The sequence below is a fragment of the Amycolatopsis sp. MEPSY49 genome, assembly GCF_051337345.1.
Taxonomy (GTDB): Bacteria; Actinomycetota; Actinomycetes; order Mycobacteriales; family Pseudonocardiaceae; genus Amycolatopsis.
Map to the genome: position 1 here is coordinate 114,521 of NZ_JBDLYJ010000003.1, position 112,187 is coordinate 226,707.

The 112,187-nt window shown below is 71.1% G+C and carries 107 protein-coding genes and 2 tRNA genes (2 of these 109 running past the window's edge); 68 read left to right on the top strand and 41 right to left on the bottom strand.

What is annotated here, in order from left to right:
- The 5 genes from ABFJ78_RS15185 to ABFJ78_RS15205 all read left to right on the top strand — a co-directional run.
- Nucleotides 1-2,637, top strand: the 3' portion of a protein-coding gene (locus ABFJ78_RS15185) for an NAD-glutamate dehydrogenase (RefSeq protein WP_436386915.1). Its footprint begins 2,349 nt before the window's first position; the window shows 2,637 of its 4,986 coding nt (coding positions 2,350-4,986); its start codon lies beyond the left edge, outside the window; it ends in the stop codon at nt 2,635-2,637.
- Nucleotides 2,634-3,053 (top strand): acyl-CoA thioesterase, encoded by a 420-nt coding sequence (locus tag ABFJ78_RS15190; RefSeq protein WP_436386916.1) that lies wholly within the window; start codon nt 2,634-2,636, stop codon nt 3,051-3,053. The genes ABFJ78_RS15185 and ABFJ78_RS15190 overlap by 4 nt, the downstream gene beginning before the upstream one ends.
- Nucleotides 3,046-3,681 carry a hypothetical protein gene (locus ABFJ78_RS15195; RefSeq protein ID WP_436386917.1) on the top strand — a complete coding sequence of 212 codons (636 nt, stop codon included), beginning with the start codon at nt 3,046-3,048 and terminating at the stop codon, nt 3,679-3,681. The genes ABFJ78_RS15190 and ABFJ78_RS15195 overlap by 8 nt, the downstream gene beginning before the upstream one ends.
- A gap of 115 nt (nt 3,682-3,796) precedes the next feature.
- Nucleotides 3,797-4,042, top strand: coding sequence for a hypothetical protein (locus ABFJ78_RS15200; protein WP_436387779.1), 246 nt, complete (start codon nt 3,797-3,799; stop codon nt 4,040-4,042).
- 70 nt (nt 4,043-4,112) lie between these two features.
- A complete protein-coding gene (locus ABFJ78_RS15205; RefSeq protein WP_436386919.1) occupies nt 4,113-4,526 on the top strand; it encodes a hypothetical protein in 414 nt (137 codons plus the stop codon).
- Here the strand turns inward: ABFJ78_RS15205 and ABFJ78_RS15210 are convergent.
- The 3 genes from ABFJ78_RS15210 to ABFJ78_RS15220 form a co-directional block, all read right to left on the bottom strand.
- Complete coding sequence (locus ABFJ78_RS15210; RefSeq protein ID WP_436386920.1) at nt 4,523-6,073, bottom strand: glycoside hydrolase family 13 protein; 1,551 nt, start codon at nt 6,071-6,073, stop codon at nt 4,523-4,525. The two genes, ABFJ78_RS15205 and ABFJ78_RS15210, sit on opposite strands and share 4 nt — an antisense overlap.
- Nucleotides 6,070-6,453 carry a globin gene (locus ABFJ78_RS15215; RefSeq protein ID WP_436387780.1) on the bottom strand — a complete coding sequence of 128 codons (384 nt, stop codon included), beginning with the start codon at nt 6,451-6,453 and terminating at the stop codon, nt 6,070-6,072. Before ABFJ78_RS15215 ends, ABFJ78_RS15210 begins: the two co-directional genes overlap by 4 nt.
- Nucleotides 6,454-6,594: 141 nt before the next feature.
- The gene (locus tag ABFJ78_RS15220; protein WP_436386921.1) at nt 6,595-7,584 is read right to left on the bottom strand and encodes a mechanosensitive ion channel family protein; all 990 of its coding nucleotides are present in this window, start codon (nt 7,582-7,584) and stop codon (nt 6,595-6,597) included.
- Nucleotides 7,585-7,942: 358 nt separating this feature from the next.
- On the opposite strand from ABFJ78_RS15220, the gene ABFJ78_RS15225 reads away from it, so the two are divergent.
- Nucleotides 7,943-8,440, top strand: coding sequence for an HNH endonuclease (locus tag ABFJ78_RS15225; protein WP_329044121.1), 498 nt, complete (start codon nt 7,943-7,945; stop codon nt 8,438-8,440).
- 170 nt (nt 8,441-8,610) lie between these two features.
- Here the strand turns inward: ABFJ78_RS15225 and ABFJ78_RS15230 are convergent, their stop codons facing one another.
- The gene (locus tag ABFJ78_RS15230; protein ID WP_436386922.1) at nt 8,611-8,982 is read right to left on the bottom strand and encodes a hypothetical protein; all 372 of its coding nucleotides are present in this window, start codon (nt 8,980-8,982) and stop codon (nt 8,611-8,613) included.
- A 278-nt stretch (nt 8,983-9,260) separates the two neighbouring features.
- Here ABFJ78_RS15230 and ctaJ point away from each other — a divergent pair, with 278 nt between their 5' ends.
- The 3 genes from ctaJ to ABFJ78_RS15245 all read left to right on the top strand — a co-directional run bounded on the left by ctaJ (nt 9,261) and on the right by ABFJ78_RS15245 (nt 10,474).
- The gene (gene ctaJ, locus ABFJ78_RS15235) at nt 9,261-9,515 is read left to right on the top strand and encodes an aa3-type cytochrome oxidase subunit CtaJ (protein ID WP_372666532.1); all 255 of its coding nucleotides are present in this window, start codon (nt 9,261-9,263) and stop codon (nt 9,513-9,515) included.
- Nucleotides 9,502-9,990, top strand: a complete 489-nt coding sequence (locus tag ABFJ78_RS15240) for a DUF5130 family protein (RefSeq protein ID WP_436386924.1) — start codon at nt 9,502-9,504, stop codon at nt 9,988-9,990. Before ctaJ ends, ABFJ78_RS15240 begins: the two co-directional genes overlap by 14 nt.
- 178 nt (nt 9,991-10,168) lie before the next feature.
- Nucleotides 10,169-10,474 (top strand): hypothetical protein, encoded by a 306-nt coding sequence (locus ABFJ78_RS15245; RefSeq protein ID WP_436386926.1) that lies wholly within the window; start codon nt 10,169-10,171, stop codon nt 10,472-10,474.
- A gap of 54 nt (nt 10,475-10,528) precedes the next feature.
- On the opposite strand, the gene pepN is transcribed toward ABFJ78_RS15245, so the two are convergent.
- Nucleotides 10,529-13,096 (bottom strand): aminopeptidase N, encoded by a 2,568-nt coding sequence (gene pepN / locus ABFJ78_RS15250; protein WP_436387781.1) that lies wholly within the window; start codon nt 13,094-13,096, stop codon nt 10,529-10,531.
- Between the two features lie 163 nt (nt 13,097-13,259).
- On the opposite strand from pepN, the gene ABFJ78_RS15255 reads away from it, so the two are divergent.
- Complete coding sequence (locus tag ABFJ78_RS15255; protein ID WP_436386928.1) at nt 13,260-13,880, top strand: mycothiol-dependent nitroreductase Rv2466c family protein; 621 nt, start codon at nt 13,260-13,262, stop codon at nt 13,878-13,880.
- A gap of 60 nt (nt 13,881-13,940) precedes the next feature.
- Here ABFJ78_RS15255 and ABFJ78_RS15260 read toward each other — a convergent pair whose 3' ends face one another.
- Together ABFJ78_RS15260 and ABFJ78_RS15265 are read right to left on the bottom strand one after the other, a co-directional pair.
- Nucleotides 13,941-14,750 (bottom strand): MBL fold metallo-hydrolase, encoded by an 810-nt coding sequence (locus ABFJ78_RS15260; RefSeq protein ID WP_436386929.1) that lies wholly within the window; start codon nt 14,748-14,750, stop codon nt 13,941-13,943.
- Complete coding sequence (locus ABFJ78_RS15265; protein ID WP_436386931.1) at nt 14,747-15,469, bottom strand: 2-phosphosulfolactate phosphatase; 723 nt, start codon at nt 15,467-15,469, stop codon at nt 14,747-14,749. The genes ABFJ78_RS15260 and ABFJ78_RS15265 overlap by 4 nt, the downstream gene beginning before the upstream one ends.
- Before the next feature lie 44 nt (nt 15,470-15,513).
- On the opposite strand from ABFJ78_RS15265, the gene ABFJ78_RS15270 reads away from it, so the two are divergent.
- Together ABFJ78_RS15270 and ABFJ78_RS15275 are read left to right on the top strand one after the other, a co-directional pair.
- Nucleotides 15,514-15,987, top strand: coding sequence for a ribose-5-phosphate isomerase (locus ABFJ78_RS15270; RefSeq protein ID WP_436386932.1), 474 nt, complete (start codon nt 15,514-15,516; stop codon nt 15,985-15,987).
- Nucleotides 15,987-16,796, top strand: coding sequence for an Fpg/Nei family DNA glycosylase (locus ABFJ78_RS15275; protein ID WP_436386934.1), 810 nt, complete (start codon nt 15,987-15,989; stop codon nt 16,794-16,796). Before ABFJ78_RS15270 ends, ABFJ78_RS15275 begins: the two co-directional genes overlap by 1 nt.
- 103 nt (nt 16,797-16,899) lie before the next feature.
- On the opposite strand, the gene ABFJ78_RS15280 is transcribed toward ABFJ78_RS15275, so the two are convergent.
- A complete protein-coding gene (locus ABFJ78_RS15280; RefSeq protein WP_436386935.1) occupies nt 16,900-17,718 on the bottom strand; it encodes a hypothetical protein in 819 nt (272 codons plus the stop codon).
- 147 nt (nt 17,719-17,865) lie between these two features.
- Here ABFJ78_RS15280 and ABFJ78_RS15285 point away from each other — a divergent pair, with 147 nt between their 5' ends.
- The 3 genes from ABFJ78_RS15285 to ABFJ78_RS15295 all read left to right on the top strand — a co-directional run bounded on the left by ABFJ78_RS15285 (nt 17,866) and on the right by ABFJ78_RS15295 (nt 20,878).
- Nucleotides 17,866-18,741: an LLM class F420-dependent oxidoreductase gene (locus ABFJ78_RS15285; protein WP_436386937.1), complete on the top strand. Its 876-nt coding sequence runs from the start codon at nt 17,866-17,868 to the stop codon at nt 18,739-18,741.
- A gap of 5 nt (nt 18,742-18,746) precedes the next feature.
- Nucleotides 18,747-19,193, top strand: a complete 447-nt coding sequence (locus tag ABFJ78_RS15290; protein ID WP_436386938.1) for a nuclear transport factor 2 family protein — start codon at nt 18,747-18,749, stop codon at nt 19,191-19,193.
- A gap of 116 nt (nt 19,194-19,309) precedes the next feature.
- A complete protein-coding gene (locus tag ABFJ78_RS15295; RefSeq protein WP_436386940.1) occupies nt 19,310-20,878 on the top strand; it encodes a carbohydrate-binding protein in 1,569 nt (522 codons plus the stop codon).
- On the opposite strand, the gene ABFJ78_RS15300 is transcribed toward ABFJ78_RS15295, so the two are convergent.
- Complete coding sequence (locus tag ABFJ78_RS15300; protein WP_436386941.1) at nt 20,857-21,216, bottom strand: winged helix-turn-helix transcriptional regulator; 360 nt, start codon at nt 21,214-21,216, stop codon at nt 20,857-20,859. The two genes, ABFJ78_RS15295 and ABFJ78_RS15300, sit on opposite strands and share 22 nt — an antisense overlap.
- Nucleotides 21,217-21,283: 67 nt before the next feature.
- Here ABFJ78_RS15300 and ABFJ78_RS15305 point away from each other — a divergent pair, with 67 nt between their 5' ends.
- Both ABFJ78_RS15305 and ABFJ78_RS15310 read left to right on the top strand, forming a co-directional pair.
- Complete coding sequence (locus ABFJ78_RS15305) at nt 21,284-22,063, top strand: NAD(P)H-binding protein (RefSeq protein ID WP_436387782.1); 780 nt, start codon at nt 21,284-21,286, stop codon at nt 22,061-22,063.
- A complete protein-coding gene (locus tag ABFJ78_RS15310) occupies nt 22,060-22,866 on the top strand; it encodes a haloalkane dehalogenase (protein WP_436386943.1) in 807 nt (268 codons plus the stop codon). Before ABFJ78_RS15305 ends, ABFJ78_RS15310 begins: the two co-directional genes overlap by 4 nt.
- A 106-nt stretch (nt 22,867-22,972) precedes the next feature.
- Here ABFJ78_RS15310 and ABFJ78_RS15315 read toward each other — a convergent pair whose 3' ends face one another.
- Complete coding sequence (locus ABFJ78_RS15315; RefSeq protein ID WP_436386944.1) at nt 22,973-23,107, bottom strand: hypothetical protein; 135 nt, start codon at nt 23,105-23,107, stop codon at nt 22,973-22,975.
- Between the two features lie 211 nt (nt 23,108-23,318).
- Here ABFJ78_RS15315 and ABFJ78_RS15320 point away from each other — a divergent pair, with 211 nt between their 5' ends.
- Nucleotides 23,319-23,699: a hypothetical protein gene (locus tag ABFJ78_RS15320; RefSeq protein WP_436386946.1), complete on the top strand. Its 381-nt coding sequence runs from the start codon at nt 23,319-23,321 to the stop codon at nt 23,697-23,699.
- 166 nt (nt 23,700-23,865) lie between these two features.
- Here ABFJ78_RS15320 and ABFJ78_RS15325 read toward each other — a convergent pair.
- Nucleotides 23,866-23,942, bottom strand: a tRNA-Pro gene (locus tag ABFJ78_RS15325).
- Between the two features lie 78 nt (nt 23,943-24,020).
- Between ABFJ78_RS15325 and ABFJ78_RS15330 the strand changes: the two genes are divergently transcribed.
- Nucleotides 24,021-24,094: transfer RNA gene (locus tag ABFJ78_RS15330), tRNA-Gly, on the top strand.
- On the opposite strand, the gene ABFJ78_RS15335 is transcribed toward ABFJ78_RS15330, so the two are convergent.
- Nucleotides 24,046-28,710 (bottom strand): HAMP domain-containing protein, encoded by a 4,665-nt coding sequence (locus tag ABFJ78_RS15335; RefSeq protein ID WP_436387783.1) that lies wholly within the window; start codon nt 28,708-28,710, stop codon nt 24,046-24,048. The genes ABFJ78_RS15330 and ABFJ78_RS15335 overlap by 49 nt on opposite strands.
- 139 nt (nt 28,711-28,849) lie before the next feature.
- Between ABFJ78_RS15335 and ABFJ78_RS15340 the strand changes: the two genes are divergently transcribed.
- From ABFJ78_RS15340 to ABFJ78_RS15350, 3 genes are all read left to right on the top strand, one after another.
- Nucleotides 28,850-30,403: a SpoIIE family protein phosphatase gene (locus tag ABFJ78_RS15340; RefSeq protein WP_436386947.1), complete on the top strand. Its 1,554-nt coding sequence runs from the start codon at nt 28,850-28,852 to the stop codon at nt 30,401-30,403.
- 77 nt (nt 30,404-30,480) lie between these two features.
- A complete protein-coding gene (locus tag ABFJ78_RS15345; protein ID WP_086671592.1) occupies nt 30,481-31,023 on the top strand; it encodes a type 1 glutamine amidotransferase domain-containing protein in 543 nt (180 codons plus the stop codon).
- Nucleotides 31,024-31,155: 132 nt separating this feature from the next.
- Nucleotides 31,156-31,323: a hypothetical protein gene (locus ABFJ78_RS15350; protein WP_436386949.1), complete on the top strand. Its 168-nt coding sequence runs from the start codon at nt 31,156-31,158 to the stop codon at nt 31,321-31,323.
- 59 nt (nt 31,324-31,382) lie between these two features.
- Here the strand turns inward: ABFJ78_RS15350 and ABFJ78_RS15355 are convergent, their stop codons facing one another.
- The gene (locus tag ABFJ78_RS15355; RefSeq protein ID WP_372666549.1) at nt 31,383-31,799 is read right to left on the bottom strand and encodes a hypothetical protein; all 417 of its coding nucleotides are present in this window, start codon (nt 31,797-31,799) and stop codon (nt 31,383-31,385) included.
- A 158-nt stretch (nt 31,800-31,957) separates the two neighbouring features.
- Here ABFJ78_RS15355 and ABFJ78_RS15360 point away from each other — a divergent pair, with 158 nt between their 5' ends.
- The 4 genes from ABFJ78_RS15360 to ABFJ78_RS15375 all read left to right on the top strand — a co-directional run bounded on the left by ABFJ78_RS15360 (nt 31,958) and on the right by ABFJ78_RS15375 (nt 35,354).
- The gene (locus ABFJ78_RS15360) at nt 31,958-32,380 is read left to right on the top strand and encodes a helix-turn-helix domain-containing protein (RefSeq protein WP_436386951.1); all 423 of its coding nucleotides are present in this window, start codon (nt 31,958-31,960) and stop codon (nt 32,378-32,380) included.
- Nucleotides 32,377-33,225: an alpha/beta fold hydrolase gene (locus ABFJ78_RS15365; protein ID WP_436386953.1), complete on the top strand. Its 849-nt coding sequence runs from the start codon at nt 32,377-32,379 to the stop codon at nt 33,223-33,225. Before ABFJ78_RS15360 ends, ABFJ78_RS15365 begins: the two co-directional genes overlap by 4 nt.
- Before the next feature lie 56 nt (nt 33,226-33,281).
- The gene (locus tag ABFJ78_RS15370; protein ID WP_436386955.1) at nt 33,282-34,376 is read left to right on the top strand and encodes a hypothetical protein; all 1,095 of its coding nucleotides are present in this window, start codon (nt 33,282-33,284) and stop codon (nt 34,374-34,376) included.
- Between the two features lie 138 nt (nt 34,377-34,514).
- The gene (locus tag ABFJ78_RS15375; protein WP_436386956.1) at nt 34,515-35,354 is read left to right on the top strand and encodes an SAM-dependent methyltransferase; all 840 of its coding nucleotides are present in this window, start codon (nt 34,515-34,517) and stop codon (nt 35,352-35,354) included.
- 58 nt (nt 35,355-35,412) lie between these two features.
- On the opposite strand, the gene ABFJ78_RS15380 is transcribed toward ABFJ78_RS15375, so the two are convergent.
- Complete coding sequence (locus ABFJ78_RS15380; RefSeq protein WP_436386958.1) at nt 35,413-36,246, bottom strand: aldo/keto reductase; 834 nt, start codon at nt 36,244-36,246, stop codon at nt 35,413-35,415.
- Between the two features lie 23 nt (nt 36,247-36,269).
- Nucleotides 36,270-37,454, bottom strand: a complete 1,185-nt coding sequence (locus ABFJ78_RS15385) for an MFS transporter (protein WP_436386959.1) — start codon at nt 37,452-37,454, stop codon at nt 36,270-36,272.
- Between the two features lie 136 nt (nt 37,455-37,590).
- Here ABFJ78_RS15385 and ABFJ78_RS15390 point away from each other — a divergent pair, with 136 nt between their 5' ends.
- From ABFJ78_RS15390 to ABFJ78_RS15440, 11 genes are all read left to right on the top strand, one after another.
- Nucleotides 37,591-38,040, top strand: coding sequence for a MarR family winged helix-turn-helix transcriptional regulator (locus ABFJ78_RS15390; RefSeq protein ID WP_436386961.1), 450 nt, complete (start codon nt 37,591-37,593; stop codon nt 38,038-38,040).
- A gap of 433 nt (nt 38,041-38,473) precedes the next feature.
- Entirely contained in the window at nt 38,474-39,745 is a 1,272-nt protein-coding gene (locus tag ABFJ78_RS15395; protein ID WP_436386963.1) for an ROK family transcriptional regulator, read from the top strand.
- A gap of 219 nt (nt 39,746-39,964) precedes the next feature.
- Entirely contained in the window at nt 39,965-41,086 is a 1,122-nt protein-coding gene (locus tag ABFJ78_RS15400; protein ID WP_436386965.1) for an inositol-3-phosphate synthase, read from the top strand.
- On the top strand, nt 41,071-41,910 hold the full coding sequence (locus ABFJ78_RS15405) for an SCO3242 family prenyltransferase (RefSeq protein ID WP_436386967.1): 840 nt from the start codon (nt 41,071-41,073) through the stop codon (nt 41,908-41,910). The genes ABFJ78_RS15400 and ABFJ78_RS15405 overlap by 16 nt, the downstream gene beginning before the upstream one ends.
- A complete protein-coding gene (locus ABFJ78_RS15410) occupies nt 41,907-42,728 on the top strand; it encodes a sugar phosphate isomerase/epimerase family protein (protein WP_436386969.1) in 822 nt (273 codons plus the stop codon). The genes ABFJ78_RS15405 and ABFJ78_RS15410 overlap by 4 nt, the downstream gene beginning before the upstream one ends.
- On the top strand, nt 42,725-43,270 hold the full coding sequence (locus ABFJ78_RS15415; RefSeq protein ID WP_436386970.1) for an EboA domain-containing protein: 546 nt from the start codon (nt 42,725-42,727) through the stop codon (nt 43,268-43,270). Before ABFJ78_RS15410 ends, ABFJ78_RS15415 begins: the two co-directional genes overlap by 4 nt.
- On the top strand, nt 43,270-44,121 hold the full coding sequence (locus ABFJ78_RS15420) for a TatD family hydrolase (protein ID WP_436386972.1): 852 nt from the start codon (nt 43,270-43,272) through the stop codon (nt 44,119-44,121). The genes ABFJ78_RS15415 and ABFJ78_RS15420 overlap by 1 nt, the downstream gene beginning before the upstream one ends.
- Nucleotides 44,118-45,245 carry a metabolite traffic protein EboE gene (gene eboE, locus ABFJ78_RS15425; RefSeq protein WP_436386974.1) on the top strand — a complete coding sequence of 376 codons (1,128 nt, stop codon included), beginning with the start codon at nt 44,118-44,120 and terminating at the stop codon, nt 45,243-45,245. Before ABFJ78_RS15420 ends, eboE begins: the two co-directional genes overlap by 4 nt.
- Entirely contained in the window at nt 45,242-46,612 is a 1,371-nt protein-coding gene (locus ABFJ78_RS15430; protein WP_436386975.1) for a nucleotide pyrophosphatase/phosphodiesterase family protein, read from the top strand. Before eboE ends, ABFJ78_RS15430 begins: the two co-directional genes overlap by 4 nt.
- A gap of 21 nt (nt 46,613-46,633) precedes the next feature.
- Nucleotides 46,634-47,635 (top strand): sugar phosphate isomerase/epimerase family protein, encoded by a 1,002-nt coding sequence (locus ABFJ78_RS15435; RefSeq protein ID WP_436386976.1) that lies wholly within the window; start codon nt 46,634-46,636, stop codon nt 47,633-47,635.
- Between the two features lie 139 nt (nt 47,636-47,774).
- A complete protein-coding gene (locus tag ABFJ78_RS15440) occupies nt 47,775-51,647 on the top strand; it encodes a carbohydrate-binding protein (protein WP_436386977.1) in 3,873 nt (1,290 codons plus the stop codon).
- 43 nt (nt 51,648-51,690) lie between these two features.
- On the opposite strand, the gene ABFJ78_RS15445 is transcribed toward ABFJ78_RS15440, so the two are convergent.
- Complete coding sequence (locus ABFJ78_RS15445; RefSeq protein ID WP_436386979.1) at nt 51,691-52,080, bottom strand: VOC family protein; 390 nt, start codon at nt 52,078-52,080, stop codon at nt 51,691-51,693.
- Nucleotides 52,081-52,097: 17 nt separating this feature from the next.
- Entirely contained in the window at nt 52,098-53,246 is a 1,149-nt protein-coding gene (xylA, locus tag ABFJ78_RS15450; RefSeq protein ID WP_436386981.1) for a xylose isomerase, read from the bottom strand.
- A 98-nt stretch (nt 53,247-53,344) separates the two neighbouring features.
- On the opposite strand from xylA, the gene ABFJ78_RS15455 reads away from it, so the two are divergent.
- A complete protein-coding gene (locus tag ABFJ78_RS15455; protein ID WP_436386983.1) occupies nt 53,345-54,508 on the top strand; it encodes an ROK family protein in 1,164 nt (387 codons plus the stop codon).
- Nucleotides 54,509-54,557: 49 nt separating this feature from the next.
- On the opposite strand, the gene ABFJ78_RS15460 is transcribed toward ABFJ78_RS15455, so the two are convergent.
- Complete coding sequence (locus ABFJ78_RS15460) at nt 54,558-55,568, bottom strand: glycoside hydrolase family 99 protein (protein WP_436386985.1); 1,011 nt, start codon at nt 55,566-55,568, stop codon at nt 54,558-54,560.
- Between the two features lie 169 nt (nt 55,569-55,737).
- On the bottom strand, nt 55,738-58,971 hold the full coding sequence (locus ABFJ78_RS15465; RefSeq protein ID WP_436386987.1) for a S8 family serine peptidase: 3,234 nt from the start codon (nt 58,969-58,971) through the stop codon (nt 55,738-55,740).
- A 250-nt stretch (nt 58,972-59,221) separates the two neighbouring features.
- Here ABFJ78_RS15465 and ABFJ78_RS15470 point away from each other — a divergent pair, with 250 nt between their 5' ends.
- The 6 genes from ABFJ78_RS15470 to ABFJ78_RS15495 all read left to right on the top strand — a co-directional run bounded on the left by ABFJ78_RS15470 (nt 59,222) and on the right by ABFJ78_RS15495 (nt 67,703).
- Complete coding sequence (locus ABFJ78_RS15470; RefSeq protein ID WP_436386989.1) at nt 59,222-59,836, top strand: TetR/AcrR family transcriptional regulator; 615 nt, start codon at nt 59,222-59,224, stop codon at nt 59,834-59,836.
- A gap of 2 nt (nt 59,837-59,838) precedes the next feature.
- A complete protein-coding gene (locus ABFJ78_RS15475) occupies nt 59,839-60,747 on the top strand; it encodes an ABC transporter ATP-binding protein (RefSeq protein ID WP_436386991.1) in 909 nt (302 codons plus the stop codon).
- Nucleotides 60,744-62,303, top strand: a complete 1,560-nt coding sequence (locus ABFJ78_RS15480) for an ABC transporter permease (RefSeq protein ID WP_436386993.1) — start codon at nt 60,744-60,746, stop codon at nt 62,301-62,303. Before ABFJ78_RS15475 ends, ABFJ78_RS15480 begins: the two co-directional genes overlap by 4 nt.
- 306 nt (nt 62,304-62,609) lie before the next feature.
- Complete coding sequence (locus ABFJ78_RS15485) at nt 62,610-64,058, top strand: amidohydrolase (protein ID WP_436386995.1); 1,449 nt, start codon at nt 62,610-62,612, stop codon at nt 64,056-64,058.
- A 364-nt stretch (nt 64,059-64,422) separates the two neighbouring features.
- Nucleotides 64,423-65,208 carry a hypothetical protein gene (locus tag ABFJ78_RS15490; RefSeq protein WP_436387784.1) on the top strand — a complete coding sequence of 262 codons (786 nt, stop codon included), beginning with the start codon at nt 64,423-64,425 and terminating at the stop codon, nt 65,206-65,208.
- Nucleotides 65,209-65,372: 164 nt separating this feature from the next.
- The gene (locus tag ABFJ78_RS15495; RefSeq protein WP_436386997.1) at nt 65,373-67,703 is read left to right on the top strand and encodes a GH92 family glycosyl hydrolase; all 2,331 of its coding nucleotides are present in this window, start codon (nt 65,373-65,375) and stop codon (nt 67,701-67,703) included.
- 45 nt (nt 67,704-67,748) lie between these two features.
- Here ABFJ78_RS15495 and ABFJ78_RS15500 read toward each other — a convergent pair whose 3' ends face one another.
- Nucleotides 67,749-69,107, bottom strand: a complete 1,359-nt coding sequence (locus tag ABFJ78_RS15500) for an MFS transporter (protein WP_436386999.1) — start codon at nt 69,105-69,107, stop codon at nt 67,749-67,751.
- Between the two features lie 125 nt (nt 69,108-69,232).
- Here ABFJ78_RS15500 and ABFJ78_RS15505 point away from each other — a divergent pair, with 125 nt between their 5' ends.
- Nucleotides 69,233-69,823, top strand: a complete 591-nt coding sequence (locus ABFJ78_RS15505) for a TetR/AcrR family transcriptional regulator (protein ID WP_436387001.1) — start codon at nt 69,233-69,235, stop codon at nt 69,821-69,823.
- Here the strand turns inward: ABFJ78_RS15505 and ABFJ78_RS15510 are convergent.
- Complete coding sequence (locus tag ABFJ78_RS15510; protein ID WP_436387002.1) at nt 69,797-69,955, bottom strand: DUF397 domain-containing protein; 159 nt, start codon at nt 69,953-69,955, stop codon at nt 69,797-69,799. The two genes, ABFJ78_RS15505 and ABFJ78_RS15510, sit on opposite strands and share 27 nt — an antisense overlap.
- The gene (locus tag ABFJ78_RS15515; RefSeq protein ID WP_436387003.1) at nt 69,955-70,827 is read right to left on the bottom strand and encodes a helix-turn-helix domain-containing protein; all 873 of its coding nucleotides are present in this window, start codon (nt 70,825-70,827) and stop codon (nt 69,955-69,957) included. Before ABFJ78_RS15515 ends, ABFJ78_RS15510 begins: the two co-directional genes overlap by 1 nt.
- A 51-nt stretch (nt 70,828-70,878) precedes the next feature.
- On the opposite strand from ABFJ78_RS15515, the gene ABFJ78_RS15520 reads away from it, so the two are divergent.
- Genes ABFJ78_RS15520 through ABFJ78_RS15530 form a run of 3 tightly spaced genes read left to right on the top strand, consistent with a single transcriptional unit; the run spans nt 70,879 to nt 71,986 of the window.
- Nucleotides 70,879-71,073: a zinc finger protein gene (locus ABFJ78_RS15520; protein WP_436387005.1), complete on the top strand. Its 195-nt coding sequence runs from the start codon at nt 70,879-70,881 to the stop codon at nt 71,071-71,073.
- The gene (locus ABFJ78_RS15525; protein WP_436387007.1) at nt 71,067-71,483 is read left to right on the top strand and encodes a hypothetical protein; all 417 of its coding nucleotides are present in this window, start codon (nt 71,067-71,069) and stop codon (nt 71,481-71,483) included. The genes ABFJ78_RS15520 and ABFJ78_RS15525 overlap by 7 nt, the downstream gene beginning before the upstream one ends.
- A 26-nt stretch (nt 71,484-71,509) precedes the next feature.
- Nucleotides 71,510-71,986 (top strand): DUF2127 domain-containing protein, encoded by a 477-nt coding sequence (locus tag ABFJ78_RS15530; protein ID WP_436387009.1) that lies wholly within the window; start codon nt 71,510-71,512, stop codon nt 71,984-71,986.
- Here the strand turns inward: ABFJ78_RS15530 and ABFJ78_RS15535 are convergent.
- The 3 genes from ABFJ78_RS15535 to ABFJ78_RS15545 form a co-directional block, all read right to left on the bottom strand.
- Nucleotides 71,983-73,461 (bottom strand): ABC transporter substrate-binding protein, encoded by a 1,479-nt coding sequence (locus ABFJ78_RS15535; RefSeq protein WP_436387011.1) that lies wholly within the window; start codon nt 73,459-73,461, stop codon nt 71,983-71,985. The two genes, ABFJ78_RS15530 and ABFJ78_RS15535, sit on opposite strands and share 4 nt — an antisense overlap.
- A gap of 151 nt (nt 73,462-73,612) precedes the next feature.
- Nucleotides 73,613-75,577: a hypothetical protein gene (locus ABFJ78_RS15540; RefSeq protein WP_436387013.1), complete on the bottom strand. Its 1,965-nt coding sequence runs from the start codon at nt 75,575-75,577 to the stop codon at nt 73,613-73,615.
- Nucleotides 75,578-75,686: 109 nt separating this feature from the next.
- Nucleotides 75,687-76,397, bottom strand: coding sequence for a PP2C family protein-serine/threonine phosphatase (locus ABFJ78_RS15545; protein ID WP_436387015.1), 711 nt, complete (start codon nt 76,395-76,397; stop codon nt 75,687-75,689).
- A 113-nt stretch (nt 76,398-76,510) separates the two neighbouring features.
- On the opposite strand from ABFJ78_RS15545, the gene ABFJ78_RS15550 reads away from it, so the two are divergent.
- Complete coding sequence (locus tag ABFJ78_RS15550; RefSeq protein ID WP_436387017.1) at nt 76,511-77,236, top strand: AfsR/SARP family transcriptional regulator; 726 nt, start codon at nt 76,511-76,513, stop codon at nt 77,234-77,236.
- Here the strand turns inward: ABFJ78_RS15550 and ABFJ78_RS15555 are convergent.
- Entirely contained in the window at nt 77,215-77,970 is a 756-nt protein-coding gene (locus ABFJ78_RS15555; RefSeq protein WP_436387019.1) for a hypothetical protein, read from the bottom strand. The two genes, ABFJ78_RS15550 and ABFJ78_RS15555, sit on opposite strands and share 22 nt — an antisense overlap.
- A gap of 460 nt (nt 77,971-78,430) precedes the next feature.
- Between ABFJ78_RS15555 and ABFJ78_RS15560 the strand changes: the two genes are divergently transcribed.
- Nucleotides 78,431-78,988, top strand: a complete 558-nt coding sequence (locus tag ABFJ78_RS15560) for a hypothetical protein (protein WP_436387020.1) — start codon at nt 78,431-78,433, stop codon at nt 78,986-78,988.
- 35 nt (nt 78,989-79,023) lie between these two features.
- Here the strand turns inward: ABFJ78_RS15560 and ABFJ78_RS15565 are convergent, their stop codons facing one another.
- The 4 genes from ABFJ78_RS15565 to ABFJ78_RS15580 all read right to left on the bottom strand — a co-directional run bounded on the left by ABFJ78_RS15565 (nt 79,024) and on the right by ABFJ78_RS15580 (nt 83,131).
- Nucleotides 79,024-80,886 (bottom strand): glycosyltransferase family 39 protein, encoded by a 1,863-nt coding sequence (locus tag ABFJ78_RS15565; protein ID WP_436387021.1) that lies wholly within the window; start codon nt 80,884-80,886, stop codon nt 79,024-79,026.
- Nucleotides 80,886-82,142 carry a glycosyltransferase gene (locus ABFJ78_RS15570; RefSeq protein ID WP_436387023.1) on the bottom strand — a complete coding sequence of 419 codons (1,257 nt, stop codon included), beginning with the start codon at nt 82,140-82,142 and terminating at the stop codon, nt 80,886-80,888. Before ABFJ78_RS15570 ends, ABFJ78_RS15565 begins: the two co-directional genes overlap by 1 nt.
- Nucleotides 82,143-82,244: 102 nt before the next feature.
- Nucleotides 82,245-82,811 (bottom strand): hypothetical protein, encoded by a 567-nt coding sequence (locus ABFJ78_RS15575; protein ID WP_436387025.1) that lies wholly within the window; start codon nt 82,809-82,811, stop codon nt 82,245-82,247.
- Nucleotides 82,808-83,131: a hypothetical protein gene (locus ABFJ78_RS15580; RefSeq protein WP_436387027.1), complete on the bottom strand. Its 324-nt coding sequence runs from the start codon at nt 83,129-83,131 to the stop codon at nt 82,808-82,810. Before ABFJ78_RS15580 ends, ABFJ78_RS15575 begins: the two co-directional genes overlap by 4 nt.
- 348 nt (nt 83,132-83,479) lie before the next feature.
- Between ABFJ78_RS15580 and ABFJ78_RS15585 the strand changes: the two genes are divergently transcribed.
- From ABFJ78_RS15585 to ABFJ78_RS15600, 4 genes are read left to right on the top strand one after another with little or no spacing between them, the layout of a single operon-like run.
- Entirely contained in the window at nt 83,480-84,697 is a 1,218-nt protein-coding gene (locus tag ABFJ78_RS15585; protein ID WP_436387028.1) for a helix-turn-helix transcriptional regulator, read from the top strand.
- A gap of 14 nt (nt 84,698-84,711) precedes the next feature.
- Complete coding sequence (locus tag ABFJ78_RS15590) at nt 84,712-85,458, top strand: hypothetical protein (protein ID WP_436387030.1); 747 nt, start codon at nt 84,712-84,714, stop codon at nt 85,456-85,458.
- On the top strand, nt 85,458-86,087 hold the full coding sequence (dcd, locus tag ABFJ78_RS15595; RefSeq protein ID WP_436387785.1) for a dCTP deaminase: 630 nt from the start codon (nt 85,458-85,460) through the stop codon (nt 86,085-86,087). Before ABFJ78_RS15590 ends, dcd begins: the two co-directional genes overlap by 1 nt.
- On the top strand, nt 86,071-87,105 hold the full coding sequence (locus ABFJ78_RS15600) for a thiamine-phosphate kinase (protein ID WP_436387032.1): 1,035 nt from the start codon (nt 86,071-86,073) through the stop codon (nt 87,103-87,105). Before dcd ends, ABFJ78_RS15600 begins: the two co-directional genes overlap by 17 nt.
- On the opposite strand, the gene ABFJ78_RS15605 is transcribed toward ABFJ78_RS15600, so the two are convergent.
- The 4 genes from ABFJ78_RS15605 to ABFJ78_RS15620 all read right to left on the bottom strand — a co-directional run bounded on the left by ABFJ78_RS15605 (nt 87,102) and on the right by ABFJ78_RS15620 (nt 89,373).
- Complete coding sequence (locus ABFJ78_RS15605) at nt 87,102-87,719, bottom strand: hypothetical protein (protein ID WP_436387033.1); 618 nt, start codon at nt 87,717-87,719, stop codon at nt 87,102-87,104. The genes ABFJ78_RS15600 and ABFJ78_RS15605 overlap by 4 nt on opposite strands.
- Nucleotides 87,716-87,988, bottom strand: a complete 273-nt coding sequence (locus ABFJ78_RS15610) for a hypothetical protein (RefSeq protein WP_436387035.1) — start codon at nt 87,986-87,988, stop codon at nt 87,716-87,718. The genes ABFJ78_RS15605 and ABFJ78_RS15610 overlap by 4 nt, the downstream gene beginning before the upstream one ends.
- 82 nt (nt 87,989-88,070) lie before the next feature.
- A complete protein-coding gene (locus ABFJ78_RS15615; protein WP_436387037.1) occupies nt 88,071-88,733 on the bottom strand; it encodes a Crp/Fnr family transcriptional regulator in 663 nt (220 codons plus the stop codon).
- 22 nt (nt 88,734-88,755) lie between these two features.
- A complete protein-coding gene (locus tag ABFJ78_RS15620) occupies nt 88,756-89,373 on the bottom strand; it encodes a hypothetical protein (RefSeq protein WP_436387039.1) in 618 nt (205 codons plus the stop codon).
- 235 nt (nt 89,374-89,608) lie between these two features.
- Here ABFJ78_RS15620 and ABFJ78_RS15625 point away from each other — a divergent pair, with 235 nt between their 5' ends.
- Together ABFJ78_RS15625 and ABFJ78_RS15630 are read left to right on the top strand one after the other, a co-directional pair.
- Complete coding sequence (locus tag ABFJ78_RS15625; protein WP_436387040.1) at nt 89,609-90,670, top strand: helix-turn-helix domain-containing protein; 1,062 nt, start codon at nt 89,609-89,611, stop codon at nt 90,668-90,670.
- On the top strand, nt 90,667-91,839 hold the full coding sequence (locus ABFJ78_RS15630; protein ID WP_436387042.1) for a hypothetical protein: 1,173 nt from the start codon (nt 90,667-90,669) through the stop codon (nt 91,837-91,839). The genes ABFJ78_RS15625 and ABFJ78_RS15630 overlap by 4 nt, the downstream gene beginning before the upstream one ends.
- On the opposite strand, the gene ABFJ78_RS15635 is transcribed toward ABFJ78_RS15630, so the two are convergent.
- The 3 genes from ABFJ78_RS15635 to ABFJ78_RS15645 all read right to left on the bottom strand — a co-directional run bounded on the left by ABFJ78_RS15635 (nt 91,787) and on the right by ABFJ78_RS15645 (nt 95,927).
- Nucleotides 91,787-92,341, bottom strand: a complete 555-nt coding sequence (locus ABFJ78_RS15635; RefSeq protein WP_436387044.1) for a GNAT family N-acetyltransferase — start codon at nt 92,339-92,341, stop codon at nt 91,787-91,789. The two genes, ABFJ78_RS15630 and ABFJ78_RS15635, sit on opposite strands and share 53 nt — an antisense overlap.
- Nucleotides 92,342-92,440: 99 nt before the next feature.
- Nucleotides 92,441-94,387, bottom strand: a complete 1,947-nt coding sequence (locus ABFJ78_RS15640) for an ArnT family glycosyltransferase (protein WP_436387046.1) — start codon at nt 94,385-94,387, stop codon at nt 92,441-92,443.
- A 4-nt stretch (nt 94,388-94,391) separates the two neighbouring features.
- Nucleotides 94,392-95,927: a sensor histidine kinase gene (locus ABFJ78_RS15645; protein ID WP_436387048.1), complete on the bottom strand. Its 1,536-nt coding sequence runs from the start codon at nt 95,925-95,927 to the stop codon at nt 94,392-94,394.
- A 181-nt stretch (nt 95,928-96,108) separates the two neighbouring features.
- Between ABFJ78_RS15645 and ABFJ78_RS15650 the strand changes: the two genes are divergently transcribed.
- Complete coding sequence (locus ABFJ78_RS15650) at nt 96,109-96,675, top strand: hypothetical protein (protein ID WP_436387050.1); 567 nt, start codon at nt 96,109-96,111, stop codon at nt 96,673-96,675.
- 72 nt (nt 96,676-96,747) lie between these two features.
- On the opposite strand, the gene ABFJ78_RS15655 is transcribed toward ABFJ78_RS15650, so the two are convergent.
- A complete protein-coding gene (locus tag ABFJ78_RS15655; RefSeq protein ID WP_436387052.1) occupies nt 96,748-98,832 on the bottom strand; it encodes a fatty acid desaturase in 2,085 nt (694 codons plus the stop codon).
- A gap of 138 nt (nt 98,833-98,970) precedes the next feature.
- Here ABFJ78_RS15655 and ABFJ78_RS15660 point away from each other — a divergent pair, with 138 nt between their 5' ends.
- The 7 genes from ABFJ78_RS15660 to ABFJ78_RS15690 all read left to right on the top strand — a co-directional run bounded on the left by ABFJ78_RS15660 (nt 98,971) and on the right by ABFJ78_RS15690 (nt 105,497).
- Entirely contained in the window at nt 98,971-99,561 is a 591-nt protein-coding gene (locus ABFJ78_RS15660) for a TetR family transcriptional regulator (RefSeq protein ID WP_436387054.1), read from the top strand.
- A 163-nt stretch (nt 99,562-99,724) separates the two neighbouring features.
- Nucleotides 99,725-101,116 carry a trigger factor gene (tig, locus tag ABFJ78_RS15665; protein ID WP_436387055.1) on the top strand — a complete coding sequence of 464 codons (1,392 nt, stop codon included), beginning with the start codon at nt 99,725-99,727 and terminating at the stop codon, nt 101,114-101,116.
- A 138-nt stretch (nt 101,117-101,254) separates the two neighbouring features.
- On the top strand, nt 101,255-101,860 hold the full coding sequence (locus tag ABFJ78_RS15670) for a ClpP family protease (RefSeq protein ID WP_436387057.1): 606 nt from the start codon (nt 101,255-101,257) through the stop codon (nt 101,858-101,860).
- Nucleotides 101,861-101,886: 26 nt separating this feature from the next.
- Nucleotides 101,887-102,540, top strand: coding sequence for an ATP-dependent Clp protease proteolytic subunit (locus ABFJ78_RS15675; protein WP_400904401.1), 654 nt, complete (start codon nt 101,887-101,889; stop codon nt 102,538-102,540).
- Nucleotides 102,541-102,770: 230 nt separating this feature from the next.
- On the top strand, nt 102,771-104,066 hold the full coding sequence (clpX, locus tag ABFJ78_RS15680) for an ATP-dependent Clp protease ATP-binding subunit ClpX (RefSeq protein WP_364455901.1): 1,296 nt from the start codon (nt 102,771-102,773) through the stop codon (nt 104,064-104,066).
- Between the two features lie 50 nt (nt 104,067-104,116).
- Nucleotides 104,117-104,524: a hypothetical protein gene (locus ABFJ78_RS15685; protein WP_436387059.1), complete on the top strand. Its 408-nt coding sequence runs from the start codon at nt 104,117-104,119 to the stop codon at nt 104,522-104,524.
- 52 nt (nt 104,525-104,576) lie between these two features.
- Nucleotides 104,577-105,497: an anti-sigma factor RsbA family regulatory protein gene (locus ABFJ78_RS15690; RefSeq protein ID WP_436387060.1), complete on the top strand. Its 921-nt coding sequence runs from the start codon at nt 104,577-104,579 to the stop codon at nt 105,495-105,497.
- A 119-nt stretch (nt 105,498-105,616) separates the two neighbouring features.
- On the opposite strand, the gene ABFJ78_RS15695 is transcribed toward ABFJ78_RS15690, so the two are convergent.
- A complete protein-coding gene (locus ABFJ78_RS15695) occupies nt 105,617-106,549 on the bottom strand; it encodes an alpha/beta hydrolase (protein ID WP_436387786.1) in 933 nt (310 codons plus the stop codon).
- Between the two features lie 216 nt (nt 106,550-106,765).
- Complete coding sequence (locus ABFJ78_RS15700) at nt 106,766-107,476, bottom strand: TetR/AcrR family transcriptional regulator (protein WP_436387062.1); 711 nt, start codon at nt 107,474-107,476, stop codon at nt 106,766-106,768.
- A 72-nt stretch (nt 107,477-107,548) separates the two neighbouring features.
- On the opposite strand from ABFJ78_RS15700, the gene ABFJ78_RS15705 reads away from it, so the two are divergent.
- The gene (locus ABFJ78_RS15705) at nt 107,549-108,988 is read left to right on the top strand and encodes a carotenoid oxygenase family protein (RefSeq protein ID WP_436387064.1); all 1,440 of its coding nucleotides are present in this window, start codon (nt 107,549-107,551) and stop codon (nt 108,986-108,988) included.
- Here the strand turns inward: ABFJ78_RS15705 and fdhD are convergent.
- Nucleotides 108,985-109,809 (bottom strand): formate dehydrogenase accessory sulfurtransferase FdhD, encoded by an 825-nt coding sequence (gene fdhD, locus ABFJ78_RS15710; protein ID WP_436387066.1) that lies wholly within the window; start codon nt 109,807-109,809, stop codon nt 108,985-108,987. The two genes, ABFJ78_RS15705 and fdhD, sit on opposite strands and share 4 nt — an antisense overlap.
- Before the next feature lie 104 nt (nt 109,810-109,913).
- Between fdhD and ABFJ78_RS15715 the strand changes: the two genes are divergently transcribed.
- The 3 genes in view from ABFJ78_RS15715 to ABFJ78_RS15725 are tightly spaced (at most 58 nt apart) and all read left to right on the top strand, a layout consistent with a single transcriptional unit that may run on beyond the window.
- On the top strand, nt 109,914-111,269 hold the full coding sequence (locus ABFJ78_RS15715) for an L-lactate MFS transporter (RefSeq protein WP_436387067.1): 1,356 nt from the start codon (nt 109,914-109,916) through the stop codon (nt 111,267-111,269).
- Complete coding sequence (locus ABFJ78_RS15720; protein ID WP_436387787.1) at nt 111,269-111,394, top strand: MFS transporter small subunit; 126 nt, start codon at nt 111,269-111,271, stop codon at nt 111,392-111,394. Before ABFJ78_RS15715 ends, ABFJ78_RS15720 begins: the two co-directional genes overlap by 1 nt.
- Nucleotides 111,395-111,452: 58 nt before the next feature.
- Nucleotides 111,453-112,187, top strand: partial view of an LCP family protein gene (locus ABFJ78_RS15725; protein WP_436387069.1) — the 5' portion only. Its footprint extends 669 nt past the window's final position; the window shows 735 of its 1,404 coding nt (coding positions 1-735); it begins with the start codon at nt 111,453-111,455; its stop codon lies beyond the right edge, outside the window.

The window sequence follows — 112,187 nt, forward strand, 5'->3', positions numbered from 1 at the left end:
CGGCTGATGGCCGTCATCCGCGCCACGCTGCGGACGAACTACCACGTCCGCGACCACGACGGAAATCCCCGCCAGTACCTGGCGATCAAGCTCGACCCGGCCGGCGTGCCGGACCTGCCGGAGCCACGGCCGCGGTTCGAGATCTTCGTGTACTCGCCGCGCGTCGAAGGCGTGCATCTGCGCTTCGGCGAGGTCGCGCGCGGTGGCCTGCGCTGGTCGGACCGGCGCGAGGACTTCCGCACCGAGATCCTCGGCCTGGTCAAGGCGCAGGCGGTGAAGAACGCGGTGATCGTGCCGGTCGGCGCGAAGGGCGGCTTCGTCGTGAAGAGCCCGCCCGCCCCGACCGGCGACGCGAGCATCGACCGCGACGCCCAGCTCACCGAGGGCATCGCCTGCTACCGCATGTTCATCTCCGGCCTGCTCGACCTGACCGACAACCGGATCGAGGGCAAGACCGTGCCCGCGCCGGGCGTCGTCCGGCACGACGCCGACGACTCGTACCTGGTCGTCGCGGCCGACAAGGGCACCGCGAAGTTCTCCGACATCGCGAACGAGGTCTCGGCGCAGTACGGCTTCTGGCTCGGCGACGCGTTCGCCTCCGGCGGCTCGGTCGGCTACGACCACAAGGCCATGGGCATCACGGCGAAGGGTGCCTGGGAGAGCGTCAAGCGGCACTTCCGCGAGCTGGGCAAGGACACCCAGACCGAGGACTTCACCGTCGTCGGCATCGGCGACATGATGGGCGACGTCTTCGGCAACGGCATGCTGCTGTCGGAGCACATCCGGCTCGTCGCGGCGTTCAACCACATGCACGTGTTCCTCGACCCGCACCCGGACGCGGCGGCGTCGTACGCCGAACGTCGCCGCCTGTTCGACCTGCCACGCAGCTCCTGGGACGACTACGACCGCTCGCTGATCAGCGAAGGCGGCGGGATCTACCCGCGCACGGCGAAGTCGATCCCGATCAGCCCGCAGGTCCGCGCGTCCCTCGGGCTCGAAGAGGGCGTCACCGCGCTGGCGCCGATGGACCTCATCCAGGCCATCCTGCTGGCCCCGGTCGAGCTGCTGTGGAACGGCGGCATCGGCACCTACGTCAAGGCGGAGACCGAATCCCACGCCGCGGCCGGCGACAAGGCCAACGACGCCATCCGCGTCGACGGCAAGCAGCTGCGCGTCAAGGTCTTCGGCGAGGGCGGCAACCTCGGCCTCACGCAGCTGGGCCGGATCGAGTTCGCCCGCAACGGCGGCAAGATCAACACCGACGCGCTCGACAACTCGGCCGGCGTCGACTGCTCCGACCACGAGGTCAACATCAAGATCCTGCTCGACCACCTCGTGCAGACCGGCAAGCTGGAGCGCGAACAGCGCAACGAGCTGCTGGAGGAGATGACCGACGAGGTCGGCGCGCTGGTGCTCAAGGACAACTACCGGCAGAACGCCGTCCTCGGCGTCAGCCGGGCGCACGCCGCGCCGATGCTCTCGGTGCACGCGCGCCAGGTGCAGGCGCTGGTGTCCGCGGGCGCGTTCGACCGCAAGCTCGAAGCGCTGCCGAGCAACTCGGAGTTCCGCGAGCTGGAGAAGGCGGGGAAGGGCCTCACCTCGCCGGAGCTGGCGACGCTGCTCGCGCACGTCAAGCTGGAGCTGAAGGACGAGCTGCTGGCCAGCGACCTGCCCGACTCGAAGGTGTTCGCGGCCCGGCTGCCCGAGTACTTCCCGAAGCCGTTGCGCGAGCGGTTCGGCTCCGCGATCGGCGAACACCCGCTGCGCCGCCAGATCATCACCACGCTGATCGCCAACGAGGTGGTCGACGGCGGCGGCATCTCCTTCGTCTACCGGCTGATGGAGGAGATGAACGCGACCGCGACCGACGCGGTGCGCGCGTACGCCGTGGTCACGCGCGTGTTCGACCTGCCCGCCCTGTGGCAGGAGATCGACGCGCTCGACAACGTCGTGCACACCGACGTCGCCGACGCGATGGTGCTGGAGACGCGGCGGCTGCTCGACCGCGCCGCGCGCTGGTTCCTCACCAACCGGCCGCAGCCGCTGGCGCCGCTGTCGGAGATCAAGCGCTTCGGCCGCGTGCTGGGTGAACTGGTGCCGAAGATCGGCGACCTGCTGCGCGGCCGCGAGGCCGAGTCGGTGGAGAAGCACGTGCACGAGCTGATGGCCGCGAACGTGCCGGAGGGGCTGGCCCGCCGCGTCTCGCTGCTGCTGCACACCTTCGGCCTGCTCGACGTCACCGAGGTGGCGGAGCTCGCCGAGCAGCAGGTCGGCGTGGACGCACCGCACAGCCCGGCGGAGACGGCGGAGCTGTACTACGCGCTCTCCGACCACCTGGACGTCGACAAGATGCTGACCGAGATCAGCGCGCTCGAACGCGGCAACCGCTGGCACGCGCTCGCCCGGCTTTCGCTGCGCGACGACGTCTACGGCTCGCTGCGGGCAATCACGCTGGACGCGTTGCGGCACAGCGATCCCGGCTCGTCCGGGGACGCGAAGATCGCGCAGTGGGAGAAGACGAACTCCTCGCGGCTGCAGCGGGCGCGCGTCGCGCTGGACGAGATCCACAAGTCCGGCCGGCTCGACCTGGCGACGCTTTCGGTGGCCGCGCGGCAGATCCGGAGCACGGTGCGGTGACCTACGTTTCGCACGTCCGCCCGCGCTGGACGGACATGGACGTCTACGGCCACATCAACCACGCGAAGATGGTGACGCTGCTCGAAGAGGCGCGGATCCCGCTGCTGTTCAAGGGCGCCGTCGAGGCCGGGCTGGACCAGCTGCCGAAGGGCATTGTCGTCGTCAAGCTGGAGGTGGCCTACAAGGCGCCGATCGTGGTGTCCGGGCAGCAGCTGCGCGTGGACATCGACCTGACGGAGCTGCGGGCGGCCAGCTTCACGCTGGCCTACCGGGTCCACACCGGGCCGGCCGAATCCGATCCGGTGGCGGTGACGGCCGAGACGGTGCTGGCGCCGTACGACACGGTCGCGTTGCGGCCGCGTAGGCTCAGCCCGCCCGAGTCGGAGTTTCTGAAGCAGGGGTTCGCGGATGCCTGAGTTGTTCGTGCCGGACGCGGCCGACCGGGAGACCCTCGGTGCGTTCGTCGCCCGCGCGGTCCGGCTGGACGGCCAGACGGCCGTCCGGCTGCGGCAGCGGGGCGACGGCGTGGTCGAGGCCTGGACGGCGACGCCGTTCGAGTGCTACGCGACGCGCGCGGTGGCCGGTGACGTCACCCCCGGCGACGTCACGGTGTCCGGCAACGAGCTGCTGGCGGCGCTGACCGTGGCGGGTGGTCCCCGGATGGACCCCGGCCCGGCCCGCGACCTGCTGTGGCACGGCGAACTGCCCCCGTCCGGCCGCTGGCCGCTGGTCGACGAGCTGCCGGCGCGGGTCGTCGCCGAACTGGCCGACCGGGGCGTGACCCTGGCCAGGGACAACGCCGGTCCGCACGGCAACCCGCCGGCGTCGCTGATGGACCAGGCGGTGCTGACCGTGTCCGGCGACGCGGTCGAGGTGAAGGTCCAGATGCGCTGCCTGTTCGCGATGTCCGGGATGGGTTTCGTGGATTCGGACCTGGCCGAGGACGTCGTCCGCGTGTCGGCGACGGACTCGTGGCTGCGGCTGGACGCGCGGTACGGCGCGATCGTCCGGCGGCGGCACGCGTTGTTGCCGTTGCTGTTCTGACGGTTTGCTTACGGCCGCCACCGTTCCCGCCGAACGGTGGCACGCTGGAGGCATGGCTGAAACAGCCGGGGCTTCGCCCCGGGCCGGGGGCTCCGCCACCCGGACCCCCGAAGCCGTGGAGGACGACGATCCGACCGCGGAGTTCCTGGACGGTGTCCGCGCCGAGGAAACGCCGTGGCGGCGCGACCGTCCGCCGGGGGAGCAGGCGCCGGAGCGCGCCGAGCGTCCTGAGAGGTGGGGCCGCGCGCGAGCGGCGGGCCGGGCGGCCGCCCAAGCCGCGCCCTACCTCCAGGCCGCGGCGCTCGTTGCGTGGCTGGCCAGCGGGGCCTTCGACGACGGTTCGGGCGATCAGAGCGGCTGACGTGTTACAGTCCGCGCCTTCCCGTGGGAGGGACGGCGAGAGGCGAGCGATGAGGTTTCCGGCGTTCACCGTGACCGTGACCCGCGAGGCCGGCCAGTGGATCGCGAAGGTTACTGACGGCGTCGACGCCGCGGGCGAGTTCAAGCGGTTCCCCGACGTCGATCCGGGCATGCGCAAGGTCATCGCGAACCTGACCGGCCTCCCGCCCGAGCGGTTCTTCCTCCGCTGGCGCTACGAGTTCGAGGACCAGGACGCCACCGACCTCGTCCTGCAGTACCGGGAGGCGCACCGGATCGCCGAGGACGTCGCCGAGTGGCGGGAAGGCGTCCGCGCCCGCCTGGTCTCCACGCTGAACGGCCGGCTCTCGCAACGCGCGATCGCCGATCTGCTCGGCCTGTCCCACCAGCGCGTCAACCAGCTCGCGCGCGGCCCCGCACCCGAGGCGGCCGACGTCGTCAAGCCCGGCCGGTGGGTGCCGCTCTAAACCAGCCAGGCGGCCGAGTCCGCGGGCAGCTTGCCGTCCACCAGCGGGCTGCTCGACAGCAGCACCTCGCCCGGCGGCAGCGCGATCGGCGACGCCGACGTGTTCAACGCGCACACCAGCCCGCCGCCCTTGCGCCGGAACGCGAAGCAGCCCGCCGGCGCGCCGTACCACTCCAGCTCCTCGCCGCCGAACGCCGGATGCGTCTTGCGCAGCTCGATCGCCTGCCGGTACAGGGAAAGCGTCGAATCCGCGTCCTCGATCTGCTTCTCCACCGTCAGCCCGGCCCACGCCGGCGGCATCGGCAGCCACGTCCGCGGGTTGCGCGAGAACCCGAACGGCGGCAGGTCGCCTTCCCAGGGCAGCGGCACGCGGGAGACGTCGCGGCCGAACTCCGCGCCACTCGTCTTCGCACGCGGGTCGGCCATGTCGGCCGGCGCCAGGTCGACGTTCGCCAGCCCCAGCTCTTCGCCGTTGTACAGGTACACCGCGCCGGGCAGGGCCAGCTCCACGAGCGCCATCGCCCGCGCGCGCCGGACGCCCGTGTCGCCGCCGCCGTAGCGGCTGACCTGCCGCCAGACGTCGTGGTTGCCGAGCGTCCACGTCGCCGGGGCGCCCGTGCGGGCCGGGACCGTCAGGGAGCGCTCGATGGCCGTGCGCATCGCGTCCGCGTCGAAGTGCGTCAGCACCAGGCGGAAGTTGAACGCCAGGTGTAGCTCGTCGGGCCGCAGGTAGCGGGACAGGCGCTCCTCGTCGGTCACCCAGATCTCGCCGACCGCCATCGCGTCCGGGAACTCGTCGAGGACCTTGCGGATCATCTGGTGGATCTCGTGGACGCCGTCGTGGTCCCAGCGCGGGTCGTAGTAGTGGCTCGGCCCGAGCGCGTCCGCCCGCGGGTCCATGTCCGGCAGGCCGGGCGGCTTGGCCATGCCGTGCGCGACGTCGATGCGGAAGCCGTCGACCCCGCGTTCGAGCCAGAACCGCAGCGTCCGCTCCAGGTCGGCGGCGACCTCGGGGTTGGTCCAGTTCAGGTCCGGCTGCTGCGGCGCGAACAGGTGCAGGTACCACTGGCCGTCGGGCACCCGCGTCCACGCCGGGCCGCCGAACGCGCTGACCCAGTTGTTGGGCGGGTCCTCGCCCTTCGGCCCGACGCCGTCGCGGAAGATGTAGCGGTCGCGCTCCGGGCTGCCGGGCTTGGCCGCCATCGCGGACTTGAACCAGGCGTGCTGGTTGCTGGTGTGGTTCGGCACGACGTCGACGGTGACCTTGATGTCGCGCTTGTGCGCCTCGGTCAGCAGCACGTCGAAGTCGCCCAGGGTGCCGAACATCGGGTCGACGTCACGCGGGTCGGCGATGTCGTAGCCGTGGTCGGCCATCGGGGAGCGGTAGAACGGGGTCAGCCACAGCGCGTCCACGCCCAGCAGCTCAAGGTAACCGAGCCTGGAGTGGATGCCTTCCAGGTCTCCGACGCCGTCACCGTCCGAATCGGCGAACGAGCGCACGTAGACCTGGTAGAAGACGGCATCTCGCCACCAGGCTCCCTGTCTCATACGAAGCTGTTCATCATGCTGTGCGCCGCCATCTCCAGGTAGGCCCAGAGCTGACCGCGGTACGGCTCTTCCAGGTTCTCCTCGTCGACGGCGATCCGGATGCAGCGCAGCCAGGCGTCCCGCTCGATCGGCCCGATCTTGAACGGCGCGTGCCGCATCCGCAGCCGCGGGTGCCCGCGCTGGTCCGAGTAGGTGTGCGGGCCGCCCCAGTACTGCATGAGGAACAGCCGGAAGCGCTCCTCGGCCGGGCCGAGGTCCTCCTCGGGGTAGAGCGGGCGCAGGACCTCGTCACGCGCGACTTCCTCGTAGAACCGCGCGACGATCCGGCGGAACGTGGGTTCGCCGCCCACCGCTTCGTAGAGGTTCGCCGGTTCGCTCACTGCAGACACGCCTTCCATTTTGCCCTTCGGTTCCGCGTTCCCGACGCCCGGTCCGCCCGTGCCCGGAAGGTCGTGAACCCGCTTCCCAGCGTAACGACGGAGCCCGAGTCGTGAGACAGCTCACGGCCCGGGCCCGACCCGCTACTTCTCGATGGCCGGGGCCGCACTGGGGAACAGCCGGCCGAGCGGGGGCTCGAAACCCGCCTCTTCCAGGGCCGCGAGCAACTGGGCGCGCAGCGCCCGCTGGACCGCCCACTGCTTGCCCGGCCGCACCTTGACGGTCAGGCGCAGCTGGATGCCCTCCGGTGTGACGCTTTCCACGCCCAGCATCTCCGGCGGCTCCAGGACGTTGTCCTTGAGCAGGTCGCTTTCCGCGGCCGCCGCGGCCGTCTCGCCGAGCACCGTGGTCGCGCGCTCGACGTCGGCGGTGTAGCCGAGGGGGACGTCGACGACCGCGACCGCGAAGCCCTGGCTCGAGTTGCCCACGCGCAGCACCTCGCCGTTGCGGACGTACCAGACCGTGCCCTTGAGGTCGCGCAGCGTGGTGATCCGCAGGCCGACCGCCTCGACGGTGCCGGTCGCCTCGCCGATGTCCACGACGTCGCCGACGCCGTACTGGTCCTCGACCATCATGAAGATGCCGGACAGGAAGTCCTTGACGAGGTTCTGCGCGCCGAACCCGATCGCGACGCCGATGATGCCGGCCGACGCGATGATCGGGCCGAGGTTCAGGCCCAGCTCGCCCAGCACGAGGATGAACGCGAGGCCGTAGACCAGGAACGTCGACATCGACTTGAGCACCGAGCCGATGGTCTGGGCGCGCTGGCGGCGGCGTTCGATCACCGCGGAGCCGAGCACCTCGGGGGCGCGCTCGCGCAGGGGGCGCAGCAGGGCGGGGAGCTTCCCGCTGCCGCGCGGCAGGGTGGTGACCCGGTTGATCAGCCGTCTGATCAGCAACCGCACCACGAACGCGATCACGATGATCATCAGGATCTTGAGCGGCTTGGTCAGCAGCCAGTTCGTCGAGCCGGCGAGCCACTCGTTGCCGGTGGCCTTGTACACCTGGAAGCACAAGGTGGACGCGTCGGTGATGCACGGCGTCTGGCCGGCGGCGGTGAGCAAGGGGGACACGGGAGTTCGATCATCCTTCCGATCAGGTCGGGGAGCCCAACTGTAAGTGGATGTTGGGTCGCGCGGATGTGACACGTCTTGTAACACACGTGCGCTGGGGGCCTGTTCTGTGGTCGACTATGCCTACGCCCCTGGAGGTGGTCGAGTGCCAGACCGACAACCCAGCCCCCGCGGCGCCTCCGGCCAAGCCATGGCCGACGAGACGCCAGAGGTGGTCCTGCGCGCCTATCCGGGGGGTTCCGCATCCGGCGGAGCCGTCCCGGCCGGGACGGGGAACCGCCCAGGGGGAGTTACCCGCCCGCCCGGACAGCGTAGTAGAGGGCGGGATCCGGCAGCCCCGGCCTGGGGCCGGCGCCGGGTGCTCCTGCTCAACGCCACTTTCGAGCCGCTGACCGCGCTACCGCTGCGGCGGGCCGTGGTGCTGGTGATGTGCGGCAAGGCCGAAGTGGTGCACGGCGATCCGGGCGGCATCGAGCTGCATTCGGCCAAGGTGTCGCTGCCGGTGCCCTCGGTGATCCGGCTCAGCACGTACGTGCGCGTGCCCTACCGGGCGCAGGTGCCGCTCACCCGCGCCGGGCTGATGCACCGCGACCGGTACCGCTGCGCCTACTGCGGAGGGCGGGCCGAGACGATCGACCACGTCATCCCGCGCAGCCGTGGCGGACCCCACGCCTGGACGAACTGCGTCGCCTGCTGCGCCAAGTGCAACCACCGCAAGGCGGACCGGCTGCTCTCGGAGATCGGCTGGCGGCTGCGGGTCGTCCCGCGGGCGCCCCACGGCCCGCACTGGCGGCTGCTCGCGCACTCCAAGGAGGCCGATCCGCTTTGGCGTCCGTATCTGGGCTCCGCGGCTTGACTCCGGTTTCGGGGGTTCCGGGTGGCGGAGCCCCCGGCCCGGGGCGCAGCCCCGGATGAGCACAGCCGGCGGAGCCCACGCATAACGGCGCCCCGGCTGCCTTGCGGCGGCCGGGGCGAGCCGGGTGCTTGCGCGTGTTCAGGTAGTGCGTGCGGCCCTGGAGTACGGGTTCAGGCAGCGAGCGCGTAGTCGCTCTGGCGGGTGACGCGGGTCCCCATGGTGACGCGCGTGCCGCGGGTCACACGGGTGCCTCGCGTGACACGAGTGCCGCAGGTGACGCGCGTGCCCGCCGTGACCCGGGTGCCCATCGTGACCCGGGTGCCCCTGGTGACCCGCGTACCGCGGGTGACGCGGGTGCCGGCCGTCACCCGGGTGCCCGCCGTGACGCGCGTTCCGGCCGTCACACGTGTACCGCGAGTGACGCGTGTACCCCGGGTAACCCTTGTGCCCGCCGTCACACGGGTGCCGGGCACGAATTCGGTGTCGCTCGGTGACGAGAAGGTCTCGGTGATCGCCTGTGCGGGGGTGTGGGCGCTGTTCATGGCAAGGCCTCCTGGGACCGGTGCGTTACCTGCTGGGGCTGGGGAGCGGGGCGCAAGGCCCGTACAGGTGAAAAAGCTACGAGGATTTCAAGGCTGCGACAAGACGACAGCGGCGGGTGCGGCCGCCTGTACGTTGAGTTGCAACCTTTCGGCCCGACGGTCTTCGCCCCAACGTTCCAGTGGCCGCGAGCCAAGCGGCGGACGGCATCCGGCTTACGACGAACGGTCGAGTGCGCCGCGCGCGGTGGCCGTGGAGGTCATCCGATACGCTCAGCGCCGTGAACGTTGTCGAGACGATCGTGGTCTTCGCCGTGATCCCGCTGGCCATCTACGGTCTCGCCGGGCTGCTGACGCTCCGGCGCAGGTCCGGTGGGGCTCCGCGGTACCGGTCCGGCCAGGCTTGGGAGTACCCGGCCATGTGGTGGAGCGCCAACCCCGAAGGGGTCGGTGCCGGGCACCGGCACGCCGGCGCCGAGAACAGCGCGCCCGAGGGCGCCCCGACCGCGGCGGGAGGCGCTCGTGGCAACTGGTGAGCTGACGAAGCGCGTCGACGAGTCCGAACTGGGCTACGGCGAGGCTTTGACGTCGAGCGGTCGCGTGTCGGCCGCGAAGATGTACGAGCCCGAGGCGCCGACGAGCCCGTTCAACACCCGCCAGCTGAGCCGCCTGGACGAGGCGCTGACGTTCGCGAGCCGCGAGACCGGCCTCGACTTCAGCCTGTACCTCGGCGAGCTGGGGGCGGACAGCCGCGCGGCGGCGGAGAAGCTCCACGCGACGACGTCGAACCCGGCGAACTCGGTCCTGATCGCGGTCTCGCCGGGCGAGAAGCTGATCGAGATCGTGACGGGCAAGACGGCGTACGTCCGGCTGCCCGACCGCGGCTGCAAGCTGGCGGTGGCGAGCATGGTGGCGTCCTTCAAGGAGGGCGACCTGGTGCGCGGGCTGGTGAACGGCCTGGTGAACGCGCTGCGCATGCTGTCCGACCAGGCGGGCCCCGCGCCCCGCTGAGGTGTCTTGACGAAGAGCCCCGCACCTCACCGAGGTACGGGGCTCTTTTCGTCCGGTCAGGTTGTGCACAGCGTGGCTGTGATGTGGACAACCGGGCGGCCGATCGCGCTCGCCGAAGCATTTCGACGGCCACCGCCGATACGCTGGAAGCGGGGGCAGCCCCCAGGGAGGGCGGGCCGTGCCGGAGCACGACCCGCCGCCTCGAAGTCAGGCCTGCGCGCCGAAGTCCCGCGCCGCCAAGACCCGCACGGTCATCGGCGGCGCCCCGGCACTCCGCCGGCGCAAGCCGGAGCATGGGACCAACCGGCATGGCGCGGTGAACGACTCGTTCACCGCGCCGGAAGTCAGGGTCCCGGCAAAGTCAGGTCAGCGCGGCCGATCCGGTCGCCCGCATGTCATGAACGGGTCGTTCACCTCGTCAGACGACATGAACGACCCTTTCATGTCGTCCGGCCGGCCTCGAGAGACCGAGAAGCGCCGCTGACGTAGGCACGAAAAGGGCCCCGCACCGGCTGGTGCGGGGCCCGTTTACGTCCGATCAGCCCTGGCTGTCGAAGTCCCGCGCCGCCAAGGCGCGCACGATCCCCGCCCGGCCCTCCGAAACCAACCGCCGCAGCGCCTGCGAGTGCTCGCCGGCCAGCCACTCGTCCGACGCCGTCACCGTCGCCGAGTCCACCGCCCACGACGGGTACAGCCCGATCGCGATCGGCTGCGCCCGCTCGCTGGACCGCCGCTGCCACACCTCGTCGATCACCTGGAAGTACTGGGCGACGTACGAGCCCAGCAGCGCCTTCTGGCCCGGGTGCGAGAAGCCCGAGATCAGCGAGTCGCTGACCGCGTTCGGCAGCTCGTCGTCGTACACCGCGCGCTGCCACGCGTCGGCCTTGGCCTCCGCCGTCGGGCGCAGCGCCCGTGCGCGCTCGGCCTGGCGGCGGCCCGTTGCCGTGTTGTCGCGGGCCAGCTCGGCGTCGATTTCGGACGCCGCCGCCTTGCCGTGCGCCACCAGCGCGTGCAGCAGCCGCCAGCGCAGGTCCGTGTCGACCGTGAGGCCCGGCAGCGGCGCCGACCCGTCCAGCCAACCGGCCAGCACGTCCAATGTGGACGCGTCCAGCACCGACCCGGAGAGGGAGTTGACGAACGCCAGCTGGTGGTCCGAACCCGGCTCGGCGCCGCGGACCAGTTCCAGCAGCCGCGCGGTGAACGCCGGCCAGCCGGTCGAGGCCGCCCACTCCTGCTCCGCGTAGGAGTTCAACGCCGTCTGGGCCTGCAGCAGGAGCCGCTGGACCACGCCGACCTCGGTCTCCGTGTGGATGCCGCGCTGCACCAGCGTGACGAAGTCGCGGGCCTTCAGCTCGGCCTCGCGCGTCATCTCCCACGCCGCCGACCAGCACAGCGTCCGCGGCAGCGGCTCGGTGATGTCGGCGACGCGGTCGATCAGCGTCGTCAGCGACGCCGGGTCGAGCCGCATCGTGCAGTACGTCAGGTCGTCGTCGTTGACCAGCACGAGCTTGCCCGCGGGCCGCCCGACCAGGGCCGGCACCTCGGTGCGCTCGCCGTCGACGTCCAGCTCGACGCGCTGGGTCCGGACGATCTTGCCCGAGCCGTCCTCGTCGTAGATCCCGACGGCGACGCGGTGCGTGCGCAGCTCACCGGCGCCCGGCTTCGCGCCGGACTGCACGACGGCGAACGAGGTGAACGTCCCGTCCGCGCCGACCTCGTAGCGCGGGCTCAGCGAGTTGAGCCCGGTCGTCTCCAGCCACTGCGCGCTCCACCACGACAGGTCGCGCCCGGACGCCTCCTCCAGCGCGCCCAGCAGGTCGGCCAGGGTCGCGTTGCCCCAGGCGTGCTTGCCGAAGTACACCCGCAGGCCGTCGAGGAAGTGGTCGAGCCCGACGTAGGCGACGAGCTGCTTGAGCACGCTCGCGCCCTTGGCGTAGGTGATGCCGTCGAAGTTCACCTCGACCGCGTGCAGGTCGACGATGTCGGCCGCGATCGGGTGCGTCGAGGGCAGCTGGTCCTGCCGGTAGGCCCACGACTTCTCGATGTTCGCGAAGCTGGTCCACGCGTTCTTGTACTCGGTGGCCTCGGCCTGGGCCAGGACGCTCGCGAAGGTCGCGAACGACTCGTTCAGCCACAGGTCGTCCCACCAGCGCATGGTCACCAGGTCGCCGAACCACATGTGCGCCATCTCGTGCAGCAGCGTCTCGGCGCGCCGCTCGTAGGCGTAGCGGGTGACACGGCTGCGGAAGACGTAGTCCTCCAGGAACGTCACCGCGCCGGCGTTCTCCATCGCGCCCGCGTTGAACTCCGGCACGAACAGCTGGTCGTACTTGGAGAACGGGTAGGGCGTGCCGAACTTCTCGTGGTAGAACGCGAAACCCTGCTTGGTCTCGGTGAACAGCTTGTCCGCGTCCATGTGCTCGGCCAGCGAGGCGCGGCAGTAGATGCCGAGCGGGATGGTCTTGTGCTCGTCGGTGTACTCGTCGCGCCACTCGGCGTACGGGCCGGCGATCAGCGCGACCAGGTACGTCGAGAGCCGCTCGGACTCCTTGAACACCGTCCGGACGGCGCCTTCGGGCGTCTCCTCGGTGGACTCGGCAGCGGTGTTCGAGATGACCTTCCAGTCCTTCGGCGCGATCACGGTGAGCCGGTAGACGGACTTGAGGTCGGGCTGGTCGAAGCAGGCGAACATGCGCTTGGCGTCGGCCGTCTCGAACTGCGTGTACAGGTAGACGCCGTCGTCGACCGGGTCGACGAACCGGTGCAGGCCCTCGCCGGTGTTCATGTACCGGCAGTCGGCGGAGACCGTGAGCTCGTTCGCCTCGGCCAGGCCGGCGAGCGCGATGCCCTTGTCCTCGACGTACGCGCTGACGTCGACGTCCGCGCCGTTCAGGGTGGCCGAGTGCACGCGGTCGGCGACGATGTCGACCCACGTGTCTTCGCCGGCCCGGGCGCTCGAGAACCGGACGGTCGTCGTCGACGCGAAGGTCTTCTCCCCGGGACCGCCGTGGCCGTCGGTGAGGTCCAGCTCGATGTCGTATCCGGTGACGTCGAGCAGGTCCGCGCGCAGCTTGGCTTGGTCGCGGGTCAGGTTGGGGGCGGGCACAGGCACCTCTGGTCGTTGGTATCGGTTTTCAACTCCCCGCATCCAATCATGGGGACGGGGTGGCGGGCGATAAGGGAACAAGCCCGCGTCCGGAGGTGTTGGCCCGCTGAGAGGGGGTGTGCCCGCCCCCGGGACCGGACCTGACTTCGCACAGGAGTGCCTGATGACCGCTGCCGAGCAGCCCACGAAGGTCGACTTCTACTTCGACCCGATCTGCCCCTTCGCCTGGATCACCTCGCGCTGGATCCTGGAGGTGGAGAAGCACCGCAACCTCGACCTGCACTTCCGGATCATGAGCCTGTCGGTGCTCAACGAGGGCCGCGACGAGCTGCCGGAGAAGTACAAGGAGTCGCTGGCGCAGGGCTGGGGCCCGGTGCGCGTGGCGGTCGCGCTGGCGCAGCTCAAGGGCGAAGAGGTGCTGCGGGACTACTACACCGAGTTCGGCACGCGCTACCACAACCAGGACAACAAGGACCGCGACGCGGTGATCAAGGAAGCCCTGGCCGCCATCGGCGCGCCGGCCGAGCTGTACGACGCCGCGCACTCCACCGAGTACGACGAGGCGCTGCGGAAGAGCCACCACGAGGGCATGGACCCGGTCGGCATGGACGTCGGCACCCCGACGATCCACATCGACGGCGTCGCGTTCTTCGGCCCGGTGCTCAGCTCGATCCCGCGCGGCGAGGACGCGCTGAAGGTGTTCGACGGCGCCGTCGCGCTGTCCAGCTACCCGGACTTCTTCGAGCTCAAGCGCACCCGTTCGGGCGACCTCAACTTCAACTGAGCCGCACTTTCACGTGAAAGTGCGGCCCCCAGGTCGGCACTTTCACGTGAAAGCTCCGCGTCAGGGGGTGGCGAGGGCGGCCAAGGTGACGTCGCTGGGGTAGCGGGAGGCTGCCACGGCGGCCACCTCGGTCGTCTCGCCGCGGCCCATGGCGGCCTTGAGCGCGATCAGCTCGTGCAGGCCGTGGCGGTGGTAGCGGACGAAGTCGGCGTCGACCGGATCGCCGTGGCCGGGCACGATCACCCGCGGCCGCAGCTCGAGGAGCCGGTCGAAGGTGTCCGGCCACGCCGTCAGGTCCGACTCGGCGCTGAACGAGAACGCGCTGAAGCCGTGTTCGGCGTTCTCGACGACGTCGCCGGCGAAGAGCACGTCCGCGTCCGGCACGTGCACGACGACGTCGTGGTCGGTGTGGGCACGTCCCGGGTGCAGCAGGACGGCCGTCCGGCCCCCTAGGTCGAGCTCGGTCCGGTCGGTGAACAGGTGGTCCGGCGCCACGAACGTGGTGCGCGCGATGGCGTCGGCGGTGTCCGCCTTGCCCTGTTCGCGGTAGTAGCCGATCCACTTGGCGCGGGCGGCCTCGGCGTACTCGGTCAGCTCGGCGCGGCAGCCTTCGTGGGCCCAGACGGCACACGGGCCGAACGCTTCGGTGCCCCAGGTGTGGTCGAAGTGCGCGTGCGTGAAGACGACCGACCACGGCAGCGGCGTCAGCTCGCGGACCGCCGCCGCCAGCTCGGCGCCCTGCTCCAGGTCGCCGCGGGTGTCGACGACCAGGCAGCGGTCGGCGCCGAGCACCAGCCCGACGGTCAGGTCCAGCTCCTCGTAGCGCCGCGCGTGTACGCCGTCGGCGACCTCGATCCAGCGGCCGGTCATGCCAGTACTCCTTCACACAGCATCGGGGCAGCATCGCTCACGTCGAGCCGGGAGGCCAGCGCGACGTCGCCGCCGTGGCCCGCTTCGGTCAGCTCCCGGCCGGACACGCAGGCCGCGAGGGCTTCGACGTCGACCGACCGGGCGGCGAGCGCGGCTTCGGGGGACAGCGACCGGCCCAGCCGCGCGAGGGCGGCGGCGATCGCGCCGGCGCCCACCTGGTCTTCGACGCAGGGCCGCAGCGGCCCGAACGTCTCACCGTGGCCGAAGATGTCCACACCCCAGCGTTCCCCGGCGGCGACCAGCCCAACCGGGCCGCCAAGTTCGTGCGCCTTCGCGGCGACGGCGGACGCGTTGCGCAGGCAGCCCGCGAGGACATGCGCGCCGGTCGCCGCGGCGGCGTCGCAGAGCGTGGCGCCGTTGGGCGAGGGAAGCGCGAGCAGCGTCCCGGGCGGGATTTCCGTCACAGAAGACGGCCTGAGGGTGAACGTGCCCTCGCCCGCGATCACCGCGCCGGCCGCGCGCGCCTGGGCCACCCCGCGTTCGTCGCGCCACCGCACCGGCAGCACGCGCCCGCCGCGGCCGACCACGAGATCCGTGGTGGTGCTGAAGGAAAGCACGTCGACGACGACCAGCACGGCGCATTCCCGGCCGAGCGCGGCCACGCCTTCGCCGCCCCAGTCGAGCCGGACGTCGTACCCGGTCTGCTCCCAGATCCCCACCCCCGGAGCATGCCCGAAACCGGACCTGATGGCAGACTCCAGCCGTGCGTGTCTACTTGGGATCCGACCATGCCGGTTTCGAGCTGAAGAACCACCTGGTGGCTCACCTGGAGAAGCAGGGCCACGAGGTCACCGACATCGGTCCGCACGTCTACGACGCGGCCGACGACTACCCGGCCTTCTGCGTCGAGACGGCGCTGCGCGTCGTGGCCGACGAGGGCAGCCGCGGCATCGTGGTCGGCGGCTCGGGCAACGGCGAGCAGATCGCCGCCAACAAGGTCCCCGGCGCCCGCGCCGGCCTCGCGTGGAGCGTCGAGACCGCGAAGCTGTGCCGCGAGCACAACCACGCCCAGCTGATCGGCGTCGGCGCCCGGATGCACACCGCCGAGCAGGCCACCGAGATCGTCGAAGCCTTCCTGGCGACCGAGGTCTCGCCGGAGGAACGGCACGCCCGCCGTGTCCAGCAGCTGCTGGACTACGAGCGCACCGGGACGCCGCCGGCGCTGCCGGAGGCCTGATGCCCGAGGGGCACACGCTCCACCGGCTCGCGCGGCTGCACAAGCGCCGGTACGCCGGTGCCCCGGTCGCGGTGAGCAGCCCGCAGGGCCGGTTCGCCACCGAGGCGTCCCGTTTGGACGGTCGGGTGTTCGCCGGCGCCGAGGCGTACGGCAAGCACCTGTTCCACGACTACGGCCCGGCCGGGATCGTGCACATCCACCTGGGCCTCTACGGCACGTTCGGCGAGTCCCCGCTGCCCGCGCCGGAGCCGGTGGGCCAGGTCCGGCTGCGGCTGGCCGGCCGGACGCACTGGACGGACCTGCGGGGGCCGACGCGTTGCGAGCTGCTCGCCCCGGACCAGGCCGACGCGATCAAGGCGCGCCTCGGGCCGGACCCGCTGCGCCGCGACGCGAAACCCGAGCAGGCGTGGGCGCGCATTTCGCGCTCGAAGACGTCGATCGCGGCGCTGCTGATGGACCAGGCGGTGCTGGCGGGCGTCGGGAACGTGTACCGCGCCGAGGTGCTGTTCCGCCACGGCGTCGCGCCGCTGACCCCGGGCCGCGCGCTGGACCGCGCGTTGTGGGACGACATGTGGGCCGACCTGGTGGTCCTGATGCGCGACGGCGTCCGGGTCGGCCGCATCGACACGGTCCGGCCCGAGCACCTGCCGGAGGCGATGGGCCGCGCGGCGCGGGTGGACCGCCACGGCGGCGAGGTCTACGTCTACCGGCGCGCGGGCGAGCCGTGCCTGGTGTGCGGGACACCGGTGGCGAACTCGGAGCTGGTGGGCCGCAACCTCTACTGGTGCCCCACCTGCCAGCCCGCCTGACCCAAGCGCCCCAATGTGGCCTTCGGTGCGTCTGACGCACCGAAGGCGGCCTTCGGTGCGTCAGACGCAACCAAGGCCGCCTTGGGGCGCTTGAAGCCGGGCGTCAGAAGTCGAAACCGCCGCCGTCGAAGCCTCCACCGTCGAAGCCGCCGCCGTCGAAACCGCCGCCGCCCCAGTCGCCGCCGCCCATGTCGCCGCCGTCGCCACCGAAGTCGCCGCCGCCGTCACCACCGCCGTCGCCGCCCATGTCGCCGGACTCGAGCGCGTCCTGCTGCCCCGCGTCGTAGCCCGACTCCCAGGCCGACGCGCTCGCGATGCCGCTCATGCCGGAGAACATCGCGCTGAACAGGAACATCGACCCGAGGCCCCAAGCACCGGCGACGAGCGCGGGCTTCCACCACGGCTCGCTGTACCAGCCCTGCGGCACCGGCCGCCCGGCCACGCGGCCGCCGGGGTAGTAGTACGGCGTGTCCTGGCCGGCCTCGGGCGAGGCGGCGTAGTGCTGCCCCTCGACGTCGACGTCCCGGCGCTCGGTGACCTTGCCGGCGCGCTCGCGCTCGGCCTCCTCCGGCAGCTGCGGGCCGGGGTCCATGCCCATCGCGACCCGCGCCGCGCGGACGTAGTAGAGGCCTTCGACGGCGGTGTCCTTCACCAGCCGGGCCTGCTCGATCGTGCGCGCCTGCTCCAGCTGCGAGCCGGCGGCGTTGTAGCGCTCGCTCGCGTCGGCCATCGCCTGCATCGACGCGGTGTCGTTGCCGTTGAGGTTGAGGACCTGGCCGCCGAGCCGCTCGACCAGGCGCCGGGCGTCGGCCTTGGCGTCGTCGAGCTCCCGCTGCCGGGCCGCGGCGCGCTGCCGCGAGAAATAGAGGCCGCCACCGACGATCACGACGACGAGCACGATCAGGAAGATCGCGGTGCCCATGGACCACTCCCAGAAGTTCGGGGCTCGGTGACCGGAAGTCACCTTTGATTCGGACAACGCGGACGCTACGCGGAGGGTTCCCGGCGAGTGATCCGGCACACCGCGAGAGCTGGCCGAAGAAACTAGAACACGTTATAGTTCGACACCATGAAGTTCACCCTGTCGATCGCGATGAACCCCCTCGATCAGCTGGGCGAGCTCGCCCGGGCCGCCGAAGAGGCCGGCTTCGCCTCCATCGCCCTGCCGGACTCGCTCTTCTACGCCGAAACGGTGGACACGGACTACCCGTACACCCCCGACGGCAGCCGCTTCTGGACCGCGGAGACCCCGTGGGTGGACCCGCTCGTCGCGACCGCGGCGATGGGCGCGGTCACCAGCCGGATCCACTTCTACACGTCGGTGCTCAAGCTCGGGTCGCGCAACCCGGTGCTGCTGGCGCGCCAGGTCGGCTCGGCGAGCGTGCTCACCGGCGGCCGGTTCGGCCTCGGGCTCGGCGTCGGCTGGCTGCCGCAGGAGTTCGAGTACTGCGGCGTGCCGTTCGAGCGGCGCGGCAAGCGCGTCGACGAGGCCATCGACGTCCTGCGCCTGATCCTCGACGGCGGGATGGTCGAGTACCACGGCGAGTTCTACGACTTCGACAAGATCCAGATGAGCCCGGCGCCGCCGTCGCGGGTGCCGTTCTACATCGGCGGCCACACCGAGGTCGCGCTGAAGCGCGCGGCCCGCGTCGCCGACGGCTGGTCCTCGGCGATGATGAAGCTGGAGGAGCTGCGCGACACCATCGCGCGGATCAAGGAGCTGCTGGCCGAGCGCGGCCGCGCCGACGACCCCTTCGAGTACCAGGCCGTCTGCATCGACAAGTTCGGCCTCGACGGCTACCGAGAACAGGCCGAAGTGGGCGTCACCGACATCATCACCATGCCGTGGGTGTTCGACGGCGTCGGCTTCGACGCGCCGATCGAGCCGAAGCTCGAGTCCATCCGCAAGTTCGGCACCGAGATCATCGCGAAGTTCGAGGAGTGACGGCCGTGGGCGTGCAGGTCAGCTGGGACACCGAGCAGGAGCAGCCGCCCGCGCGGCGCGCGGCGTTCGCCTCGATGACGGCGGTGACGGCGGGGGACAAGGAAGCCTGGCTGGCGCTGTTCGCACCGGACGGCGTCGTCGAGGACCCCGTCGGGCCGTCGTTCTTCGACGAGGAGGGCAAGGGGCACCACGGCCGCGACGGGATCAGCGCGTTCTGGGACAAGACGATCGGCAACGTCGAGCGCTTCGAGTTCACGATCCGCGACTCCCACGCGGCGGGGGACGAGTGCGCCAACGTCGGCACGATCACGACGTACCTGCCGGGCGGCTACCGCGTCGACACCGACGGGGTGTTCGTCTACCGCGTCGGCGAGGACGGCCTGATCACGTCGATGCGGGCGTTCTGGGAGACCGAGCGCGCGATGGCGACGGCCCGGCAGGTGACGGAGTAGCGTCCCGGCCAGCGGAAACCGAGTTTCATATCTGATACATGATCTCTTGACCTCGGGTTAGGCAGGACTCTTTACTAACTGGTGTAGACCTCCGATGTCTCCACCAGGGAGCAAGCATGTCCTTCCTCCGTCGCACGGCGGTCGCCGCGACCGCGTTCGCGCTCGCGGCCGGCGGCACCGTCCTGAGCCAGACCCCGGCTTCCGCGCTGGAGAACGGGCTCCTGCGCACGCCGCCGATGGGGTTCAACAACTGGAACTCCACGCAGTGCAAGGCCGACTTCACCGAGACGATGATCCGAGGTATCGCCGACATCTTCGTGAGCAAGGGGCTCAAGGACGCCGGCTACACCTACGTCAACATCGACGACTGCTGGGCGCTGCCGGACCGGAACGCCCAGGGCGACCTCGTCCCGGACCCGGCGCGCTTCCCGCACGGTATCAAGGCGCTCGCCGACTACGTCCACGGGAAGGGGCTGAAGTTCGGCATCTACACCAGCGCGGGGACGCACACGTGCAACAAGGCGGGCTTCCCCGGCGCGCTCGGCCACGAGCAGCAGGACGCGAACCTCTTCGCCTCCTGGGGCGTCGACTACCTGAAGTACGACAACTGCAACAACCAGGGCGTCGACGCGCAGCAGCGGTACAAGGCGATGCGGGACGCGCTCGCGAAGTCCGGCCGCCCGATCGCGTACTCGATCTGCGAGTGGGGCCAGAACAAGCCGTGGACCTGGGCCGCGCCGGTCGGCAACCTGTGGCGCACCACCGGCGACATCTCCGACAAGTGGTCGAGCATGATCGGCAAGGCGCAGGCCAACCGCGGCCTCGCGCAGTACGCCGGCCCCGGGCACTGGAACGACCCGGACATGCTGGAGGTCGGCAACGGCGGCATGACCGCGGCCGAGTACCGGACGCACTTCAGCCTCTGGGCGATGATGGCCGCGCCGCTGCTCATCGGCAGCGACCTGCGCAAGGTGTCCGACGACAGCTTCTCGATCCTCAAGAACACCGACGTGATCGCGCTCGACCAGGATCCGCTGGGCAAGCAGGCGACGGTGCTGAGTTCGAACGGCGGCCTGGTCGTGTACAGCAAGGTGCTCGCCAACGGCGACCGCGCGGTGGCGCTGTCCAACGAGACGGCAGCGACGGCGACGATCAGCACCACCGCGTCGGCGACGGGGATCGGCGGCGCGTCGTCGTACACGCTGAAGGACTTGTGGAGCAAGGCGGTCCGCACCACGCCGGGGACGATCAGCGCTTCGGTGCCCTCGCACGCGACGGTGCTGTACCGCGTGTCTCGCGCCGGTGGTTCGACGCGCTACGAGGCCGAGTCGGCTTCGCTGTCGGCGGGCGGCACGGTGGACTCGAACCACGCGGGCTTCTCCGGGACAGGCTTCGCGAACGGCGCAAACGCGGCGGGCAGTTACGTCGAGTGGCAGGTGACGGGGCCGGCGTCGGCGCTGACGTTCGGCTACGCGAACGGCACGACGGCGGCGCGCCCGGTGGACGTCACGATCGACGGGGCGGTGGTGGCCGCGGGGGTGCCGTTCCCGCCGACCGGCGCGTGGACGACGTGGAGCACGGTGTCGCGTCCGGTGACCTTGGGCGCGGGTCCGCACACGATCCGCCTCACGGCGACGACGTCCGACGGTCCGGCGAACCTGGACTACCTGGACTTGGCGTCGTAGGCGACCCGGGCGGCCTCGACCTTGTCGAGGTTCGGCGACCACTCGGCCAGGGTCGCGAACAGCGGGCCGAGGCTGCGGCCGAGTTCGCTGATCTCGTACTCGACGCGCGGCGGGACTTCGGCGTGGTAGGTCCGGGTGATCAGGCCGTCGCGTTCCATCTGGCGCAGCCGCTGGGTGAGCACCTTCGGGGTGATGGTGGCGATGCGCCGCTCGAGTTCGACGAACCGCTGGCGCCCGTACTCGTTGAGCGTCCACAGGATCGGCGTCGTCCAGCGGCTGAAGACGATGTCGACCACGGGGGCGATCGGACAGGCCAGCTCGGGTGTGGTTTCGGTCACTTTCGAGGCCTCCAGCCATTACTTTCCTCTAGGTACCTACTATACGTCGGAATGTAGCGTCGCTCGCATGATCACAGTCATGGGAGCGACGGGCAACGTCGGACGGCCGTTGGTGGAAGCATTGACGGCGGCAGGTGAAGAGGTGCGGGCGGTGTCCCGCCGGGGGCCGGTTTCGGCGGACTTGACGGACGCGGCAGCGCTGCGGCCGGCTTTCGAGGGTGCGTCGGCGGTGTTCTTGCTGCTGCCGCCGGGTTTCCAGGGGCCGCTTGCGCCGGTGCTGGACCAGATCGACGGTGCGCGAGTCGTGTTGTTGTCGTCGCAGGGTGTCGGAACGGGCCGCCACCCCGCGTTCTTCGAGGAAGCGATCCGGGCGTCGGGTCTGGAATGGACGATCCTACGTCCGGGCGGGTTCGCGTCGAATGCGTTCCAGTGGGCCGAAAGCGTGCGTTCATCGCGGACGATCTCGGCTCCGTTCGGAGACGTCGGGTTGCCGGTGATCGACCCGTCGGACATCGCGGCGGTGGCAGCGGCGGCTTTGACGGACGCCTCGCACGCGGGTCGGACGTACGAACTGACGGGCCCATCCTCGGTGACCCCCCGCGACCAGGCGGCGGCGATCGGCGAGGCGCTGGGGGAGCCGGTGGAGTTCGTCTCGCAGACGCGTTCGGAAGCGTTTTCCGTGTTCACGACCTTCATGCCCGCCGAGGTGGCGGAGGCAACGCTGGACATCTTGGGGACGCCGTCGCCGGCGGAGCAGCGGGTGAGCCCGGACGTGTCACGGGTGCTGGGCCGCCCACCGCGTCCGTTCTCGGAGTGGGCCGCGCGAAACGCGGTGGCGTTCAAGTGACCGAACTGTCCTATGTAGACGTAGGGACTGGCGCGCCGGTAGTGTTCCTGCACGGCAACCCGACATCGTCGCACTTGTGGCGCAAGGTGATCCCGGCGGTACCGGGCCGCAGGCTGGCCCCGGACCTGATCGGCATGGGCGCCTCCCCGCGGCCGTCCATCGAGTACACGTTCGCCGACCATGCGCGCTACTTGGAGGAGTGGTTCGACGCGCTGTCGTTGGAGGAAGTGGTCCTGGTGGGCCACGACTGGGGCGGAGCACTGGCGGCGGACTGGGCGTCACGACACCCGTCCCGGGTCCGCGGTCTGGCGTTCACGGAAGCGGTCCTGAAGCCGATGACGTGGGAGGAGTTCCCACCGGCGGGAGCAGAGGTGTTCCGCGCGCTCAAGACCCCGGGGGCCGCCGACCCGATGATCGACATGTTCCTGAAGTCGCTCCCGCCGGAGTACGAAGGTATGTACCCGACAGCGGAGTCCCGAATCCCGTTGCTGAGCTGGGCCCGTTCAATGCCATTGGGCGGCGAGCCGGCGTCGGTGGTGTCCTGGATCGAGGCATTCGACAACTGGCTGGCGTCCTCGCCGGAGGTGCCGAAGCTCCTGATGACGTTCGACCCGGCCCAGGACACAATGCTGACCCCACCGATGATCGACTGGATGACGGCGAACTTCGCGGCACTGAAGGTGGCCCACCACCCAGTGGTGGCGGGTCACCACGCGCCGGAGGATCAGCCGGAGCGCATCGCCGCGACGTTGGCGAGCTGGCTGGCCGGTGGGCGTCTCGCGGCTGCGTCCTCATCTTCGTGAGCTCGTGCCCGGACGGCTCGAATAGACATCCGCGATGCCGGTTCGAGCCATCCGGGGACAGCATAATGCGCGTTCGGCGGCTGCCGGCCGTGATCGGCTTCAGGTGCTACCGACGGGGCTTGCCGTCTTTCTGCACGGTGTTCTTCAGGGCAGCCTTGCCGAGCTCTCTGCTCAGGTCGCGGCGTTCCTTGGGCTTCTGTTCGCCGGATTTCTCCGGCCAGGTCTCGGGGTTTCTGGGCATCGCCAACCGCCTTTCCGTGGGCGAGCCGTGCGGCTCGCGATGCTCCAGTCGTCTTTCGGTGTTCAGTGTGTTGCGGATACCCGGGAAGCGATACGTGTTCGAGACCTGGCAGGGGCGACTGGGTGGCGGGTGGCCGTGAGCTGTAACAGCTTTCGAGGGGTTGGCGACTTGCCCGTCGTTCCATACGACAGAACCGTCTCGGAGAGTCGACATGAATGCCGCAACCTTTTTCGGGCTCGCGTACTTGGTGGGTGTCTTCGTGAGTTGGGCGATCTACTCGCGACGGGCGGGCCTGACCGAGATCAAACACGAGCAAGGCGTCACGTGGCACGAGTTTCTTCTGCGCAACCCCGTGTTCTTCGTCCTCATGTGGTTGAAGTCGATTTACTGGTTGCCGGTGCTGGTGACGTGGGTTGTGTTGTCGGCACTCGGGATGTCGCGCTGTCCCTGGAAAGCGGCGACGTCGTTCAAGGGCCGCGCTGTGCGGAAGATTTTCCGCATCGGGTACCAGCGAGCGATACCGGAACTCAAAGTGCCGGAAGCCGGGACTGTCTCGGCGCAGGAACGAAGCCGCATCGTCCGTGATCGATGACTGGAGGCAAAAAATGTGTGCTTGCGTCAAAGCCGGCAAGTCCAAGTGTGCGTGGTGCAAGGAGGCGGAGCACCTGGGACGACCGCCGGCTCGGCACAGCTGCCAGTGGGGCCGCTGTTCCTGATGTGCCCTGTGCGGAGGGTGGACCCTCGTCCACCCTCCGTGTTGGTCGGGATGACAGGATTTGAACCTGCGACCCTTCGCTCCCAAAGCGAATGCGCTACCAAGCTGCGCCACATCCCGTGACACCCCCTGGGGGGTGTGTGATCAGCCTAGCGGGTCACGCTATCCTGACCTCGCACCCGGGTACCTCGGGGGCACGCGGGTGTAGCTCAATGGTAGAGCCCTAGTCTTCCAAACTAGCTACGCGGGTTCGATTCCCGTCACCCGCTCCACCGTAGGACGCGGCGTCCGCCTCCAGGGACGCCGCGATCACGTCCAGTAGCTTGTCCGTGTCCACTGGCTTCGTGATGTAGTCGTCCGCGCCGCTGGCCAGGGTCCTTGCCCGGTCCTCCGGGGTTGCCTTGGCTGTGACCGCGATCACCGGCAGGTCCGCGTTGGTCGCTTCGGCGCGGATGGCCGCGATCGTCGCGTTGCCGTCCAACTCCGGCATCATCACGTCCATCAGGACCAGTGCCGTGTCCTCGTGGCGCTCCAGGGCCCTGATTCCGTCCACGCCCGTCTCCGCGTAGACGACCTCCAAGCCTGCCTGTTCCAGGACCGCTGCCAGCGCGAACACGTTCCGCAGGTCGTCGTCGACGATCAGGACCTTCTCGCCGTGGAAGCGCTTCGGTGTGACGTCGGGGGCCGCCACCAGGACCGTGCTCGGCACCGCCGGCAGCCGCGGGGACGACAGCGCCGTCACTGCCGGGTCCACGAGGTTGGCCGCCGCCACCGGGAGGTACAGGGTGAACGTCGAACCGACGCCCGGCTCGCTCACCACCCGCAGCTCACCCCCGAGGAGCTCCGTCAGCTGCTGGCTGATGTTGAGCCCCAGGCCCGTGCCGCCGTACTTGCGGCTCGTCGTGCCGTCCGCCTGGCGGAACGCCTCGAAGATGACCGCCAGCTTCTCCTCGGGGATGCCGATGCCCGTGTCTTCGACGGCGAAGGCGATGATGCCCGGCGCGCCCTTCAAACTCTCCTGCTCGACCTCCGCCGGGTCGGCCGCGCGGATGTGCAGGCGGACGCCGCCCTCGTCGGTGAACTTCGCCGCGTTCGACAGCAGGTTGCGGAGGATCTGCTGGAGGCGGTGCTCGTCGGTGTGGACGCTGCCCGGCACCGGCGGGTCGATGTGGACCGCGAACTCCAGGCCCTTGTCCGCCGTCAGCGGGCGGCACAGGGACTCGACGTAGTCCACCAGCTCCGGCAGCGTGATGTCGGACATCTGCAGGTCCAGCCGGCCCGCTTCGACCTTCGCCAGGTCGAGGATGTCGTTGATCAGCTGCTGCAGGTCCGACCCGGCCGCGTAGATCGTCTTCGCGAACTGGATCTGCTTCTCCGTCAGGTTCCCTTCCGGGTTCTCCGACAGCAGCTTCGCCAGGATCAACGCGCTGTTCAACGGCGTCCGCAGCTCGTGCGACATGTTCGCCATGAACTCGGTCTTGTACTGCGACGCCACCGTCAGCTGCCCGGCGCGCTCCTCCAGCTCCTGGCGGGCCTGCTCGATCTCGCTGTTCTTGACCTCGATGTCGCGGTTCTGCTGGGCCAGCAGCGCCGCCTTCTCGGCCAGCTCGGTGTTGGACCGCCGCAGCTCGCCCTGCTGGGCCTGCAACTGCTCCGACCGCGCCCGCAGCTCCTGCGCCAGGCGCTGCGACTCCGTCAGCAGCGCTTCGGTCCGCGAGTTCGACAGGATCGTGTTCACGTTGACGCCGATGGTGTGCCGCAGCTGCTCCAGCAGGTCCTGGTGGACCGTGCTGAACTCGTTGACCGAGGCCAGCTCCAGCACGCCGAGCACCTCGCCCTGGAACAGCACCGGCAGCACGATCAGGTTCACCGGCGCGGCCGAGCCGAGCCCGGACGACACCAGCGCGTACTCCGGGGGAGCGTTGTGGACCAGGATCGTGCGGTGGTCGACCGCGGCCTGGCCGATCAGCGACTCGCCGATCGCGAACCGCAGGCCGGCGCGGGACTGGGCGAGCCCGTACGCCGCGATGCACTCGAGCACCGTGCCGTCGCGGTCGTCGTCGCGGGCCAGGAAGAACGCGCCCTGCTGCGCGCGGACCAGCGGCGCCAGCTCGGAGAGGATCAGCGCCGCGACCGACGCCAGGTCGCGGTGGCCCTGCATCCGGCCCGACAGCTGCGCGAGGTTCGTCTTCAGCCAGTCCTGCTCGCGGTTGGTCCTCGTCGTCTCCTTGAGGTTCGCGATCATCTGGTTGATGTTGTCCTTGAGGTCGGCGACCTCGCCGGACGCGTCGACCGTGATGTGCCGGGTCAGGTCGCCCGCCGTCACCGCCGTCGCGACCTGCGCGATCGCGCGGACCTGCGTGGTCAGATTGCCGGCCAGCTGGTTGACGCTCTCGGTGAGCCGCTGCCAGGTGCCCGACACGCCGTCGACCTCGGCCTGGCCGCCCAGCTTGCCCTCGGTGCCGACCTCGCGCGCGACCCGCGTGACCTCCGAGGCGAACGCCGAGAGCTGGTCCACCATCGTGTTCATCGTGGTCTTGAGCTCGAGAATCTCGCCGCGGGCGTCGACGTCGATCTTCTTCGTCAGGTCGCCCTTCGCGACGGCGGTGGTGACCTGCGAGATGTTGCGGACCTGGCTGGTCAGGTTGTGCGCCATGAAGTTGACGTTCTCGGTCAGGTCCTTCCAGGTCCCGGCGACGCCGGGGACGCGGGCCTGGCCGCCGAGGATGCCTTCGGTGCCGACTTCGCGGGCGACGCGGGTGACCTCGTCGGCGAACGCGCGCAGCGTCTCGACCATGCCGTTCAGCGTCTCGGCCAGCGCCGCGACCTCGCCCTGGGCCTCGATGCGGATCTTCTTCGACAGGTCGCCGTTGGCCACCGCGCTCGCCACCGTGGCGATGTTGCGCACCTGGTCGGTCAGGTTGTCGGCCATGACGTTGACGTTGTCGGTGAGGTCCTTCCACGTGCCCGCGACGCCGCGGACGCGGGCCTGGCCGCCGAGGATGCCTTCGGTGCCGACTTCGCGCGCCACTCGGGTGACCTCGTCCGCGAACGCGGACAGCTGATCCACCATCGTGTTCAGCGTCGTCTTGAGCTCGAGGATCTCGCCACGCGCGTCGACGGTGATCTTCTGCGTCAGGTCGCCCTTCGCGACCGCCGCCGTCACCTGGGCGATGTTCCGGACCTGGTCGGTCAGGTTGTTCGCCATCGAGTTGACGTTGTCGGTCAGGTCCTTCCAGGTCCCGGCGACGCCGGGCACGGCGGCCTGGCCGCCGAGCTTCCCTTCGGTGCCGACTTCGCGCGCCACTCGGGTGACTTCGTCCGCGAACGCGGACAGCTGGTCCACCATCGTGTTGAGGGTGTCCTTCAGCTCCAGGATCTCGCCGCGCGCGTCCACGGCGATCTTCTGGGTCAGGTCGCCGCGCGCGACGGCGGTCGCGACCTGGGCGATGTTGCGGACCTGGGTGGTCAGGTTGTTCGCCATGAAGTTCACGGACCCGGTGAGGTCGCGCCAGGTGCCGGCGACGCCGGGGACCTGCGCCTGGCCGCCCAGCTGACCTTCCGTGCCGACTTCGCGCGCCACTCGGGTGACTTCGTCCGCGAACGCGGACAGCTGATCCACCATCGTGTTCATCGTCGTCTTGAGCTCGAAGAACTCGCCGCGCGCGTCGACGGTGATCTTCTGCGTCAGGTCGCCCTTCGCCACGGCCGTGGTCACGTGCGAGATGTTCCGGACCTGGTCGGTGAGGTTGTCGGCCATCTGGTTGACCGAGTCGGTGAGGCTGCGCCACGTCCCGGCCGCGCCGGCCACCTCGGCCTGTCCGCCCAGCTTGCCCTCGCTGCCGACCTCGCGCGCGACGCGGGTGACCTCGCCGGCGAACGCCGAGAGCTGGTCGACCATCGTGTTCAGCGTGTTCTTCAGCTGCAGGATCTCGCCGCGGGCGTCGACGTCGATCTTCTTCGTCAGGTCGCCGTTGGCCACCGCGGTCGCCACCTGGGAGATCCCGCGGACCTGGTCGGTCAGGTTGTCGGCCATCAGGTTGACCGAGTCGGTGAGGTCGCGCCACGTCCCGGCGACGCCCGGCACCTGGGCCTGACCGCCGAGCTTGCCGTCGGAGCCGACCTCGCGCGAGACGCGGGTGACCTCGTCGGCGAACGACGACAGCTGGTCCACCATGGTGTTGATGGTGTTCTTGAGCTCCAGGATCTCGCCGCGGGCGTCGACGTTGATCTTCTGGGTCAGGTCGCCGCGCGCGACGGCGGTGGTGACCTGGGCGATGTTCCGGACCTGCTCGGTCAGGTTGTCGGCCATGAAGTTGACCGAGTCGGTCAGGTCGCGCCAGGTGCCGGACACGCCCGGGACGACCGCCTGGCCGCCGAGACGTCCCTCACCCGCGATCTCGCGGGAGAGCCTCGTCACTTCGGCGGCGAAGCGCGACAGCTGCGCGATGAGGCCGTTGACCGTCTTGGCCAGCGTCGCGTACGCGCCCTGCAACGGACGGCCGTCCAAGGTCAGGGTCATCGGCTGGGAGAGGTCGCCCTCGGCGACGGCGCCGAGCACCCGGTCGAGCTCGATCGTGGGCCGGGTCAGGTCCTCGATCAGGCCGTTCACGCTCTCGACGGCCGTGTTCCAGCCGCCGGGACCGACCTCGGTCTCCAGCCGTTCGCTGAGCCTGCCGTCCTGGCCGACCGCCGCGCGCACCCGCAGCAGCTCGCTGACCAGCCGCTGGTTGCGTTCGGCGATGTCGTTGAACGCGACCGCGAGCTGCGCCGAGATGCCGTCGCCGTGCGGGACGAGCCGCCGGCGGAAGTTGCCGTCCCCGAGATCCCGCACCGCCACGAGCAGCCGCTCCAGCGCCGCCGCCTCGCTCTGGGATTCCGTTGTCATGTGTGCCGACCCTCTCCACCACGCATGCGCCAGCCATGGTCCACGACCCAGCGTGTCATGATTCGCCCTACACTTCGAGCCAGTCCGCCCGCTCACGCGGTAGCCGTGCGATAGCAGTCCGGAGGCAGGAGGTCCGTGCATGGTGTCACGTCCGGCCCCGGCGTCGGCGGCCCTGCCACCGATGACCGGTGAGGACGCACCGCCGGGCCTCGACGCCTTCGGGCGGGCCGTCCTCGAAGACGTGCGCGACGCGGTGTTCCTCCAGGACGCGGATGGCGTGCTGCGCTGGGCGAACCCGGCCGCGCGGACGCTGACCGGCGGCGCCGAGCCCCGGCTGCACGCGATCGCGGAGACCTCGGGGCATGTCGAGGTCACGGGTAATCGTCGTCCCGCCCGGATCCGCGCCCTGCCCGGCGGCTGGCATTCCTGGACCGTCCCGGCAGAGGACGTCCCGCAGCGGCACGTCGGCGACTTCCTCGCCGAGGCCGGCCCCCGGCTGGCCGCCGCGCGCGGGCGCCACGGCACCGCGCGGGTGATCGCCGAGCTGGCCGCGTCCGCGCTGGCCGAGACCGTCTTCGTGCTGCTGCCGACCACCCGCGGCCGGTGGGAGTGGTGGAGCTGCGAACGCCCGTCGTCCCACGGCCACGGCCGGATCCGCCGGGTCCCGCCGCAGGTCGCCCCGGTGCTGGCGGCGACGTTCGCGGCCACCGGCAGGCCGGAGCTCGCCCCGGTCCCCGCGCCGGAGCTGGCGACCCTGCCCCCGGTCGTGGCCGACCGGTTCGCCGGGCACGCCGAGGTCGCGGTGGTGTCGCTGGGCCCGAGCGCGAGCGCCGGCGTCACCGGCGCGCTGCTGCTGGGCCGCCGCGCCGACCCGGACTTCGGCGCCGAGCAGGTCCGCGCGGTGGTGGAGTTCGCCAAGGCGGCCGGGACGGCGCTGGTCAACGCGCAACGCTACGCCCGCCAGGAGGAGGCCACGCGCGGGCTGGAGACCACGCTGCGCCCGGTCGACCCGCCCGAGCTGGACGGCGCGCGGTTCGAGACCTGGTACGAGCCGGCCGGCGGGGTGCTCGCGGTCGGCGGCGACTTCTTCGACGTCCTCGCGCACGACGACGGCAGCGCGTTCCTCGTGCTCGGCGACATCTGCGGCAAGGGCGCCGAAGCCGCGGCGCTGACCGGGCGCGTCCGGCACGCGCTGACCGCGCTCGCCATGGTCGAACGCGACGGCCGGACGCTGCTGCGGTTGCTCAACGAACTGCTCATCGCCGGCGGCAGCAGCCGGTTCGCGACGCTGGTGCTGGGGTCGGCCCGGCCGTCCGACGGCGGCGTCGACCTGACGCTGGCCTCCGGCGGGCACCCGGCGCCGCTGATCGTCCGCGGGGCCGGCGTCGTCGAGGAGGTCACCGTCCCGGGGACGCTGGTCGGCATCTCGCCGCAGGCCCGGTTCGCCGAGGCGCGGGTGCGGCTCGAGCGCGGCGACGTCTGCCTCCTGTACACCGACGGCATCACCGAGGCCCGCAACCGCCACGACCAGACGGAGCTGTTCGGCGACGACCGGCTGCGCGCGGTTTTGGCGACCGCGGCGGGGCAGCCGGCCCGCGAGGTGGTGCGGCGGCTGCGTCAGGCCGTGCGCGATTGGCTGGGCAGTTCGGCCCACGACGACATCGCGGTACTGGCCGTGGAGTGCTCCGAGTAAGTCCATTGTGGACCTGGTTTGACCGGGATTCGAGCGGGTAATTCTTCCGTTGCATTGATCCCCACGACAGGAGTCCCATGGCGAACTCACTGCAAGGTCGCCGCGTCGCGATCCTGGCCGCGGACGGCGTCGAACAGGTCGAACTGGAGAAGCCGCGCCAGGCCGTCCTCGACGAGGGCGCGACGGTGGAGCTGGTGTCCCTGGACACCGGCGAGATCCAGGCGATGAACGGCGACATCGACAAGGGCGACCGGTTCCCGGTCGACCGCAAGGTGGCCGACGTCGAGGTCGGCGACTTCGACGCGCTGCTGCTCCCGGGCGGCACGATGAACCCCGACAACCTGCGCACGGACGGCGCGGCGGTCAAGTTCGCCGGCGACTTCGTGCGCGCGGGCAAGCCCGTCGGGGTGATCTGCCACGGTCCGTGGACGCTCGTCGAAGCGGATGTCGTCCGTGGCCGCACGCTGACGTCGTACCCGAGCATCCGCACCGACCTGCGTAACGCCGGGGCGACCGTCGTCGACGAAGAGGTGGTAGTCGACAACGGCTTGGTCTCCAGCCGCAATCCGGACGACCTGCCGGCGTTCTGCCGGACGGTCGTGCGGGAGTTCGCGGGCTGAAGTCCTTTGTAGACATTCACCCGGCCGTGTGTTAAGTCCCGCTTAAATCTGTTGGCTTTCGGTGCCCCGGCGGAGGACGCTGGGGGTGTGACCAGGACCGCCCGATCCGCCCGTGGAGAGGAGGTGGACGCGATGACAGTGCAGGCCCGCCGTTACGGCCGCTGGTGCCGGGAGCACTTCGACGTGGTCGCCGCCGCCCAGGGCGTCCCCGCACCCCGGGGCGCCGACTCCGCCGAGGCGCGGCCGGAGCCCGAGTCGCAGCCCGAGCAACCGGTTGTCGAACAGGGTCGTCCCAGCTAATCGCCCGGACGTGAAGAAGGCCTCCCCGGGAGTACCGGGGAGGCCTTCTTCGTTGCCGGTCAGTGGTAGCGGTAACCGCGGCGGTACCAGACCCGCCGGGGCCCCGGCACGCCGATCCGCGTGATCACGTCCGTCAGGATCGCGCCGATGACCAGCCAGATCACCGCCGCGAGGCCGTCGTTCAAGAACGTCGCCAGCTTCTCCGAATCCGGCGTGAACAGGTTGCGCAGGCCCAGGGACACGCCCGCGGACCACTCGTTGATCAGGTGCGCGAAGCCGTTCGCCATGTTCGCCTCGCCCAGCACCAGCACGATGTGGACGGCGAGCACCAGCGCGAACACCGCGCACACGAGGTGGATCAGGGCGTTGACCGTGCGCACGATCCGGATGCGCGGATGGGTTCGTTCCACGACTTCTTCGGCCTGAGCCTCTTCGTACCGCGGTTCGTACGGCTCCTGGGGCGGGGGATACGGCATCGTCGGCGCCGTCCTTTCGACTGTCCGATGTGGACGTATCTGGGGCGAGCGGAAGCAACAGTCTGGAATACCCCTCACCCGGGTGAGCGAACCGCGAGTTCCGCAAACTTCCCTGGTGACCCTCGTGATACGGTAGTTTGCGGAACGCAAGGAGGGTCATGGAGGTCTTCTCCGTCGAACAGGTCGCCGCGAAGCTCGGGCTGCACGTCCGGACGGTCCGGAACTACGTCCGGGACGGGCGCCTCAAGGCCGTCCGGATCGGCAAGCAGTACCGCATCGCCGCCGACGATCTCGAGGCCTTCACCGGGTTGCCGGTGACGGAACCGCGGCCGGACCGGCCCGTCGCCGAACTTTCGAGCGTCGCCGAGGTTTCCGGTGTCGACCGGGCGACCGCCGACCGGATCGCCACCGTCGTCGTGGCCTCGGTGAACGGCCCGCGCGACGCCGGCGAGCGGCCCCTGCGCGTCGAGACCATCTACGACCCGGACCGCGCCACCGTGAAGATCATCGTGCTCGGCGACCTCGCCGCCGGCGCCGACCTGCTGCGGTTCGTCGCCTCGTTCACCGAAGGCCTGGCATGACCGTCTACCGTTCGCGCGAAGGCGCCGAGCTGGTCCGGCAGCGGTACGACGCCCTCCTCGGGCACTGGCCCGTGCCGTCCGAGACGCGCACCTTCGAGACCCGCGTCGGTGCGACCTTCGCCGTCGTCTCCGGCCCGGTGGACGCGCCGCCGGTCGTCGCGCTGCAGGGCTCCGGCGGGACGGCCGCGCACTGGCTGCCCGATGTCGAGACACTCGCGAAAGACCTCCGCATCCACGCCGTGGACGCCCCCGGGGAGCCGGGCCGGACCGTCGAAGCGCGGCCGCCGCTCGGGGCGTACGCCGGCTGGCTCGACGACGTCCTCGACGCGGCCGGCCTCGCCGAAGCCGCCTTCCTCGGCACATCGCTGGGCGGCTGGTGGGCGCTCGACTACGCGTTGACCCGGCCGGAACGCGTGACAAGCCTGGTGCTGGTCAACCCGTCCGGGATCGGCCGCCGCCGGGTGGCGCCGCTGGTCAAGTTCGCCGCCTACAGCCTGTTCGGCGGCTGGGGACGGCGCCGGTCGCTGGCCATGGTCGCGAAAGGCGGCCCCGCCGACCCGGGGCGGCGCGCGCTCGGCGAGTTCACCCTGGCGACGTTCGAGCACTTCAAGCCGCGGCTGGCCGCGATCCCGGTCTTCCCGGCCGAGCGGCTGCGCGAACTCGCGATGCCCGTGCAGGCTCATTTCGGTGCGCGTGACGTCCTGCTGGACCAGCGCGACGCCGCCGCGAAGCTCCGGGAAGCCCGGCCCGGCGCCGACGTCCGGCTGACCGAGGACGCCGGGCACTTCCTGCCCGGCTGGGCGGAGGCCGCCGCGGCCTTCCTGGCGGGTTCCGCCACCCGCTGAGCCGCGCGGTGGAACCTCGCGAGACGGCGCAACCCCGTCCCGCGCGACACGTCCAGGTGATCATGAGAATCCCGGCGCTGCTGGCGTCCGTCCTCACCCTCCTGGCCGTGTCCGGCTCGCCCGCGACGGCGGAAAGCGCGGTCCCGCAGGGGTTCCGGCCCGCTTCGACGAGCTGGACCACCCCCGCCACCGGGTACGTCCTGGGCTACTCGCCGTGCGGGAAGACCTGGTGCCCGGCGCTGCTCGGCACCACCGACGGCGGGACGCACTGGCGGCGTCTCGGCGCGCCGCAGATGTCCTTGCCCGACAACCACAACCACGTCGCGCTGACGTTCACCAGCGAGCGCGTCGCCTACGTCAGCGACGGCGTCCACGTCCTCACGTCCCGCGACGCCGGTGCGAGCTGGCACCCGGTCGGGCTGATCGGCGCGCGACAGCCGTACTACCTGTCGAAGATCACCGAAAGCGGCGGCCGCGTGTTCGCCATGCTCACCACCTACGGCGACGGCCGCGGTTCGACGCGGCTGTACTCGGGCGTCGCCGGCTCGCCGGTGGTGGTCCCGGTTCCCGGGTTCGCGGTGACCGGCGGGCTCACCTACGGCGACCTGGCCGTCGGCGGCGGCCTGCAGGTCGCCCTCGGCACGGACTACGGCACCGAGAAGTACTGGACCTCGCGCGACGGCGTCGCGTTCACCCCCGCCGCGCCGCCGTGCCCGGCCGGGACGGTCGCGTCGCTCGCCGGCGTGCGAGACCGGCAGGTCGTGGCGTTGTGCAGCAGCAGTCCCGGCTCGCCGCAGCCCGGCTCGACCGAGCGCCGGCTGCGGCACGCCGACCGGCTGGGCGAGCCGTTCAGCGGCGAGGACGCGGTGCCCTACCTCGGGATCAACCAGGGCTTCGCCGCCGCGTCGCCGACGTCCGCGACCGTCGCGGCCGAGGGCGGCGGCACCGGGTTCCTGCACAGCACGACCGACGGCGGCCGCACCTGGACCACGACCGAGCTGCCGGACCGCGGGTTCAGCCTGACCGATCTGGACTTCCCGGGCGGCGGCACCGGCGTGGTCGTCGACGGCCAGCCGGACGCCGACGGCGGCTCGGCGCTGTACCGCACCACGGACGGCGGACACTCGTGGCGCGAGCTGCCGATCGGGTAATAGTGCCTGGCAGGCAAGGCCCTTCGGCCCGGTTCACTTGGTGAACGGCATGTCGTAGTCTGAGCACTGTCCGTTGCCGGACACAGGTGGCCGGGCCCGGGGCAGGGGCCGGCACCCCACGACGAGGGAGAACAGCCGATGACGCCTGGCGACCTGCGGTCCGGAACCGAGGGGGGCTCCGCGTCCCTCGATTTCTCCAAGGCGAGCCTGGCCCGGTTGTCCGACGCACTGCTGGGCGGGCACGACCACTACGAGGTCGACCGCGAAGCGATGCGGCGCCTGCTGGCGATCGCCCCCGGCGCGCGCACGATGGCGAAGGAGCACCGCGACTGGCTGGTGCGCGCGGTCCGGTTCCTCGCCGGGAAGCGCGGCATCGACCAGTTCCTCGACCTCGGTTCCGGCATGCCCACGGCGGAAAACACCCACGAGGTGGCGCAGCGGTACAACCCGGACGCGCAGGTGGTGTACGTCGACAACGACCCGGTCGTGCAGGTGCACGGCCGGGCGCTGCTGGAAGAGAACTACCTGACCCACGTCACGGGCGCCGACCTCACCAAGCCGGCCGAGACGCTGAACGACGAGGTCATCAAGGAGTACCTCGACTTCGAGCGGCCGGTGGCGCTGATCCTGACCTCGATCATCCACCACATCGATGACTACGAGCGCGCGAAGTCGATCGTCGCGGAGTACGTGGCGGCGCTCGCGCCCGGCTCGTACCTGCTGCTCACGCACCACTTCGACCCGGAAGAGGACTCCCCGCGCCAGGAGCTGGCGCGGCTGCTGGAGACGAGTTTCCAGGGCACCGGGCTGGGCAGCGTGCACCGCACGCGCGAGCAGATCACGGCGTTCTTCGAGGGCACCGAGCTGCTGCGGCCCGGGCTGGTCTACCTGCACGAGTGGTGGCCGGACGGCCCCCGGCTGCACCCGCTGAGCGAGCTGAACTTCCTCACGCTGGGCGGCGTGGCCCGCAAGCAATGACGTGAATGACTCATTCATGTCGCCTGGCGACATGAATGAGTCATTCACGTCGTCCGGGTCAGGCGGCGTTGAAGGTGTCCGGGTCCGGGCCGGTGCGCTCGCCGCGGTCCAGCGGCGACAGCGACTCCAGCTCGTCCTCCGACAGGGTGAAGCCGAACAGGTCGAAGTTCTCCGCGATCCGCGACGGCGTCACGGACTTCGGGATCACCACGTTGCCCAGCTGCAGGTGCCAGCGGAGGACGATCTGCGCGGGCGTCCGGCCGTGCTTCACCGCGAGGTCCGCGACCACCGGGTCGCCCAGCAGCGAGCCGCCCTTGGCCAGCGGGCTCCACGCCTCCGTCGCGATGCCGTGCTTCGCGTCGAACTCGCGGACCTCCTGCTGCTGCAGGTACGGGTGCAGCTCGATCTGGTTGACCGCCGGGACGACGTCGGACGCGTCCATCAGCCGTTCGAGGTGCGCGGGCTGGAAGTTGGACACGCCGATCGCGCGGACGCGGCCGTCGGCGTAGAGCTTCTCGAACGCCTTCCAGGTGTCGAGGTACTTGTCGCGCTCCGGCGTCGGCCAGTGGATCAGGTACAGGTCCAGCTGCTCCAGGCCCAGCTTCTGCATGCTCTCGTCGAACGCCTTGAGCGTCGAGTCGTAGCCCTGGGCCGAGTTCCACAGCTTGGTGGTGATGAACAGTTCGTCGCGGGCGACGCCGGCCTCGGCGATGGCCTGGCCGACGCCCTTCTCGTTGCCGTAGACGGCGGCGGTGTCGATGCTGCGGTAGCCCGCTTCGATGGCGGCCTTCACGGCGGCGGTGGTCTCGTCGTCCGGGACCTGGAACACGCCGTAGCCGAGTTGCGGCATCCGCACGCCGTTGTTGAGTTCGATCACGGGCACGCTGGTCACGAGGGTTCCTTTCGGTGGATGGTTCATCGGGCGGGTACCCGCTCCCCAGCTTCGAAACTAGCCGGGGCCTTGCGGTCGAGCAGGCCGGAGACGAGCGCCACGGCGAGGCCCGCCGCGGCGAGCACGGCGCCGATCCAGTTGGGGGCGGTGTAGCCGAGGCCGGCGTCGATGGCCTGGCCGCCGAGCCACGCGCCGCCGGCGTTGCCGAGGTTGAACGCGGCGATGTTCGCCGCCGAGGCCAGCGCCGGCGCGCCCTCGGCCTTGGCCAGCACGCGGGCCTGCAGCGGCGGCACGGTCGCGAAGCCCGCCGCGCCGAACAGCGCGATGGTGATCGCGGCCGGCACCTTCGCGTGCGCCGTGAAGACGAACGCGACCAGCACGATCGCCAGCGCGGCGAGGATCACGTAGAGGCTCGGCATGAGCTTGCGGTCCGCGGCCCGCCCGCCGAGCAGGTTGCCGGCGAACAGGCCGGCGCCGAACAGCACGAGCAGCCAGGTGACGGCCCCGCTGGAGAAGCCGGCGACCTCGGTCATCATCGGTGCGATGTAGGTGAACGACGCGAACACGCCGGCGAAGCCGAGCGCCGTCATGACCAGCGCGAGCCACACCTGCGGGCGGCGGAACACGGCCAGTTCGCCGCGCAGGCCCGCGCCCGGCTCGGGTTCCTGGTGCGGCACCAGCGCGAGGATGCCGATCGCGCCGGCCACGCCGAGCGCGCTGACCACCCAGAACGTCGAGCGCCAGCCGAAGGCCTGGCCGAGCGCGGTTCCCGCGGGGACGCCGAGGACGTTCGCCACGGTCAGCCCGGTGAACATCAGCGCGATCGCGCCGGCCTGCTTGGCCGGGGCGACCAGCGACGCGGCGACGACCGAGCCGACGCCGAAGAACGCGCCGTGCGACAGGGCCGCGACGACCCGGCCGGTCATCAGCAGGCCGTAGCTCGGGGCCAGCGCGGAGAGCACGTTGCCCGCGATGAACAGGCCCATCAGGGCGACGAGCACGGTCTTGCGCGGCACCCGCGAAGCGAGCGCGGTGAGCAGGGGAGCGCCGACGACGACGCCGAGCGCGTAGCCCGAGATGAGCAGGCCTGCGGACGGGATCGAGACACCGAAGTCGGCCGCGACCTCGGGCAGCAGGCCCATGATCACGAACTCGGTGGTGCCGATCCCGAAAGCGCTGATCGCCAGTGCGAGCAGAGCGGCGGGCATGGACTTCCTTCTTCCGGGGGTAGACTGAGGGCGTTGGCAACTACAAGCGTCCGAGATAGTTGCAGACGCCGTATATTGCATAGGCTTGATAGTGCAGCGTGCAAGGGAGTACGCGCAAGCCGGGGAGAGGTGAACCGTGTCACTGGACGACGACGCCGTCGAAGCGCGCGCGCAGGGCTGGCGCACGCTGGCCGCGCTGCACGCACGAATCGAGGACAGGCTGCAACGCGCGCTGGAGCGCGACCACGAGCTTTCGGTGAGCGAGTACAGCGTCCTCGACGCGCTGGCCCGCCAGGACGGCTTCCACCTCCGGATGAACCAGCTGGCCAACGCGGTGGTGCTGAGCCAGTCGGCGACGACGAGGCTGGTGACGCGGCTGGAGGGCCGCGGGCTGCTGGCGCGGTACCTGTGCGCGGACGACCGCCGCGGCATCTACACGGAGGTGACCTCGGCGGGCCAGGCGTTGTTGACGGCGGCGCGTCCGACGCACGACGCGGCGCTCGCGGAGGCGCTCGCGGACGCCGAAGGCTTGCCGGAACTTTCACCGCTGGTCGCGGCGCTCGGCACCCTCACCTTCACTCGCTGACCCATGCGCCCCAATGTGGCCTTCGGTGCGTCAGACGCACCCAAGGCGGCCTTCGGTGCGTGAGACGCACCGAAGGCCGCCTTGGGGCGCTTGACTTGCGCCGGGCCGGACGCAAGCGGTCGGCTGAAACTTTCACCGCTGGTCGCGGCGCTGAGCAAGCTTTCCTTCCCGGCCGTGCCTGCCACCTGACGAAAACTTGCGCAAGATCCGCCGACACCCCGCTGAGCGGCACGAGCCCGATCGGCCGGGGGATTACGGCGTGCGCGCTCCCTAACTCCTGCTCCATCCGTGGGACACTTTTGCTTGCCGCGTGCGATAGTTTCGCTGGTCAGCACCGTTTGTCCGGCTTTCGTCCGGTGTCCTGCCGCGTTGACCGGACCGTTTCGCCCGCCCTAATTTGTTGTTCCACCAGACGAACCGGGGCGGTGTCGGCGTGGACTCCTCCTTCTCCCTCAAGCCGGTGCGCCCGGCCGACCAGGCCGCCGTCCGCCGGAGCAACCTGGCGCTGGTGCTGCGGCACCTGCGGGACGCGGGCCCCCGGTCGCGCGCGGCCATCGCCGCGGACACCGGGCTCAACAAGGGGACCGTGTCGAGCCTCGTCTCGGAGCTCGCCGGCCGGGGGCTGGTGCGGGAAGGCGAACGGGAACGCGCCGGCGCCGTCGGGCGGCCCGGCACGATCGTCGAACTCGACGGCCGTGGGGTCGGCGGCATCGGCGTCGAGATCAACGTCGACTACCTGACCGCGCTCGCCCTCGACCTCACCGGGACCGTCCTGTTCGAGCAGCGCGTGGCGCTCGACGTCCAAGCGCTCCCCGTCGCGAAGGTCCTCGACGCCGGCGCGGAACTGACCGCGCGGGCGCTGCGGGAGTGCCGGCGCCTCGAGGTGAGGCCGGCCGGGGTGACCGTCGGCGTCCCGGCGCTGGTCGACGTCGCGAGCGGCACCGTCGCCTTCGCGCCCAACCTGCACTGGACCGACGTCCCGGTGGTCCGCGGCATCACCGACCGGCTGACCCGGCGGCTCGGGCCGCCGTCGTTCCCGATCCGCACGGCCAACGACGCCAACCTCGGCGCGCTCGGCGAGTACGCGATGGGCAGCGTCGCCGGCACCGCCGACCTGGTCTACCTGACCGGCGAGATCGGCGTCGGCGGCGGGGTGATCTCCGGCGGCCGGCTGCTCGGCGGCGCCGAGGGGTTCGCCGGTGAGATCGGGCACATCCAGGTCGACCCGGGCGGGCGCCTCTGCGGGTGCGGGCGCCGGGGCTGCTGGGAGACGCTCGTGGGCCTGGCCGGGATGCTGCGGCTGGCCGCGTCGCCCGCCGATCCGGTGCACGACCCGTCGCTGGACCTCGAACAGCGGCTCGACATCATCCGCCGCCGCGCCGAGCGGAAGGACCGGCGGACGCTCGACGCGCTCGCGCGGGTGGGCACCGGGCTCGGCGTCGGCGCGGCCGTGCTGGTCAACGTCTTCAACCCCCGGGTGGTGCTGCTCGGGGGCTATTTCGCCCAGCTCGGGCCGTACCTGCTCGGCCCGATGCTGGCCGAGCTCCAGACCCGGGTGATCGCCCCCGGCATCGGGGGCTGCCGCGTCGAGCTGTCGTGGCTCGGGTTCTCCGCGGCTTCGCGCGGCGGGGCGCACGTCGCGCTCCAGGCGGTGTTCGACGACCCGGCGCTGGTGCCGGTGCGAGCGGAAAGGGACAGCGGATGAAGCCCCCTCAACCGGTCCGCAAGATGGGACGTGTCAGGGCCGGATCCAGCAGGCAGACTGGGCCGCATTCACGACTGGGTGGAAACACGTGATCGACTCCGGCGATGTAGCTCTGGCGGGCACCCGCACGCGCGGCGACACGAACGCTGCGCGCGGTGCCCCGCCCCGCGGCACCGGAGGAGCTTTCGGCGCGGGCTGAACCGAACAGGTGGAGGAAGCATGGGGAAGATCGGTGTCTGGCTGATCGGGGCCCGCGGATCGGTGGCCACGACGGCCGTCGCCGGGGCGGCCGCGATGCGGGCGGGACTGGCCGCGCGCACGGGGTGCGTGACCGAGCTGCCGGACTTCGCGGGAGCCGAGCTGCCCGGGCTGGGGGACCTGGTCTTCGGGGGCCACGACGTCGTCGGCACGCCGCTGGTCAAGCGGGCCGAGCAGCTGGTCGCGGCGGGCGTGCTGCCGGCGACGCTGCCGGGCCCGGTCGCGGCCGACCTGGAGGCCGCCGAGGCGCGGCTGCGTCCCGCGCCCGACGGCGGTGGCCGGGCGGCGATCGACCGGGTCGTCGCCGACCTGACGGCGTTCGGTGAGGGCCTCGACCACGTGGTCGTCGTCAACGTCTCCTCCACCGAGCCGCCTTGCGTGCCGCACCCGGCTCACGCTTCGCTCGCGGCGCTGGAAGCCGCGCTGGACGCCGGGGAGGACGTGCTCCCCGCGAGCGCGCTCTACGCCTACGCCGCCTTCCGCGCCGGTTGTGGCTTTGTCGACTTCACCCCCTCCACGGGCGCGCGGCTGCCCGCGCTCGACGAACTCGCCCGCACGACCGGACAGCCGTACGCGGGCCGTGACGGCAAGACCGGCGAGACGCTGCTGCGGGCGGTGCTCGCGCCGATGTTCGCCCAGCGCGCGCTGAACGTCCTGGCCTGGTCGGGCACCAACCTGCTCGGCGGCGGCGACGGCGCCACGCTCGCCGACCCCGGCGCGGCGTCGAGCAAGAACGCCTCGAAGCAGCAGGTGCTGGAGCAGAACCTCGGACACCCGGTCGACGGCGAGGTCCACATCGACTACGTCCCGGCCCTCGGCGACTGGAAGACCGCCTGGGACCACGTGCTGTTCGAAGGCTTCCTCGGCACGCGGATGACCCTGCAGCTCACCTGGCAGGGCTGCGACTCCGCGCTCGCCGCGCCGCTGGTGCTCGACCTCGCCCGGCTGACCGGCAAGGCCTGCCGCGACGGCGTCGCCGGGCCGGTGGCCGAGTTCGGGTTCTTCTTCAAGGATCCCGTCGGCGACGGCGCGCACGACCTCGCGTCGCAGTACGCCGCGCTGCGTGAGTGGGCGAACCGGTGAAGGCGCTCGTCGAACTCGTCCGCGCGCCCGCCGCGCTGACCGTGCCCGGGGACGCCGTCGCCGGGGCCGCCGCTTCGGGGTGGCCGTTCGGCCGCCGCACGCTGGCCCTGACCGGCGCGTCCGTCTGCATCTACTGGGCGGGCATGGCCCTCAACGACTACGCCGACCGCCACCTCGACGCGATGGAACGGCCCGAGCGGCCGATCCCGTCGGGCCGGGTCTCACCGGGCACCGCGCTCGGCGTCGCGACCGGGCTGACCGCGGGCGGGCTGGGCATCGCTGCGGCCGCCGGCGGCAAGCGGGCCCTGCGCGTCGCCTTGCCGCTGGCCGCGACGGTCTGGGCCTACGATTTCGTGCTCAAGGAGACGGTGTTCGGGCCGGCCGCGATGGCCGCGGCTCGCACGCTCGACGTCCTGCTCGGTGGCGGCGGCGCCCGGGCGGCCGTGCCCGCGGCGCTGACCGTCGGAGCGCACACCTACGCCGTGACGCAGCTGTCGCGGTCCGAAGTGGACGGTGCGAAGCCCGCGCTGCCGGCGGCCACCCTCGCCGCCACGGCCGGGGTGCGCGTCGCCGCGGGCCGCGTCGGGCCGCTGGCCTCGGCGCTGCTCGGGACGTACGCGCTGACCACCGGGCGGGCCCAGTACGACGCCGTCCGCGACCCGGCCGCGCCGAAGATCCGCCGCGCGGTCGGCGCCGGGATCCACGGCATGATCCCGCTGCAGGCCGGCCTGATCGCGCGGACCGGGGCGTGGCGCTCGGCGCTGGCCGTCGCCGCCGCGTTCCCGATCGCGCGGGCGCTGAGCCGGAAGGTGTCGCCGACATGAGGTTCGGGTACGGCACCAACGGCTTCGCCAACCACCGCCTCGGGGACGCCCTGCGCGTCCTGGCCGACCTGGGCTACGACGGCGTCGCGTTGACGCTCGACCACCAGCACCTCGACCCGTTCGGGCCGGACCTCGCGAGCCGCGTCTCGTCGCTGGCCGCCGAGCTGGACCGGCTCGGGCTGGCCGTCGTGATCGAGACCGGCGCCCGGTTCCTGCTGGACCCGTGGCGCAAGCACTCGCCGACGTTCCTCGACCCCGACCGCGCGCGCCGCGTCGAGTTCCTGACCCGGGCCGTCGAGATCGCCGCGGACCTGGGCGCGGAGGCGGTGTCGTTCTGGAGCGGGAACAAGCCCGCCGACTTGCCCGCCGAGGAGGCCTGGGCGCACCTGGTCGACGGGTGCGCCGAGGTGCTCAAGGCCGCCGACGAGCACGACGTCAAGCTGGGCTTCGAGCCGGAGCCGGGCATGCTCGTCGAGGACCTCGACGGGTACTTCGAGCTTGCGCGCAGGCTCGGTGATCCGGAGCGGTTCGGGCTGACGCTGGACATCGGGCACTGCCGGTGCAACGAGTCCGCGTCCGTGCCCGACTGCGTCCGCCGCGCCCTGCCGCGGCTGGTGAACGTCCAGATCGACGACATGCGCCGCGGCACGCACGAGCACCTCGAATTCGGGAAGGGCGAGATCGACTTCCCACCGGTGCTGGAAGCGCTGTCGCCGTACTCCGGGCTGGTGGCCGTCGAACTGCCGCGGGACAGCCACGCCGCCCCGCGGATCGCCCGCGAGTCCCTCGAATTCCTGCGGAAGGCGGTGACGGCGTGAACGCCTGGCTCGACGAAGCCCTGCAGAAGGTCGCGACCGACGCGACGGCGCTGCACACGGTGTTCCCCGGAGTCGGCCGCCGGGTCGGCCGGGGTCCGTCGGACACGCCGGGCTGGACGGTCGACGACGTAGCTCGCGTGGAGCTGCTCAAGGCGGCTCCCGGGGCCGCCGCGGAGATGCCCGACCTCTACCGCTACGGCGACGCGGCCGAGAAGCGGGCCGTCCTGCGTGGACTGTCCGTTGTGGACATCGGGGACGCCGGGCTCGACCTGGTCGCGGACGCCCTCCGCACCAACGACACCCGGCTCGTCACCGCCGCGATGGGGGAGTACGCCGCCGAGCACCTCGACGACGCCGCGTACCGCCACGGCGTCCTCAAGTGCGTCTTCATGGGCATCCCCCTCGCCGAAGTCGCCGGCCTGGACCGCCGGACCGACGAAGAACTGCTGCGCATGATGCGGTCCTTCGCCGCCGAGCGCACCGCCGCGGGCCGCGACGTCCCCGCCGATCTCCGCCCGCTGCTGAACGAACAGGACGCCTGATGCGCATCTTCGACCCGCACATCCACATGAGCTCCCGGACCACCGACGACTACGCGGCCATGCACGCCGCCGGTGTCCGCGCGCTCGTCGAGCCGGCGTTCTGGCTGGGCCAGCCCCGCACGAACGTCGGCAGCTTCACCGACTACTTCGACGCGCTCGTCGGCTGGGAGCCGTTCCGCGCGAGCCAGTACGGCATCACCCACCACTGCACGATCGCGCTGAACCCCAAGGAGGCCAACGACCCGCGCTGCGCGCCGGTGCTCGACCTCCTGCCGCGCTACCTGGAGAAGGACGGCGTCGTCGCGGTCGGCGAGATCGGCTACGACTCGATGACCGCCGAGGAGGACAAGGCGTTCGCGGCGCAGCTCGCGCTGGCGATCGACCACGACCTGCCGGCGATGGTGCACACCCCGCACCGCGACAAGGCCGCCGGCACCGAACGCAGCATCGCCGTCGTCCGCGACTCCGGCATCGCGCCGGAACGGGTGGTGCTCGACCACCTCAACGAGATGACCGTCGCGATGGTCAAGGAGTCCGGCTGCTGGATGGGGTTCTCGATCTACCCGGACACCAAAATGGACGAAGAGCGGATGGTCGCGATCCTGCGCGAATACGGCACCGAGAAGGTGCTGGTGAACTCCGCCGCGGACTGGGGCAAGAGCGACCCGCTCAAGACCCGCAAGACCGGCGACGCGATGCTGGCCGCCGGGTTCACCGAGGACGACGTCGACCAGGTGCTGTGGCGCAACCCGGTGGCCTTCTACGGCCAGAGCGGGCGGCTCTCGCTGGAATCGGAGACCGCGGCCGCCGAGTTCGCGGGCAACTCCATCCTGCGGGGTGCGCGCAAGTGAGGTTCCGGCACCGCGACGGCACGCTCGTCCACCTCGCCTACTGCACCAACGTGCACCAGGCCGAGGACCTCGACGGCGTGCTCGCCCAGCTGGCCCGCTTCGGCGAGCCGGTGCGGGACCGCCTGGGCGTCGACCGGCTCGGGCTCGGCCTGTGGCTGGCCCGGCCGGTGGCTGCCGAGCTGACCGCGGACCCGGGGGCCGTCGGCAAGCTGCGCGCCGAGCTGGCCGCGCGCGGGCTCGAAGTCGTCACGCTCAACGGGTTCCCGTACCAGGGGTTCCACGACCCGGTCGTCAAGCACAAGGTCTACCGGCCGGACTGGTCGACGCCGGAGCGGACCGCCTACACCCTCGACCTGGCCCGGCTGCTCGCCGAGCTGATGCCGGACGACGCCGTGCGCGGCAGCGTGTCGACGTTGCCACTCGGCTGGCGCACCGAATGGCGGGACGACCGCGGGCAGCTCGGCCTGCTCGCCGAGGGGCTGGCGAAGGTCGGCCGTCCGGTGCGGGTGGCGTTCGAACCCGAACCCGGATGCGTCGTCGAGACCACCGCGCAGGCGGCGGCCCTGCTGTCCGATGTGGACAAGGACTGGCTGGGCGTCTGCCTCGACACCTGCCACCTCGCGGTCGGGTTCGAGGACCCGGCGGCCGCGCTGGGCCGGCTCGAAGCGGCCGGGTTCGACGTCGTCAAGCTGCAGGCGTCCGCGGCTTTGGAGGCCGCGGTGCCGAACGACCCGGCGACGCGGCAGGCGCTGGAGTCCTTTGTGGAACCCCGGTTCCTCCACCAGAGCAACGAAGGCGCGCCGCCGGGCGCCGACGACCTCGATCTCGCCTTGGCCGGCGGGCTGCCGGGCGAGGCGCCGTGGCGCGTGCACTTCCACGTGCCGCTGCACGCCGACCCGGCGCCGCCGCTGACGTCGACCCGGCCGGTGCTGGCCGGCACGCTGGCCGAGCTGTTCGGCGGGGCGGCCGCGCGCACCGACCACGTCGAGGTCGAGACCTACACCTGGCAGGTGCTCCCGGACGCACCCGCCGACGACGCCGGGCTGGTCGCGGGCATCGCGGCCGAGCTGGACTGGACCCGGCGAGAACTGATCACCCTAGGCTTGGAAGAGGTTTCCGAATGAGTCTGCTCGTCCTCGACGTCGTCGGGCTGACCCCGCGGCTGCTGCCGCACATGCCCAACCTGCGCAAGATGGCCGAGCCCGGCTTCACCGCGCAGCTGGACACCGTCTTCCCGGCGGTGACGTGCTCGGTGCAGTCGACGTTCCTGACCGGCCTGCAGCCGGCCGAACACGGCATCGTCGGCAACGGCTGGTACTTCCGCGACCTCGGCGAGATCTTCCTCTGGCGCCAGCACAACAAGCTCGTGCAGGGCGACAAGTTCTGGGACGCCGCCCGCCGCGCGCAGGCCGGGCACCGCGTCGCGAACGTGTGCTGGTGGTACGCGATGGGCATGGACGTCGACCTGACGGTGACCCCGCGGCCGATCTACCACGCCGACGGCAAGAAGTCCCCGGACGCCTACACCCACCCGCCGCAGCTGCACGACCGCCTGGTCGGCGCGCTCGGCGAGTTCCCGCTGTTCACCTACTGGGGTCCGACGGCCGCGATCACGTCGTCGAAGTGGATCATCGCCGCCGCCCAGAAGATCATGGCGGAGGACAAGCCCGACACCACGCTCGTCTACATCCCGCACCTGGACTACGACCTGCAGCGCTTCGGCCCGGACGCGCCGCAGGCCGCGGCGGCCGCGCGCGAGATCGACACGGCGTTGAAGCCCCTGCTGGACTTCGCGGCCGCGGGCGGGCACACCGTCGTCGCGCTCTCGGAGTACGGCATCACGAACGCGAGCCGGCCGGTCGACATCAACCGGGCGCTGCGCCGCGAGGGCCTGCTCAACGTGTACGTCCAGGCCGGTATGGAGTACCTCGACCCGTGGACGTCCCGCGCGTTCGCGGTGGCCGACCACCAGGTCGCACACGTCTACGTCGCCGACCCGGCGGACATCCCGCGCGTGCGGGACATCGTCGCCGGACTGTCCGGAGTGGACGTCGTCCTGGATCGCGAGGGCCAGGCGGGCATCGGGATCGACCACGAACGGGCCGGTGAACTCGTCGCGATCGCCGAGCCGGACGCCTGGTTCACGTACTACTACTGGCTGAGCGACGACCGCGCGCCGGACTTCGCGAAGACCGTCGAGATCCACCGCAAGCCCGGCTACGACCCGGCCGAGCTGTTCTTCGACCCGAACGACCCGGCGGTGAAGCTGAAGGCGGCGTCGGCGCTGGCACGCAAGAAGCTCGGCCTGCGGTACTCGATGCAGGTCGTCCCGCTCGACCCGGCGCCGGTTCGCGGGAGCCACGGGCGGCTGCCCGACGCGCCCGAGGACGGCCCGGTGCTGCTGTGCTCGGATCCCTCGCTCGCACGGGAAAAGATCCACGCCACCGAAGTCAAGGAGCTGCTGCTCGCGGCGGCTGTCCGTACCGAATAGGACGCACCCAGGAGGTCAGACATGGCACGACCGTTGACCCTGTTCACCGGGCAGTGGGCCGACCTGCCGTTCGAGGAGGTGTGCGAGCTGGCGAGCGGCTGGGGCTACGAAGGCCTCGAAATCGCTTGCTGGGGCGACCACTTCGAAGTCGACCGGGCGCTGGCCGAAGACTCCTACGTCCCGGCGAAGCTGGAGACGCTGGCCAAGTACGACCTCAAGGTGTGGGCCATCTCGAACCACCTGGTGGGCCAGGCCGTCTGCGACCACCCGATCGACGAGCGGCACGAAGCCATCCTGCCCGCGCGGATCTGGGGCGACGGCGAACCCGAAGGCGTCCGGCAGCGGGCGGCGGCCGAAATGCAGGCCACCGCCCGCGCCGCGGCGAAGCTCGGGGTGTCCACTGTGGTCGGGTTCACCGGCTCGTCGATCTGGCACACGGTGGCGATGTTCCCGCCGGTGCCGCCGTCGATGATCGAGCGCGGGTACGCCGACTTCGCCGCGCGGTGGAACCCGATCCTGGACGTCTTCGACGAGGTCGGCGTCCGGTTCGCCCATGAGGTGCACCCGAGCGAGATCGCCTACGACTACTGGAGCACGGTCCGGACGCTCGAGGCGATCGGCCACCGCGAGGCCTTCGGGCTGAACTTCGACCCGTCACACTTCGTCTGGCAGGACCTCGACCCGGCCGGGTTCCTGTGGGACTTCAAGGACCGCATCTACCACGTCGACTGCAAGGAGGCTCGCAAGCAGCTCAACGGCCGCAACGGGCGGATGGGTTCGCACCTGCCGTGGGCCGATCCCCGGCGCGGCTGGGACTTCGTCTCGACCGGCCACGGCGACGTCCCCTGGGAGGACGTCTTCCGCATGCTCAACGCCATCGGCTACGACGGCCCGATCTCCATCGAGTGGGAGGACGCGGGCATGGACCGGCTCATCGGCGCGCCCGAAGCGCTGGAGTTCGTCCGCAAGCTCAACTTCACCCCACCCACAGCGGCATTCGACGCCGCTTTCTCCTCGAAGTAACCCCTCCAGGAAGCTGCACTTTCACGTGAAAGTGCGGCTTGTCCACAGGCGGGTGGCCGCCAGCCCCGTCGGAAGGTGATCGAAACCGGCTTCGCGCCACATCGGGGCGAAGCACGCTCAAAATCAGGAAGGATCCCGCATGTCTCCGTCCCCACCGAAGTGGGCGAGGCTGTTCGGCACCGCGCTCCTGGGCGCCGGCCTCCTGCTCACCGTCGACACCCCGGCCCACGCGGACATCCCGCCCGCGGACTACCAGCAGGTCGCGCTCGCCACCGGCGCGGCCGAAGTGGGCGGCGAGGCGATGTCGCTCGCCGTGCTCCCGGACCGCTCGGTCGTGCACACCTCCCGCGACGGCACCGTCCGCGTCACCACCGCGGCCGGCGCGACGTCGATCGCGGGCAAGCTGAACGTCTACACCCACGACGAGGAAGGCCTCCAAGGCGTCGCCGCCGACCCCGGATTCGCGACCAACCGGTACGTCTGGCTGTACTACTCGCCACGACTGTCCACTCCGGACGGTGACGCGCCGACCGAGGGCACCGAGTCGGACTTCGCGCCGTTCAAGGGCGAACTGCACCTGTCCCGGTTCGTGCTGAAGACCGACAACACCCTCGACCTGGCCAGCGAGAAGGTCGTGTTGAAGGTCGCCAACGACCGCGGCCAGTGTTGCCACGTCGGCGGCGACATCGACTTCGACGCCGCCGGCAACCTCTACCTGACCACCGGCGACGACACCAACCCGTTCTCCTCCGACAGCTACTCGCCGATCGACGAACGGACCAACCGCAACCCGCAGTTCGACGCGCAACGCTCGTCCGGCAACACGAACGACCTGCGCGGCAAGCTGCTGCGGATCCACCCGCAGGCCGACGGGACGTACACGATCCCGTCGGGGAACCTCTTCGCGCCGGGCACCGCGAACACGCGCGCGGAGATCTACGCGATGGGCTTCCGCAACCCGTTCCGGATGAGTGTCGACAAACCGACCGGCGTCGTCTACCTCGGCGACTACGGCCCGGACGCCGGCACGACCGACCCGAACCGCGGGCCGCAGGGGCAGGTCGAGTTCGACCGGATCACCGGGCCGGGCAACTTCGGCTGGCCGTACTGCACCGGCTCGAACACGACGACCGAGACGTACAACCACTACACGTTCCCGAGCGGCCCTTCCGGCGCGAAGTACGACTGCGCCGGCGGGCCGACGAACTCCTCGTTCCGCAACACCGGCCTCGCCAAGCTGCCGGTGCCGAAGCCTGCGTGGATCAAGTACGCGGGTGACGAGGGCTCGCCGCCGGAGTTCGGCAGCGGCTCGGAGTCGCCGATGGGCGGGCCGGTCTACCGGTACGACGCCGCTTCGACGTCCACGGTCAAGTTCCCGCAGTCGTTGGACGGCAAGTACTTCGCGGGGGAGTACGGGCGCAAGTGGATCAAGGCGGTGACCGTCAACGCCGACGGCACCCGCGGCCCGATCGAGGACTTCCCGTGGTCCGGCACCCAGGTGATGGACATGGCGTTCGGCCTGGACGGCGCCCTCTACGTCCTCGATTACGGCACTGGCAGCGACAACCAGGCGCTGTACCGGATCGAGTACCTCGCGGGCACGAACCGCAACCCGGTCGCGAAGGCCGCGTCCGACAAGACGTCCGGCCCGAATCCCTTGACGGTCACCTTCTCGTCCGCCGGGAGCACTGATCCCGAAGGCGGAGCGTTGAGCTACCGCTGGGACTTCGGCGACGGCTCCTCGTCGACGGCGGCGAACCCGGCCCACACCTACACGACCAACGGCACGTACTCACCGACGTTGACGGTTTCCGATCCGGAGGGCTTGACCGGCACGGCGAGTCTCGTGGTGACGGTCGGGAACACAGCGCCGACAATATCCTTGGGGACGCCGGTGGACGGTCAGCTGTTCTCCTTCGGTGACACCGTGCCCTTCCAGGTGACGGGCAGCGATCCGGAGGACGGCCCGCTGGACTGCTCGAAGGTCAAGGTCACCTACTTCCTCGGCCACGACAGCCACGAGCACCAGATCACGCAGGCGACCGGGTGTTCCGGCTCGATCGCGGTCCCGGTCGACGGCGAGCACGACGCCGCGGCCAACATCTACGGCGTCTTCGACGCGCAGTACACCGACAAGGGCGGGCTGACCTCGCACAGCGTCCGCAAGCTGCAGCCGCGGCACCGCCAGGGCGAGCACTTCGCGGCGCAGTCCGGCATCCAGCTCGCCGACCACGGCGCGGCGGAGGGCGGCCGGACGGTCGGGTACACCGACAACGGCGACTGGATCTCGTTCACGCCGTACGCGCTGGGCAACGCCACGTCGATCAGCGCGCGCGTGTCTTCGGGTGGCCCGGGCGGGACTCTCGAGGTGCGGGCGGGTTCGCCGACCGGGACACTGCTGGGCTCGGCCGCGGTGGCCAACACCGGGGACTGGGACACGTTCGCCGACGTCACGGCGAACCTGGCGAACCGGCCGGCCGGGACGACGGCGCTGTACCTCGTGTTCAAGGGTGTCACCGGGCAGGGGAACCTGTTCGACCTGGACGCGTTCACGTTCACGACCGCGTCGGCGGCGATCGAGGGCGAGTCGTTCACGTCCGGCTCCGGCGTGCAGATCGCACCGCACGCCGCGGCGAGCGGCGGCAACACCCTCGGCTACATCGAAAACGGCGACTGGGCCGGATACGCGTCGGTGAGTACCGCGGGCGCGCGGACCTTCACCGCGCGGATCTCGTCGGCCGGCGCGGGCGGGACGATCGAGGTCCGGTCCGGTTCGGCGACCGGGACGCTGCTGGGGTCGGTGGCCGTGCCGTCGACCGGGGACTGGGAGACGTTCCAGAACGTGACGACGTCGGTGTCGAGTGGTTCGGGCCCGCTGTTCCTGGTGTTCCGCGGCGGTTCCGGTTCCCTGTTCGACGTCGATTCCTTTACGCTGAGCGGTATGCCGACGCAGGTGGACCCGTCGTACGACGTGCTGGTGTTTTCCAAGACGGCGGGCTTCCGCCACGATTCGATCCCGGCGGGTATCCAAGCTCTTCGTGAATTGGGTGCGGCGAACGGATTCACCGTGACGGCGACCGAGGACGCATCGGCGTTCACGGCCGCGTCGCTGGGCTCCTATGAGGCGGTGGTGTTCCTTTCGACCACGGGCGACGTCCTGGACGCGACGCAGCAGGCGGCATTCGAGTCCTATGTGGAGGGTGGCGGCGGCTACCTCGGCATCCACGCGGCGGCCGACACGGAGTACGACTGGCCGTGGTACGGACAGCTGGTCGGGGCGTACTTCAAGAGCCATCCGGCGATCCAGCAGGCCCGGTTCGTGACGGAGGACGGTACCCACCCGGCGACGGCTCACCTCCCGGCGGTGTGGACCCGCACGGACGAGCTGTACAACTACCGCACGAATCCGCGCGGCAGCGTCCACGTGCTCCAGACACTGGACGAGTCCAGCTACACGGGCGGCGAGATGGGTGCCGACCACCCGATCACGTGGTGCCACCCGCAGGGCAGCGGCCGGGCGTTCTACACCGGACTCGGCCACACGATCGAGTCGTACTCGGACCCGGCGTTCCGCACCTCGCTCCTGGGCGCGGTCCGGTACGCCGCGGGGGTGGCTCCGGCTTCGTGCAGCGCGTCGTCGTCCACTGTGGAGGGTGAGTCGTTCACGTCGGGGTCGGGCGTGCAGGTCGCGCCGCACGCCCCGGCGAGCGGTGGAAACACCCTGGGCTACATCGAAAACGGCGACTGGGCCGGGTATGCGTCGGTGAGCACTTCGGGCATCACGCGGTTCAGCGCGGTGGTTTCGTCGGCGGGAGCGGGCGGCACGATCGAGATCCGCGACGGCTCGGCCACCGGCGCCCTGCTGGGCACGGTGACGGTCCCGAACACGGGTAGCTGGGAGACGTTCCAGACGGTCACGACCGCGGTGACGCCGGGTTCGGGCCCGCTCCACCTGGTGTTCCGCGGCGGCTCGGGTTCGCTGTTCGACATCGACACCCTGACCGTGTCGTGAGACCGGGGAAGGGCCGCCGTGCGGACACGGCGGCCCTTCCCCGTCAGGGGGTCACTTGGGCGATCCCGAGCATGTTGCCCTCGCAGTCGCGGAACCACGCCGCGCGTTCGCCGGTGCCCTTGCTCGGGTAGTTGCCGCGGATGTCCATGATCCCGTTCACGCAGCCGTCGTACTCCTCGAACACCACGCCACGCGCCCGCAGCCCGGCGACCGCCGCTTCGATGTCGTCCACGTAGAAACCCATCTGCGTGAACGAGCCATCGGACGCGCCGGCCGAGGCGAACAGGCAGAAGACCCCTGATGCGCCCTCGTAACGCAGGCCGCCTTCGCGCTCTTCCGCCGGTTCGAGCCCGAGCTTCTCCGAGTACCACCGGCGGGCCCGGGCCAGGTCCTGCGTCGGGATACGGGCTTCGAACCGCGCGTTGCTCAGCATCACCCGAGGGTAAACCGTCAGCGGACGCCGAGGAGGTGCTCCAGGGCCAGCTGGTTCAGCCGGGTGAAGTGGTACCCGCGCTGGGCCGCCGCGTCGACGTCGAAGTCGTCCTTGAGCAGGTCGTCGAACGATTCGCCCGGGGCCAGCGTCGGGGTCGACAGGTCCGGGACGCGGGACGCGGCCAGGGCTTCGACGACCTCCGGGTCCGACCGGAACTTGGCCGACTTCTCCTTGAGGATCAGGTAAGTCCGCATGTTCGCCGCCGCGGACACCCACACGTCCGCCGGGTCCTCCGTGCGCAGCGGCTTGTAGTCGAAGTGGCGCGGACCCTCGTAGCCGCCGTTCTCCAGCAGGTCGACCAGGAAGAACGCGCTCTTCGTGTCGCCGTGGCCGAAGATCAGGTCCTGGTCGTACTTCGGGCCGTGCTGGCCGTTCAGGTCGATGTGGAACAGCTTGCCCTGCCACAGCGCCTGCGAGATGCCGTGCACGAAGTTGAGGCCGGCCATCTGCTCGTGCCCGACCTCCGGGTTCAGCCCGAACATCTCCGGCCGCGCGAGCTGGGAGATGAAGCCCAGCGCGTGCCCGATCGTCGGCAGCAGGATGTCGCCGCGCGGCTCGTTCGGCTTCGGCTCGAGCGCGAACCGCAGCGAGTAGCCCTTCTCCACGACGTAGTCCGCGAGGAGGTCGAGGCCCTCCTTGTAGCGGGCGAGTGCCGCCCGGACGTCCTTCGCGGCGTCGGACTCGGCGCCTTCGCGGCCGCCCCACACGACGTACGTCTCGGCGCCCAGCTCGGCCGCCAGGTCGATGTTGCGGCGCACCTTCCGCAGCGCGTACCGCCGGACGTCGCGGTCGTTGCTGGTCAGGCCGCCGTCCTTGAACACCGGGTGGGTGAACAGGTTGGTCGTCGCCATCGGGACCTTCAGGCCGGTCTCCGCGAGCGCCTTGCGGAACCGCTCGATCGCCTTGTCGCGGTCGGGCTCGGTGGCCAGCAGGTCGTCGTCGTGGAACGTCACGCCGTAGGCGCCCAGCTCCGCGAGCCGGTGCACGCTCTCCACCGGGTCCAGCGGCGGCCGCGTCGCGACCCCGAACGGGTCGTTCGCGGGCCAGCCCACGGTCCAGAGGCCGAAGGTGAACTTGTCGGCCGGCTGGGGAGCGTAGTCGCTCATGACTGTCCCTTCATTTAGTTCACGTTGTAGACTAAATATGCGCCGCGGGGGTCCCGGGCGTCAAGAGGCCGGTTAGAGTGCTTCGCAGGAGGGACGCGATGACCCAGGCCGTGCGGCACGACTCGATGCGCGCCCGCAACCTCGAGGTCGTGCTCGGCGCGGTCAGCCGCGGCGGCCCGCTGACCCGCGCCGCGCTCGCCGAGCTGACCGGGCTGACGAAGTCGACGGTCTCCAAGCTCGTCGGCGACCTGGTGGACGCGGGACTGCTGGCCGAAACCGGACCGGCCCGCGCGGGCGAACGCGGCCGGCCGGGAGTCGAGGTCGTGCTGAGCGGGGCGCGCGTGGCGTCGCTGGGGCTGGAGATCAACGTCGACTACCTCGCGGTGCGCGTGCTCGATCTCACCGGCGGGGTCCGGTTCGCGGCCCGCCGCGAGCGGGACAACCGCGGTTCGCGGCCGAAGAAGGTTCTCTCCGAGCTGCAGGCACTGGCGACCGACGGCCTGACCGAGGCGCACCGGCTCGGCCTGGAGGTGGCGGGCGCGGTGCTCGCGGTGTCCGGCCCGGTCGGCGACGGCGTCCTGTTCCGCGCGCCGAACCTCGGCTGGCAGGACGTCCGCCCGGCCGACCTGCTGCGCCTGCCGATCCCGGTGGAGCTGGACAACGAGGCGAACCTCGCGGCACTCGGGGAGTTCTGGTACGGCGACGGCGAGCGTGACTTCCTCTACGTGTCGGGCGAAGTGGGCATCGGCGCGGGTCTGGTCGTGAACGGGACGTTGTTCTCCGGCGCCCGCGGGCTGGCCGGCGAACTGGGCCACGTCGTGGTCGCTCCCCAGGGACCGCTGTGCCGGTGCGGTGGTAGCGGGTGTTTGGAGACGTTCGCGGGTCAAGAGGCGTTGCTGGCGGCCGGAAACGCGCCGACGCTCCCCGCCTTCCTGGCCGCCCTCGAAGCCGGCGACGCAACCGCCCGGCAAGCTTGCGCGGCGGCGGGCCAAGCTCTCGGCGTCGCCCTGACTTCGGCGGTCAACCTCCTGGACCTGGACCGGATCGTGCTCGGCGGGGTGTTCACGCAGCTTTACCCGTGGCTGTCCGGCCCGGTGACGGAGGTGCTGACCACCCGCCTCGGCGGCCTGCGCGGCGAGCCACCGGTGCTCACGGCGTCACGCCTCGGCGGCGACGCGGCGACACTCGGCGCGGCGGGCCGGGTCGTGCACCGGGTGCTGGCCGACCCGGCGCCGTTCGTGAGCCGGGCCCAGGAGGCGTAAGTCCCCGCCGGATCGCGGTCGAGAGTGGTAAGTCGGGTTAGCACCCGGCTTACCACCAACGACCGGCTGCGGAAGTCCAGTAGCGCGTCCGGTCGAGGTAGGCCGTCTCCGCCGCCGCGCCGGAAGTCCCGTACGCGCCGGTGAACGTTTCGTAGGCCGGCGAAGGCGGTGACGACCGGGCCGGTTCGATGATCGACCCCTCGTGCCACTCGTTGAACGACGTCACCGACACCCAGTCCGCGCCCGAGGAGAGCGCGTTCTGCCACTCCCGGTCGTAAGTAGCCCCATTGTCGCGGCTCAGCGTCGGCGTGGTGTTCCCCGGCACCGCCCGGTCGTCGTTGTACCCCGGACCCACCGAAGGCGCCCACACCAACCCGTTCGCCTCGCAGTACGCTCCCGCCTCACGCCAGCCCAGCGCCGTGGCCCCCGCGATCGCGTCGTACGTGTACATTCCGCCGAAGTGCGCGACCTTGCTCGTGTCCGTCGTCTGCGCCAGCACGATCGCCGACGAACGCACCTGGTCCAGCGGCGTCCAGTCTTCGATCCGCAGGCTTTCGAATACGTAGAACGCCCCGCGCCCGCCCTCGCGGTAGAAGGCGGGACTCGACCCGTACCGCCCCAGGATGTAGTCGACGTCGGAGACCGTGGAAGCCGCCGTCCGCCCGCTGTAGGGCTCCAGGTGCCACGCGACGCGAATCCCGTGTCGCGCCGCCGCTTCCAGCACTCCGGGAACCAGACCGTCCTCATAGGACCCCTGGCCCCACCAGCTGTAGACGATCACCCCGGCACCGGACTGCTCGATCCACCGCATGTGCTGCTCGACCGCGCCGGAAAAGTCGCCGGAGTCGTACGGTCCGAGCACCGGGTAGAAGTTCGCGCCGACGTCGGACGGCGGGGTGTGGCCGCCCTGCACCCAGTGCCGGTAGCCGGTGGCACTGCCGCCGTACCACGGGTAGTAGAACAACTGGGTCCGGGAAGAAAGCGCGGCCGCGTGCGCGACTCCCGGCAAAGTGGCCGCCAGCAAGAGAAGTGCGGCGAAGAACGTCGAAATCCGTCGCATCGGGACCCCTCGGTGGATTCGGAGTGATCCAGACCATACGGACGTGTCCCGAGCCGGGGCAACAGTTCACCGGACATACGCAAACTTGCGTCGGAAACCCACCAGGAACCCCGCCGGGCAAACGAAAACCGCCCCGGGTGCGACCCGGGGCGGTTTCCGTTCAGCGGGACTAGCTCACCGCATTGACCAGCACCAGCGAGGAGCCGACCGTGACACCCGTGTCGGTCTGCACGGTCAGCTGACCGCGCAGGATCCGGCCCGCCGCCGGGGCGGCCGAGGCGGTCACCGTCGCCGGCACCGTCCACGACGTGCCCGACGCCCGCGCCGCGTTCGCGTCGGTCACCGCGACCGAACCGAACGCCGGGTTGGTGAACACGTCGAGGTAGTCGTACTCGGTCGTGCCCGCGGGCACGGCGTACCCGTCGACCAGCGCGACCCAGGTGCCCGCCGCCGGGTTGGCGACGGTCACCGACTCCTCGGAGTCACCGTCCGCGCTCACCGCCGCCTGCACGCAGGAACCGGTCGTGCAGTTGTACAGCACCAGGTCCAGGTCGGCGCCGACGTCGGACGTCTTGCCGATCGTCGCGGTCAGCGACGTCGAGCCCGGTGTCACCGCGATCTGGTACTGCTGCTGCGCGCCCTCGGCGATCGACGGCCGCGAGACCTTCGCGCTGCCCAGCGTGGCGCCGGTCAGCTTGCCGGTGAACGCGCCGAGCGTGTTCTGCACGGTGTAGGACCGCGCGACCGGCTGGCCCAGCGTGGCCGAGGCGATCGTGTCCGGGTTCGGCGTGATCGCCGTGCCCAGCACCGACGCGCTCAGCTTGTACGCCGCGTTGTCCACATCGGACGTACGGCGCGCTTCGACGACGATCTCCCACACACCCGGCAGCGGGTTCGCGAACGTCCGGCTGGTGGGCGTGCCGCCCGGGCAGCCGGCCCCCGCGTCGGGGAGGTAGCAGTACGTCGTCGACGTGCTCGCCTCGGCCGGCACGCCGGTCGGGTCGTAGCGCAGGAACCGCACCTGGCCCTTGCCCGGCGCGCCGGCGCCGGCGTCCAGGTCCACCTTCAGCGCGCTGGCGCCCTGGGGCACCCGCACGAAGTAGCTGGTCGCCTGGTTGCGGGCGATCTTGCCGGCCACGTCGACCTGGAAGCCCTTGGCGGCGGTGAACTCCTGCGGCGCGAAGACCGTGTTGAGGGTCTGCACGTCGACGCCGATGGTCAGCGGGTTGTCCAGGTACAGCAGCGCCGAGTGGACGCCCGCGTTCTTCGGGTTCACCTTGACGTCGAACTTCACCGGCGTGTTCAGCGGCAGCACCACCGTCGACGCCGAGGAGAACGTCCCGTCGTTCCCGGTCCACCGCGCGAAGTACGGCACGGGGTGCGCCGAACCCGTCGTGCGGGTGATCGTGTACGTGCGGGTGTAGGCCTTGCCCGCGGTCACGCCCTCGCGGTCGTGGATGCCCACGCCCGTGTTCGGGGTGGCCAGCAGGCCCGAGAGCGCGGTGTGCACCTCGACCGACGTCGAAACGGCGTCCGGCTTCGGGTTGAGCGACAGCGCGACGAACGCGGCCGGGACGTTGAACAGCCCCGCGCCCTGGGCGTACGCGCCGATGCCCGGCACGAACCGCGCGGTCGACTTGATCGCCGAGCGCAGCTGCGCCACCGGCGGCCGCTGGCCCTTGTGCGTCGCCTTGTACGCGCTCACCAGCAGTGCCGCCGCGCCGGTCGCCTGCGGCGCCGCCATCGATGTGCCCTGCAGCATCGCGTAGCCGGCGGGCAGGGAGTACGTGCCGGCCACCGGGCCGCCCGCCACCCAGCGCGGGACGGTGGCGATGGCCGCGCCGGGCGCGATGATGTCCGGCTTGAAGCCGCCGTCCTCACGCGGGCCGCGCGAGGAGAACGGGTGCAGCGACTCGGCGTTCTGAGTCTTCGAGCCGTAGTTCGAGAGCCAGGTCTCCTTGGTGATGTACGAGCCGACCGAGATCGCGTCCGACGCCACCGACGGGTCGCCGACGGTGTTCGCCCCGGCGCCGCTGTTGCCGGCCGAGATGAAGATCTGGACGTTGTACTCGGCGATCGTGCGGTTGTAGAGCTCCGCGCGGGCGTTGTTGCCGTCGTTGAGGGCCGGCAGGCCGCCGATCGAGATGTTGATGACGTCGGCGCCGTGGCTGGCCGCGTAGACGACGCCGTCGACCAGGCCCGAGGAGGTGCAGGCGGTGCCGGTCAGGCAGACCTTGACCGCCAGGACCTTCGCGCCCGGGGCCGCGCCGTCCATCTTGCCGCCGAACAGGTCGTTGCCGGTGGCGATGCCCGCGACGTGCGAGCCGTGCTCGGCACCGGCGATGCCGATGCCGACGAAGCCCGGCTTGTCGGTCTGGACGACGAAGGCCATCCGCTCGGCGATGTCGGTCGCCGGGTTGTCGGTGCCGAAGAAGCCGTAGTCGTACTTCTTGGCGTAGTCGGTCATCGGCTTCTCGTCGGCGAAGTCGCCGTTGCCGTTGAGGTCGACGCGGACCTCCTTGGTCACGCTGTCCTGCAGCACGCCCCAGGAGTCGGCGCGGTCGCCGTCGCGGTTGACGTCGCCGCCGGTCTCGCTGTCCGCGGCGCCCAGGTCGCCGGCGGTCTCAGTGAAGACGCCGAAGGTGTACGGGCCGCCGGTCGCCGGAGCCGTCCAGCTTCTGCCGTTCGCGGTGAAGGTGCCGGTGTAGGTCTGGGTGGACTGCTTGACCCAGGTGCCGTCACCGGAGTTGGTGGCGTTGGCGTTGTACCAGTCGACGATCTTGCGCTCGCCGTGGCTGGTGGTCGCCAGCGCGGGCGAGTCGAGGTCGACGCCGGAGTCGAGTACCGCGACCGTGGTGTCCTTGCCGTCCCAGTTGGGCAGGACCTGGCCGAACTGCGCCGCGTAGGTGTCCCCGGTCGGCAGGTACGGGTTGACGCGCGGGGTGTCCTTGCCCGGGGCCGGCTGCGGCAGCGGGGTGGTCGCGCCGTCGGGCTTCGGGTCGTCGCGGTAGACGAGGCCGTCGACGTCGACGGCGTTGACCGCCTTGAGCTTCGCGGCTTTCTCCGCCTTCTCGGGCGGGATGGTGACCTTGACGTAGTCGAGCTTGGTGTCGGTGGACTGGACGACACCACCGAGCGCCTTGAGCTGGTCGACGGCCGCGCCGGTCTGGCCCTTCTCGGCCGCGATCAGCAGCGTGACGTCGGGCTTGCCGGCCTTCTCGGCTTCGGCGACGAGCGCGCGGTCGTGCTCGTCGAGGGTCTTGCCGTCGGCCGCGCCCGAGGTCGGCGGGGCGGGCTGGGCGGCGGCCACCGGAACGGCCACGCCGAGGACGGAGGCGCCGAGTGCGGTGGCGAGGACGGTGATCCCGGCCCGCCGTCTCCAGCGCGATCTGAGCTGTGTCACTGAAACGACCCTTCGTGAAGAGATGCGTCCGACAAGAAGACGTCCGAGAAGTACACAACGTGAGATCTTCGGCAGCAATCAGACAGTTAGCCCATCAACCGCAATTGGTTGTAGGCCGAACGGCCCAAGGTGATCACCGGTTAGGCGGCCACCGGAAGCGGCACTTTCACGTGAAAGTGCCGCCTTGCTATACGTGCGTGTAGCGGGCTATATTCACGTGTAGTCAGCTACACGCACGTATAGGACCGTCATGAGCACCGAAGACCTCACCGCGCGCGCCCGGATCCGCGACGCCGCCATCAAGCTCTTCACCGAGCGCGGCATGGAGAAGACGTCGATCCTCGACATCGCCAAGGAAGCCGGGGTGTCGGGCGGGCTCATCCGCCACCACTTCGGCTCCAAGGACGGGCTGCGCGAGGCCTGCGACGACCACGTCTTCGACGAGCTGCTCAGGTTCAAGGAGGAGGTGCTGGCCAAGGGCGTCGCCGACCCGGGGTTCCTCCCCACGTTCGATGCCCGCCAGCTGCTGTTCCGCCGGTACCTGGGCCGCGCGATGGTCGACGGCTCCGAAGCCGCGGCCGCGCAGTTCGTCGAGATCGTCGACGGCACCGAGCGCTACTTCCGCGAGCAGGGCCTGGAAATGCCCGACCCGCGGGGCGTCGCGGCCGCGCTCGCCGCGATGACCGGCGGGCTGATGATCCTGCAGGACCACGTCGCCCGCGCGCTCGGCGAGGAGCCGGGCACGCACGAGGCGATGCTGCGCATGTCGCTGGCCGCCGGGCACCTGTTCCTCAACCCGCTCGGCGACTCCGAAGTTCTCGAACGGGCCCGCGAAGCGCTGGCCGCCTACGAACGGAAGGAATGACGATGGCCGAAGCGATCACCGCCGACGGCCTCACCAAGGCGTTCGGCCGGACGAAGGCCCTCGACGGGCTCGACCTGACCGTCCACACCGGCGAGGTGCACGGCTTCCTCGGGCCGAACGGCGCCGGCAAGACCACCACGATCCGCGTCCTGCTGGGGCTGATGCGGGCCGACGGCGGCCGGGCCACCCTGCTCGGCGGCAATCCCTGGACCGACGCCACCGAGTTGCACCGCCGGCTCGCGTACGTCCCCGGCGACGTCACGCTCTGGCCCAACCTCACCGGCGGCGAGGTCATCGACCTGCTCGGCCGGCTGCGCGGCGGGCTCGACGGCAAGCGCCGCGCGGAGCTCGTCGAGCGCTTCGACCTCGACCCGCGCAAGAAGGGCCGGACGTACTCGAAGGGCAACCGGCAGAAGGTCGCGCTGGTCGCGGCGCTCGCGTCCGATGTGGAGCTGCTGGTCTTCGACGAGCCGACGTCCGGGCTCGACCCGCTGATGGAAGAGGTCTTCCGGCAGGTCGTCGAGGAGGAGCGGGAGCGCGGTGACCGGACCGTGCTGCTGTCCTCGCACATCTTGTCCGAGGTCGAGGCGCTCTGCGACCGCGTCACGATCATCCGGGCCGGGAAGACCGTCGAGTCCGGGACCCTGGACGAGCTGCGCCACCTGGGCCGGATCACGATCGACGCGTCGCTCGCGCAGGTCCCCGCCGATCTGGCGTCGCTGCCGGGGGTGCACGACCTGAGCTCGTACGGCTCGCACGTCCACCTGTCCGTCGACCAGTCCGCGCTGGACGACGTGATGCGGCACCTGGCCGGGGCCGGGCTGCGGAACCTGGTGAGCCGGCCGCCGACGCTCGAGGAGCTGTTCCTGCGCCACTACCAGCACGACGAGCCGGTCGGAGCGGCGCGATGACCGGGACGTGGTCGCTGCTGCGGCTGGTGCTGCGCCGCGACCGGCTGCTGATGCCGCTGTGGATCGCCGGCCTGGCGATCGCGCCGATGGGCTACCTGTCGTCGATCAAGGCGGCCTACCCGGACGCGGCGGCGCGGCAGCACTTCTACGACCTCAACGCGTCCAGCGCGACGTTCGTGGTCCGCAACGGTCCGCTGTACGGCTCGTCGGTGGGGAACCTCCTGGCGTGGCAGTGCGGGTTCGTCCCGGTCGTCGTCGGGCTGATCGCGTTGCTCACGGTGGTCCGGCACACCCGGACCGAGGAGGAAGCCGGACGTCGTGAGCTGACCGGCGCGACGGTCGTCGGCCGGCACGCGGGCTTGGCGGCGGCCGTGCTCTCTTCGTGCGGCGCCTGCCTGGTGTTCGGCATCCTGGTCGGGCTCGGCGTCGGCGCCCAGGGCGTCCCGTTCGCCGGGGCGTTCGCCTTGGGGCTCGGCTTTTCCTTGGTGGGCTGGGTGTTCGCCGGCGTCGGCGCGGTCGCGGCGCAGCTGACGTGGGGCGCGAGCGGCGCGCGGGGCATCGGGATCGGCGTGCTGGTCCTGGCGTTCCTGCTGCGGGCCGCGGGGGACAGCGGCTCGGCGGGGTGGCTCGCGTGGCTCTCGCCGATCGGCTGGGCGCACCGGCTGCGGCCGTTCGCGGGGGAGCAGTGGTGGGTCCTCGCCTTGGGTGTTTTCGCGACCGGCTTGCTTTCCGCGGCGGCGGTCGCGTTGTCGGCGCGTCGCGACCTCGGTGCGGCACTGCTTCCGGCGCGACTGGGGCGGGCGACGGCGAAGGCGTCCCTGCGGTCGCCGTTGGCGTTGGCGTGGCGGCTGCAGCGGGGGACGCTGCTGGTCTGGACCGTCTGCCTGGCGCTGGTCGGGCTGCTGATGGGCGGGGTCGCGCAGAACGTCGCGGAGATGATGCGCGACAACAAGGCCGTCGCGGACGTGCTTTCCCGCATGGGCGGCGGAGGCGGGGTGATGGACGCGTACCTGGCGGGGACGATGACGCTGTTCGGCCTGGCGGCGGCGGGTTACGCGATCCAGGCGACGCTGAAGCTGCGTGCGGAGGAAGCGGCGGGCCGGGCGGAACCGGTGCTGGCGACGGCGGTCGGCCGGATCGGCTGGGCCCTCGGGCACCTGGCGTTCGCCCTGATCGGCTCGACGTTCGTACTGGCGGTCACGGGGCTGGCGACCGGCTTGGCGTACGGGACCGGAGCTTCGCTGGTCCCGGCGGCGTTGGCGCAGGTCCCGGCGGTGTGGGTACTGGCTGGCCTGGCGGCCTTGCTGATCGGCTTCTTACCGCGTTTCGCGGCGGCGGCATGGGGCCTGCTGGGCGCGTTCCTGCTGCTGTCGCTGGTGGGATCGGCATTGCGGTGGAACGACGCGGTACTGGGAATCTCACCGTTCGCGCACCTGCCAAAGCTGCCAGGCGGAACCTTCTCGGTGACGCCGGTAATCTGGCTAGTCGCGATCGCGCTGGTGGCGGGGATCGGCGGCCTGGCAGCGTTGCGAAGGCGTGACATGCCAGTGGGCTGACAGCGAAACGCGACCACGGGGGGGCCCGGGGGCGCGCCCCCTGGCGGGGGTCTGGGGGTTCGACCCCCAGGAGACACGGCGAGCGAGGTGTGCGCGCGCTTTCCGCGCACACACCTCGCCCAACTCGATCGGGCGGCAACCGAGGGAGTCGAACCCTGCGCGGCTTGTGAAGGCGGCGCCCATGGACCGGCCCTGACCCTTCGGCGGGCGACGGCTGCCATCTTTTCCAACAGTAGCCAATACCCATCTCATTCCCATCTCACTCTGTGCTTCACCCGGACGAGTCCGCCTGGCAGGGTGGTCCGCATGGATGATCTACTGCTGCGCCGGGTGCGGCCGGGGCTCGGCGGGGAGCTCGCGGACGTCCGGGTCAACGACGGCCGCGTCACGGCGATCACCGAGCCGGGTTCGGCCGGGTTCGCCGCGCGGGTCGTCGACGGGCACGGCGGGACGTTGCTGCCGGGGCTCGTCGACGCGCACGTCCACCTGGTGCAGTGGGCGACGTCCCGCCGCCGGATCCCCCTGGACGCGGCGCGGTCGGCGGGCGAGGCGATCGAGCTGCTGCTGGCCCACCTCCTGGCGACGCCGGCGCAGCAGTCGGAACTGGTGGTGGGCGCGGGGTTCCGCGACGCGCTCTGGCCGGACAAGCCGCACAAGGACCTGCTGCAGCGGGCGCTGCCCGGCCGGGCGGTGGCGTTGTTCAGCGCGGATCTGCACACGCTGTGGCTGAGCCCGGCGGCGCTGAAGCTGATCGGCCGCGATCACCCGACGGGTGTGCTGCTGGAGAACGACTGCATGAGCGCGACGGCCCAGCTGCCGACGGCCGCGATCGACGTCCAGGACCGGTGGGTGGCGGAAGCGGTGTCCGCGGCGGCCGCGCGCGGGGTGACGCAGATCGTCGACTACGAGTACGCGGACACCGTGGCGGACTGGACGCGGCGGGGTGCCCCGGCGGCCCGGATCTCGTGCGTGATCGCGCGGTACCTGCTGGACCAGACCATCGAGCGCGGCCACCGCACGGGTGACGTCCTCCCGGATTCGGGCGGGCTGCTGACGGTGGGCCCGTTCAAGCTCTTCGTCGACGGGTCCCTCAACACGCGCACGGCCTACTGCCACGACCCCTATCCCGGCGGGGATTCCCCGGGGCTGCTCGAACTCCCGCCGGCCGAACTGGTTCCGTTGATGGAACGGGCTTTCACGCACGGCCTGGTCCCCGCGGTCCACGCGATCGGCGACGAGGCGAACACGATCGCCCTGGACGCTTTCGAGGAGGTCGGCTGTCCCGGGCGGATCGAGCACGCGCAGCTGCTCTCGGCGGCCGACGTCAAGCGGTTCGCCGAGCTGGGCGTGATCGCGGCGGTCCAGCCGGCGCACCAGCCGGACGACCGCGACGTCGCCGACCGGCATTGGCACGGGCGGACGGCCCGCGCGTTCCCGTACCGCTCGTTGCTGGAATCGGGTGCCCGCCTGGAGTTCGGGTCGGACGCCCCGGTGGCACCGCTGGACCCGTGGGACGGCATCGCGTCGGCGGTGTTCCGGACGGACGACGACCGGCCCGCGTGGCACCCGGAGCAGTCCATCCCCTTCCCCGACGCGCTGGCCGCGTCTTCGGGCGGCCGCCGGGGCGTGGCCGTGGGGGACATCGCGGACTTGATGGTGACGGCGGCGGACCCGTCGGTGCTGTCGGCCGCGGACCTGCGGGCCCTCCCGGTGACGGCGACGATCCTGGCCGGGCACGTCACCCACCAGAGCTGACCCGAGCGCCCCAATGTGGCCTTCGGTGCGTGAGACGCACCCAAGGCGGCCTTCGGTGCGTCAGACGCAACCAAGGCCGCCTTGGGGCGCTTGGGGCGGGCCGCGAACGGTGGATTCCGGTCGAATATGACCCGATTCCACCTTTCGTGGCCATCCGGGCCGCGAGTTTGTCGGACGTGGTGATCATCCTCGGAGCATGTACCGACCCACCTGGACCAGACACCCACTCGTCACCGGCCGCTCCGGCAACCCGGATGTCGTTCGCGTCTCCGAACTCGAAGAAATCGGCATGCCGCGCAGCAGCATCTACCGCCGATGCCTGCCCGGCGGGCCGTGGCGCCGGCTGCTGCCCGGCGTGATCCTGCTGCACCCGTCGGAACCGACCGACGAGCAACGGCTGAGAGCCGGTCTCCTGCGCGGCGGTGAGCGCTCCATGATCACGGGGCTCTGGGCGCTGCGCCGCCACGGCCTGCGTCAGGTGCCGGATTCGGACGAGGTTCACCTGCTGGTGCCGCATGAACGCGAAGTCACCAGTGCGGGCTTCGCGCTCGTAGAGCGAACCACCCGGCTACCGAATGCAGTGACTCGGGACGGCGTGCCGATCGCCCCGGTGCACCGGGCGGTGCTGGACGGCGCCCGCCGTATCCGCGACTTCGACACTGTGCAAGGAATGCTCGCCGAGGCGGTGCAGCGAAGGAGATGCACTCCCGAGCAACTCGATCGTGAGCTGAGCCGGGGCAGTCAGCGGGGATCCGCAATTCCACGACGAGCACTCCAGGCACTCCTCGAAGGCGTCGAGTCGGTGGCCGAGGCCGACGCCTGGGAGATCTGGAAGCATTCGGGCCTGCCTGCCGCCGAATGGAACGTCAGCGTGTTCGATCGGCATGGCGCCTTCATCTCGAAGCCGGACGCTTGGTGCGAAGATGTGGCGTTCGCCTGGGAAATCGACTCGCGCACGTATCACGAGAACGGCGACCACTACGCGACGACGCTGGCCCGCAACGCCCGATACTCGGCGGCCGGAATCATCTACCTTCAGACGCTCCCGAGCCGGCTCCGAACCGAACCGGGGAGGGTGATCACCGAGCTGTGCGACAGCTACGCCGCGGCGTGTGCCCGCCCACGTCCGCCGGTCACCTGCCACCGCTGACCCGAGCGCCCCAATGTGGCCTTCGGTGCGTCTCGCGCACCGAAGGCCACCTTGGGTGCGTCAGACGCAACCAAGGCCACATTGGGGCGCTGGGGCTTGATTTGTCCACCGGACAACGGAAAAGATCGCACACGATATGTGACAACGTTGTCAGGAGGAAACGGATGAGAGCGCGGACGCGCGTCCTGGCCACCTTGCTCGCGGGGGCCACCACGATGGCCCTCGCGAGCCCCGCCGAAGCGAGCGCGAGGTTCGCCGACGATCCCACGACTCTCGTCGACACCTCGATCGGCAACAACGGCGACGGCACCACTTTCCCGGGCGCCACCACCCCCTTCGGCATGGTGCAGCTGTCCCCGGACACCCAGCTCAAGAAGTACGCGTCCTACGACTACGCGCAGGACACCACCCTCGGCTTCAGCCACACCCACCTCTCCGGTGTCGGCTGCCAGACCATGGGCAACTTCCGGTTCATGCCGACCACCGGCGCCGTCACCAGCAGCGACCCCGCCCAGTACGGCGCCAAGTTCAGCCACGCCAACGAGACCCGCCAGCCCGGGTACTACGGCGTGAAGCTCGACAACGGCATCGACGCCGAGCTCACCGCCACCCAGCGCACCGGCCAGCACCGCTACACCTTCCCGGCCGGCGCCACCAGTGAGAACGTCCTCATCGAGGTCGGCGAGAGCAATGGCTACACCTACGCCGGCGACGTCCACGTCGTCGGGGACGACACCGTCGAAGGCTGGCTGCAGGGCGGGAACTTCTGCTGGGAGACGCAGAAGGAGCGCTACAAGGTCTTCTTCTCCGCCAAGTTCGACCGCAAGTTCACCGGCTTCGGCACCTGGACCGACAACAAGCTGACGCCGAACCAGCGTGACGCCGAGCTCGGCACCCAGCGCACCGGCGCCTGGCTCACCTTCGGCAACGACAAGAGCCAGGTCGGCGCCTCCGTCGGCCTCTCCTACACCTCGATCGACGGCGCTCGCTTGAACCGCGGCGCCGAACAGCCCAAGTCGTTCGACAAGGCGCGGAAGGCGGCCCACGACACCTGGGCGGACGAGCTGAACCGCCTGCGCGTCGCCGGCGGGACGACCGCCGACCAGCGGACCTACTACAGCGCGCTGTACCGGTCGCTGCTGCACCCGTCCGTCGGGTCCGATGTGGACGGTTCCTACCGCGGCTTCGACGACGCCGTCCACCGCAGCCGGGACACGTACTACCAGATGTTCTCACTGTGGGACACCTACCGGTCGCAGAACCAGCTGGTCGCGCTCCTGCACCCGGACAAGGCCGCGGACATGACCAAGTCGATCCTGAAGATCTACCAGGACGGCGGCTGGGTCCCGCGCTGGGCGCTGGCCGGCGGCGAGACGAACGTGATGAGCGGTGACCCCGTCACGCCGTGGGTCGTCGACAACTACCGTCGGGGCCTGCTCGACGACCGGACCGCGCGTCAGCTCTTCGACGCGCTGTGGCGCAACGCCAACGAAGTCCCGGCGGACCAGTCGATCTTCCGCGGCCGCGACGGCAACCCGACGTACGTGAAGAACGGCTGGATCGGCTACCAGGACCTGCCGGGCTACACCTACGGCGACACCCGCCAGGCCGGCTCGGCCACCCTTGAGTACGCCCTCGCCGACTGTGCACTGTCCACTATGGCCTCCGGGCTGGGCTACCGGGACAAGGCCGCGACGCTGTCCGCTCGCTGCGGCAACTTCGCGAAGCTGTGGGACACCAGTGTCGAATCGCACGGCTTCACGGGCTTCCCGCGTACTCGTGCGGCGGACGGCACCGGCGTCGGCGACCCGGATCCCGCCCAGTCGACCGGCTTCCACGAGGGCACGCCGTGGCAGTACCAGTGGCTCGCCCAGCAGGACACCGCGAAGCTGTTCGACCTGATGGGCGGGCCGGCGCAGGCCGAAAAGCGGCTCGACACCTTCTTCGACATGCCGCTGCTGCTCACCGACCCGGCGAAGGCCGCCAAGGACTCCTGGGTCCACGGCGCGTACGACTACCACAACAACTTCGCCTTCAACCCGAACAACGAGCCCGACCTGCACGCGCCCTGGATGTACAGCTGGACGGGTGCGCCCTGGAAGACGTCGGCCGTGCTGCGCGCGGCGCGGACGCTGTTCATGGATACGCCGTACGGCATGCCCGGCAACGACGACCTCGGCACCATCTCGTCGTGGCTCGTCTTCGGCATGACGGGCGTCTTCGAGGCTCAGCCCGGCTCCGGGACGTACCTGCTCAGCACGCCGATGTTCGAGAAGGTGGAGATCCGCCCGGCCGGCGGCCGCAAGATCGAGATCGAGGCGCCGGGCGCGAGCGCGGCGAAGCTCCAGTACACAAAGGACGTCCAGATCGGACACCGGACGTACGACCGCAGCTGGATCTCGCACGCGGACCTGCTCCGCGCGGGCAAGATCCGCTTCTCCCTGAGCGACACCCCGACGGCGTGGGGCACGAAGTCCGCCCCGCCCGCCATGTGATCCATGGGGGCACCTTCACCGCCGTGAAGGTGCCCCCATGACCTTTCAGGCCCGGCGCAGGGACGGCAGCAGCGCGGCCACGCCGAGCACGGCCACGATCAGCGGGACCAGCAAGGCCGCTTGCGGGCCATTGGTGGCGGCGACCGCCGAGACCACGCCGAGCGCCAGTGCCGGACCGACCTGGAACGCCGTGTTCACCAAGCCGCCCGCCAAGCCCTGGTCGGCCGCCGGGACGCTGTCCGCCGCGGCCATCGTCAGCGGGCCGTAGGTGAGGGTGAAAGCCAAGCCCACCAACAGGAACGCGGGCAGCATCGACGTCCAGTACCCGGTCGAGGCGTCCAGGAACAGCAGCAGCGCGTACGCCGCCACCGACGAAGTCAGGCCTGCCAAAGCGACGCGTCCCGAGCCGAACCGGCCGACCAGCGGCGCCGCGATCCGCGGTGCCAGCACCGCGACGACCAGCCCGCTCGGGCACACCGCCAGCCCGGTTGCCAGCGCCGACCAGCCGCGGCCGTCCTGCAGGTACAGCGTGACGAGGAACAGCGCGCCGACCCAGCCGCCCAGCAGCGACATCGCCCCGACGTTCGCCCGCACCAGCGCGCCGGACCGCAGGATCCCGAGGCGCACCAGCGGGCTCGCGACCCGGCGTTCGATCGCGACGAACGCCGTCAGCAGTGCCGCGACGGCCACCAGCGAGCCGAGCGTCCGCACCGACGCCCAGCCCGCGTCCGGCGCCTGGACCAGCGTGAACACCAGGAGCAGCATCGCCGCCGTGACGGTCGCCGACCCCGCGACGTCGAACCCGCGGCCCGCCGCCGGTGCCGAGCGCGGGACGACGGCGAGCGCGCCGGCCAGCGTGGCCAGCGCGACCAGCACCGGCGCGTGGAACACCCACCGCCAGCTGACCTCGGTGAGCAGCCCGCCCGCGACGAGCCCGAGCGAGAACCCGGTGGCGCCGGTCGCGGTGTAGATCGACAACGCCTTGTTGCGGACGGGCCCTTCGGTGAAGCTCGTCGTGATGATCGAGAAGCCGGCGGGCGCGCTGAAGGCGGCGCTGATCCCGGTGACGAACCGCGCGGCGACGAGCAGCGGGCCGCTGGTGGCGAAGCCGCCGAGCGCGGTCGCGACGGCGAACGCCGCCAGCGCGCCGATGAGCATCCGGCGCCGGCCGAGCAGGTCGGCGGCGCGCCCGCCGAGCAGCAGGAACCCGCCGAACCCGAGGACGTACCCGCTGACCACCCACTGCAGGGAGCCGGTGGCCAGGCCGAGTTCGGCGCCGATCGACGGCAGCGCGACGCCCTTCATCGAGACGTCGAGCGCGTCGAGGAACATCGCGCCGCACAGCACGAGCAGCAGGACGCGGGCGCGCGGGGTGAGGCGGTCGTGGACGGCGGAGATGGTCAAGAGAACCCCCAGATGAGTCGGACCGATCGGTCCGGGACCGAACGGTCCGAATCATGACGAGGGTCGGAAGCCGTTGTCAAGCGGGGATTCACGATGTGGACCGTTTGGTCCGGTACGATGGCGGGATGCCGCGCAAGCCGACGCCGGACGCCCGTGAGCGGATCCTCGAGACCGCCACCCGGCTGTTCAACCGCCACGGGGTGCACGCCGTCGGGATGCAGCAGATCATCGACGAATGCGGGTGTGGCAAGAACCTGCTCTACACCCAGTTCGCCGGTAAAGACGACCTGGTCGTGGCCTACTTGAGGCGGTGCAGCGGCGACTGGGACACGATCGTCGCCGACGCGCGCGCGGCCGCGGGGGACGCCGGGGGGCAGCTGGTGGAGCTGGTGCGCGAGGTGGGGGTGCGGGTGAACGTGCCGGGCACGCGCGGCTGCCCGCTGCGCAACACGTTCGCGGAGTTCCCCGAGCGCGAGCACCCGGCCCACCGCGTGTCGATGGACCACTTCGTGCGCGTGCGCGAGCAGCTTCGCGAGCTGGCGGCCGAGACGTCGGCGGCCGACCCGGAGCGGCTGGCCGACCGGATCATGTTCATCATCGACGGCCTGTACACGAACGGCCCGATCTTCGGCGAAGAAGGCACGCGGACGGCGGTCACCTTCGCCGAGGACGTGGTGCGGTCGGAGACCTCAGCGAAGCCGGCGAAGAGCCGCTGACCAGGCCTGACGCGAGACGGTGAGCTGACCGGCGGCGGGCGCCTTGCTGTCCCGCACGCCGACGGTGCGCTCGATCGCCACCTCGACGCAGTCGCCTTCGTTGCCACTGTGCGAGGACTTGCGCCAGGTCATCAGGCCTCCGGCTGTCGGGTCACCTCCGCGATGAGTTCACGGGAGGCTTCTTCGCTGAGGGCATTGCCGGACACCATCTTAGCGAGCTGGCGATAGGCGGAGATGTGTTCTCTCTCCGAGAGGAACACGCTCCCGCTGTAGTTCTCGAGGAAGGCGATCGGCGGCAGATCCTCGTAGTCGTAGAGGAGGAAGCTGCCCAGCAGGCCGGGGTGATACCCCTGCCCGGAGGGCAGGATCCGCAGCGAGACGTTCGGCAGCCGCGACATCGCCAGCAGGTGGTCGTACTGGTCGGACATGATGTCCTCGTCGCCGACCGGCTCGCGGAACGCGGCCTCGTAGAGCACCACGCTCAACCGGATCGGCTCGGGGCGGGTCAGGATCTTCTGCCGGCCGAGCCGCACCGCCAGCCGCGCATCGGCCTGCGCCACGGTGAGGTTCGAATTGCTCAGGAGAGCGCGGGCATAGTCGGCGGTCTGCAGCAATCCGGGAATGATCCCGAGCGCCCAGTTGGTCACCGAGGTCGCGGCCCGCTCGCATTCGAGCAGGCCGCTCAATGGCTCGGGGATTTCGGGAGAACCGGTGCTGACCCAGTCGGGATCGCGTGCGGTCCTGGCCAATTCCAGAAAGTGTTTCTGCTTTTCGCCGCGCACTTTGAAGAAGCCGAGGATGAGAGCCACGTCCGCCACGGACGGCAGCCTCAGCCCCTTCTCCCACAGTGACAACACTTGAGGCGCGAAGCCGAGTATGCGCGCCAGCTGGCGCAACCCCACTCCGTGCGCTTCGCGCACTTCGCGCAACCCGGCGGCCAACGCGCGTGCGCGCGGCGTGGAAGAAGTCGCTTTCATGGCGTCGATAATACGAACGCCGTCCATCACTCCATCAGCGTGTTGGTGTCTACCGGATCGGACAGATTGAATGGTCCTATGTTGAGGTGGCAGCAAGCGGAGGGAAAGCGCCACGCGCTCGACGGGGCTTTCCCACCGCGTCCCGAAGAACAGTTCACGACCCTGTGCGGGGCGGAGGTGACCGTCGCGGTGCGCGATGTTCCGCAGCTCGGCGGGCACTGGTTCGACCCGACCTGCGCCGACTGCCGGGCGGCGTGGCTGGCGCGGTGCTGACCGAAGCCGACCGGGACGTGCGGCTGCTCGACCGCGTCCGGGACCTGCACACGTCGCTCGCGCTGGACGTCGCGTGGCTGGCGCGCACCCTCGACGACGAGGCACCCCGCCCGGACATCCTCCGCGACCTCGGCGAACGGCTCGCCGACCTGGGCGCGGACCTGGTCGCCCGCGCCGACGAGCTGGACGCCCGCGTCCGCGCCACCCTCCCGGACCACGGCTGGCTCCCCGAAGCGGGCGCACGGCGGCGCGCACTGGCCGTCGCCCACCAGGTCGGCCCGCACCCCCTCCGGTGCGGGCCGATCTTCCTGGCCGTCTGCGGCGCGGCGTGCTTCCCGTTCTACGGCACCGACCCGGCGGACCGGACAGCGCGCCACGTTCGGTGCGAAAGGTGCCTCCACGTGCGCTGACCTGCCGTTCGTGCTGAGCTGGTGGCATGTCCGAGACGAAGACGACCGCGACCGAGAAGTTCTTCCGCGTCGCGATCGCGATCAAGGGCCTCGACGGCGCGCTGCAGGTCGTCGGGGCGTTGATCCTCGCGTTCATCCCCGCTTCGACAGTCAGCGGGTTCACCCACGCGGTCATCACGCGCGACCTGCTGGGCGACCCGTCCGGCACCCTCGCCCGCCACCTGCAATCGGCGACCGAGAACTTCCTCCACGGTGACACGAAGACGTTCGCTGTCGCGTACCTGCTGGCCCACGGCCTGATCAAGCTCGGCCTGGTCTGGGCGCTGGCGCGCAAGATCGTCCGCGCGTACCCGGTCGCGGCGCTGATTCTCGGCGCGTTCGTCGTCTACGAAATCTTCCGGGCCGTCCACACCCACTCGATCGCGCTGCCGTTCTTCGCCGCGCTCGACGTCGTGATCATCGTCCTCGTGCTGCGCGAGTACCGGCAGCTGAAACGCGCCTAGGAACGGCACGTCGGCGACGTGTCCAGCGGGCGCCCCTGCGACCAGACCAGGGCGTCCGGGCGGGTGGAGCCGTCGGCCCGCAGTTCCAGGATGGGCAGCGCCTTGTCGACCTGGTTGCCGTCGTCCTGCCGGAACGCGACGAAGCCGGTGGCGCCGGGCAGCGCCGCGTTGCAGTCGATGTTCGCCACGAAGTTGGCCATGCCCTCGTGCCCCCGCGCCGGGTTGTCCTCCGCGGCCTTCACCGCCGTGGCCGCGGCGTCGTACTCGATCATCGCGGCGCCGTCCAGCAGGTCGGCCGGGGCGAACTTGTGGCGGGTGAAGCGGTTTTCGAAGTCGCTGTAGTTCGTCCGGTACGTCAGGGACGCTTCGTCGCCGACGAACTTCTGCCACTGGTCCCGGTAGGCGAGAGCGGTGTACAGGGGCCGGACGGCGATGTCGCCGTCGAGCCGCAGCGGTGACCCGACGAGGGTCGCGGCGTCGTCGCCGGAGACCACCGTCACCGACGGGAGCTGCCGGCAGGCGCCGTCCTCGGCCAGCGCGGTGGTGAACGAGCGCAGGTCGACGCCGCGGCCGGCGAAGTAGATGACGTCCGGCTGCGCGGCGCAGATGTCGGAGTGCATGCCGCCGAACAGCTTGAGCAGGTAGTCGTGGCGGTTGGCGCCGGTGAGCTTGGCCGGGAGCCGGTACTTCTTCGTGAACTCGATCGGGATCCGGTCCTGCTGCTGGAAGGCCCGGGCCAGCGTCGCGGCGTAGATCTCGGCGTCGCTGACGTCCGCGACGAGCATCGTGCGACGGTTCGGCAGGCTCGCGATGTAGTTGACGGCCGCGCGTGCCTCGTCGCTGTTCGTCGGCCCGACCCGGAAGAAGTTCCGGATGGGCCGGTGGTTCGCGTCGAAGTTCAGGTCGTCGCCGGTGACCGTGGCGCCGATCGTCACGATGTCGTGCTCGGACAGGGCCGCCACCGCGTCACGGACGTTGGCGAGGCTGATGCCGAGGCCGGTCACCGCGGCGATGTGCTCGCCGTCGGCGTGCTCGACGATCCGGTCCACCACCGCGCGCCAGTGCGCGGCGTCGCCGCCGATGTTGGCCAGGAGCAGCTTGAAGTGGGGGATGTCGCCGGGACCGGGCCAGACCGCGGCGATGGCGCCTTCGATTTCGTGGCGGACGTACTCGGTCGGCGTGCTGTCGGTCGCCGGGTCCGAGGTCATGTTCTCCAGCAGCACGATCGTTTCGTAGTCGCCGGCGACCTGGTCGTTGTGGTCCGCGATGAGCGCTTCGAGGTCGGCGAGCGGGTCGTCGTCCCGGAACGGCCCGGACGCCAGGTTCAGGCCGACGCACCCGGCGTCGGCGGTGTCGTCCAGGCCGGGCCCGCACCGCTCCCACGGCCGTTGCCAGATCACCAGGCCGCCGAGCAGGACGAGCCCGGCGAAGGACAGCACCAGCCAGTGCCGGTGCGCCCCGCGCCGCGGGCGCACCGGCGGGGCGGGCCGACGGCCCCCGGCCGGCCCGCGGCGGTCGGCCCGCCCCGCCGGGGCGCCCCCCGCGCGGGGGGCGCCCCGGCGGGGCGGGACGACGGCCGCGGGACGGCGCGCGGCGGGCCAAAGCGGTGGGGGACAAGGTGACTCCTCACGGCCAGAGGCCGCGCGCGGCCCGGTCGGCGAAGGCGTAAAGGTGGGCGGTGTCGGCGAGCTCGGACGCCCGGGCCAGGTTGACCAGGGCCAGCTCGATGTCGCGGTTCTGGGCGCTGCCCCGCACGGCGAACGGGTTCGTGGCGAGCCAGCTCGTGGCGATCAGGCGGGCGAGCTCGTTGCGCACGGGCGTCCGGTCGGGCTGGTGCTCGCGATCGGCCTTGACCAGCTGTTCGCGCAGCTCGTCGTAGCCGGCGCCGAGCGGCTGGTCGTCCGGCGCGTGGACGACCAGGGTGAGCCGGTCGAGCCACTCGAGGTGCGGCAGGTCCGGGAAGTCCCGTTCGAACAGGTCCACCACCGCGGGGAACTCGCCGAGGGCGAGCCGGCAGTAGGCGAGCCGGACCTCGTCGGTCCCGGCGACGGCCCGCAGGGCGGCGAACTGCGCCCGGTAGCCGGGCGCGCCGCCGTCGCGGCGGGCCAGCGCGGAGGCCAGGTTGCCCGCCAGCCACGGGTGCAGCGTGACCTGGTCCCGGGCGCCGGGACCTTCGCCGGCCCGCACCCACAGGGAAGCCCGCAACTCGGTGAGGATCGGGCCGACGCGCGGCTGGACGACGGCGCCCTCCGCCCGCGGCTGGACCAGCCAGGGCGCGGTGGCGAACGGCGCGGCCGCCACCAGCTCGTCGACGTCCACAGTGGAGAGACCGAGCGCGGAAAGCCAGGACTGCCAGGGTTCCGGGCCGCCGGCACCGAGGGAGTCGCGCGCGCCCGGCACGATCTCCTTGTCGCGCAGGACCCGCGCGACGTGCTGCACGGCACCCGGCAGGCCACCGGTCGCCCGGTGCGCGAACTCCGCGTGGGCACGCGGGACGTCGCGGCCGAGGAGTTCGGCCACCGCACCGACGGACAGTGGTTCGAGCAGCACCGGGTAGTACGCCGACGATCGCGTGTCCGGCTGCCCGGCCCAGTGCTCGTAGGACGCCTGTCCGCAGGCGGGAACGGTCCGGCCCACGCCGGTGCCCGGCTGCCAGGGCGGCCGCCAGACGCGGCCCAGCTCGTCACCCCACTCGCCGTGCCACGACCCGCTGGTCGCGACGACGAGCAGCGGGTCGGGGGTGCCGTGGTGGCGGTCCCGCGCGGCCGTCAGGGCCCGCAGGAAGGCCAGGCCGCCGGGGTGGTCGACGTTGTCCAGCAGCGCGACCCAGGTGTGCACGTGGGGCCGCCGCCGGGAGTCGGGGCAGTCGCAGGGGCTCCGGCGTTCGGGACCGGACATCCGGCGGTGGTTTTCCCGGACGTCCGCGAGGAAGGCTTCGAGCAGCCACGCCGTGAGCCGCTCGGGGTCGGCTTCGCGGCCGCGGGCGAGCCGGTTGATCTCGATGAGCGCGTCGTAGGCGTCGTCGCCCTGGAACCACTCGACTTCCCGCAACGAGCGCAGGGCCTGGGCCAGCCGCGGCCGGACGGCTCGCACCAGCTTCGGGAGCTCGGCGGCGAAGGCGTCGGCGATGGGGGCGGGGACCGCGCCGGTCGCGGTGGCGACGCGGACGCCGAGGCCGACCGTCGCGTCGATCCACCGGGGCCGGCGGTCGCGGTGGAACTCTTCGAGCAGCCGGCGCAGCGTCGCCTTGTCCTGGGTGTAGTCGGTCGTGCCGAGGTCCGCGCGCGCCGCGATCAGGGCCAGGGCGAACCGCAGGAACCGCGGTTTCGCGCGGTGGCGCCAGCCGCGGGAAAAGCCGTAGGCGAGCCGGGTGAGCACGTCGGCCGGGCTCGGGTTGCCGTCGCCGAAGTCGAACCGGCTGTGCACGACGCCCCAGCCGAGGTCGGCGTCGATCCGGTGCAGCGCGTGCGTCTTCCCGGAGCCGACCGGGCCGAGCAGCACGGCCACCGGCGGCTTGCGCGGTGGTTCGCCGACGGCGCCGTGCCACAGGAGTTCTCTGGTGAACAGCACGGTCCGGTCCGGCTCGGCCATCGGCGGTGACTCCCCTGCGACCACTCGATGCGGTGGGTAACGAGAGTAAGCAGAAGGTGACGAATCAGCTACCGGTTCGGCCGGTTTGGCCAGCTTTTGTCAACCCGCCTCACGCGGCGACGGGAAATCGCACCGTCGTGACGGCGGCCTCCAGGGGTTCGACGTAGATGGCGGTCGCGTTGTCCGAGCCGCCGCGGGCCAGCGCCGCCTCGACCAGTTCGGCCGCCCCGGTGCCCGGCTGGGCCAGCACCGCGCGGATGCCGCTGCCGGCCAAGGGCTTGTGGACGCCGTCACTGGTCAGCAGCAGGCCCGTGCTGGTCGTCTCCGCCGTGCCGATCTCTTCCGGCTTCGTCGTGCGGACGCTCGTGGTGACGACGTGCTCCATCCGCGGGGTCACCGGCTGGTGGCGGGCGCGGAAGTACTCGGCGAGCGTGTGGTCGGTGGTCAGGCGGCCGAGGGTGGTGCCGTCCCAGGCGTACGCGCGGGCGTCGCCGACCCAGGCGATGCGGTACCCGCCGTGCGCGGCCGGCATGGCGACGACGAGCACGGCGTCCCCGAGCGTCTGCTCGCGCACTGCTTGCTGCGCAGCGAGAACTGCCTCGACGGGTCCTTTGTGGACCGCAGTGCGAGCGGCGGCCGCGGCGGCGGTCCGGGCGGCCCGGGCGGCGGCGGGATCATCGCCGACCCCGTCGGCGAGGGCGAACACGACGCCGGGCCCACCGGCGGCGGCATAGGCCCCGACGGCGTCGGCGTTGAGCGAGCGCGGCCCCTGGGCGCTCGCGGTGTGCCAGCGCGGGTAACCCGGACGTGTCGTGATCATCGCGGCCTCCTCATCCCCTCTGGGCTCCATGATCCGCGCCGAACCTGTGGGCCGTCTGAGACTTTCCTGTGCCGCCGGTGTCGATCCGCGTACCTTGGGAACGGGGTGGGGACATGGAGTTCCGGATTCTCGGACCGCTCGCGGTGGTGCGCGCGGATGGCCGGCCGGCCGCGCTCGGTGGCCGCAAACCGCGGACACTGCTGGCCGCGCTGCTGCTGGCGCGCGGGCGGGTCGTGCCCGACGAGCGGCTCATTTCGCTGCTGTGGGAAGGAAACCGGCCGTCGACGGTCGACGCGCAGCTGTGCACCTACGTCTCCCGCTTGCGCAAAGGCCTCGGCGGCCCCGCGCGGTTCGTCCGCTCCGGTGGCGGGTACCTGCTGACGCCCGGCGGGACCGTCGACGCCGAGGAGTTCGAGCGGCTGGCGTCCGTGGGGCACGACGAACTTCGCGCGGGCCGCGCCACCCGGGCGGCGTGCTTGTTCGGTGCCGCGCTGGACCTGTGGCGCGGCCCCGTCCTCGCCGATGTCGCCGAACCGCTCCGCGCGGGGGAGTCGGCGCGGTTCGAGGAGCTGCGGCTGGCCGTCCTGGAGGGCCGCATCGAGGCGGAAGTGGCGGCGGGCGACCACGTGCGCGCGGTGCCCGACGCCACCGGCCTCGTCCTCGAACACCCGCTGCGGGAACGCGCGCGGGCGCTGCTCATGGCCGCGCTCTGCGCCGGCGGGCGGCCGGCGGACGCCGTCGCCGAGTACCACCGGGGCCGGCGGATCCTCGCCGAACGGCTGGGGATCGCGCCGGGCCCGGTGCTGCGGGCGGCGTATCAGCGGGTGCTGTCCGGGTAGGGCGTCGCGCGGAAGTCGTGGTCGAGTTCCGCGGGCGACCGCGGCAGCCAGTACCGTGCGAGCGCGCGCACCTGTTCGCGCGGCAGGCCCGGGTTGACGTGCCGGTGGTCGGGCCGCGCGATCGACTGCAGCGCCCACGCGAACCCGAGCATCGGGTCGATCCGCGCCCACCGGTGCCGATCGATGCCCAGCAGCATCTGCGCGCGCTGGATGCAGTGCCAGAAGTGGTAGCCCGACGGCGGATCGCCGTCCATCGTGTGCACTTCGGACTCGACGTCGGCCCGCCGCGGGTCGAACAGAATCCCTTGCCCGAACGCGGCGAAGGCCTTCGCGAGGCCCTCTTCGTCGCCGCGGTAGAAGCGGTCGAAGTTACCGAGCTGCAAGGCCGACAGCGTGCTCAGCTGCGGCTCGACGGGCTTGACGAACTCGGCGTAGTTCTTCGGGTAGCCCGGTTCCAGGCTGAGCTCCCGCCACTTCGCGGGCAGGCCACCCGGGGCGTTCTGCTGGATGAAGGGGAAGAGCACGGCGTAGGCGTCCTGCACTTCCTGTGCCGGGTGGTACAGCGCGATTTCGTCGAGCTGGTACCAGAGTTCGTTGGCCTTCCGGTCGCCCAGCATGCCGGGCACAGGCGGTAGCGTCGAAGCTTCCGCGGTGCCGGTGAGCAGGCCGGTGCTCGCGACCGCGACGGCCGCCCCCGCCCCGAGTTTGAGCAGGCTGCGTCGATCGAGCGTCATGGATTCACCCCCGTCGGCGGCCCCCTGCCGCCGTCGCCGCCACGGTACGGAAGGTTTCTATACTTTCTCTGTACGCTCGTCCCCGTGAACGATCACCGGGCGCTGATGTGTTCGTTCGCTGCGGCAGAGTCTTCCGAGGCGCCGGGTCAAGCGGGTGCTCCGCGACTCGGTGATCGCGTACTCGGCCGGAACTCCGCGCCGAACACGGCAGGACGACATCGCGCTCGAGGCGAGCCGTCGCAAAGCATCGCTGGGGCGTGCTGAACCGCGGCACCGAGGTCGTTCCCGCATTGCAGCCCAGGTACGCGGACCGGTTCACGCGCACCGCCGGCGGGTGGCGATTCACCGAGCGCCGGGCCACGGTGGATCTCGTCGGGGACGTCGGCCACCACCTGCGGCCCCGGCCGTAACGAGCCGCTGACCTGCGACGACTTCGGTTAAACGACCGAAGGAGCCGACGGTGGGCGCAGCGTCGCACGACTCACGGCCGCTGATGGTCTACGGCCTGCGCTTCCCCGGCGCCGTGGTGGACGAAGGCGATCTGCTCGCCGCGGTGGAGCTGCAGGCCCAGCTCGGGTCGGCCGTGCGGCTCGTCGAAGCGGAGGCGCTCACGGAAGGCGAGATCCTCGACGATCTCATCCTGATCGGCGGCAATTCACTGACCGCACGTGTCCTCGAGCGCTTGGACGGCGTGCTCTCGCTCGGGTTCGCCGAGAACGGATCGTCCGTCTACGACCGCAAGTCCGGCTTCGCGGCCTCGCCGCGCTTCGACGACGCCGGTGAGCCACGCGTCGACTACGGTCTGGTCATCCGGGCGGCGAACCCGTTCGCCCCGCAGACCGCGGAGGTCGTGGTCGTCGCCGGCTGCGGGGGCCACGGCACCGCCGCCGCGGCCGAGGCGTTCGACGAGGCCGAAGCCCTCGGCGGGTACCGGCATTTCGAGGCGCTCGTCGAGACGACCGTCTTCCGCGGCGCCCACCGCGACACGTTCGTCCGCGAGGCCCGCGGGATCGCGTGAAAAGGCCCGGGCTTCCGAAGAAGCCCGGGCGATCGTCACTTCTGCAGGTCGTAGACCGTCTGGCCGTCGACCGTGGTGGCGGTGAAGTTCGCCGTCACCCACGCGGTGATCTCCGAAGAACCGCCGCCCGGGCCACCGCCGCGGCCGCCGTCGATGTAGTACTTGACTTCGCCGGCCGCGACGTACGCCTTGAACTCGACCAGCGTCGGCGCCGGGTCGGAGCCGCTCCAGCCGCCGATGCCGATCACCGCCTTGCCGCTCGCCAGCTCCAGCGACGCCGCGTTCTGCGAGCCCGTCGTCGCCGCGGCCCACTTCGTCGTCGTCTTCGCCAGCAGTTCGCCGATCGCGCTCGACGACGAGTCCGCACCGGAGCCGCCGGGACCGCCGCCCATGCCGCCGCCCATCGCGCTCGACGTCGGTCCCGAGGTCGGGATCGAGCCGCTGTGCGCGATCGACGCCGTCTCGACGCCGTAGGCCGCCGACGACACCCCGATCGTCAGGACCACCGCCGTCGCCACGACCACGGCCGCCTTCCGGACGGGCGGCACGCCCATCACCAGCACCGTCCCGGCGAGGACACCGAGCACCGCGACGATCCAGCGCAGCGCCGGGAACCAGTCCGGCGTGCGGTCGAGCAGGATGAACGACCACACCGCCGTCGCGACGACCATGCCGGCCAGCGTCGCCCGCGGGCCCAGGTTGGCCCGGCCCCGCCACAGCGCGCGGCCCGAGATCGCGACCAGCGCGGCGATCGCCGGGGCGAGCGCGACCGAGTAGTACGGGTGCACGATGCCGCTCATGTAGCTGAACACCAGCGCGGTGACGACCAGCCAGCCGCCCCACAGCACCAGCGCCAGGCGCGTCCGGTCGGTGCGCGGCGCGCGGCGGGTGAACCACAGGCCGGCGACCAGGCCGATCAGCGCGGCCGGCAGCAGCCACGAGATCTCCGTGCCGAAGCTCGACCCGAACATCCGGAACAGCCCGGAGGCGCCGCCGAAGCCGGTGTTGCCGCCGCCCATGCCGCCGCCACCGCCCGGGCCGCCGCCGTCGCCGCCGCCGAAGATGCGCGACAACCCGTTGTAGCCCAAGGCGAGTTCGAGCAGACTGTCCCCTTCGGACCCGCCGATGTAGGGCCGCGACGCCGTCGGCCACAGGTCGACCAGCGCGATGTACCAGCCCGCCGAGACGACCAGCGCGACGACCGCGCCGCCGAGGTGCAGCAGCCGCTTGCCCAGCGACGCCGGCGCCGCGATCAGGTACGCCAGCCCGAACGCCGGCAGCACCAGGAACGCCTGCATCATCTTGGTCAGGAAGCCGAACCCGATCGCGACGCCCGCCAGCGCGAGCCACTTGGGGCTGGCCTTTTCCGTGGCGCGCACGACGAAGTAGGCGCCGGCGACCATGAGGAGCACGAGCAGCGCGTCCGGGTTGTTGAACCGGAACATCAGCGCCGCCACCGGTGTCACGGCCAGCATCGCGCCGGCCAGCAGCCCGGCGACCGGGCCCGACGTCCGTTTCACCGTCAGGCAAAGGATTCCGACCGACGCGACGCCCATCAGCGCCTGCGGGGCGAGCACGGTGAAGCTGGAAAAGCCGAAGATCCGCGCGAAGGCCGTCGCGACCCACAACGCCGCGGGCGGCTTGTCGACGGTCAGGACGTTGCCCGAGTCGAGCGACCCGAACAGCCACGCCTTCCAGTCCTGCGTCCCGGACTGCACGGCGGCGGCGTAGAAGCTGTTGCCGTAGCCGGAGGCGGTGAGGTTCCAGAAGTAGAGCACGGCGGTCGCGGCCAGCAGCCCGAACACGGCCGGGCGGACCCAGCGCGGCGGCGCGTGCGCGGCGGACTCCTTGCGGTGCCGCGGTTCCTGCGTCACCGGGCCGGACAGGACGGCGGTCATCAGAACTCCTTCTGGGTGGCGGCCTGGCGGCGCGGGTTGAAGACCCAGCCGCGCAGGAGCAGGAACCGGAGCACCGTCGCGGCGAGGTTCGCCAGCACGAGGACGGTGATCTCCAGGACCAGGCCGGGGGTGGTGGAGCCGTTGAGCAGGGCCAGCGCCCCGCTCGTCAGGGCGAGGCCGAGGCCGAAGACGATCAGCCCTTCGAACTGGTGGCGCCCGGCGCCGGAGCGGCCGCGGATGCCGAAGGTGAGCCGCCGGTTCAGCGCGGTGTTCCCGATCGCCGTCACCAGCAGCGCGGTGAAGTTCGCCGCCTGCGCGCCGACGACCGTCCGCAGCAGCAGGAACAGCACGAGGTAGGCGAGCGTGCTGGTGACGCCGATGGCGGCGAACCGCACGAGCTGCGTCACCAGCCGCGGCGGCACCCCCGGCGCCTCGACGCCGATCGGCCGGCGGCCGAGCTGCTCGCGCAGCCTGCTGATCGGGATCTCGCCGGTGAAGGTGGCCTTCGTGACGCGGGCGATGCCCTTGAGGTCCGCGGCCGCGGTCTTGACGATGTTGACCGACGAGTCGGGGTCGTCGACCCAGTCGACGGGCACCTCGTGGATCCGCAGCCCGGCGCGTTGCGCGAGGACGAGCAGTTCGGTGTCGAAGAACCAGCCGGTGTCCTCGACGTGGGGGAGCAGCTCGCGGGCGACGTCGGCGCGGATGGCCTTGAAGCCGCACTGGGCGTCGCTGAACTTCGCGGCGAGCGTGGACTTGAGGATGAGGTTGTAGGCACGGGAGATGAACTCGCGCTTCGGCCCCCGCACGACTCGCGCTCCCCGGGCGAGCCTGCTGCCGATGGCGAGGTCGGAGTGACCGGAAAGAAGCGGGGCGACGAGCGGCCCGAGCGCGGCGAGATCGGTGGAGAGGTCGACGTCCATGTAGGCGAGGACGGCGGCGTCGGAGGCCCGCCAGACGGCGTTGAGCGCGCGGCCGCGGCCCTTTTCGTCGAGGTGGTGGACGGCGACCTCGGGGAACTCGCGGGCCAGTCTTTCCGCCACCCGCAGCGTGGAGTCGGTGCTCGCGTTGTCGGCGATGGTGATCCGGTACGGGTAGGAGACGTGCTCGGCCAGGTGCGCGTGCAGCCGGCGGATGCACGGTTCGAGGTCGGTCTCTTCGTTGTAGACCGGGATGACGACGTCGAGGACGGGCTGCGGACCGGCCAGATCGACCGGGACGGTCCCGGGCCGTGCTGCGGAGGCGGTGGCTGTCATGCGTCCTACGGTCGCGGGCCCCGCTTTGGTGACGGTGTGATCGCCCTGTGCGGTTCCTGTGCGCCGCGCCCGGCGTCCAGTACGTGGACGCCGGGCGCGGGATCAGCTGTGCGCCCGCAGCGGGACGACCTCGCCCGGCGACGCCGCGCGACCGGGCTCGCGGCGAGCCGCCTTCGCGCAGATCGTCAACGTCACCAGCGCCCCGTACTTCGGGTGCCGGTCCACGTAGATCTCCGTCGCGAAGCACGCGTCCGCCAAGACGTCACGCCGCGAGTGGATCTGGTCGAACCCGATGCCCGCCGGGCAGAACAGCGACACCACGATGTCGCCGTCCACCGGGCGGGTCCACAGGATCGCCGGGCGGCGGCCGTCGACCGTGCAGACGCGGGCGCTCGCGAACGCCGTGCGCAGGCGGTGCTGGACCACGATCGCGCGCAGCCGGCCACGGAGGTGGCGGCGGGCCGCGCGCCAGTAGAACACCCAGTTGAACGCCGCCACCAGGGCGACCAGCGACCAGACCGGTCCCAGCCAGAGGACGAGGTTGACCAGGGCGTACGGCAGCACCGTCACGGCGAGGATCTCGTAGCGCCAGTGGTACAGCCAGAGCAGCGGGTTGGGCCGCTTGACGGGGGCCAGCTGCCGGGCCAGTTCGGGAAGTTCGTGGTTCATGACCGTGCTCCTTCGCAGCCGTCGGCGACCGGGACGGCGGTCGCGGGTGCCCGGCGGACGACTCCGGTTCCGGCGCAGCCCGGGCAAGCCGTGCCGTCGGAGGGGCGGATCCCGTGCCCGCCGCACGAGGCGCAGGCGTGCACGGTGTCCCAGCGGGGATCGCGGTAGACGCGGGTGCCTCGGGCCCCGCGCCGGACTTCCCAGCCACGCGCGGTCGCGCGGGCGTCTTCGTCGGCGGCGAACAGCCACTCGCCGAGGCGCAGCAGCAGCCGGTCGAACCAACCACTCGAGCGGGCCGTAGGTAGGTTGTGGTCTTGCATCGTGGCACCCCCGGAACGAACGCACGGTCTAGGACGGGCACTCCGGCGGGAACGCCCACAGGCGGCTCGGGGAGGCCGCCGGGCACTTTGCGTAGTGCCCCAACTGCGCGTGGTCGTGGCCTGGACTTCGGGCAAAAGGGGGGCCGCGAGCAGGGGATTCAACCCGTTCGGGCGAGTCAACCCCAGTCCGCACCGGCAAAGCGCCGCCGATGGGATAAGGTGCGCTCTGTGTCCACATATTGTCACCTCCCTACGTCCGCCTACCTAGGTAGGTAAGGCGAGGTGTCCGGTGCCTACCTACATTCTATGTCGACCGGGGCCCGGCCGACAGGTACTGATGTGGTAACGGTGACCGCCGACCACGTGGGCGCCGAGTTGCGCAGGCTCCGCAAGGCGGCCGGGCAGACTCAGGCGGACGTGGCCAGGGTCGTCGGCGTGAGCCGGGCGAACCTGACGCAGTGGGAGGCGGGGCGCTACCTGCCGTCGGCGGAGAACGCCCGGCTGCTCGACGACCACTTCCGCGCGGCCAACGCGCTGCTGGAGCTGGTCGAGGCGGCCCGCTCGCCCGGACCGGCCGCGGCGGGAACCCTGACGACGGGCGGCTCCCTGCTCGAAGTCTTCCGCCGGGCAGGCGCCGGCCTGGCCGCGGAACTGATCCGCGACGAGAACGGTCGCGCCGTCGGCTGGCGGCACAACCTCCAGAAGCGGGGCGCGCACACGACGCTCGCCACCGCCTACGGGATCTCGGCGATGGTCGTGGTGGGCGAGCCCTACATCGACCTACACGCGGTCGTCGAAGACCTTTACGCGAAGCGTTCCGAATTCGGCTGGCAAGGCCGGTCGGAAGGCCGCCGGCCCGAGGTCACGGCGGCGGTCGTCGGCGCGCTGTTCGACGCCAGCACCATCCTCCCGGCCGAAGAGGGGCTGGCCTACCTCGAGCGTTCGCTCGACGAGCGCAGCCGGACGCGGCCGTTCCTGCTCTCCGCCGCGTTGCGCACTTCGGTCCGTCTCGCGCCGGAATCCCCGCTGACCCGGCGCCTGACGGACGACCTCCTCGCGGCCCGGCTCGACTTCGACGGCGTCCTGCTCTGGGGCGAGAAGAAGGAAGAGGGGCTGGTCGCGCCCGAACCGTCCGCCGCGCACACGGCGCGGGCGGTGGTGGCCCTGCGCGAGCTGCTGCGCTCCGGGCGCGGCAGCGACGAGGTCTCGGACGCCGTCGAGGTCGGCACGCGGTGGCTCGTCGAGCGGGTCCACCCCGACGACGGCGTCTCGGAGGACCTCGCGCTGCCGCAGCCGGGCGGGCGCCCGGACGTGCGGGTCACGATCAAGCACTTCACCGCCGCCTGGGTGCTGCAGGCGCTGGCCGAGGCACCACAAGTGCCGGTGGCCAGGCTGAGCCGCGCGCTGAACTCGTTGTGGGAACGCTACGAACCCTCGCACGGCCTGTGGGCCTGGGGCAGCGGCGATCTCCCGATCTGGATGACGCTCGACGCCGTGACGGCTCTGCGCGCGGTGGCACTGGCTTTCCCGGCCCCGCAGTTCCTTCCCCCTTCAGCCGCAGAATAGAGATGCCTCGCACGATGACGACACCCCGTGTCGCCGAAGCCGGCGACCCATTTCCCCTTCAGCTCGCGGAAGCGTTGCGCGGCAACGGGCTCCGGCCCGGCCTGGCCGAGCTCACGGCCGCCGCCGAGCACGTCCGCGCGGCCCGGGACGCGTTCGCGGCCTGGCTGCGCGACCTGGTCGCCGACGACGCGATGGTCGCCGACATCGCCAAACGCTCGTACTGGCACCCCAACGGGTTCGCGAAGATCGTCCTCCACACGGGCGTCGAGCCGGACTTCCGCGTCCGCCTCCACGTCTGGCCGAGCAGCGACACGCCGTCGCGCGGCGAGTCCAACCCGCACAGCCACCGCTGGGAGTTCGCCTCCCACGTGCTGACGGGAACCGGCATGCACATGGTCGAATTCACCGAGGCCGCCGAGGGAGGCAGGCCGTTCCGGCGCTACCGCTACGGCACCGACCCGGCGAATCCCGCCGCGCTGGTCGCCGACGGCGAGGCCGGGCTCAAGCGCCGGGCGACGCGGCACGTCGAAGGCGGGGGCACGTACCGGTGCGATACCGCGATCGTCCACACGGTACGGCCGATCGACGCCGGTCTCACCGCGACGGTCGTGATCCAGGGACCGCACCTGACGCCGACCACGGTCGTCTACTGCGAGCCGGGGGAAAGCGACGACCAGCCGAACGGCGAGCTCACGCCGGACGACTTCGCGGCGCTCGTGACCGCGGTACTGGCGAGCCTGGAGAGCGAGGCCGCACGATGATGTTCGTGGAGCTGGACGCCCGGGCGAAGAAGCGCTGGAGGCCGTCGCGGCGGGCCCGTCGCGGCGTGCTGACCGACCGGGCCATCCGGCGGGCGTACGAGACCGGCGAGCTGCGGGTGGATCCGTTCGACCACGAGCTGGTGCGGCCGGCCGCACTCGGCCTGCGGCTCGGGCGCGAAGCGTTCACCCTGGTGACCAGCGGGACCGTCGACATCGCGGACCGCGCGACCCATCCCGAGCTGGTCCCCAAGGAGCCGGACGCGGGGGGCCGGCTGAGCGTCGAACCCGGCGAGGTCGTGCTCGCCCCGACGCTGGAGCGGATCGGGCTTTCCGAGCGCCTCGCCGGCCTGGTCGACGGCACCAGTGACTACGCGCGGCTCGGCATCAGCGTGGTGCTGTGCGGACAGGTCAGCCCCGGCTTCGGCCGGGAGACGGGCGCTGTGCTCACCTTGGAGATCGTGAACCACCTCCGGCACCCGGTGCTGTTGTATCCCGGCGCCCGGATCTGCAACTTGATGCTGTTCGCTTCGGCCGGAAGCGAGCTGCCCTACGGCGCCATGCCGCACAACTACTCGAGCGACCACGCGGTCGTCGCGTCCAGATTGGCGGATCATGTCCGGCACACTTGAACCACGCCTTGGTGATCTCGGCGAGCGAGGCATTCAGAAGCAGGTTCTACAGCCGCGGTACGGTGCCGTCGAAGGCTTCGGTGACGACAGCGCCCTGCTCAGCTCGGTGACCAGGCCGAGCGAGATCGTCGCGACGACGGACAGCTGCCCGACGCCGCTGGTCAACCTCCTGGGCGAGCCGGACCTCTACCACGCCGGCTGGCTGCTGGCCACGATCAACCTGTCCGACCTCGCGGCAGCCGGCGCCGAGCCGCTGGGGCTCGTCGTCAACTACACGTTGCCCAAGACGACGACAGTGCGGGACTTCAACCGGCTGCTCGACGGTGTCGACGCTTGCTGCGCCGAGCACGGCACCAAGGTCGCCGGCGGGGACATCCGGGACGGCGATCTGCATCTGACGGCGACGGCCATCGGCCGTTGCGATCCCGGCGCCCGGCTGCGCCGTTCCGGGGCGAAGGCGGGGGACAGACTGCTGCTGGTGGGTTCTCCCGGCTACCTGTGGGCCGCGGTTCTGCTCGAGGCCGGAATGGCGTTCCTCCCGGAAGAGGCCCGTGCCGCGATCTGGCGGCGCGCTTGCCGGCCGATCGCCCAGCTGAAGGCCGGGCGACTGCTGGCGGGCTACGCGCGCGCGGCGATGGACGTCTCGGACGGCCTGTTCGCCACGGTCCGCTCTCTCTGCGAGATGAACGGCTTGGGCGCGGAAGTCACCGGTGAGTTCGTGCTCGACGAACCGGTGGCCGACGTGGCGGCCCAGTGTGGTCTGCGGCCGTTCGACCTCGCGCAGACCTGGGGCGACTGGGGACTTGTCGTCGTGGTCCGGCCGGAAGACGTCAAGCTGGTGGAAAAGACGCTCGACGAGGAATTCATCCCGGTGCAGGAGATCGGGACCCTCACGAAGGACACCCGGATCACGAAGGGAACCGCTCCCTGGGACGGGATCGCCCAGGAGCGGTTCTCGACGAATTCATGGCACGGCGGCGAACTGTCCACTTTGCTCACCGAGGTGCTCGGCCGCTAGCTGTGGGCCCGCAGCGGAACCACGTTGCTCGGCAGGACCGTCCGCTCGCGCGGGGCCTCGGTCGGGCTGATCGTCAGCGTCACCAGGCTCGCGTACTTCGGGTGGCGGTCGACGTACACCTGCGGGACCGCGCACGCCGCCGCCAGGACCGCGCGGTGGCGGTGCAGGTGCTCGAACGCCTCGCGGCCGAACAGCGACACCACGATGTCGCCGCCGCGGGGGCGGGACCACAGGATCGCCGGCCGGCGGCCGCCCGGCAGGCGCAGCAGCGGGAACGCCGCCCGCAGCCGGTGCTGCAGCCGGATCGCGCCGAGCCGGGCCCGTACCTGACGCCGGCGCAGCAGGGCCAGGCCGAGCGCGCCGGCGAGGACCGTCGTCGCCCACAGCGGGCCGGCCCACAGCGCGAACGTCACCAAGGCGTACGGCAGCAGCGTCACCGCCAGGATTTCCCACCTCCAGTGGTAGAGCCGGGCGGGGAACGACGCTTGCCTGGTGGTCATTTCCGTGCTCCTTCCGGTGAACCGGCGGCGCAGGAGGCCGCCGAGGTGGCGCGAGAGGCGTCCGACGGCGACGCCGAGCACGAGGGCCGCGACGATCACCGTCCCGGACGTCATGTCGGGATCCGGGTCTTGGGGGCGGGCTCGGGCCGGCGGTCGCGGTCCCGGCCGAGCTGCCAGGTCCAGCGCCACGCCGCCCAGATCGCGACGACGGAACCCAGCAGGATCAGCACGAACGCCTGGCCGACGAGCCCGTCGAGGGGCGCGAGCCGCAGCAGCACCAGCAGCGCCCACAGCTGGGACGCGGTGAACGGGATGACGAGCCCGGCCGCGTAGACGCCCCGGCGCCAGCGGCTGCGGCCCGGTGGGGTGGTGTAGGGGTCCATGACATTGCCCTCCTCTGCCCGTGGATCCAGGAAACCTCCGGCTCGCCGCGGTCTCTGTGTCAGCTGACACAGAAGGCGGGATTCAGCTCGCCAGCCGCCGAAGTTCGGCCATGCGGTGGATCGTCACCTGTCTTCTGCCGGTGCTGATGACGCCTTGACGCCGCAGGTCGCGCGTCACGCGCGCCCACGACTCGCGGGAGATCGCCGCCGTCATCGCCAGTTCCGCCTGCGTGGCCGGGACGGCGATCTCGATGTCCCGGCCGCGCGGCACGCCGTGCTGCACGGCCAGCTGCATCAGCTGCGCGGCCACCCGCCGGGCGGCGGCGCCGCCCCCGAGTTCGAGCCACTGCCTGCCCACCGACCGCAGCCGCGTCGACAGCACCTGCAGCAGCGCCCAGGAGACCCGCGACCGCGTCCGGCACAGCGAGGCGAACCGGTCGCCGGCGACTTCCAGGACCTCGACGTCGTCGAGCGCTTCGACGGTCGCCGAGCGCGGCTGCGCGTCGATCGCGGCCAGCTCGCCGATGACGTCCCCGGTGCCGCGCACCCCCACGACGACCTCGCGCCCGTCCGGCGTCCCGTGCACGATCCGCACGTGCCCGGCCAGCAGCACCAGCACGACGCTGGACCGGTCGCCTTCCCGGCAGAGGGTTCCGCCGCGCGGGTAGGACCGCCGCGTGGCGGACTCGGCCAGCACCCGGCGATCGGCCGGCCCCAGCTCGGCCCAGAATCCCGTCGGTTCCACATCCCCACCTCGCTTCCGGTCGCTACGCGGTCAGCCCCTCCTCCGGCGCGCCGGCTTCGGGCGTGTGAAGCCAGCCCCGAAGCCGTTCCGCGCCGAGCTTGATGTGGACGGCCTGGGTGAACGCCGTGTGGTCGATGCCGGCGTAGCCGTGCCGCACGACCGCGCGGTGGATCTCCTGCGAGATGGCGAGCGCGAGCGGCGCGGTCGTCTCGCTCAGCCGCCGCTTCAGCTCGGGGGCGTCGACCAGCCGGCAGGCGATGTCGACGTCCTCGCCGTACGCCCCGCGGGTGTCCCGGTGCACTTCGCCGGCGTGGATGGCGACGCGGAGCCGGAAGGCGAGGTCCGGGAGGTTGCGGGCGTGCTTGTCCAGCAGATCGGCGAGCGTCGGGACGAAACTGGCGAGCAACAGCGTCTTGGGCACCTGGTCGAAGGGCCGCACGAAGTACAGCGCGCCGTCGCCGCGGTCGACGAAGGGGTCGCGGTGCTTGCGGCCGATCCCGGCGATCGTGAATGCCTCTTCGAGCAGCTGGTAGAGGACGTTCCGGAGCAGGGCTCGCACCGAGTTCGGGTGTTTGGTCGACCCCTCGATGTCGACCGCCACGATGGCCCGGTGCCGGGGTATGTCAGCTGGAGTACTCATTGGCCCGCTCCTGCCTTCAGGTATGAACTGAAGTTCAGTCAAGTTCACTGTAACGGGTGGAGTACCCTGGAACAACCTGGATGAACCGCTGTTACCCGTTTGCTGAGCGGAGGTTCGGGTACACGTAACGTTTCAGTCCTCGGAACCCCGGGTTGCCGATCGTGACTTTAGGTCCGAGGAGTACTATCAGGCCACTTTCCGCTCTACTGAAATTTACTGAAGGGTGGCGGAGGTCGTGTCCTCAGTCGCGCCGCGTGCGCTCGCTCGCCGTCTGAAGGCGTTGCGCGAGGATCGGTGGCCGGACGCCGGGCTCACCCAGGCTCAGCTCGCGCGGGCGTTCGGCGGGGTCAGCATCTCCCTCATCTCGTCGTGGGAGAACGCCGACAGGCCCGTCCGCCCGCCGACCCGCCGGATCGAGGCGTACGCGACGCTGTTCGCCACCCGGCGATCGCTGGACGGCGAGGTGCACCTGCTCCCCGTCGAGGACCTGACGGACGAAGAGCGGGACGAGCGCAAGGACCTGCTCGACGAGCTGCTGTGGCTGCGCGAGGGCAAGGAGAAGGAGGTGGCCCCGGCGGAGACCGGGGCGGCGGACCTCTGGACCTTCGACGACCCGGAGCAGCGGATCACGATCGTGTGCGCGCCGCTGCCGGAGAAGTACCGCCGGAACCTCAGCTACGCGGACCCCGAAAGCGCCGACTTCGTGTCGCTGTACACCTACGCGGATCCCGACGCGCTGATCGAGCTGTTCGGGCACCTCCGGGCGCGCAACCCGGACAACCCGGTCGCTTTCCGCACCAGCGACGAGCTCACGGCGGACGAATTCACCAGCCACCTCGTCCTCCTGGGAGGTGTCGACTGGAACACCGTGACGAAGGTCGTGATCAACCGGGTCGACCTGCCCGTGGCGCAGGTCGGCCGGGCGGACGACGCCGAGCACGGCGGGTTCCGCGTCCAGGAGGGCGGCCGGTCGAAGCTCATCGAGCCGCGGCTCGATGAGCAGGGACATCTGGTCGAAGACGTCGCGCACTTCTATCGGGGCGTATCTCCGTTCAACCGGAAGCGCACTGTGACCGTATGCAATGGTATGTACGGTCGAGGAACGCTGGGCGCGGTACGAGCGCTGACGGATGGCCGGTTCCTGGACCGGAACACCGCCTACGTGCGGGAGCGGTTCGGCGGCGAAGAGTCGTTCAGCATCATCAGCCGGGTCCCCGTCATCGGCGGGCAGGGGCTGACTCCGGATTGGACGCTCGAGGAGAACCGGCTCCACGAATGGCCCGAGGCGGCCGGGTGAACGCACAGCAGCACAAGTCGCACCAGGACCTGCTGTCCCACGTCGACTCGGCCGGGGTGCCGGCGGCGAGCCTGGACGCGATCATCGTCCCCAACGGGCGTCCTTCGGCGTACCTGAAAGAGGCCATCGCCGCGGCCAAGCTCGTCGACGCCCACCTGGTGCTCTTGTGCAGCATGCTGGCCGACGCTTCGAGCGCGGCGCTGGCCGCCAAACGCGAGGGTGTCCGCGTGACGGCGATCGACGTCGAGTTCCTGCCGGACGGGGTCGTGCCGCGGTTCGCCACCGACAAGCTGCTCAAGTTCGGGAAGTTCCGCCGGCCCGTCGACACCAGCCTCAAGCGGAACCTGGGCCTGCTCTTGGCGAGCCTCGCCGGGTGGAAGCGGATCCTCTTCCTCGACGACGACATCAAGCTGCCCGACCCCGGTGACCTCGCGGCCGCGGCGGGACTGCTCGACGACCACGACGTCGTCGGGCTGGCGAACGCCGGGATGCCGGACAACTCGGTCGTCTGCCACGCGTTGCGTGACGTCGGCGCCCCGCAGGACGTGTTCATCGGCGGCGGCGCGCTCGTCGTCGGCGAACCCGCGTTTTCCTCGTTCTTCCCGAACATCTACAACGAGGACTGGTTCTTCCTCCTGGACGGTGTGCGGCTGCGGCCGTCGGCGGTCACCGGCACCGCGTGGCAGTACGCCTACGACCCGTACAACGACCCGCGGCGGGCCCGCGGCGAGGAGCTGGGGGACACCCTCGCCGAAGGGATCTTCGGTCTTTTCGACAACGAGTTCGGCCTCGACCACGCCGACAACGCCTACTGGAGCGAGTTCCTGCCGGAGCGGCGCCGGATCATCAGCACGACGATCGAGCGGGTGCTCGCTTCGTCCATCGAAGCGGCGCAGAAGGCCCGGATGGTCGCGGCGCTGAAGGCGTCGATCGGGCGCAGCCACCTGATCACCCCGGAGCTGTGCGTCGAGTACCTGGAGGCCTGGCAGTCGGACTGCCTGCGCTGGCAGCGGCACATCCGCCGGCTCAAGCGCGACCGCCGCGGCGCGGGGATCGAGGGCGCCTTGGCCACCCTGGGCATCGGCCACCTCGCCCAGCCCGGCATCGACGGCCGGATCAGTACCGGCTTGAAGCGCCGATCTTCGGCTCCCCGCGCGGTTCCGGCGTGACCACCGTGAGGTCCTTGACCAGCACGTAGCAGCGTTCCGGCACCTGGAGGACGGTGCCGTTCGGCAAGGTCAGCTGCGCGTAGCAGGTGACGGTGCCGTGGCCCCAGTCCCGGTAGCCGAGCCGGTCGTACAGCCGCGCCGCCGCCGGGTTGTCCGTGCGGACCGCCAGCGCGACCCGCTCGTGGCCCAGACCGGTCAGGTGCCGCTCGACCGCGCCGACCAAGGCCGCGCCGACGCCGCGGTTGCGCAGCTCGGGGTGAACCTGCAGGTGGGTGAGCAGCGCGACGCCCGGCAGGTGCCGCCGGATCGGTGGCTCTTCGGCCTCTTCGAGCCACAGGTAAACCGCGCCGGCCGGGCGGGAGCCCAGCCACGCGAAGAACAGCACGCCCTGGTCGTTCCGCTGGCGGATCCAGCGATCGATGAGGAATCCGCCGTCGCCGAGGGCCGCGGCGAACGGAACCAGGTCTGCGGAGCGGGCCCGCCCTACGTTGGGCTCGGTCATCTGCAGAAGCCTCCGTCCTCCGGGTACTTCCATAGTGCAGGAGGCGGCCCGGAGTTGACCAGGTCGTGCGGTACTGACCCTGCTTTCGTCGGTTCCCGGTCAGCCGGCCGCGGTGAGGTCGTACACCGTCACGCCGTCCACCGTGGACGACTGGTACGTCGAAGCCACCCACTCGGCGATCCGCTGTGCCGCGTCCGAACCGGTGGAGCCCGGCATCGTCAGGCCGTCGCCGAGGAAGTAGTGGATCCGTCCGCTCGCGACGTACTGCTGGAACTGTTCCAGCGTCGGGTACGGGTCCGTCCCGTTGAAACCGCCGACCGCCATGACCGGGGCACCACTGGCCAGCTGGTAGCCGGCCGCCGCGTTCGAGAGGACCGTCGCCGCCGTCCAGGTGTACTTCGCCGCGTCCTGCTGGAGCAACGCCGTCAGTTCGGCGCCCGGCAGCGTCGTGCTCAGCAGGGAACCCGGGCCGCCGCCCCGGCCGCCGCCGGGACCGCCGGTTCCGCCAGGGGCGCCCCGGAAGCCGCCGCCGAAGCCCGGCGAAGGGCCCGCCGACGGGATCGCCCCGCTGTGCGTCGTCGCCGCGGTCGCCAGCGTGTACGCGCCGCTGCCGGAAAGCAGCACGACGAGTGCGAAGACGGCCACCAGCGAGGCCGCCCAGCGGGTCAGGTGGGCCGCGAAGAACAGCGCCACCGCCGCCAGCAGCCCGCCGACGAGCACCGCCGGGGCCAGCCACGGCTGCCACGACGATCCGGACAGCAGCAGGTACGTCGTCACCGCCGTCAGCGCCACCCCGCCGCTGAGCAGGCCGGACGCCACCGGGCGGGAGCGCAGCAGCCAGAGCTGGACCGCCGCCGTGCCGACCAGCGCCGCGATCGCCGGGGCCAGCGCGACCGTGTAGTACGGGTGGATGATCCCGCCCATGTAGCTGAACACCAGCGCCGTCACCAGCAGCCAGCCGCCCCACAGCAGCAGGGCCGCCCGCGACCGGTCGGTGCGCGGGGCCCGGCGGGTGAACCACAGGCCGGCGCCCAGCGCGAGCAGGGCCGCGGGGATCAGCCACGCGATGCCGCCCGCCATCTCGCTGCCGAAGAGCCGCGTCAGGCCGGTCGAGCCCCAGCCCCGGCCGGCGCCGCCGCCGACGCTGCCGACCTCGTCGCCGGTGATGCGGCCGAAGCCGTTGTAGCCGAAGACCAGTTCCCACAACGAGTTCGTCTGCGAACCGCCGATGTAGGGCCGGTCCGCGGCCGGCCACAGCGCGACGACGACGAGGTACCAGCCCGCCGCGACCATGGTCGCCGTCAACGCGCCGAGCAGGTGCAGCAGCCGCTTGCCGAGCGGCACCGGCGCCGCGACGAGGTACGCCACCGCGAACGCGGGCAGCACGAGGAACGCCTGCAGCATCTTCGCGAGGAAGCCGAACCCGACCGCGACGCCGGCCAGCGCGAGCCACTTCGGGCTCGCCTTCTCGAGCGCGCGGACGACGCAGTACGCACCGGCGACCAGGAGCAGCACGAGCAGCGCGTCCGGGTTGTTGAAGCGGAACATCAGCGCCGCGGCCGGGGTAAGCGCGAGCACCAGGCCCGCGACGAGCCCGGCGGCCGGGCCGGAGGTCCGCTTGACCGTCGCGTGCAGCAGCCACACCGAGCCGACGCCCATCAGCGCCTGCGGCACCAGGATGCTCCACGCGTTGACACCGAACAGCCGGGCCGACAGGCCCATCACCCAGAGCGCGGCCGGGGTCTTGTCCACGGTGATCGCGTTCGCCGCGTCGCTCGACCCGAAGAACAGCGCCTTCCAGCTCTGCGAACCGGCTTGCGCGGCGGCGGAGTAGAAGGCGTTGGCCCAGCCCGAGGCGCCGAGGCCCCACAGGTAGAGCACGGCGGTGCCGAGCAGCAGCGCGGCCAGTGCCGGCCGGTGCCAGGTGCGGCCTGCGGGTACTGAAGGAGTCGCAACGGTTTCGCGTGACGCGACTCCGGCTTTGCGGGGGTTCCGGGTGGCGGAGCCCCCGGCCCGGGGCGAAGCCCCGGATGTCACAGCGGTCATGTGCTCAGCTTCCGGTTTCCAGCTGGGGCAGCGTTGTGCCGATGCTGTGCACTCGCTGTGCGGGCACGGCCACGGGCAGGCGCACCGCGAACTCCGTCCGGCCGGGGCGGCTGTGCACCTCGATCGTGCCGTGGTGGGCGACCACGACGGCGCACGCGATCGCCAGCCCGAGCCCGGTGCTGCCGGCCGTTCGGGAGCGCGAGGAGTCGCCGCGGGCGAAGCGTTCGAAGACGTCCGGCAGCAGGTCCGGTGCGATGCCAGGACCGTCGTCGGTCACCGTGATCACGGCGCTGCCGTCGGCCGAGCGGGCGAGCGACGTCGCGACCGTGGTGCCGGGCGGGGTGTGGGTGCGCGCGTTGGCCAGCAGGTTCGCCAGGACCTGGTGCAGCCGCTGGACGTCGCCGAGCGCGAGCACGGGGTCCGGGGGCAGTTCCAGCAGCCATCGATGGTCACGCCCGGCGACCCGGGCGTCGCCGACGGCGTCGGCGACCAGCCGGGTGAGGTCGACGTCGCGCAGGTCGAGCGGGCGGCCCGCGTCGAGCCGGGCGAGCAGCAGGAGGTCTTCGACGAGCGCGCTCATCCGGACGGCCTCGGACTGGATACGGCCCATCGAGTGCGCGACGTCCGGCGGCACCAGCGCGCTGCCGCGGGCGGCCAGCTCGGCGTACCCACGGATCGCGGCCAGCGGCGTCCGCAGCTCGTGGCTGGCGTCCGCGACGAACTGGCGGGCGCGCAGTTCGCTGTCGTGGCGGGCTTCGAGGGCTTGCGCGACGTGGCCGAGCATCAGGTTCAGGGCCGAGCCGACCTGGCCGACCTCGGTGCGCGGGTCGGTGTCGGACTCCGGCACGCGGATCGACAGCGCCACCTGGCCGCGGTCGAGCGGCAGCTCGGTGACGCGCCCGGCGGTGGCCGCGACGCGGTCGAGCGGCCGCAGCGTCCGGCGGACCGCGAACGCGCCGAGGAAGGCGGCGCCGAGCACGCCGGCGGCGGCGACGCCGAACAGGATGAGCGCGACGGTGAGCAGCGTGTCGGTGACCGGCTTCATCGGCAGGCCGGTGACCACGACCTCGGACGTCCCGGGCACCCGCAGGGCCATCAGCCGGTACTCGCCGAGGTCGTCGAAGGACACCGTGTGCGGCTTGCCGTCGGTGGGCACCGAGAGCATCACGGCCTGCTGCGCCGCGGTGAGGCTCATGCCCTCGCCGTGCTCGGAAATGCTGTCGTCGTGGACCTTCACCCGCCCGTCGAAGGTGGCGCTCACCGTGCCGACGTTCTGCCCCAAGGGGTGCTCGCCGCCCTGGTCGTCCGGCGGCGCGCCGTCCTGGCGGCCGGGGTTGCTCGCGAAGACCAGCGAGCGCGTCGCCGCGGCGGAGAGCTGCTGGTCGATCTGGCGGGTGAGGAACACGTCGAGCGCGAACTCGCTGACCACCCCGACGATCAGGCACACCACGGTGAGCAGCACGACCATCGAGCCGGTCAGCTTCGCGCGCAGCGAAAGGCGCCCCCGGCGGGGGTGCGGTGCAACGGATCGCGCGGCCATGGGTAGAGCGTCCGTCGACGCCGTGTGTGCGGGTTGTGTGCTGCCTGTGAGGCGGCTGTGCGGTGACCGGCCGGTCGCGGAAGTCCGGTTCCTCCGGTCACAGGAGCGGCTGACGGCAGGCACAGTCCGCACACAGCGGGCGCCGCCACCGTGGATCGCACACCTCGTTAAGGAGCACCACATGACGACACCGCAGGCACCGTCCACTCCGGACCAGACGTGGGGCGCGGCGCCCGCACCGGGCGCCCCGCCGCGCCCGGCTTGGTCACCGGGCAAGAAGATCGCGGCAGGCGCCGTAGCGGTCGCCATCGTGGCCGGCGGGGGAGCGGCGATCTGGGCCGCTTCGTCGTCGTCCGCGGCGACGGACTCCGTCACCGGCCCGGGCGGGATGCAGGGCGGCCCGGGCGGGATGACGGGCGGCTTGGCTTCGGCGTTGCACGGGGAATACGTGGCGTCGGACGGCAACGGCGGCTACGTCACGAAGATCACTCAGACCGGCGAGGTGACGGCGCTGAGCGCGACATCGCTGACGGCGAAGAGCGAGGACGGGTTCTCGAAGACGTACACGATCACGTCGGACCAGGCGACGGGCTTGGCCACGGGCGACACGGTGACGGTGGTGGCCACGGAATCCGGCTCATCGGCAACGGCGACGTCGGTGACGGAGGGCGAAGCCGGGGGACCGGGCCAGATGCCGGGCGGCGGCCAGGGATCGCCGCCCTCGGGCGCCCCGGCCCAGACCGGCTGACCGGATGTCATGAACGACCCGTTCAGGTCGCCACAGGCCATGAACGGGTCGTTCATGACGTCCTCGGGCGGGTCAGCGGCGGTCGTAGTCGACCGCCACCTCCGGGGTCGTCGCTCGCGCCCGGCACGTCAGGATCCGGTTCGCCGCCACGTCGTCCTCCGTCAGCGCGTACCGGACGTCCATGTCGACCTGCCCGTGGCGCAGCGTCGCCCGGCACGTGCCGCACGCGCCGCCCGTGCACGAGTACGGCACCTCGAACCCGGCCCGCATCGCCGCGTCCAGTACCGTTTCGCCGGCTTCCGTGCGGACGCACCTCGTCGTCCCGCCCAGCGTCACCGCCACGTTCGCCGGGGTGCCCGCCGGGTCGCGCAGCGGGGCCGCGCCGCGGAACAGTTCGAAGTGGACGTTCTCCTCCGGGACGTCCGCGTCGGCCAGCGTGCCGCGGACCAGCTCCATCAAGCCGCGCGGGCCGCACAGGAACCACTCGTCGACCTTCGCCGGGTGCAAGCGGTTCTGCAGCAGCGCCCGCAGGCGCGTCCCGTCGAGGCGGCCGCGCTGGTAGCGCTCGTGGGAGATCGCCAGCGCCTCGCCGAGCGTGTCGAACTGGCGGGGCCGGTGCGCGTGCAGGTCCGGGTCGCGCTCGTCGGTCCGGTAGTGGACGACGTGCAGCCGTCCGCCGAACCCCTCGGCGAGCGCGCTCAGCTCCTTGGCGAACAGCGTCGTCGCGCCGGAAGTGTTGACGTACAACAACGTCGCGCGGCTGTGCGGTTCCGCCGACAGCGCGCTGACCACGATGGACAGCACCGGCGTGATGCCGCTGCCCGCCGCCAGCGCGACGTAGTGCGCGGTCCGGGACGGGTCGGGTGTGAGCGTGAACCCTCCGGACGGCGGCAGGACGTCCAGGAAGTCGCCGACGGCCAGCGTCGTGGTCGCGAAGCCGGAGAACGCGCCGCCCGGACGGCGTTTCACCGCGATCCGCAGCTCGCCCGCGTCCGCCGGCGCGCAGATCGAGTACGTCCGGCGCACCGGCTGCCCGTCGAGCACGGCGCGGACCGCGACGTGCTGGCCCGGCGTGAACCGGAACTCCTCGGCCAGCTGCGGCGGGACGTAGAAGGTGATCGCGACGGCGTCCGCGGTCAGCGGCCGGATCTCGCGGACCCGCAGCCGGTGGAACCGGCTCGGCCCGAGCGGCGGCGGGGCCGGTGCGGGCACGGACACCTCCGGGGAGCAGTCGAGGCCGGCGGCCGCCCGGTACTCCGCCGCGGTCAGGTCCCGGCCCCCGGCGGTGCGGATCGGGACGTCGCGGGCCAGGTACGCCTCGCGGTTCTCCAGCCAGACCCGGCGGTACCGGTGGAACGGGACGGCGGGGTGCAGGTGGTGCACCAGGTGCAGGTTCTGGGCCAGCAGCACCGGGGTGAGCAGCCAGTCGAGGCCGACGCGCACGCGGGTGGCGCCGAACCGGTCCGCGGCGGGCAGGCCGTGGTGCGGCAGCCAGGCGAACGACCACGCGAGCAGGCCCATCCCGAGCCGCTGCGGCAGCAGGTAGACGAGCAGCAGCTCGACGCCGTGCCCGGCCGCGACCAGCGCGACCGCCGCCGACAGCGCCGCGGCGAGCACCACCAGCGTCTCGGTCAGCTCGTGGGTGGGCCGGGACCGCAGCCGGGAGAAGTAGCAGCGCGCGTACGCGAAGTCGAGGGTCAGCCAGCGCAGCGGCAGCTGCCAGCGCGGGCCCCGCGAGGTCCACGCGTCCGGGTCGGCGGGCACCGACGCGTTCGTGTGGCGGTGGTGCTCGCCGTGGGCGAACCGCAGCGAGGGGAACGACGCGTACGCCGCGACGAACGGGACGGCCAGCCGGCCGAGCACCTCGTTGACCCAGGTCAGCTTGCCCGCCGAGTGGTGGGCCGACTCGTGCACGACCGTGTACATGGCGAAGGTGACGAAGGTGTTCAGCACGACGGTGACCACCGGCGGCACGAGCCCCGCCAGCAACAGCCAGGTCGAGGTGATCCCCAGCGCCAGGCCGCCGGCGAAGAGCAGGAGGGCGGGCAGGGAGACGGCGGGCAGGCCGATCCGCGGCGCGGGCACGCCCCGGGCGGTCGTCTCACCGGTCGCCGCCACGACGGCAGGGCCGTGCTGCTGGGTGAGGGCGACGGGCATCGAGCGGTCTCCTCGGTCGAGAAGCTCCTGGCCAGGCGGGAGTCACCGTAGACAACTCATCGGGGTTTGTAAACGTTACAGCAGGCCCCGAAAAAAGGTGTCGGCCAGCGAGACGCAACCGGCGGGTAAGCTCGCCGTGTGAAGGCGGTCACCCACCCGGCGCCGGCGCGGACCCGGGAGAAGCTGCTGGCCGCGGCGGCCGACGTCATCGAGGCCGACGGCTGGGCCGCCGTCACCATGGGCAAGCTGGCCGCGCGGGTCGGCGTGAGCAGGCAGACCGTCTACAACGAACTGGGCTCCAAGGCCGAGCTCGCCAAGGCGCTGATGCTGCGCGAGACGGACCGCTTCGTCGAGCGCGTGACCGACGACGTCGCGGCCCAGCCGGACGACCCGGTCGAGGGCGTCACGGCGGCGTTCCGGCACACGCTCGAAGCGGCGCACGCGAATCCGCTGGTCGAGGTCGCGCTCGGCGGCGCGCAGGGCGGCCGGGAGGACTTCCTCCCGCTGCTCACGTCGCAGCCCGAAGCCGTGCTGGGCCGGGCCGTCGAAGCGGTCGCGGCGGTGTTCGCGCGCACCTACCCGGGGGTCCCGCTGACCTCGTCGGAGTGGGCGGTGGCGGTCGAGGCGTGGATGCGGCTGCTGCTGTCGCACCTGGTGCAACCCAGCGGCTCGGCGGAGTACGCGGCGGGCCAGATGCGCTGGGTGATCGGCCGGATGCTGCGGCCCTGAACCCCGGTGACGCCGGTCCGTGCCTCGGCGGTGACGCCGCAGGTGGCCCCCGCCCCGAGGGCGGAGGCCACTGGCCTAGACTCGGACGTCCCGGTCTGCAGGTGACCTGGGGCCATTTCCGCAGGATTGTCCTACACAATCGTTACCGCTCGAGGAGAAGACCTTGAAGAGCACCGTCGAGCAGCTGAGCCCGACGCGAGTCAAGATCAATGTCGAGGTGCCGTTCGACGAGTTGAAGCCGAACTTCGACCGCGCCTACCGCAAGATCGCCCAGCAGGTGCGCATCCCGGGCTTCCGGCCCGGCAAGGCGCCCGCTCGCGTCCTGGAAAGCCGGATCGGGCGCGGCCCGGTGCTCGACGAGGTCGTCAACGAGGCCATCCCGGCCAAGTACATCGAGGCCGTTCGCGAGAACGAGGTCCGCACGCTCGGCAACCCCGAGTTCGACGTGACCAAGCTCGAAGACCGCGACGTCCTCGAGTTCACCGCCGAGGTCGACGTGCGCCCGGAGATCGAGCTGCCCGACCTGGACGGCTTCGCGGTCACCGTCGACGACGTCGAGCTGACCGACGCCGAGGTCGACGAGCAGCTCGACGAGCTGCGCGCCCGCTTCGGCACGCTGACCGGCGTCGACCGCCCGGCCGAGACCGGCGACTTCGTCTCGATCGACCTGTCCGCCACCGTCGACGGCGAGGCCGTCGAGGAGGCGAGCACCACCGGGCTGTCCTACGAGATCGGCTCCGGCCAGCTCGTCGACGGCATCGACGAGGCGATCGTCGGCGCCAACGCCGGCGAGACCAAGACGTTCACCACCCAGCTCGTCGCCGGTGAGCACGCCGGCAAGGACGCCGAGGTGACCGTGACCGTCCAGTCGGTCAAGCAGCGCGAGCTGCCCGAGGCCGACGACGAGTTCGCCCAGATGGCCAGCGAGTTCGACACGATCGAAGAGCTCAAGGGCGACCTGCGCGAGCGCCTCGGCCGCGTCAAGAAGATGCAGCAGGGCGTCCAGGCCCGCGACAAGGTGCTCGACGAGCTCCTGGAGCGCACCGAGGTGCCGATCCCGGAGAAGGTCCTCGACGCCGAGATCGAGAACCGCAAGCACGACGCGATCCACCCGTTCGACCACGACGAGGCCCAGTTCGCGCAGGCCCTCGAGGCCGAAGGCCGCACGCTCGAGGAGTTCGACGCCGAGACCCGCACCGAGTCGGAGAAGGCCGTCCGCACGCAGCTGCTGCTGGACACCATCGCCGACAAGGAAGAGGTCTCGGTCAACGACGGCGAGCTCACCGAGCGGATCATCTACCAGGCCCAGCGCTTCGGGATCAGCCCGGACGAGTACGTCCAGCGCGCCCAGCAGTCCGGCCAGCTGACCGCCATCTACGCCGACGTCCGGCGCGGCAAGGCCCTCGCCTCGGTGGTCCGCAAGACCACCGTGACCGACGGCTCCGGCGCCGAGGTCGACCTCACGGAGCTGTTCGGCTCCGAAGAGCCGGCCGCCGACGAGGCAACCCAGGAGACGCAGGTCACCGACGAGGCGGCGAAGACTCCGGCGGAGTGAAGCTGTGAGCGAACTTGGGCGGTGTCAGGCATTCTGCACCGCCCGAGTTCGTTAGGGTCGGATACAAGATCTCAAGCATCTGAAACGACAGCGGCGGCCGTCAGCACCGGGCCGCCGCCGGCGAAAAGGCAGGCAGACGTGACGCAGCACACGCCCGAGGCGCGGACCGGCACCGCAGGGCTCAACCTCACCGACTCGGTGTTCGAGCGGTTGCTCCAGGAGCGCATCGTCGTCCTCGGTTCCGAGGTCAACGACGAGGTCGCCAACCGGATCACCGCGCAGCTGTTGCTGCTCGACGCCGACGACGCCGAGTCCGACATCCGCTTCTACATCAACTCGCCGGGCGGTTCGGTCACCGCCGGGTTCGCGATCTACGACACCATGCAGCTCATCCGCCCGGACGTCGCGACCTACGCGATGGGCATGGCGGCCTCGATGGGGCAGTTCCTGCTCTCCTCGGGCAAGCCGGGCAAGCGCTACGCGCTCCCGCACGCGCGCATCCTGATGCACCAGCCGTCGGCGGGCGTCGGCGGCACGGCGTCGGACATCGCGATCCAGGCCGACCTGTTCAACAAGTGGAAGCAGGAGCTGGCCAAGATCACGGCCGACCAGACCGGCCAGACGGTCGAGCAGATCATCAAGGACGGGGACCGCGACCGCTGGTTCACCGCGCAGGAGGCGAAGGACTACGGGTTCGTGGACCACGTCCTCACCGCCGACATCGCCCGTCCGGGCTCGAACTGAGCGCGAAGCACACAGGAGACTCGATCATGAGCAACTTCCGGCTCCCGGGTGACTTCCAGGCCCCGAGCACGCCCCAGTCGCGGTACATCCTGCCGTCGTACGTGGAGCGGACCAGCTACGGCGTCAAGGAGTCGAACCCGTACAACAAGCTCTACGAAGAGCGGGTCATCTTCCTCGGCGTCCAGGTGGACGACGCGTCGGCCAACGACGTGATGGCCCAGCTGCTGCACCTCGAGCACGAGGACCCGGACCGCGACATCCTGGTCTACATCAACTCGCCGGGTGGTTCCTTCACCTCGCTGATGGCGATCTACGACACCATGCAGTTCGTCCGCCCGGACATCCAGACGTACTGCCTCGGCCAGGCCGCCTCGGCCGCCGCGGTGCTGCTGGCGGCCGGCACGCCGGGCAAGCGCTACGCGCTGCCGAACTCGCGCGTGCTGATCCACCAGCCCGCCACCGAGGGCACCTACGGCCAGGTCTCCGACCTGGAGATCCAGGCGAACGAGATCCAGCGGGTGCGGCGCCAGATGGAGGTCATCCTGGCGAAGCACACGAACAAGGACCCGGACCAGATCCGGACCGACATCGAGCGCGACAAGATCCTGACGGCCGAGGAGGCCAAGGCGTACGGCATCATCGACGAGGTGCTGCCGTACCGGAAGGCGTCGGCTCTGTAGATCCGCCAGGCCGGTGTGTGTCGAGGAGACGACATACACCGGCACTCTGGTTTAGGGTCGTCCTCTGACGTGCTCCCGGCGCCTGTGGGTGTTCCCGCCCACGGCATCGGACGGGTACCGTCAGTGGCAATGCGTGAGGCTCCACTCGGTCGTCCGTGACCGGGGGTCGCACCGTCGCAACACACGTCAGGCGCGCCGACCGCGCGCCGGAGGGGACGAGGTCAACGGCCATGGCACGGATCGGTGACGGCGGAGACCTGCTGAAGTGTTCTTTCTGCGGGAAGAGCCAGAAGCAGGTGAAGAAGCTCATTGCCGGCCCCGGGGTCTACATCTGCGATGAGTGCATCGACCTCTGCAATGAGATCATCGAGGAGGAGCTGGCCGAGGCCGGCGACGTCAAGCTCGACGAGCTGCCCAAGCCCGCCGACATCCACGAGTTCCTCGAGCAGTACATCATCGGCCAGGACGACGCCAAGCGGACGCTCGCGGTAGCGGTCTACAACCACTACAAGCGGATCCAGGCGGACGACAAGGCCGGGCCGAAGGACTCCAAGGAGGAGTCGGTCGAGCTCGCGAAGTCGAACATCCTGATGCTCGGCCCCACCGGGTGCGGCAAGACCTACCTCGCGCAGACGCTGGCGAAGCTGCTCAACGTGCCGTTCGCGATCGCGGACGCCACGGCGCTGACCGAGGCCGGGTACGTCGGCGAGGACGTCGAGAACATCCTGCTCAAGCTCATCCAGGCGGCGGACTACGACGTCAAGCGGGCCGAGACCGGGATCATCTACATCGACGAGGTCGACAAGATCGCCCGGAAGAGCGAAAACCCGTCGATCACGCGGGACGTCTCCGGCGAGGGCGTGCAGCAGGCCCTGCTGAAGATCCTCGAGGGCACCACCGCCTCGGTCCCGCCGCAGGGCGGCCGCAAGCACCCGCACCAGGAGTTCATCCAGATCGACACGACGAACGTGCTGTTCATCGTGGCCGGCGCGTTCGCCGGGCTGGAGAAGATCATCAACGAGCGGGTCGGCAAGCGCGGCCTCGGTTTCGGCGCGGAGATCCGCACCAAGTCCGAGATCGAGGAGAGCGACGTCTTCTCCGACACCATGCCCGAGGACCTGATCAAGTTCGGGCTGATCCCGGAGTTCATCGGCCGGCTCCCGGTCGTGGCGACGGTCAACCACCTGGACAAGGACTCGCTGGTCAACATCCTGACCCAGCCGCGCAACGCCCTGGTGAAGCAGTACAAGAAGCTCTTCGAGATGGACAACGTGGAGCTCGAGTTCACCAAGACCGCGCTCGAGGCCATCGCCGACCAGGCGGTCCTGCGCGGGACCGGTGCCCGCGGGCTGCGCGCCATCATGGAAGAAGTGCTCCAGCCGGTGATGTACGACATCCCGAGCCGCGACGACGTGGCGAAGGTCGTCATCACCGAGCAGACCGTCCGGGAGAACGTGAACCCGACGATCGTCGCCCGGCAGCCGACGCGGCGCACGCGCAGCGAGCGCGGCGAGAAGTCGGCCTGAGGCCGGGCGTCTCCGGGCCACCCGGGCCGGAGACCCGACAGGAAAGCTGAATGACTGCAGACTCTGTGCCGGTCACCGGTGGGGGCGCCGCCCCCGCCGGTGGCGTGCAGGCACCGCCGCCCCCGGAACCGGCGCCGGTGGCCGCCGGGCCGGTCCTCGGGTTCCGTGAGCTGAGCGAACGCGTCATCGCGTCGGCGGCCGAGCGGTACCCGTGGCTGAACCGGGTGCTGATGGGCGTGCTGGCCGTGTGCACGGGCGCGTGCGTCGTGGCCGTGGTGTCCCGGCTGTCGCCGTTGCCGCTGATCCCGGTGCCGCTGTTCCTCGTCGCCGGCTACGGCCTCTGGCGGGCCCGCGGCGTGACCGACCGGCGCGCGCTGGGCAACTGGGTGCTGCTGTTCGCCGTCGCGGCCATGGTCGGCTTCTGGCTGATCTCGGTCGTCGGTCGCTGGGTCGAGTGAATCCCGCCAGCCGGCCCGTTTGAACCCGCGGGGCCGTGGGTAAGTCTGTCCCGTGGTAGATGCCCTCAGACCGTTCCGGCATCCCGCACTCTTCTACCGCGGTGACACCGAGTACTTGGACGGTGTCGTTCCGTACCTCCTCGAAGGCCTCGACCGGGGCGAACCCGTGGCCGTCGCCGTTCCCGGGCGCAACCTGCTGCTCATCGAAAAGGCATTGGAAGACCGGGCGGGCGAAGTCCGGCTGATCGACATGTCCCGCGCGGGCCGCAACCCCGGCGCCATCCTGCCGTCGGTGCTGCACGCCTTCGCGGGGGAGCACGACGGCCCGGTGCGGATCGTGGGCGAGCCGATCTGGGCCGGCCGCACCGATGACGAGTACCCGGCCTGCGTCGAGCACGAGGCGCTGATCAACAACGCGTTCGCGGGCCGCGACCTGGCCGTGCTCTGCCCGTACGACGTCGCGGCGCTGCCCCCGTCGGTGCTGGCCGACGCCGAGCGCACCCACCCCGAGCTGTGGGGCCTGGCGGGACCGTTCATCAGCCCCCGCTTCGACCCCGACGGCGTGCGCGCGGACTTCAGACGGCCGCTCGTACCGCCCGTGGGTGTGGTCGAGCGGACGTTCGACATCGGGCAGCTGGCATCGCTGCGCGGGTTCGCCGAGATCTGGGCCGCCCGCCACGGCCTGCGCCGCCCCCGCCGCGACGACTTCGCCCTGGCGATCGCCGAGCTGATCACGAACAGCGTGCTGTACGGCGGTGGCAAGGGCGTCCTGCGGCTGTGGCCGGAGGAGGAGCAGGTGGTCGCCGAGGTGACGGACGCGGGCACGATCACCGACCCGCTGGCCGGCCGCGTCCCCCCGGCGGCGACCACGCCGGGCGGCCGCGGGTTGCTGCTGGTGAACCGGCTGGCGGACCTGGTCCGCACGTACTGGGTCCCGGGCCGCACGACGACCCGGGTCCACTTCAGCCGCTGAGGCGCCGGCGTCAGTCCGTGCGGGGCACCTTCGAGGGCCTCATCGGACGTCATGAACGACTCGTTCATGACGTCCGATGGCAGGAAAGGGTCGTTCATGGCACCGGGGCCGGGCGCGGGTCAGTCCTTGCGGGGCACGTGCTTGCCGAGGAAGCTGATCAAGCTCGGCACCACCGTACGGTTGAACGGGTCGCCGTGCTTGCCGTGGGCCGTGTGGGCCACCGCCGGGTGGGCCGCGTCGATGTAGCGGCGCACTCCCGTGATGAACGGGTCCTCCGTGCCGCACCAGATGCCGTTGGCCACGCTCTTCGTCTCGTCGATGTGGCGCAGCGGGTCGAGCGCCGTCCAGTCGTTGAGGCCGGTGAAAATGTGCCGCTTGGCCATTTCCTGCCAGGACAGGATCAGTGCCGGGGCCAGTGTCGCGACCGCGGCCGGCGGCTGGCGCCGTTCCACCCGGCGGCGCGTGTACACCAGCGCGCCGAACCCGCCCATCGAGACGCCCGTGCAGGCGAACGGCTGCCCCGTGTCGCCGGCGAAACCGCGGGCCCGCAGCCACTGCGGGACCTCCTCGAGGATCATCGCCATCGGGTCGTCGCCCGGGTGCACCTCGTGCCAGTAGTTGTCCCCGCCGTCGACGGCCACGAAGCCGAACGCCGGGACCGCCTTGCGGGCGACGTCGCTGGCCAGCTGCTTGAGCGTGCCGGTCGGGGCCGCGCTGCGGGCGTTGCCGTGCAGGCCGTGCAGCATCAGTGACATCGGCAGACCCTTCGGCGGGGTCTTCGACGGCAGGATGAACACCAGGTCGACCATCCGGCCACGCGCCTGGGAGTACACGCGCTCGACGCGGGTGCTGCCCAGCTGGGTCGTCGGGTTCGACGACGTCACGCCCAGCGTGCGCTGCAGGGCCTGGCTGAAGGGCAGCTTGCCGGTCGCGGTGCCGAGAGCCAGACCGCCCACGGCCAGCCCGGACGCGCCCGCGATCAGCACGGACCGGCGCGACAGCCACCGCCGTGCGTCCCGGACCGCGGCCGCCCCGACCGTCTCCGGGATCAAGGGCTCGCCCGGAGGTCGCTCCCCGTTTTCCTCGTTCACCTGTCTCCGTCCCCCGCCTGCTGTTCTTGGGACGCCGCGCACCCGCTCCGCGTTCCCCTCGCGTCCCTGTTCGCCGGGTTGCCAATCCGACCGGAAGCAGGCCGACCCTTGAGCGGCGGGTGAGCGTCGCTGCAAAAGCCATCGGCCGTAACTGTAGTCGGATTGGTAACGAACACTTCAGTAGTCGTTCCCACCCTGCCCGGCGTTTCGGTTTCTCGCGCGCCAAGCCGCCTTCGCGGCCTCGGTCGAGCGTTCCGCCTGCTTCACAGTGTCCCCGAGACCCACCGCGAGGGTGATCCCCAGGGGTATCAAAATGTGGTCGATGCCCTGCTCGGCGGCCCCGAAGTGGCCCGACGCCTCGAGCGTGACGAAGCCGTGCAGCGCGCTCCACAGCTGCGCGGCGGCCTGGTACTTGTCGGCGGGCCGGAACCGGCCGGCCTCGATGGCCCGCTCGGTCGCCCGGACGATGTGGTCGAACGCCTCCAGGCCCTCTTGAGCGGCTTCGCGGCCCTCCTCGGTGGTGAGGTCGGACAGCGTCGCCCGCTTGCCGCCCGGCGCGGACTGGCCGAACGTCACCGCGAACAGCTGCGGCTGCTCGGCGACCGCCTGCCGGTAGGTGCGCGCGAGGCTGAAGATGTCGGCCACCGGGTCGTCGGTCTCGCCGACCTGGGCCAGCCACGTGCTCAGCCGGACGAACCCCGTGCGCGCGACCTCGTCGACCAGCGCGGCCATGCCCCCGAAATGCGTGTACACGGCCATCGTCGAGACACCGACCTCCGCCGCCAGCTTGCGGGCCTGCAGGGCTTCGGGGCCGCCCTCGTCGAGCAGCCGGATGGCGGCCTGGACGAGCCGCTCCTTGACGTCGTTCGCGCGCGGTTTGGGGCTCATGCTTGCCAGTATCTCATAACCCTGTTATAAATGGGTTCATAACTGAGTTATGGCAACTCTGGAGGGGTCGGCATGGGCAACAAGTTCCTCGAAGGCAACTTCGCCCCGGTGAGCCGGGAGCACACGATCACCGAGCTGGCCGTCACCGGGCGCATCCCGGACTTCCTCGACGGCCGCTACCTGCGCAACGGGCCCAACCCGCTGTCCGAAGTGGACCCGGCGGCCTACCACTGGTTCATGGGCGACGGCATGGTCCACGGCGTGCGCCTGCGCGACGGCAAGGCCGAGTGGTACCGCAACCGCTGGGTCCGCAACCCGGCCGTCGCGGCGACGCTGGACGGCGAGGACCCGAGCCGCTTCTGCGGGCTGGACGCGCTGGGCGCCAACACCAACGTGATCGGCCACGCGGGCAAGACCCTCGCCCTGGTCGAGGCGGGCGCGCCGATCTACGAGCTGACCGACGAGCTCGACACGGTCGGCCGCTGCGACTTCGACGGCACGCTGCCCGGCGGCTACACCGCCCACCCCAAGCGCGACCCGCGCACCGGCGAGCTGCACGCCGTCTCGTACTTCTTCGGCATGGGCAACAAGGTCCAGTACTCGGTGATCGACGCGCAGGGCCGCGCGCGCCGCACGGTCGACGTCGAGGTGACCGGGTCGCCGATGATGCACGACTTCTCCCTGACCGAGAAGCACGTCGTGTTCTACGACCTGCCGGTGACGTTCAACGCCGAGATGGCGGTCGCCGCCAGCGTGCCGAGCGCGCTGCGGACGCCGGCGAAGCTGGTCGTCTCGGCGATGGTCGGCAAGGTGCGCGTGCCGGACCCGGTGACGGCGATGATGACGCGCAAGATCGGCGCGAACGGCGGCCTGCCGTACCGCTGGGACCCGAAGTACCCGGCGCGGATCGGCGTGATGCCGCGCGAGGGCGGCAACGGCGACGTCCGCTGGTTCGACGTCGAGCCGTGCTACGTCTTCCACCCGCTCAACGCCTACGACGACGGCGACTCGATCGTGCTGGACGTCGTCCGGCACCCGCGGATGTTCGACCGCGAGCTGCACGGCCCGGACGAGGGCGGCCCGACGCTGGACCGCTGGACGGTCGACCTGACCGCGGGCAAGGTCATCGAGGAGCGCCTCGACGACCGCGGCCAGGAGTTCCCGCGCGTGGACGAGCGCCTGGTCGGCCGCAAGCACCGCTACGGCTACGCGATGTCGGCCGACGGCGGCGCGAACCCCGGCGGGTCACTGTTCAAGCACGACTTCCACACGGGTGCCCGCCAGGAACGCGCGTTCGGCGCGGGACGCCAGCCGGGCGAGTTCGTGTTCGCACCGTCGCATGAGGACGCGGCCGAGGACGACGGCGTCCTGATGGGCTTCGTCTTCGACCCGGCGACGCAGCGCAGCGACCTGACGCTGCTGGACGCGGGCACGCTGGAGACGGTCGCGGCGATCCACCTGCCGGACCGCGTGCCGAACGGCTTCCACGGCAACTGGGTCGAGTCGGCCTAGACGAGCACGCGGTGGTCGCCGGTGTAGAGGTTCATCGAGTCGCCGCGGAGGAAGCCGATCAGGGTCATGCCGTTCTCCTCCGCCAGCTCGACCGCCAGCGACGACGGGGCGGACACCGCGGCCAGCAACCCGATCCCCGCCATCGCGGCCTTCTGCACCAGCTCGAACGACGCCCGCCCGGACACCAGCAAGCCGTGTCCGGGCGCCGGCACGTGACCCTCCAGGACCGCCCAGCCCAGCACCTTGTCCACCGCGTTGTGCCGGCCGACGTCCTCGCGGACGACGGCGAGCGAACCGTCCGGGGTGAACAGCGCCGCCGCGTGCAGGCCGCCCGTGCTGGCGAACACCTTCTGGCGCGCCCGCAACGCGTCGGGCAGCGCCGAAAGCGTTTCGCTCTTCACCGCGAAAGCAGCAGAATCGGGGGAGAAGCGGGTCTTGAGCTTGACCGCGTCGAGCGCCGCCTTGCCGCAGACGCCGCACGACGACGTCGTGTAGAAGTTGCGCTCGACCCCGGTGTCCGGGGGTGGCACGCCGTCGGCCAGCGCGATGTCCAGGACGTTGTAGGTGTTGCGGCCCTGGTCGTCGACGCCGTCGCAGTAGCGCGCGACCGCGATGTCCTCCCGGCCGCCGATCACCCCTTCGGACAGCAGGAAGCCGTGGGCCAGCTCGACGTCGTGCCCCGGCGTGCGCATCGTGACCGCCAGCGCCTTGCCGCCGACGCGCAGCTCAAGGGGTTCCTCGGCGGCCAGCGCGTCGGGGCGGCGCCGGTCTCCGGTCGCGGAGATCCGCCGCACCGGCCTGCGCACGGTCACCCTGCCCATGACCCACACCCTTCTCCGCCGGAAAGTTTGACACCCGCATGGTGCAACGCCGGGTATTTAGTAATACATTCCCTCCATCATCCCCACTCTAGGAGAGGGATCCGATGGCTCTCGGTTTCCTGGACCGTTCCCGGATCGTGGCACCCCCGGGCTGGACGCGCTGGCTGGTGCCGCCGGCGGCCCTTTCGGTACACCTGTCGATCGGGCAGGCCTACGCGTGGAGCGTCTTCAAGACGCCGCTCGAGAAGACGATGCACCTCAACGGGACGCAGAGCTCGCTGCCGTTCCAGCTGGGCATCGTCATGCTCGGGCTGTCCGCCGCGTTCGGCGGCACGCTCGTCGAGAAGAACGGCCCGCGCTGGGCGATGTTCGTGTCGATGTGCTGCTTCGCCAGCGGGTTCCTCATCTCCGCCCTCGGCGTCGCGACCGGCCAGTTCTGGCTGGTGGTCGTCGGCTACGGCGGGATCGGCGGCATCGGGCTCGGTATCGGCTACATCTCGCCGGTGTCCACGCTCATCAAGTGGTTCCCGGACCGGCCGGGCATGGCCACCGGCATCGCGATCATGGGCTTCGGCGGCGGCGCGCTGATCGCCTCGCCGTGGTCGTCCTCGATGCTCGGCACCGCGCCCACCACGGGCACCATCGCGACGGCGTTCCTCGTGCACGGCATCGTCTACGCCGCGTTCATGTCGATGGGCTGGCTGCTCGTGCGGGTGCCGGCCGACGACTGGAAGCCGGCGGGCTGGGAGCCGAAGACCGACCACGGCAAGGCGATGATCAGCACGGCGAACGTCTCGGCGGCCAACGCCATCAAGACGCCGCAGTTCTGGTGCCTGTGGGTCGTGCTCTGCTTCAACGTCACCGCGGGCATCGGCATCCTGGAGAAGGCGTCGCCGATGATCGTGGACTTCTTCAAGAGCACGTCCACGCCGGTCGGCACGGCCGCGGCGGCCGGGTTCGTCGCGCTGCTGTCGCTGTGCAACATGCTCGGCCGGTTCGTCTGGTCGTCCACTTCGGACCTGGTGGGGCGCAAGAACATCTACCGCACCTACCTCGGTGTCGGCGCGGCGCTGTACCTGGTGATCGCGTTGACGCAGAACTCGTCGAAGCTCGTGTTCATCCTGTGCGCGATGGTGATCCTGTCCTTCTACGGCGGCGGGTTCGCGACGGTCCCGGCGTACCTGAAGGACCTCTTCGGCACCTACCAGGTCGGCGCGATCCACGGCCGGCTGCTCACCGCGTGGTCGGTGGCCGGCGTGCTCGGCCCGCTGATCGTCAACCGGATCGCCGACGGCGAGAAGGCGGCGGGCAAGTCCGGCCCGGACCTGTACACGACGTCGTTCTACATCATGATCGGCCTGCTCGTGGTCGGCTTCGTCGCCAACGAGCTGGTCCGCCCGGTCAAGGAGAAGTACCACGAGCCCGTCGCCGCGGGCGCGGCCGCGAGGAGTGAGGCGTGATGACCGAGCCGGCGACGAAGCCCAACCGGGTACCCCTGATCGTGCTGGCGTGGGCGTGGGTGGTCCTGCCCTTCGGCTACGGCGTGTACCAGCTCTTCCTGAAGCTGGTGCAGCTCTTCGGCTGAGCCCGTGTGACCTGCCTCACCCGTGCAGCGGAGGGCGGCCCGGCGGCGTCGGTAGGGCGTGCACCTACTGGGGAAGATCGCCGTCGCCGGGCTCGCCTTCACGGTCCTGTGCGGAACCGGGTACGGCTACGCGAACCTCCGCGCCCTCGACGACGTCACGCGCGACAGCGTGATCGGCGAAGACGGCACGGCGCCCGGCGAGCAGCCCGCCGACGGGTCGCTCGACATCCTGCTCGTCGGCCGGGACTCCCGGACCGACCAGCAGGAGAACCCGCTTCCCGCGGACGTCCTGCGCGAGCTGCGGGCCGGGGCCAACGGCGACGACCTCACCGACACCCTGATCGTGCTGCGGATCCCGAACGGGACCCATGACGTGAAAGCGTTCTCCATCCCGCGTGACAGCTACGTGTCGATGCCCGGCGGGAAGGGCAAGATCAACGCCGCGTTCGGCCGCGCGAAGGCCGCCGAAGCGAAGCGGCAGCGCGACGCGGGGGAGACCGACAAGGTCAAGGTCAACAAGGCCGCCCTCACCGCCGGCCGGCGCGGGACGCGACAGGCGGTCGAAGACCTCACCGGCGTCAAGATCGACCACTACGCCGAGGTCAACCTGCTCAGCTTCTACGAGATCAGCAAGGCGGTCGGCGGCGTCGACGTCTGCCTCAAGGAAGCCACGAAGGACAAGAACTCCGGCGCGGACTTCCCGGCCGGGCCGCAGCGGGTCCAGGGCGCCGAGGCGCTGGCCTTCGTCCGGCAGCGCGACGGGCTCCCGGGCACCGACTTCGCCCGCGTCCGG

Bases quoted from the DNA above. Each gene is read 5' to 3' on its own strand.
- ABFJ78_RS15515 (WP_436387003.1), bottom strand. From the start codon at position 70,827: ATGGACGGCGTTCGTATTATCGACGCCATGAAAGCGACTTCTTCCACG.
- ABFJ78_RS15295 (WP_436386940.1), top strand. From the start codon at position 19,310: ATGTCCTTCCTCCGTCGCACGGCGGTCGCCGCGACCGCGTTCGCGCTC.
- ABFJ78_RS15550 (WP_436387017.1), top strand. From the start codon at position 76,511: ATGGAGTTCCGGATTCTCGGACCGCTCGCGGTGGTGCGCGCGGATGGC.
- ABFJ78_RS15455 (WP_436386983.1), top strand. From the start codon at position 53,345: ATGACCCAGGCCGTGCGGCACGACTCGATGCGCGCCCGCAACCTCGAG.
- ABFJ78_RS15320 (WP_436386946.1), top strand. From the start codon at position 23,319: ATGAATGCCGCAACCTTTTTCGGGCTCGCGTACTTGGTGGGTGTCTTC.
- ABFJ78_RS15345 (WP_086671592.1), top strand. From the start codon at position 30,481: ATGGCGAACTCACTGCAAGGTCGCCGCGTCGCGATCCTGGCCGCGGAC.
- ABFJ78_RS15355 (WP_372666549.1), bottom strand. From the start codon at position 31,799: ATGCCGTATCCCCCGCCCCAGGAGCCGTACGAACCGCGGTACGAAGAG.
- ABFJ78_RS15555 (WP_436387019.1), bottom strand. From the start codon at position 77,970: ATGACGCTCGATCGACGCAGCCTGCTCAAACTCGGGGCGGGGGCGGCC.
- ABFJ78_RS15530 (WP_436387009.1), top strand. From the start codon at position 71,510: ATGTCCGAGACGAAGACGACCGCGACCGAGAAGTTCTTCCGCGTCGCG.
- ABFJ78_RS15255 (WP_436386928.1), top strand. From the start codon at position 13,260: ATGACCGCTGCCGAGCAGCCCACGAAGGTCGACTTCTACTTCGACCCG.
- ABFJ78_RS15675 (WP_400904401.1), top strand. From the start codon at position 101,887: ATGAGCAACTTCCGGCTCCCGGGTGACTTCCAGGCCCCGAGCACGCCC.
- ABFJ78_RS15470 (WP_436386989.1), top strand. From the start codon at position 59,222: ATGAGCACCGAAGACCTCACCGCGCGCGCCCGGATCCGCGACGCCGCC.
- ABFJ78_RS15605 (WP_436387033.1), bottom strand. From the start codon at position 87,719: ATGACGTCCGGGACGGTGATCGTCGCGGCCCTCGTGCTCGGCGTCGCC.
- ABFJ78_RS15520 (WP_436387005.1), top strand. From the start codon at position 70,879: ATGTTGAGGTGGCAGCAAGCGGAGGGAAAGCGCCACGCGCTCGACGGG.
- ABFJ78_RS15280 (WP_436386935.1), bottom strand. From the start codon at position 17,718: ATGGGCACCGCGATCTTCCTGATCGTGCTCGTCGTCGTGATCGTCGGT.
- ABFJ78_RS15285 (WP_436386937.1), top strand. From the start codon at position 17,866: ATGAAGTTCACCCTGTCGATCGCGATGAACCCCCTCGATCAGCTGGGC.
- ABFJ78_RS15430 (WP_436386975.1), top strand. From the start codon at position 45,242: ATGAGTCTGCTCGTCCTCGACGTCGTCGGGCTGACCCCGCGGCTGCTG.
- ABFJ78_RS15315 (WP_436386944.1), bottom strand. From the start codon at position 23,107: ATGCCCAGAAACCCCGAGACCTGGCCGGAGAAATCCGGCGAACAGAAG.
- ABFJ78_RS15360 (WP_436386951.1), top strand. From the start codon at position 31,958: ATGGAGGTCTTCTCCGTCGAACAGGTCGCCGCGAAGCTCGGGCTGCAC.
- ABFJ78_RS15600 (WP_436387032.1), top strand. From the start codon at position 86,071: ATGTCCGGCACACTTGAACCACGCCTTGGTGATCTCGGCGAGCGAGGC.
- ABFJ78_RS15505 (WP_436387001.1), top strand. From the start codon at position 69,233: ATGCCGCGCAAGCCGACGCCGGACGCCCGTGAGCGGATCCTCGAGACC.
- ABFJ78_RS15635 (WP_436387044.1), bottom strand. From the start codon at position 92,341: ATGACCGAGCCCAACGTAGGGCGGGCCCGCTCCGCAGACCTGGTTCCG.
- ABFJ78_RS15590 (WP_436387030.1), top strand. From the start codon at position 84,712: ATGACGACACCCCGTGTCGCCGAAGCCGGCGACCCATTTCCCCTTCAG.
- ABFJ78_RS15700 (WP_436387062.1), bottom strand. From the start codon at position 107,476: ATGAGCCCCAAACCGCGCGCGAACGACGTCAAGGAGCGGCTCGTCCAG.
- ABFJ78_RS15260 (WP_436386929.1), bottom strand. From the start codon at position 14,750: ATGACCGGCCGCTGGATCGAGGTCGCCGACGGCGTACACGCGCGGCGC.
- ABFJ78_RS15350 (WP_436386949.1), top strand. From the start codon at position 31,156: ATGACAGTGCAGGCCCGCCGTTACGGCCGCTGGTGCCGGGAGCACTTC.
- ABFJ78_RS15705 (WP_436387064.1), top strand. From the start codon at position 107,549: ATGGGCAACAAGTTCCTCGAAGGCAACTTCGCCCCGGTGAGCCGGGAG.
- ABFJ78_RS15640 (WP_436387046.1), bottom strand. From the start codon at position 94,387: ATGACCGCTGTGACATCCGGGGCTTCGCCCCGGGCCGGGGGCTCCGCC.
- ABFJ78_RS15575 (WP_436387025.1), bottom strand. From the start codon at position 82,811: ATGAACCACGAACTTCCCGAACTGGCCCGGCAGCTGGCCCCCGTCAAG.
- clpX (WP_364455901.1), top strand. From the start codon at position 102,771: ATGGCACGGATCGGTGACGGCGGAGACCTGCTGAAGTGTTCTTTCTGC.
- ABFJ78_RS15510 (WP_436387002.1), bottom strand. From the start codon at position 69,955: ATGACCTGGCGCAAGTCCTCGCACAGTGGCAACGAAGGCGACTGCGTC.
- ABFJ78_RS15620 (WP_436387039.1), bottom strand. From the start codon at position 89,373: ATGAGTACTCCAGCTGACATACCCCGGCACCGGGCCATCGTGGCGGTC.
- ABFJ78_RS15340 (WP_436386947.1), top strand. From the start codon at position 28,850: ATGGTGTCACGTCCGGCCCCGGCGTCGGCGGCCCTGCCACCGATGACC.
- ABFJ78_RS15715 (WP_436387067.1), top strand. From the start codon at position 109,914: ATGGCTCTCGGTTTCCTGGACCGTTCCCGGATCGTGGCACCCCCGGGC.
- ABFJ78_RS15445 (WP_436386979.1), bottom strand. From the start codon at position 52,080: ATGCTGAGCAACGCGCGGTTCGAAGCCCGTATCCCGACGCAGGACCTG.
- ABFJ78_RS15545 (WP_436387015.1), bottom strand. From the start codon at position 76,397: ATGATCACGACACGTCCGGGTTACCCGCGCTGGCACACCGCGAGCGCC.
- fdhD (WP_436387066.1), bottom strand. From the start codon at position 109,809: ATGGGCAGGGTGACCGTGCGCAGGCCGGTGCGGCGGATCTCCGCGACC.
- ABFJ78_RS15580 (WP_436387027.1), bottom strand. From the start codon at position 83,131: ATGCAAGACCACAACCTACCTACGGCCCGCTCGAGTGGTTGGTTCGAC.
- ABFJ78_RS15375 (WP_436386956.1), top strand. From the start codon at position 34,515: ATGACGCCTGGCGACCTGCGGTCCGGAACCGAGGGGGGCTCCGCGTCC.
- ABFJ78_RS15570 (WP_436387023.1), bottom strand. From the start codon at position 82,142: ATGACAGCCACCGCCTCCGCAGCACGGCCCGGGACCGTCCCGGTCGAT.
- ABFJ78_RS15565 (WP_436387021.1), bottom strand. From the start codon at position 80,886: ATGACCGCCGTCCTGTCCGGCCCGGTGACGCAGGAACCGCGGCACCGC.
- ABFJ78_RS15385 (WP_436386959.1), bottom strand. From the start codon at position 37,454: ATGCCCGCCGCTCTGCTCGCACTGGCGATCAGCGCTTTCGGGATCGGC.
- ABFJ78_RS15655 (WP_436387052.1), bottom strand. From the start codon at position 98,832: ATGCCCGTCGCCCTCACCCAGCAGCACGGCCCTGCCGTCGTGGCGGCG.
- ABFJ78_RS15210 (WP_436386920.1), bottom strand. From the start codon at position 6,073: ATGAGACAGGGAGCCTGGTGGCGAGATGCCGTCTTCTACCAGGTCTAC.
- ABFJ78_RS15475 (WP_436386991.1), top strand. From the start codon at position 59,839: ATGGCCGAAGCGATCACCGCCGACGGCCTCACCAAGGCGTTCGGCCGG.
- ABFJ78_RS15335 (WP_436387783.1), bottom strand. From the start codon at position 28,710: ATGACAACGGAATCCCAGAGCGAGGCGGCGGCGCTGGAGCGGCTGCTC.
- ABFJ78_RS15275 (WP_436386934.1), top strand. From the start codon at position 15,987: ATGCCCGAGGGGCACACGCTCCACCGGCTCGCGCGGCTGCACAAGCGC.
- ABFJ78_RS15420 (WP_436386972.1), top strand. From the start codon at position 43,270: ATGCGCATCTTCGACCCGCACATCCACATGAGCTCCCGGACCACCGAC.
- ABFJ78_RS15435 (WP_436386976.1), top strand. From the start codon at position 46,634: ATGGCACGACCGTTGACCCTGTTCACCGGGCAGTGGGCCGACCTGCCG.
- ABFJ78_RS15720 (WP_436387787.1), top strand. From the start codon at position 111,269: ATGACCGAGCCGGCGACGAAGCCCAACCGGGTACCCCTGATCGTGCTG.
- ABFJ78_RS15495 (WP_436386997.1), top strand. From the start codon at position 65,373: ATGAGAGCGCGGACGCGCGTCCTGGCCACCTTGCTCGCGGGGGCCACC.
- ABFJ78_RS15610 (WP_436387035.1), bottom strand. From the start codon at position 87,988: ATGGACCCCTACACCACCCCACCGGGCCGCAGCCGCTGGCGCCGGGGC.
- ABFJ78_RS15195 (WP_436386917.1), top strand. From the start codon at position 3,046: ATGCCTGAGTTGTTCGTGCCGGACGCGGCCGACCGGGAGACCCTCGGT.
- ABFJ78_RS15685 (WP_436387059.1), top strand. From the start codon at position 104,117: ATGACTGCAGACTCTGTGCCGGTCACCGGTGGGGGCGCCGCCCCCGCC.
- xylA (WP_436386981.1), bottom strand. From the start codon at position 53,246: ATGAGCGACTACGCTCCCCAGCCGGCCGACAAGTTCACCTTCGGCCTC.
- ABFJ78_RS15480 (WP_436386993.1), top strand. From the start codon at position 60,744: ATGACCGGGACGTGGTCGCTGCTGCGGCTGGTGCTGCGCCGCGACCGG.
- ABFJ78_RS15230 (WP_436386922.1), bottom strand. From the start codon at position 8,982: ATGAACAGCGCCCACACCCCCGCACAGGCGATCACCGAGACCTTCTCG.
- ABFJ78_RS15460 (WP_436386985.1), bottom strand. From the start codon at position 55,568: ATGCGACGGATTTCGACGTTCTTCGCCGCACTTCTCTTGCTGGCGGCC.
- dcd (WP_436387785.1), top strand. From the start codon at position 85,458: ATGTTCGTGGAGCTGGACGCCCGGGCGAAGAAGCGCTGGAGGCCGTCG.
- ABFJ78_RS15365 (WP_436386953.1), top strand. From the start codon at position 32,377: ATGACCGTCTACCGTTCGCGCGAAGGCGCCGAGCTGGTCCGGCAGCGG.
- ABFJ78_RS15440 (WP_436386977.1), top strand. From the start codon at position 47,775: ATGTCTCCGTCCCCACCGAAGTGGGCGAGGCTGTTCGGCACCGCGCTC.
- ABFJ78_RS15410 (WP_436386969.1), top strand. From the start codon at position 41,907: ATGAGGTTCGGGTACGGCACCAACGGCTTCGCCAACCACCGCCTCGGG.
- ABFJ78_RS15540 (WP_436387013.1), bottom strand. From the start codon at position 75,577: ATGGCCGAGCCGGACCGGACCGTGCTGTTCACCAGAGAACTCCTGTGG.
- ABFJ78_RS15485 (WP_436386995.1), top strand. From the start codon at position 62,610: ATGGATGATCTACTGCTGCGCCGGGTGCGGCCGGGGCTCGGCGGGGAG.
- ABFJ78_RS15645 (WP_436387048.1), bottom strand. From the start codon at position 95,927: ATGGCCGCGCGATCCGTTGCACCGCACCCCCGCCGGGGGCGCCTTTCG.
- ABFJ78_RS15650 (WP_436387050.1), top strand. From the start codon at position 96,109: ATGACGACACCGCAGGCACCGTCCACTCCGGACCAGACGTGGGGCGCG.
- ABFJ78_RS15400 (WP_436386965.1), top strand. From the start codon at position 39,965: ATGGGGAAGATCGGTGTCTGGCTGATCGGGGCCCGCGGATCGGTGGCC.
- ABFJ78_RS15305 (WP_436387782.1), top strand. From the start codon at position 21,284: ATGATCACAGTCATGGGAGCGACGGGCAACGTCGGACGGCCGTTGGTG.